The organism is Bradyrhizobium sp. CCGUVB14 (assembly GCF_024199935.1).
GTDB lineage: Bacteria > Pseudomonadota > Alphaproteobacteria > Rhizobiales > Xanthobacteraceae > Bradyrhizobium.
Map to the genome: position 1 here is coordinate 1,756,010 of NZ_JANADS010000001.1, position 115,343 is coordinate 1,871,352.

At 59.1% G+C, this 115,343-nt stretch carries 79 protein-coding genes and 27 pseudogenes (2 of these 106 running past the window's edge); 72 read left to right on the forward strand and 34 right to left on the reverse strand.

Annotated elements, in window-relative coordinates; genetic code table 11:
* Both NLM32_RS45990 and NLM32_RS08180 read left to right on the forward strand, forming a co-directional pair.
* A pseudogene (locus tag NLM32_RS45990) lies at window positions 1-76 on the forward strand (tyrosine-type recombinase/integrase); it begins 780 nt to the left of the window's first position.
* 21 nt (window positions 77-97) lie between these two features.
* Window positions 98-958, forward strand: a pseudogene (locus tag NLM32_RS08180) (IS91 family transposase); the annotation flags it as partial.
* 70 nt (window positions 959-1,028) lie between these two features.
* On the opposite strand, the gene NLM32_RS08185 reads toward NLM32_RS08180, so the two are convergent.
* Window positions 1,029-2,257 (reverse strand): IS3 family transposase gene (locus tag NLM32_RS08185; RefSeq protein WP_375143537.1). Its coding sequence is split into 2 segments (ribosomal slippage): window positions 1,029-1,975 and window positions 1,975-2,257, totalling 1,230 coding nucleotides; the frame shifts between segments, so codons are not numbered across the junction.
* 132 nt (window positions 2,258-2,389) lie between these two features.
* Here NLM32_RS08185 and NLM32_RS46265 point away from each other — a divergent pair.
* The 6 genes from NLM32_RS46265 to NLM32_RS08215 all read left to right on the forward strand — a co-directional run bounded on the left by NLM32_RS46265 (window position 2,390) and on the right by NLM32_RS08215 (window position 10,566).
* Entirely contained in the window at window positions 2,390-2,710 is a 321-nt protein-coding gene (locus NLM32_RS46265; protein ID WP_375143538.1) for a transposase, read from the forward strand.
* 937 nt (window positions 2,711-3,647) lie between these two features.
* Window positions 3,648-3,959 carry a transposase gene (locus NLM32_RS46270; RefSeq protein WP_375143539.1) on the forward strand — a complete coding sequence of 104 codons (312 nt, stop codon included), beginning with the start codon at window positions 3,648-3,650 and terminating at the stop codon, window positions 3,957-3,959.
* A 476-nt stretch (window positions 3,960-4,435) separates the two neighbouring features.
* On the forward strand, window positions 4,436-6,079 hold the full coding sequence (locus tag NLM32_RS08200) for a class I adenylate-forming enzyme family protein (RefSeq protein ID WP_254128645.1): 1,644 nt from the start codon (window positions 4,436-4,438) through the stop codon (window positions 6,077-6,079).
* Between the two features lie 533 nt (window positions 6,080-6,612).
* Window positions 6,613-7,302 carry a hypothetical protein gene (locus NLM32_RS08205; protein WP_254128646.1) on the forward strand — a complete coding sequence of 230 codons (690 nt, stop codon included), beginning with the start codon at window positions 6,613-6,615 and terminating at the stop codon, window positions 7,300-7,302.
* A 506-nt stretch (window positions 7,303-7,808) separates the two neighbouring features.
* Window positions 7,809-9,008 carry a CapA family protein gene (locus NLM32_RS08210; protein ID WP_254128647.1) on the forward strand — a complete coding sequence of 400 codons (1,200 nt, stop codon included), beginning with the start codon at window positions 7,809-7,811 and terminating at the stop codon, window positions 9,006-9,008.
* Between the two features lie 127 nt (window positions 9,009-9,135).
* Window positions 9,136-10,566, forward strand: coding sequence for an IS701 family transposase (locus tag NLM32_RS08215; RefSeq protein ID WP_254128465.1), 1,431 nt, complete (start codon window positions 9,136-9,138; stop codon window positions 10,564-10,566).
* An 11-nt stretch (window positions 10,567-10,577) separates the two neighbouring features.
* Here NLM32_RS08215 and NLM32_RS08220 read toward each other — a convergent pair.
* The 3 genes and pseudogenes from NLM32_RS08220 to tnpB (NLM32_RS08230) all read right to left on the reverse strand — a co-directional run.
* A pseudogene (locus NLM32_RS08220) lies at window positions 10,578-10,937 on the reverse strand (transposase); the annotation flags it as partial.
* A gap of 82 nt (window positions 10,938-11,019) precedes the next feature.
* A protein-coding gene (locus NLM32_RS08225) for an IS66 family transposase (protein WP_254128648.1) occupies window positions 11,020-12,718 on the reverse strand; the annotation gives its coding sequence in 2 pieces (ribosomal slippage) (window positions 11,020-11,995 and window positions 11,994-12,718; 1,701 coding nt in all).
* A gap of 44 nt (window positions 12,719-12,762) precedes the next feature.
* A complete protein-coding gene (tnpB, locus tag NLM32_RS08230) occupies window positions 12,763-13,089 on the reverse strand; it encodes an IS66 family insertion sequence element accessory protein TnpB (RefSeq protein WP_309144835.1) in 327 nt (108 codons plus the stop codon).
* Between the two features lie 574 nt (window positions 13,090-13,663).
* On the opposite strand from tnpB (NLM32_RS08230), the gene NLM32_RS08235 reads away from it, so the two are divergent.
* Window positions 13,664-14,026 carry a helix-turn-helix domain-containing protein gene (locus tag NLM32_RS08235; RefSeq protein ID WP_254128649.1) on the forward strand — a complete coding sequence of 121 codons (363 nt, stop codon included), beginning with the start codon at window positions 13,664-13,666 and terminating at the stop codon, window positions 14,024-14,026.
* On the opposite strand, the gene NLM32_RS08240 is transcribed toward NLM32_RS08235, so the two are convergent.
* Window positions 14,001-14,150, reverse strand: coding sequence for a hypothetical protein (locus NLM32_RS08240; protein ID WP_254128650.1), 150 nt, complete (start codon window positions 14,148-14,150; stop codon window positions 14,001-14,003). The two genes, NLM32_RS08235 and NLM32_RS08240, sit on opposite strands and share 26 nt — an antisense overlap.
* A gap of 510 nt (window positions 14,151-14,660) precedes the next feature.
* On the opposite strand from NLM32_RS08240, the gene ltrA (NLM32_RS08245) reads away from it, so the two are divergent.
* A complete protein-coding gene (gene ltrA / locus NLM32_RS08245; protein WP_254128651.1) occupies window positions 14,661-15,920 on the forward strand; it encodes a group II intron reverse transcriptase/maturase in 1,260 nt (419 codons plus the stop codon).
* Between the two features lie 82 nt (window positions 15,921-16,002).
* A pseudogene (locus NLM32_RS08250) lies at window positions 16,003-16,485 on the forward strand (IS630 family transposase); the annotation flags it as partial.
* Between the two features lie 61 nt (window positions 16,486-16,546).
* Here NLM32_RS08250 and NLM32_RS08255 read toward each other — a convergent pair.
* Entirely contained in the window at window positions 16,547-16,948 is a 402-nt protein-coding gene (locus NLM32_RS08255) for a transposase (RefSeq protein ID WP_254128652.1), read from the reverse strand.
* Between the two features lie 400 nt (window positions 16,949-17,348).
* Here NLM32_RS08255 and ectB point away from each other — a divergent pair, with 400 nt between their 5' ends.
* The 4 genes from ectB (at window position 17,349) to NLM32_RS08275 (ending at window position 21,449) form a co-directional block, all read left to right on the forward strand.
* A complete protein-coding gene (gene ectB, locus NLM32_RS08260; RefSeq protein ID WP_254128653.1) occupies window positions 17,349-18,632 on the forward strand; it encodes a diaminobutyrate--2-oxoglutarate transaminase in 1,284 nt (427 codons plus the stop codon).
* Between the two features lie 364 nt (window positions 18,633-18,996).
* A complete protein-coding gene (locus tag NLM32_RS46275) occupies window positions 18,997-19,413 on the forward strand; it encodes a transposase (RefSeq protein WP_371933156.1) in 417 nt (138 codons plus the stop codon).
* Complete coding sequence (gene tnpB / locus NLM32_RS08270; RefSeq protein ID WP_254128550.1) at window positions 19,410-19,763, forward strand: IS66 family insertion sequence element accessory protein TnpB; 354 nt, start codon at window positions 19,410-19,412, stop codon at window positions 19,761-19,763. Before NLM32_RS46275 ends, tnpB (NLM32_RS08270) begins: the two co-directional genes overlap by 4 nt.
* Before the next feature lie 72 nt (window positions 19,764-19,835).
* Entirely contained in the window at window positions 19,836-21,449 is a 1,614-nt protein-coding gene (locus NLM32_RS08275) for an IS66 family transposase (RefSeq protein ID WP_254128551.1), read from the forward strand.
* Window positions 21,450-21,551: 102 nt separating this feature from the next.
* Here NLM32_RS08275 and NLM32_RS08280 read toward each other — a convergent pair.
* Window positions 21,552-21,707: pseudogene (locus tag NLM32_RS08280) on the reverse strand (transposase); the annotation flags it as partial.
* Between the two features lie 214 nt (window positions 21,708-21,921).
* Here NLM32_RS08280 and NLM32_RS08285 point away from each other — a divergent pair.
* The 4 genes and pseudogenes from NLM32_RS08285 to NLM32_RS08300 all read left to right on the forward strand — a co-directional run.
* Window positions 21,922-22,323, forward strand: coding sequence for a transposase (locus NLM32_RS08285; RefSeq protein ID WP_254128654.1), 402 nt, complete (start codon window positions 21,922-21,924; stop codon window positions 22,321-22,323).
* Window positions 22,320-22,667: an IS66 family insertion sequence element accessory protein TnpB gene (gene tnpB / locus NLM32_RS08290; protein WP_254128655.1), complete on the forward strand. Its 348-nt coding sequence runs from the start codon at window positions 22,320-22,322 to the stop codon at window positions 22,665-22,667. Before NLM32_RS08285 ends, tnpB (NLM32_RS08290) begins: the two co-directional genes overlap by 4 nt.
* 46 nt (window positions 22,668-22,713) lie before the next feature.
* Window positions 22,714-24,366: an IS66 family transposase gene (locus NLM32_RS08295; RefSeq protein ID WP_254128656.1), complete on the forward strand. Its 1,653-nt coding sequence runs from the start codon at window positions 22,714-22,716 to the stop codon at window positions 24,364-24,366.
* 124 nt (window positions 24,367-24,490) lie between these two features.
* Window positions 24,491-24,751: pseudogene (locus tag NLM32_RS08300) on the forward strand (transposase); the annotation flags it as partial.
* A gap of 2 nt (window positions 24,752-24,753) precedes the next feature.
* Here NLM32_RS08300 and NLM32_RS46280 read toward each other — a convergent pair.
* Window positions 24,754-26,142 (reverse strand): annotated as a pseudogene (locus NLM32_RS46280) (IS110 family transposase).
* Window positions 26,143-26,391: 249 nt separating this feature from the next.
* Here NLM32_RS46280 and NLM32_RS08310 point away from each other — a divergent pair.
* The 3 genes and pseudogenes from NLM32_RS08310 to NLM32_RS08320 all read left to right on the forward strand — a co-directional run.
* Window positions 26,392-26,784: pseudogene (locus NLM32_RS08310) on the forward strand (IS3 family transposase); the annotation flags it as partial.
* Window positions 26,785-27,463: 679 nt separating this feature from the next.
* Complete coding sequence (locus tag NLM32_RS08315) at window positions 27,464-28,900, forward strand: IS701 family transposase (protein WP_254128466.1); 1,437 nt, start codon at window positions 27,464-27,466, stop codon at window positions 28,898-28,900.
* A gap of 688 nt (window positions 28,901-29,588) precedes the next feature.
* Window positions 29,589-30,236 (forward strand): annotated as a pseudogene (locus tag NLM32_RS08320) (reverse transcriptase domain-containing protein); the annotation flags it as partial.
* Between the two features lie 85 nt (window positions 30,237-30,321).
* Here NLM32_RS08320 and NLM32_RS08325 read toward each other — a convergent pair.
* Window positions 30,322-31,250: pseudogene (locus tag NLM32_RS08325) on the reverse strand (IS701 family transposase); the annotation flags it as partial.
* Between the two features lie 104 nt (window positions 31,251-31,354).
* Between NLM32_RS08325 and NLM32_RS08330 the strand changes: the two are divergent.
* The 5 genes and pseudogenes from NLM32_RS08330 to NLM32_RS08350 form a co-directional block, all read left to right on the forward strand.
* A pseudogene (locus tag NLM32_RS08330) lies at window positions 31,355-31,753 on the forward strand (transposase); the annotation flags it as partial.
* 82 nt (window positions 31,754-31,835) lie between these two features.
* Window positions 31,836-32,234, forward strand: a complete 399-nt coding sequence (locus NLM32_RS08335) for a transposase (protein ID WP_254128299.1) — start codon at window positions 31,836-31,838, stop codon at window positions 32,232-32,234.
* Window positions 32,215-32,568: an IS66 family insertion sequence element accessory protein TnpB gene (gene tnpB, locus NLM32_RS08340; protein WP_027584880.1), complete on the forward strand. Its 354-nt coding sequence runs from the start codon at window positions 32,215-32,217 to the stop codon at window positions 32,566-32,568. The genes NLM32_RS08335 and tnpB (NLM32_RS08340) overlap by 20 nt, the downstream gene beginning before the upstream one ends.
* 125 nt (window positions 32,569-32,693) lie before the next feature.
* Window positions 32,694-34,268 carry an IS66 family transposase gene (locus tag NLM32_RS08345; protein WP_254128657.1) on the forward strand — a complete coding sequence of 525 codons (1,575 nt, stop codon included), beginning with the start codon at window positions 32,694-32,696 and terminating at the stop codon, window positions 34,266-34,268.
* Window positions 34,252-35,094, forward strand: a pseudogene (locus tag NLM32_RS08350) (IS110 family transposase); the annotation flags it as partial. The gene NLM32_RS08345 and the pseudogene NLM32_RS08350, both read left to right, overlap by 17 nt.
* 329 nt (window positions 35,095-35,423) lie before the next feature.
* On the opposite strand, the pseudogene NLM32_RS08355 reads toward NLM32_RS08350, so the two are convergent.
* Window positions 35,424-35,822: pseudogene (locus NLM32_RS08355) on the reverse strand (transposase); the annotation flags it as partial.
* 136 nt (window positions 35,823-35,958) lie between these two features.
* On the opposite strand from NLM32_RS08355, the gene NLM32_RS46285 reads away from it, so the two are divergent.
* Window positions 35,959-36,102 (forward strand): group II intron maturase-specific domain-containing protein, encoded by a 144-nt coding sequence (locus NLM32_RS46285; RefSeq protein ID WP_254128658.1) that lies wholly within the window; start codon window positions 35,959-35,961, stop codon window positions 36,100-36,102.
* A 93-nt stretch (window positions 36,103-36,195) separates the two neighbouring features.
* Here NLM32_RS46285 and NLM32_RS08365 read toward each other — a convergent pair whose 3' ends face one another.
* From NLM32_RS08365 to tnpB (NLM32_RS08375), 3 genes are all read right to left on the reverse strand, one after another.
* Window positions 36,196-37,368: an IS66 family transposase gene (locus tag NLM32_RS08365; RefSeq protein WP_254128659.1), complete on the reverse strand. Its 1,173-nt coding sequence runs from the start codon at window positions 37,366-37,368 to the stop codon at window positions 36,196-36,198.
* A complete protein-coding gene (locus tag NLM32_RS08370) occupies window positions 37,365-37,766 on the reverse strand; it encodes a transposase (RefSeq protein WP_254128660.1) in 402 nt (133 codons plus the stop codon). Before NLM32_RS08370 ends, NLM32_RS08365 begins: the two co-directional genes overlap by 4 nt.
* A gap of 68 nt (window positions 37,767-37,834) precedes the next feature.
* A complete protein-coding gene (tnpB, locus tag NLM32_RS08375; protein WP_254128661.1) occupies window positions 37,835-38,188 on the reverse strand; it encodes an IS66 family insertion sequence element accessory protein TnpB in 354 nt (117 codons plus the stop codon).
* Window positions 38,189-38,802: 614 nt separating this feature from the next.
* On the opposite strand from tnpB (NLM32_RS08375), the pseudogene NLM32_RS08380 reads away from it, so the two are divergent.
* The 4 genes and pseudogenes from NLM32_RS08380 to tnpA all read left to right on the forward strand — a co-directional run.
* A pseudogene (locus NLM32_RS08380) lies at window positions 38,803-38,907 on the forward strand (hypothetical protein); the annotation flags it as partial.
* 53 nt (window positions 38,908-38,960) lie between these two features.
* Window positions 38,961-39,851 (forward strand): transposase DNA-binding-containing protein, encoded by an 891-nt coding sequence (locus NLM32_RS08385; RefSeq protein WP_254128662.1) that lies wholly within the window; start codon window positions 38,961-38,963, stop codon window positions 39,849-39,851.
* Entirely contained in the window at window positions 39,823-40,236 is a 414-nt protein-coding gene (locus NLM32_RS08390) for a hypothetical protein (protein ID WP_254128663.1), read from the forward strand. Before NLM32_RS08385 ends, NLM32_RS08390 begins: the two co-directional genes overlap by 29 nt.
* Window positions 40,237-40,476: 240 nt before the next feature.
* Window positions 40,477-40,941: an IS200/IS605 family transposase gene (gene tnpA / locus NLM32_RS08395; protein ID WP_254135253.1), complete on the forward strand. Its 465-nt coding sequence runs from the start codon at window positions 40,477-40,479 to the stop codon at window positions 40,939-40,941.
* Between the two features lie 90 nt (window positions 40,942-41,031).
* On the opposite strand, the gene NLM32_RS08400 is transcribed toward tnpA, so the two are convergent.
* Entirely contained in the window at window positions 41,032-41,268 is a 237-nt protein-coding gene (locus NLM32_RS08400) for a hypothetical protein (RefSeq protein WP_254128664.1), read from the reverse strand.
* Window positions 41,269-42,281: 1,013 nt separating this feature from the next.
* Here NLM32_RS08400 and NLM32_RS08410 point away from each other — a divergent pair.
* Window positions 42,282-42,680 (forward strand): annotated as a pseudogene (locus tag NLM32_RS08410) (transposase); the annotation flags it as partial.
* Between the two features lie 329 nt (window positions 42,681-43,009).
* Here the strand turns inward: NLM32_RS08410 and NLM32_RS08415 are convergent.
* Window positions 43,010-43,645 (reverse strand): annotated as a pseudogene (locus NLM32_RS08415) (transposase); the annotation flags it as partial.
* On the opposite strand from NLM32_RS08415, the gene NLM32_RS08420 reads away from it, so the two are divergent.
* Window positions 43,613-44,491 carry a transposase gene (locus NLM32_RS08420; RefSeq protein WP_254128665.1) on the forward strand — a complete coding sequence of 293 codons (879 nt, stop codon included), beginning with the start codon at window positions 43,613-43,615 and terminating at the stop codon, window positions 44,489-44,491. The pseudogene NLM32_RS08415 and the gene NLM32_RS08420 sit on opposite strands and share 33 nt — an antisense overlap.
* 56 nt (window positions 44,492-44,547) lie before the next feature.
* Here the strand turns inward: NLM32_RS08420 and NLM32_RS08425 are convergent, their stop codons facing one another.
* Together NLM32_RS08425 and NLM32_RS08430 are read right to left on the reverse strand one after the other, a co-directional pair.
* A complete protein-coding gene (locus tag NLM32_RS08425; protein ID WP_254128466.1) occupies window positions 44,548-45,984 on the reverse strand; it encodes an IS701 family transposase in 1,437 nt (478 codons plus the stop codon).
* 359 nt (window positions 45,985-46,343) lie between these two features.
* Window positions 46,344-47,144 (reverse strand): hypothetical protein, encoded by an 801-nt coding sequence (locus NLM32_RS08430; protein ID WP_254128666.1) that lies wholly within the window; start codon window positions 47,142-47,144, stop codon window positions 46,344-46,346.
* A gap of 262 nt (window positions 47,145-47,406) precedes the next feature.
* Between NLM32_RS08430 and NLM32_RS08435 the strand changes: the two genes are divergently transcribed.
* Window positions 47,407-48,633 (forward strand): ISL3 family transposase, encoded by a 1,227-nt coding sequence (locus NLM32_RS08435; protein ID WP_254127840.1) that lies wholly within the window; start codon window positions 47,407-47,409, stop codon window positions 48,631-48,633.
* 12 nt (window positions 48,634-48,645) lie between these two features.
* Here the strand turns inward: NLM32_RS08435 and NLM32_RS08440 are convergent, their stop codons facing one another.
* Both NLM32_RS08440 and NLM32_RS08445 read right to left on the reverse strand, forming a co-directional pair.
* The gene (locus tag NLM32_RS08440) at window positions 48,646-49,272 is read right to left on the reverse strand and encodes a transposase (protein ID WP_254128667.1); all 627 of its coding nucleotides are present in this window, start codon (window positions 49,270-49,272) and stop codon (window positions 48,646-48,648) included.
* A gap of 3 nt (window positions 49,273-49,275) precedes the next feature.
* Window positions 49,276-49,626 carry a DUF6788 family protein gene (locus NLM32_RS08445; protein WP_254128668.1) on the reverse strand — a complete coding sequence of 117 codons (351 nt, stop codon included), beginning with the start codon at window positions 49,624-49,626 and terminating at the stop codon, window positions 49,276-49,278.
* 569 nt (window positions 49,627-50,195) lie between these two features.
* Here NLM32_RS08445 and NLM32_RS08450 point away from each other — a divergent pair.
* Window positions 50,196-52,133 (forward strand): aconitase family protein, encoded by a 1,938-nt coding sequence (locus NLM32_RS08450; protein ID WP_254128669.1) that lies wholly within the window; start codon window positions 50,196-50,198, stop codon window positions 52,131-52,133.
* Window positions 52,134-52,411: 278 nt separating this feature from the next.
* On the opposite strand, the gene NLM32_RS08455 is transcribed toward NLM32_RS08450, so the two are convergent.
* Both NLM32_RS08455 and NLM32_RS08460 read right to left on the reverse strand, forming a co-directional pair.
* Window positions 52,412-53,338 (reverse strand): LysR family transcriptional regulator, encoded by a 927-nt coding sequence (locus NLM32_RS08455; RefSeq protein WP_254128670.1) that lies wholly within the window; start codon window positions 53,336-53,338, stop codon window positions 52,412-52,414.
* Window positions 53,339-53,553: 215 nt separating this feature from the next.
* Window positions 53,554-54,729 (reverse strand): annotated as a pseudogene (locus NLM32_RS08460) (2-isopropylmalate synthase); the annotation flags it as partial.
* Window positions 54,730-55,882: 1,153 nt separating this feature from the next.
* Here NLM32_RS08460 and NLM32_RS08465 point away from each other — a divergent pair.
* Together NLM32_RS08465 and NLM32_RS08470 are read left to right on the forward strand one after the other, a co-directional pair.
* Window positions 55,883-57,490, forward strand: a complete 1,608-nt coding sequence (locus tag NLM32_RS08465; RefSeq protein WP_254128671.1) for a carboxyl transferase domain-containing protein — start codon at window positions 55,883-55,885, stop codon at window positions 57,488-57,490.
* Window positions 57,491-57,507: 17 nt separating this feature from the next.
* Window positions 57,508-59,508 (forward strand): biotin carboxylase N-terminal domain-containing protein, encoded by a 2,001-nt coding sequence (locus NLM32_RS08470; RefSeq protein ID WP_254128672.1) that lies wholly within the window; start codon window positions 57,508-57,510, stop codon window positions 59,506-59,508.
* Window positions 59,509-59,752: 244 nt separating this feature from the next.
* On the opposite strand, the pseudogene NLM32_RS08475 reads toward NLM32_RS08470, so the two are convergent.
* The 4 genes and pseudogenes from NLM32_RS08475 to NLM32_RS08490 all read right to left on the reverse strand — a co-directional run.
* A pseudogene (locus tag NLM32_RS08475) lies at window positions 59,753-60,016 on the reverse strand (IS5/IS1182 family transposase); the annotation flags it as partial.
* A 134-nt stretch (window positions 60,017-60,150) separates the two neighbouring features.
* On the reverse strand, window positions 60,151-60,252 hold the full coding sequence (locus NLM32_RS08480; protein ID WP_309144878.1) for a hypothetical protein: 102 nt from the start codon (window positions 60,250-60,252) through the stop codon (window positions 60,151-60,153).
* A 122-nt stretch (window positions 60,253-60,374) separates the two neighbouring features.
* The gene (locus NLM32_RS08485; protein ID WP_254128673.1) at window positions 60,375-61,727 is read right to left on the reverse strand and encodes a CapA family protein; all 1,353 of its coding nucleotides are present in this window, start codon (window positions 61,725-61,727) and stop codon (window positions 60,375-60,377) included.
* Between the two features lie 413 nt (window positions 61,728-62,140).
* Entirely contained in the window at window positions 62,141-63,373 is a 1,233-nt protein-coding gene (locus NLM32_RS08490) for an FAD-dependent oxidoreductase (RefSeq protein WP_254135255.1), read from the reverse strand.
* 606 nt (window positions 63,374-63,979) lie between these two features.
* On the opposite strand from NLM32_RS08490, the pseudogene NLM32_RS08495 reads away from it, so the two are divergent.
* Window positions 63,980-64,952: pseudogene (locus NLM32_RS08495) on the forward strand (IS3 family transposase); the annotation flags it as partial.
* An 868-nt stretch (window positions 64,953-65,820) separates the two neighbouring features.
* Entirely contained in the window at window positions 65,821-66,330 is a 510-nt protein-coding gene (locus NLM32_RS46290; protein ID WP_375143664.1) for a hypothetical protein, read from the forward strand.
* Window positions 66,331-66,476: 146 nt separating this feature from the next.
* Here the strand turns inward: NLM32_RS46290 and NLM32_RS08510 are convergent, their stop codons facing one another.
* Window positions 66,477-67,610, reverse strand: a complete 1,134-nt coding sequence (locus NLM32_RS08510; protein WP_309144879.1) for a saccharopine dehydrogenase family protein — start codon at window positions 67,608-67,610, stop codon at window positions 66,477-66,479.
* 111 nt (window positions 67,611-67,721) lie between these two features.
* On the opposite strand from NLM32_RS08510, the gene NLM32_RS08515 reads away from it, so the two are divergent.
* The 11 genes and pseudogenes from NLM32_RS08515 to NLM32_RS08565 form a co-directional block, all read left to right on the forward strand.
* Window positions 67,722-68,153, forward strand: coding sequence for an Lrp/AsnC family transcriptional regulator (locus NLM32_RS08515; protein ID WP_254128675.1), 432 nt, complete (start codon window positions 67,722-67,724; stop codon window positions 68,151-68,153).
* A gap of 126 nt (window positions 68,154-68,279) precedes the next feature.
* Window positions 68,280-68,681, forward strand: a complete 402-nt coding sequence (locus NLM32_RS08520; protein ID WP_254128654.1) for a transposase — start codon at window positions 68,280-68,282, stop codon at window positions 68,679-68,681.
* Window positions 68,678-69,025 carry an IS66 family insertion sequence element accessory protein TnpB gene (gene tnpB / locus NLM32_RS08525; RefSeq protein WP_254128655.1) on the forward strand — a complete coding sequence of 116 codons (348 nt, stop codon included), beginning with the start codon at window positions 68,678-68,680 and terminating at the stop codon, window positions 69,023-69,025. The genes NLM32_RS08520 and tnpB (NLM32_RS08525) overlap by 4 nt, the downstream gene beginning before the upstream one ends.
* Before the next feature lie 46 nt (window positions 69,026-69,071).
* Window positions 69,072-70,724, forward strand: a complete 1,653-nt coding sequence (locus NLM32_RS08530) for an IS66 family transposase (protein WP_254128656.1) — start codon at window positions 69,072-69,074, stop codon at window positions 70,722-70,724.
* Between the two features lie 879 nt (window positions 70,725-71,603).
* A complete protein-coding gene (locus NLM32_RS08535; protein WP_254128676.1) occupies window positions 71,604-72,947 on the forward strand; it encodes an LLM class flavin-dependent oxidoreductase in 1,344 nt (447 codons plus the stop codon).
* Window positions 72,948-73,145: 198 nt separating this feature from the next.
* Window positions 73,146-73,588: pseudogene (locus tag NLM32_RS08540) on the forward strand (IS5 family transposase); the annotation flags it as partial.
* Between the two features lie 95 nt (window positions 73,589-73,683).
* Window positions 73,684-74,198, forward strand: a pseudogene (locus NLM32_RS08545) (transposase); the annotation flags it as partial.
* Window positions 74,199-74,276: 78 nt separating this feature from the next.
* Complete coding sequence (locus NLM32_RS08550; RefSeq protein WP_254128299.1) at window positions 74,277-74,675, forward strand: transposase; 399 nt, start codon at window positions 74,277-74,279, stop codon at window positions 74,673-74,675.
* Window positions 74,656-75,009 (forward strand): IS66 family insertion sequence element accessory protein TnpB, encoded by a 354-nt coding sequence (gene tnpB, locus NLM32_RS08555; RefSeq protein WP_027584880.1) that lies wholly within the window; start codon window positions 74,656-74,658, stop codon window positions 75,007-75,009. The genes NLM32_RS08550 and tnpB (NLM32_RS08555) overlap by 20 nt, the downstream gene beginning before the upstream one ends.
* Before the next feature lie 125 nt (window positions 75,010-75,134).
* Window positions 75,135-76,709 (forward strand): IS66 family transposase, encoded by a 1,575-nt coding sequence (locus NLM32_RS08560; RefSeq protein WP_254128657.1) that lies wholly within the window; start codon window positions 75,135-75,137, stop codon window positions 76,707-76,709.
* Between the two features lie 98 nt (window positions 76,710-76,807).
* A pseudogene (locus tag NLM32_RS08565) lies at window positions 76,808-76,933 on the forward strand (IS3 family transposase); the annotation flags it as partial.
* Window positions 76,934-77,191: 258 nt separating this feature from the next.
* Here NLM32_RS08565 and NLM32_RS08570 read toward each other — a convergent pair.
* Window positions 77,192-77,392: pseudogene (locus tag NLM32_RS08570) on the reverse strand (transposase); the annotation flags it as partial.
* A 492-nt stretch (window positions 77,393-77,884) separates the two neighbouring features.
* On the opposite strand from NLM32_RS08570, the gene NLM32_RS08575 reads away from it, so the two are divergent.
* The 3 genes from NLM32_RS08575 (at window position 77,885) to NLM32_RS08585 (ending at window position 81,743) form a co-directional block, all read left to right on the forward strand.
* Window positions 77,885-78,565, forward strand: a complete 681-nt coding sequence (locus NLM32_RS08575) for a hypothetical protein (RefSeq protein WP_254128677.1) — start codon at window positions 77,885-77,887, stop codon at window positions 78,563-78,565.
* A 127-nt stretch (window positions 78,566-78,692) separates the two neighbouring features.
* Window positions 78,693-79,691 (forward strand): NADPH:quinone oxidoreductase family protein, encoded by a 999-nt coding sequence (locus tag NLM32_RS08580; RefSeq protein WP_254128678.1) that lies wholly within the window; start codon window positions 78,693-78,695, stop codon window positions 79,689-79,691.
* Window positions 79,692-80,807: 1,116 nt separating this feature from the next.
* Window positions 80,808-81,743, forward strand: a complete 936-nt coding sequence (locus NLM32_RS08585) for an isocitrate lyase/phosphoenolpyruvate mutase family protein (RefSeq protein WP_256568226.1) — start codon at window positions 80,808-80,810, stop codon at window positions 81,741-81,743.
* A gap of 372 nt (window positions 81,744-82,115) precedes the next feature.
* On the opposite strand, the gene NLM32_RS08590 is transcribed toward NLM32_RS08585, so the two are convergent.
* The 4 genes and pseudogenes from NLM32_RS08590 to NLM32_RS08605 form a co-directional block, all read right to left on the reverse strand.
* The gene (locus NLM32_RS08590) at window positions 82,116-83,321 is read right to left on the reverse strand and encodes an IS91 family transposase (RefSeq protein WP_254128679.1); all 1,206 of its coding nucleotides are present in this window, start codon (window positions 83,319-83,321) and stop codon (window positions 82,116-82,118) included.
* An 11-nt stretch (window positions 83,322-83,332) separates the two neighbouring features.
* Window positions 83,333-84,217: a tyrosine-type recombinase/integrase gene (locus NLM32_RS08595; RefSeq protein ID WP_254135257.1), complete on the reverse strand. Its 885-nt coding sequence runs from the start codon at window positions 84,215-84,217 to the stop codon at window positions 83,333-83,335.
* A gap of 107 nt (window positions 84,218-84,324) precedes the next feature.
* Window positions 84,325-84,477 (reverse strand): annotated as a pseudogene (locus NLM32_RS08600) (integrase core domain-containing protein); the annotation flags it as partial.
* A gap of 63 nt (window positions 84,478-84,540) precedes the next feature.
* Complete coding sequence (locus NLM32_RS08605; protein ID WP_254135258.1) at window positions 84,541-85,266, reverse strand: reverse transcriptase domain-containing protein; 726 nt, start codon at window positions 85,264-85,266, stop codon at window positions 84,541-84,543.
* 791 nt (window positions 85,267-86,057) lie between these two features.
* On the opposite strand from NLM32_RS08605, the pseudogene NLM32_RS08610 reads away from it, so the two are divergent.
* From NLM32_RS08610 to NLM32_RS08625, 4 genes and pseudogenes are all read left to right on the forward strand, one after another.
* A pseudogene (locus tag NLM32_RS08610) lies at window positions 86,058-86,964 on the forward strand (IS66 family transposase); the annotation flags it as partial.
* 247 nt (window positions 86,965-87,211) lie between these two features.
* A protein-coding gene (locus tag NLM32_RS08615; RefSeq protein WP_375143537.1) for an IS3 family transposase occupies window positions 87,212-88,440 on the forward strand; the annotation gives its coding sequence in 2 pieces (ribosomal slippage) (window positions 87,212-87,494 and window positions 87,494-88,440; 1,230 coding nt in all).
* Window positions 88,441-89,136: 696 nt separating this feature from the next.
* Window positions 89,137-90,315 carry a Xaa-Pro peptidase family protein gene (locus tag NLM32_RS08620; RefSeq protein ID WP_254128680.1) on the forward strand — a complete coding sequence of 393 codons (1,179 nt, stop codon included), beginning with the start codon at window positions 89,137-89,139 and terminating at the stop codon, window positions 90,313-90,315.
* Window positions 90,316-90,735: 420 nt separating this feature from the next.
* Window positions 90,736-92,004 (forward strand): FAD-binding oxidoreductase, encoded by a 1,269-nt coding sequence (locus NLM32_RS08625; protein WP_254128681.1) that lies wholly within the window; start codon window positions 90,736-90,738, stop codon window positions 92,002-92,004.
* A gap of 89 nt (window positions 92,005-92,093) precedes the next feature.
* Here NLM32_RS08625 and NLM32_RS08630 read toward each other — a convergent pair whose 3' ends face one another.
* Entirely contained in the window at window positions 92,094-92,990 is an 897-nt protein-coding gene (locus NLM32_RS08630; RefSeq protein ID WP_254135259.1) for a LysR family transcriptional regulator, read from the reverse strand.
* Window positions 92,991-93,250: 260 nt separating this feature from the next.
* Here NLM32_RS08630 and NLM32_RS08635 point away from each other — a divergent pair.
* The 5 genes and pseudogenes from NLM32_RS08635 to NLM32_RS08650 all read left to right on the forward strand — a co-directional run bounded on the left by NLM32_RS08635 (window position 93,251) and on the right by NLM32_RS08650 (window position 99,743).
* Window positions 93,251-94,694, forward strand: a pseudogene (locus tag NLM32_RS08635) (VOC family protein).
* Window positions 94,695-94,708: 14 nt separating this feature from the next.
* Window positions 94,709-96,265, forward strand: a complete 1,557-nt coding sequence (locus tag NLM32_RS08640; RefSeq protein ID WP_254128682.1) for an aldehyde dehydrogenase family protein — start codon at window positions 94,709-94,711, stop codon at window positions 96,263-96,265.
* A gap of 8 nt (window positions 96,266-96,273) precedes the next feature.
* Complete coding sequence (locus NLM32_RS08645; RefSeq protein WP_375143540.1) at window positions 96,274-97,506, forward strand: pyridoxal phosphate-dependent aminotransferase; 1,233 nt, start codon at window positions 96,274-96,276, stop codon at window positions 97,504-97,506.
* Window positions 97,507-97,827 (forward strand): annotated as a pseudogene (locus NLM32_RS46295) (IS701 family transposase); the annotation flags it as partial.
* A gap of 194 nt (window positions 97,828-98,021) precedes the next feature.
* The gene (locus NLM32_RS08650) at window positions 98,022-99,743 is read left to right on the forward strand and encodes an IS1634 family transposase (protein WP_254128683.1); all 1,722 of its coding nucleotides are present in this window, start codon (window positions 98,022-98,024) and stop codon (window positions 99,741-99,743) included.
* A gap of 324 nt (window positions 99,744-100,067) precedes the next feature.
* Here the strand turns inward: NLM32_RS08650 and NLM32_RS08655 are convergent, their stop codons facing one another.
* Window positions 100,068-101,186 (reverse strand): IS110 family transposase, encoded by a 1,119-nt coding sequence (locus NLM32_RS08655; protein WP_254128684.1) that lies wholly within the window; start codon window positions 101,184-101,186, stop codon window positions 100,068-100,070.
* A gap of 226 nt (window positions 101,187-101,412) precedes the next feature.
* Here NLM32_RS08655 and NLM32_RS08660 point away from each other — a divergent pair, with 226 nt between their 5' ends.
* Both NLM32_RS08660 and NLM32_RS08665 read left to right on the forward strand, forming a co-directional pair.
* Window positions 101,413-101,595: a hypothetical protein gene (locus NLM32_RS08660; RefSeq protein ID WP_254128685.1), complete on the forward strand. Its 183-nt coding sequence runs from the start codon at window positions 101,413-101,415 to the stop codon at window positions 101,593-101,595.
* Window positions 101,596-102,020: 425 nt separating this feature from the next.
* Window positions 102,021-103,436 carry a M20 family metallopeptidase gene (locus tag NLM32_RS08665; protein ID WP_254128686.1) on the forward strand — a complete coding sequence of 472 codons (1,416 nt, stop codon included), beginning with the start codon at window positions 102,021-102,023 and terminating at the stop codon, window positions 103,434-103,436.
* A gap of 928 nt (window positions 103,437-104,364) precedes the next feature.
* Here the strand turns inward: NLM32_RS08665 and NLM32_RS08670 are convergent.
* Complete coding sequence (locus tag NLM32_RS08670) at window positions 104,365-104,658, reverse strand: LexA family transcriptional regulator (protein ID WP_254128687.1); 294 nt, start codon at window positions 104,656-104,658, stop codon at window positions 104,365-104,367.
* 37 nt (window positions 104,659-104,695) lie between these two features.
* Here NLM32_RS08670 and NLM32_RS08675 point away from each other — a divergent pair, with 37 nt between their 5' ends.
* From NLM32_RS08675 to NLM32_RS08705, 7 genes are all read left to right on the forward strand, one after another.
* Window positions 104,696-105,859 (forward strand): IS630 family transposase, encoded by a 1,164-nt coding sequence (locus tag NLM32_RS08675; RefSeq protein ID WP_254128688.1) that lies wholly within the window; start codon window positions 104,696-104,698, stop codon window positions 105,857-105,859.
* Between the two features lie 512 nt (window positions 105,860-106,371).
* Window positions 106,372-107,634, forward strand: coding sequence for a group II intron reverse transcriptase/maturase (gene ltrA, locus NLM32_RS08680; RefSeq protein ID WP_254128469.1), 1,263 nt, complete (start codon window positions 106,372-106,374; stop codon window positions 107,632-107,634).
* A gap of 275 nt (window positions 107,635-107,909) precedes the next feature.
* Window positions 107,910-109,355, forward strand: a complete 1,446-nt coding sequence (locus tag NLM32_RS08685) for an FAD-binding oxidoreductase (RefSeq protein ID WP_254128689.1) — start codon at window positions 107,910-107,912, stop codon at window positions 109,353-109,355.
* A 47-nt stretch (window positions 109,356-109,402) separates the two neighbouring features.
* Window positions 109,403-110,611, forward strand: coding sequence for a CoA transferase (locus NLM32_RS08690; RefSeq protein ID WP_254128690.1), 1,209 nt, complete (start codon window positions 109,403-109,405; stop codon window positions 110,609-110,611).
* Window positions 110,612-110,626: 15 nt separating this feature from the next.
* On the forward strand, window positions 110,627-112,288 hold the full coding sequence (locus NLM32_RS08695) for an acyl-CoA dehydrogenase family protein (protein WP_254128691.1): 1,662 nt from the start codon (window positions 110,627-110,629) through the stop codon (window positions 112,286-112,288).
* Between the two features lie 54 nt (window positions 112,289-112,342).
* The gene (locus NLM32_RS08700; RefSeq protein ID WP_254128692.1) at window positions 112,343-115,117 is read left to right on the forward strand and encodes a 2-oxoglutarate dehydrogenase E1 component; all 2,775 of its coding nucleotides are present in this window, start codon (window positions 112,343-112,345) and stop codon (window positions 115,115-115,117) included.
* Window positions 115,118-115,198: 81 nt separating this feature from the next.
* Window positions 115,199-115,343 carry the 5' end (the start) of an IclR family transcriptional regulator gene (locus NLM32_RS08705; RefSeq protein WP_254128693.1) on the forward strand. The gene runs 650 nt beyond the window's last position, so the window shows 145 of its 795 coding nt (coding positions 1-145); the start codon lies at window positions 115,199-115,201; the stop codon falls past the right edge of the window.

The window sequence follows — 115,343 nt, forward strand, 5'->3', positions numbered from 1 at the left end:
GGTTGCCACCCATACGATCCGGGCGACGCAGAGCCCGCTCGTCCGCCTGTCGCTGGAAGTGACGCCATCCGGATGACAGCGCGTCGGGATGCGGGTTATGGCTCGCCCCGACGTCCGCCCACCCAGACCCGCCATCGAGATCGCCAATGTCCTGCGCTGGCATGGCGACACCTATCGCCGTGTACATGCCGGTCATCTCGGTCGCGTCGAGCGGCGCGTGATGAGCGCGATCGTGGCGTGCCGGACCGAGGCGCTCGGCGGCCACATGGAGGCTTGCGACGACTGCGGCATGACGCGGATCGCCTATAATTCCTGTCGCAACCGGCACTGTCCGAAGTGTCAGGGGCCAGCCCGGGCCGCGTGGCTCGCCGCGCGTCAAGCCGACCTGCTGCCGGTCCCCTATTTCCACGTCGTTTTCACACTGCCGGCTCCGATCGCCGCGATCGCCTTTCAGAACAAGGCCATCGTTTATGCGATCCTGTTCAAAGCCGCCGCCGAGGCGATGTCGACGCTCGCCGCCAATCCACGCCGGCTCGGTGCCGAGATCGGCGTCGTCGCCGTCCTCCACACCTGGGGGCAGGCGCTGACGCACCATCCCCACGTCCACTGCGTCGTGCCGGGCGGCGGCCTCTCGCCCGATGGCGCGCGCTGGATCGCCAGCCGACCAAACTTCTTCCTGGCCATCAAACCGCTCGCCCGGCTGTTCAGACGCCTGTTCCTCGAACGTCTGACCGCCGCCTTCGACGCTGGCACCCTGAACTTCTTCAGCGATCTCGCATCCCTGGCCGAGCCTGCCGCCTTCGCAGCTCACCTCGTCGCCATGCGGCGCATCAGCTGGGTCGTCTACGCCAAACGGCCGTTCGGCGGCCCCGCGCAGGTGCTGGCCTATCTCGGCCGCTATACCCATCGCGTTGCAATCGCCAACAGCCGGCTCGTCGCCCTTGACGAGGTGAAGTGGACCCTATGCTGAGGACCACTGGGTCTGGCTTTTTAAGTGGAGCTGCTGCCGTTCGTTCTTCCCAGTGACTTTACGCTACTCTTGCCTGCTGCTGTTGTGGCTGTGGGGATGTGGGCAACGCGCAGCGTTGTCCAAGCTTCTCGCTTGCGAGAAGCGTCATATCCACAGCCTGTGCGCCGGTGACACCGGCCCGCCAGACCGCCATCGGCGCGCGGTTTTCCAGCGCCTGATGAGGGCGCTGGAAATTGTAAAATTCGATCCATCGGGCGATTCCGGCCTTGGCCTCGTGGCCATCCGAATAACCCTTGAGATAGATGTCCTCGTATTTGAGCGAGCGCCACAGCCGCTCGATGAACACGTTGTCCATCCAGCGCCCACGACCGTCCATCGAGATCCTGACGCCGGTGGCGGCCAGCGTGCCGGTGAAGGCGGCGCTGGTGAACTGGCTACCCTGGTCGGTATTGAAGATCTCAGGCCGGCCGAAGCGCGCCAAGGCCTCTTCGAGCGCAGACACGCAGAACGATGTGTCCATCGTGTTCGACAGCCGCCAGGCCAGCACCGCACGGCTCGCCCAATCGATGATCGCCACCAGATACAGAAAGCCCTGGCCGATCGGCAGATAGGTGATATCGGCCGCCCACACTTGATTCGGTCGGTCGATCACCATATGGCGCAGGAGATACGGGAAGATCTTGTGTCCCGGCGCCGGCTTTGTGGTTCTGGGCTTTGGTCCCAGCGCCGCGATGCCCATCTTGCGCATCAACCGCTGCACGCGCTTGCGATTGATGCGACAGCCTTCGCTATTGAGCATCGCCGTCATCCGCCGCGAGCCCAAGAACGGCCAGGCCGTGAACAGCTCGTCGATCCGCCGCATCAGCTCAAGGTCGTTGTCATTGGCCGGCCGCGGCGGCCGATACACGCTCGATCGCGCAACGCTCAGCAGTTGGCATTGCCGGCGGATCGATAGACCCGCATGATCGCGCTGAAGCAATCCTCGGCGATCCGGCGCGCTCATCTTCCGGACCTCCTGGCTAAGAAATCCCGCTCGACCGTCAATTGTCCGATCTTGGCGTGGAGCTTCTCGACCTCCAGTTCGTGGGCCGCCTCGCCATCCCGACCAGCGCCCGCGTCGAACGCCCGAACCGCTTGATCCTGAAGCTGTTTCTTCCAGGCATAAATCTGGTTCACATGCACCTGGTAGCGCTGCGCCAGATCCGTCACCGTTGATTGTTCTCGCAGCGCCTCCAAGGCGATCTTTGCCTTCAGCGCCGCATCGATTGTCCGTCTCGTCTTCTTCATGGTCCGCTCCGTTTATCAAAACGGAACGGCATCCGCACCACCTAAGCCGCCGGTCCAAAATCCGGGGTCCACTTCAAGGATCACGTCGCCTTCACCTGGAAGGACTACCGCCAGAACGGCGCGACAAAGATCATGAAGCTCAAGCCCGACGAGTTCATCCGCCGCTTCCTTCTTCACACGCTGCCCGATGGCTTCCATCGCATCCGCCACTTCGGCTTCATGGCCAACGGCCATCGCGCTGCCAAACTCGCCCTTTGCCGCAAACTTCTCGAGCGTGAGCGGACAGCATCAAACGATGGCGAGCCGTCGCCTGTGGATTCGGAAGCCCTGACGTGGGCCGAGGTTCCTGCCTGTCCCGATTGTGGTGGCGTCATGCGCATCATTGAGCGCTTTCGACACAGCTTCAATCGTTCCGGCGCTCCAACCCAATCGTTCCGGTGCGACACATCGTGAGCCAATTCATGCCCTGCACGACGATCATCATTCGTCATTATGATCCCATCGTCTCGATCATCGCAGACGCTGCCGAATCCGTGCGGCCAAACAGCGCGATGAAGATTATTCGATGCTGCGGGCCCTCGACCACGACCGCCTGTAAAATGCTCTCTGTCTCAAGTTGCCGCCATTGCGCAACCAAAACGTCGCCGCGTCAGCTCCGCAGTCTGCCGATAGCAACCCGCGATCTCAAACTATCCCCATAGCCGCACCACCGTGCATGATCTCCCGCGCCTTCGTTCAATCCGGCTTCAATGAGGTCGCGTGATAAGCGCTTGCCGCGCCCTCGCGTGAGCGCGACCTCACAGAACCCTCCAGATTCCCAAATCAGCGTTTTGGTGATTCAAGCTGATAGCTGGGACGGGAGGCCCGCGGGCATGGCGAATCGGCTGTCGATGGATCTACGCGAACGTGTGCTTGCCTGTATTGGAAGCTGGCGGAGATCGGAAGAGTCATCGGATTGATGCCCATCTGACGACGATCATGTCTCGCTTGAGGCGTCGCCCAATATCAACATCGAGGAATTGCGTCATAGCTTGAGCCAACAAGGCTTGCGCTTTGGTTGCGACACGATCCGTTGCTTGTTCGAGCGCCACAAGATCACGCTAAAAGGAGGACCGCTCATACTACAGAGCAGGATCGTCCTGAAGCGGAGCGCGGCCTTGCGCGAGAGCCAGGTCAGCTCGACCGGGGATAGGCTCGTATTCATCAGCGAAACGTGGGCGCCGACCAACATGGCGCGAACGCATGGCCGCTGCCAACGCCTGGAGTCAGACTTCCTCACGGTCACTGGGAAACCAACAACCTTCGTAGCGCTCCTCTAACCACACGCGGCATCATCGCACCTTGGTGCTCGATATCTCATCGACGCGATGCTTTTGACACCTCTCGAAAGGTGATTCTCCCCGAGCCTCCAGACCACGCCGTCGTCATCATGGACAACCTCTCCAGCCACAAAGGGCCACACATACGTGAGATGATCGACGCGGCCGGTGCCGACGATCCTCTACCTTCACCTTACAACCCCGACTTCAGCCCGATCGAGAATGCCTTCGCCAAGCTCAAGGCAAAGTTGCGAAAGGCCTTGGAATGCGCCGTCCGCATCTGGGATGCTGTCGAACGCATCATCGATACCTATACGGCCGCCGAATCCACGAACTACTTCGCCGCGACAGGCGACTTGCAGCCTGATCGCCTAACCTTCTAGCTTCCATCAGTCGGAATGTGAACAGCGCTTCGAACAAAATGTCCTTTGGCCAGATCTCAAGTTCCGTGTGAGCCGCGATAAAAACGCAGGGGTCCTCCAACTCTCGAAGGGTATGACTCGGGGAGGAAAGCGTCGGGATTTCTTGTCGATCGACGGTTCTTGCGCACAGTGTTCGTCGACAAGGGACTCAAGGAAAGTTGGCGAAAAGTGCGATCGTTGACTGCCGGAGAACGTGGCGGCCCACCAAGATAGGTAGTGGCTCGGCTCTCTTTGACGAAATACACACGGAGCGTAAGCGATGAAGCAGTTATTCACGATGACCGAAAGCAGCAAGGGATCTGCGCAATTAATCAGAAGCGTATCATGCTTGAGTGCACAACGATCGCGCCTGCTCGAAAAGGACTGTTTGGGGCTCACCAAGACACCGCGATCCCAGACTGTCTGTTTTTTGAGCCCGTGAACCGAGAGGGCTTCCAATGGAAAACCAGCTGAAAGAGCGCGTCGTCGATGCGTTGCGCAGAATCGAAACGCTAGAAGCCGCTTATGAGACGGTCACAGTTGGACAGCTGATTTCGATGCGGGCAAGAACGCATGGCTCAGCGACAGCAATCGACGTTTTTGAGCGAGATGAGCGAGCTACCTATTCTGAGATGGACCAATGGTCCAGCCGATATGCTCGTGCGTTGCGTTCATTCGGAGTTCGCAAGCACGATCGCATCGGCGTGATGCTGACCAATCGCATCGAGTTCCCCATCTTATGGTTCGCGATCGCCAAGCTCGGTGCGGTGATGGTCCCGATCGACACGCGCTATACGCCGAGGGAAGTCGAATACGTTCTTAGCGATATACGAGCCTCGTTCGCCGTCGTTGACGAGTCCATCATGTCAATGTTTTGGGCGATGAAGCCTTGGCCGCAAGACCTCCCCAAGGAACAAGTTATTCTCGTTGGACAGGCTTCCGACGCGAGTGCCATCACTCTCGAGAGACTGATAAAAGGTGTAAGGGATTGCGAGATTGGGGAAGATATTGAAGCTGACGACCTGTTGGATATTCAATATACGTCCGGGACAACCGGCTTTCCAAAGGGCTGCATGGTGACGCACGACTACTGGGGCGTGAGCTCGTACCAGGCGGCCTGCTTAGACGTACAGCCTTACCAGCGATACCTAGCCCCGCAGTCCTTCTCCTATGTCGATCCCAAACATCACCTCTTGAAGTCGTACAGGCAAGGTGGGACGTTCTACTTGGGTCCGTCATTCAGCCCGAATACCGTGACGCGCTTCATCAGTTGGGTCAAGCAGCACCGGATCGAGTGGACAAACGTTTCAGAGCTGGTGGCGCGCAACGCCGAGGCCGCTGATGAGGACGGAGCGACGTGCCTGAAGGAGTGCCTGACGTGGGGCTGCAGTCCGAATACTGTGCGCAAATTTCGAAATCGTTTTCGAGTTCCAACCCAGGATGCTTATGGGATGACAGAAATCTGGCTTGGTACACAATTACCGAGTGGTCTTAATGAAATGGCCCCATCCGGTTCGGTGGGCATTCGCGCCCCATTTCGGAACCTGAGATTGATGAATGACAATGAGGTTCCCACCCCGGTTGGCGAAGTCGGTGAACTGTGGGTGAGTGGTCGGGCAATTTTCAAAGGCTATTGGAATAAGCCCGAGGCGAATGCAGCTTCGTTCCGTGGCGAATGGTTCAAGACTGGAGACTTGCTACGGCGCGACGATTTAGGTTTTTATTGGCTGATAGGGCGCACGAAGGACATGATCAGACGCTTGGGCGACAACGTCGCTGCGCGAGAGGTAGAGGCCGTCATCCGCGAGATTCCCCAAATTTCTGATGTGGCCGCCGTGCCTGTTCGCGATCCCGACCGCGGAGAGGAGGTCAAAATCTGTGTGGAGTTAAGAAAAGGTCTTACGGCGGACGATTTGCTAGTAGAGCGCATTCTTGAACATGCTCGCGCCTGTCTTGCCGTGTTTAAGGTGCCGCGGTACATCGCCTTTGTTCCGATGCTTCCCAGAACAACCTCAAGCAACAAGGTGCTCAAACGTGAACTGATGGACGTGAACGATCCGCTTGTCGGGGTTTACGACTCCGAAGAGAAACGCTGGCGCTAAAGCCAATTGTTCATCCAAACGTTGTCGCAGGCGTGCAGTTGCCAGTAAATTACGATGCGAGGCGCTGACCCGCAGGCTGCGTTCATGATCATCAATGTCTCAGCTTCCACGCGCGCGCCTACCTCAGTAGAACATGAACGTGCAGAGAATCCTTTGCGAAGTAAATACTCGTACTCCGATACACTCAACGTAACTGGGAGCCGCCGTTAGAGATCAAACTAATGCGGCAGATCGGTCTTAGAAGCATCAGAAAGGACATTAGGAGCTGCCGTTACCGCCTCGAAAACGCCGATCTGCGCAAGGACCGCAGGCTAGGCGCTTGTACTTGCAGAGAAACGCCTGAGTAGGGAATCATCAGCCATTCCAACTATAGACACGATCGATGCTTGCGCCATGAGTAGTGTGATAGCGCGCCAATCATCTCGATACGCAGGATAGGATTGCGCTCGCAATCAGCACCGTCTAGCCTGGCCCCGAGAAGAGAAAAAGCGAACAGTAGGCTACGACAGATCACCATCAAAGTAAGGTGCGCAATGACTAGCATAGTCAATCATTTGGAAGTGTCTCGCTTCCTTCGGCTGTATGATGAGCTGGCGACCCAAACAGGCATTGCGCTTTCGATCGGCTTCGATTTTCATGAATATTGTTCGATCACAGGGACTACTCCGACCAAGCCGCCTACATCTCGACCTTTTCGGCCGCCAGTCAATTCAGGCGATGGATTCTGGATGATGGGCGTTGACAAGGACAATATCGTCGCCGTCTTACAAGCTGTTCGACTGTTTGACATTTCGCGCGGTAACTTTGCAGACGTTCTTGAGGAGGTATTTTATGCCGATGTGAACTCTCACACGCATCCGTCCGACAATTGGACCTGCGTAGCGCCGACCGCGAAAAGGATGAAAGGGAAAGTAGCTTACCATGGGGATGGGTGGGTGCGCAGCGACTACAGAGGACTTGGCATGTCCAAGATTATGGCAGGAGTAGCGTTTGGACTGTCTTTTGCAATGTGGAATCCTGACTTCGTATGTGGACTCGTGCTGCCTCAACTTCTCGATAAGGGCGTCGTTGCGCAATACGGTTACGGGCATCATGAAGCCGGCGGTCTAAGGCTGATGGAGAACAATGTTCTGAAGGAGTATTTGCTGATCTGGCTAAATGGTGAGGAGTTGAGAGGCCTCGTTTGTCGTCGAGGCAAAAGCCAGCTGAGATCAGTACTGTAACATCCGCAGTCGTGCTTCTTACAAGAAGTGCATCAGGGCGAAAAATCCGAAGCGAAGAAGGTGACAAGCACGCGGCCGACTTTAAGGGTGCGTTATAGGCTTCTCGACGAGCAGGCCATCGGGGTCTTGAAAGCAAAGGAGGTCGTTTGCTCGCCGATGATACTGATGGGAGCCGGGATCATCTCTGCCCACAGGGCTAGCAAATTTTGCGCCGGGATGACCAAAGATGCGGCAGACTTCCAAAGTAAGGAGGAAGCCTGCGTACCACATCATAGTCCGTGTGTGTCCGGCGGAGATAACGTCATCTTCTCGACTTTGCTCGGCCTAAAAGCTATTTTTTGGAAGGAACATTAGTTGTGCGAACCCAGCCTCCGTTAGCTTCTAGCGAAACTCGTCGATATGAACCAGATGCTTTTGAAATGGAAGCGAGAGCAGCCTTGGAGCGAGCCAAGCTGTCGGGTGAGTGGGAATATCCACGGGCCGACGCAGCCACGGATTCGGCAGAGATGACAGCAGCTGACTGGGGATACTGGCTCTACAAATTGGCGCGGCCGACAACACGAGCCGAAAAGAATGTACCCGAAAGCCTATTTGCGCGCGAGAAAACTGTCGTGAAGCTACCGCATGGGTTTGAGAGCCAAGCCGTGGTCACGCTAGGAGCGGCGGGTGATCTAATGCCGTTAGATGACCTTGAAGCGTCGAAAGATATTCTTTTTGATCGGGTGGCAGACGTTCTTTTCAATGTTGACATCTCGCTTGCAAATTTGGAAGCGCCTCTAACAGAGCAGAAAATAACAAAATGTCTCATTCCCGGCCAAGGCCCGAAGAACCCCATTATCATGCGTAACTCGATAGCTCATTTTTCTGTTCTGGCGTCGCACCGGGGGAAATACTTCACAGCGCTCAACTTCGCCAACAATCACGCGTTTGATCTGGGCATAGAAGGCGTTGAGACCACCCGAAGGATCCTTAATAAAAACGGGGTTGTCACAGTTGGTGCTCCTGCAACCCCTGATGAATATGGGCGCGCTGCGATTCTTAGCAAAGGAAAAATAAAGATAGGATTTGTATCGGCTACTTTTGGGCTCAATGGTCGTCAGCCACCCAAGAGTGAGGCCTATCGGGTCCATGCCGCCAAACTCATGTCCAAAGAAGTTGCAACGGATCTGGGACTACTCAAAATACAAATCGAAGATTGTAAAAAGCATGGTTGTGACTTCATCGTCGCTTCGATGCATTGGGGATATGAATTCGAGTTCTTCCCACGAGCAAGACAAATTGAGATCGCGCATAGGTTGGTTGAGGGAGGCGTAGATCTAATTTGGGGCCATCATCCCCACGTTATTCAGCCGATTGAGTACTATCGGACGAAAAGGGACTCAAATCGTATTGCAGCTATTGCATATTCGCTGGGAGGACTGACGTTTGGCTGGGATGCTGCTCCACATTTGATGTTGGGCCTGATCTTGAACGTGAAGTTGGTCAAGGGCTCAATCGACGGCGACCATCGCACATATATTGAAAGCATAAAACCCATCCCAGTCTTTCAGGATGATTTTCGCCAAGATGGGAAAAGAAAGTTGCGCATTGAAAGGTTGGCGGATCATCTAAGTCCAGTTGACGACAACGAGCCGGATGATCGTAGAAGACATATTGAGCTAATAAAACAGTATGCTGATCTAGTATTGATGAATTCATTCAGCTGACTGGACTACACATGACCTGCCCCTAATACTACTGAGTCAGAAAAGTGTCTGATTCAAAAGATCGCGGGCGAGATCCTGTGAGAATCAGTTACCTGTTGAGATTCAGGCATCGGCAACGGGGGCTGATATGGATCTCCGGACATCAGGCGGCAGTGAATCGCGATTTTCGGCTTTTGTCGAGAAACTTGTGAGTGTGATCGGACATGCGGACCGGGCCCAGCCGTTGTTTGATTATTGCATCGGCTTAATCATGCCGGGGGAGCGTAAAAGCGTTGAGCCTATGGCAGCGGTAACGGCACCTGATCGGACGGCGGCGCAGCATCAGTCGCTGCTGCACTTCGTCGGCCAATCGCCTTGGTCTGACGAGGGTGTTTTGGCCAAAGTGGGTGAGATGGTACTGCCGGCGATAGAGCGCCATGGACCGATCGAAGCGTGGATCATCGATGACACCGGTTTTCCCAAGAAGGGAGCGCACTCGGTCGGTGTGGCGCGTCAATATTGCGGGCAGCTCGGCAAGCAGGATAACTGCCAAGTCGCGGTATCCCTGTCGCTTGCCAATCACCACGCCAGTCTGCCGGCGATGTATCGTCTCTATCTGCCGCAGGAATGGGCGGCAGATAAGAAACGTCGGCGCAAAGCGGGCGTGCCCAAGGAGATCAGCTTTAAGACCAAGCCAGAGATCGCGCTTGAACAGATCGAAGCAGCCTGCAGAACCGGGCTTCCTCGCGGCGTGGTGCTGATGGATGCCGGATATGGCTGCAACACGGACCTGCGGACCAGCATCAGCGCGTTGGCGTTGACCTATGTGGCTGGTATCTTGCCAAACACCACGGTGTGGACATCCGACACGGCGCCGCTACCGCCGAAAAAATGGTCGGGCAAAGGGCGACCACCAAAGCTGCTGCGCCGCGACCACAAGCATCAACCGATTTCGGTCAAGGAGCTTGCTCTTTGCCTTCCTAAGCGGGTCTGGCGCACGATCAAGTGGCGAGAGGGCGCGGCCGAGCGGCTATCGTCGCGCTTCGCTCGCGCGCGCGTTTGCGTCGCGCATCGAGATTACCAACTCACCGAAAGCCGACCGGAAGAATGGCTTTTGATCGAATGGCCAGAAGGTGAGGACGAGCCGACCAAATACTGGCTTTCAACGTTGCCGGAAACGATCACTTTTGGAAGGCTAGTCGATCTAACCAAGCTGCGCTGGCGCATCGAGCGCGATTATCAGGATCTCAAACAAGAGGTCGGGCTCGGGCATTTCGAAGGGCGAGGTTGGCGTGGCTTCCACCACCACGCTACGCTGTGCATCGCAGCCTACGGATTCCTGGTCTCCGAGAGGGAGACGATTCCCCCCTCGGGATCTCGTTCCACCAGGCCGTTCAAGAGACTTGCGGTTTCCAACGGTTACCGACCCAGAGGCTCCGCTGCTGCGACCCGAACGTCACATCCCGAACTCGATTGCGACGATGCGGCGAAGACTGATCGTTGCCATCGTCCGCACCCTCTCACGCTGTCCCTGTTGCATTCGCCCGATCAAACAGCGCCTTCTTTTGTGACGCAGTAAGACTAAAATTTTCATCCAGCGGCAGTTAGAGTCTCGGAGTTTTGTACGCCAAGTGGCGCGGGTGAAGCAACGGACGATCGGCGGAGCTGGTCGGGGTTGCGCAGCCGATCGTCCGTTGCGGTGAGGTGGGCGGCGTAGGCCGCGGGGGTCAGGTATTTCAGTGACGAGTGGGGACGCTGTTGATTGTAGTCGGCGACCCAATTGGTGATCTTGGTGCGGGCGTCGTCGAGATCGAAGAACAGCGTCTCGTTGAGTAGCTCATCGCGCATCCGGCCGTTGAAGCTCTCGACGAAGCCATTCTGCATGGGCTTTCCCGGTGCGATGAAGTGCCAATCGATGGCTGCGTCCTTGCACCAAGCCAGCATGGCGTTGCAGGGTATGCACACGAGGAGGGCCGCGTGATCGGCTGGTGCGCGCGTAAACGGTCCGCTTTATGATCGTCGCGCGTGAGGTTCAGGCCGCCCGCTGATCGGCAGCGGCCTGTTTTTTAGCTTGGCGCAGGCGCTTCCACTCCCAGGGCAGCAGTTCGTGCAGACGCGAGGCGGGCAGATCAGCGATACGGGCCAGGACGTCGGCGAGCCATGCTTTGGCATCGACGTCGTTCAAACGGCAGGTAGTGATCATCGTCAGCATGACGGCGCAACGTTCAGCGCCGCGCTCGCTGCCCGCAAAGGTCCAGTTGCGCCTGCCCACAGCCACGCCGCGCAGCGCTCTTTCTGCGGCATTGTTCGTCAGGCAGATTCTACCGTCGTCGAGGAAGCGCGCGAAGTCGTCCCAGCGGTTGAGCATGTAGTTCATTGGCTTCAGGACCTCGGAAGAGCGCGAGAGGGTTTCGCGCTCGCGCAGCAGCCAGGCGTGCAGTTCGTCGAACAACGGCTTGCTCTTTTCCTGGCGCACGGCACGCCGCTCCGCGGCGGTCTTGCCGTTGATCCCACGTTCGATCTCGAACAAGGCGTCGAGCCGTTTGACCGCCTCCAGCGCGATCGGGGAGATCGGCTTGCCCTTTCCGCCGTTCCGGACATTCATCTCGATGTCGGCCAGCTCGAAGAACCCCCTGCGGGCATGGGCCATGCAGAAGGCGGGCGTGAGCGGTCGGTCCTTCCGCCGCTCGTCGAACAACGGATTGAGACCGCTGTAACAGTCAGCCTGAAGGATGCCCTGGTACCCGACCAGGTGTTTCTGGGGATGTTCACCCCGTCGGTCGCTCGAGGCGTAATAGACCGCAGCTGGCGGAGCTGTGCCCGCGAAGGGCTTGTCATCCCGAACATAAACCCAGATGCGCCCAGTTGTGCACTTGCCCTTCGCCAGGATGCGGATGGTGGTGTCGTCACCGTGAAGACGCTCGGCCGCGAAGGCATGCTTCTCGATCAGCTCGAAGATCGGAGCCAGGGCGAAGGTCCCGTGGCCGACCTGGTCGGCCAGCGTGGACCGGCATGTCGATGCCCTCGCATTTGAACCGGGAGCTCTGGCGGTTGAGCGGGATGTGCATGCCGAACTTGTCGAACAGGATTGTCGCCAGCAACTGCGGACCGATGAAGCCGCGCGGCGTGGCATGGAACGGCGCCGGTGTCTGGCTGACCTGCCCGCAATCGCGGCAAGTGAACTTCTCGCGGACCGTCTCGATCAACTTGAACCGGCGCGGGATCTCCTCCAGCGTCCTGTTTGCATCCTCGCCCAGCTTCGACAGCCGCGACCCGCCGCAACAGTGGCAGGCCGTCGGAGGATCGATGACGATGCGCTCGCGCTCGATGTCGTCCGGCCAAGGCTTGCGCACCGGCCGCTTGCGCGTGAAGGCGCGTACGCTCTGCGTCTTCGCCGCTGCAGCGGCCGCGGCGAGCTCGTCCTCGGTCGCCGACATAACAACATCTTCAAGCTGCAGTTCCAGCTGGTCGATCAGTCGCGCCCCGCGCTCGGAGCGCTGCCCATAAAGCTCGCGTTTCAGCTTCTCGATGCGCAGCTCAAGATGTGCAATCAGCGCTTCGTTGCCGGACAGCTTTGCCAGCGCGTTGGCTGCTTCGGCCTGCGCACTCGCAGCCTTCGTCTCGGCTTGCTGACGCGCTTCTCGTTCGACTCGAAGAACCTCGCGCTCAACCCGCAACGCCGCCAGGGCGCTCGCAAGGTCAGAGGGAAGATCGTCCGCTTTCGATGTCACGAAGCCATCGAATCAGATCAGCGCAAATATGCAATCGCAAAATGCTATCCGACACGCGTCGGGCGCCATGTTTCTTGCGGATGACGCCAATCTATTCCGGACAGAAGATAACTCAGCTGCGCCGGCGATATTGGAACGGCGCCACCATCAACGGTAGGCCAGATGAACTTCCCACGTTCCAATCTTTTTGTAAAAAGGCATGCGCCCTGGCCATCGTGCCAGATGCACTTCAAAAGCGAACCACTGCGACCGCGGAAGACGAAGAGATTGCCCTCCATCGGGCTCATTCGGAGCACCTCCTGTACCCGCAACGCAAGAGACGGGCATCCACACCGCATGTCGGTATAGCCCGTCGCTAGAGCGGTTTCCACTTTATGTGAATCGGAAGGGTACAGGGGATTGAACGAAGCCGCTGGCGCGGCATTGAATTTGTTGCTGGAGTGGGAGTGCCAAAACCGTCGTCGGCAGGTGGTGCCTCAAATCAATAGACCCGTGCAGTCGGATCAACGGATCGACTATGACAGCGACCAACAACATCTCGGCAGATCCAAGGGGAGATGCTCGGGCCTTCTGCACTTCCGTCGCATTCGTAGAAGGCCGTTACCGCGCTTCTCGCGCCAGGGTTGTCATGAGTGACTTTTCTGCCACGCCTAACCCATTGACAGCACATACGGCCAACAACCTACTTTCCCCAATTAGCAACATCCGTGCCATATCGCGCAAGTTGTGCAAGCGTTTGAGCCCGGCGACCGTCGACGATCATCGGCCTTGAAGCTCGCCTGTTGCTCGGGCGTGGCAGCGGCTCGTTCAATCCGGCTTCTATGAGGTCGCACGCGCCACTGAGCGCGCGGCCCGCGCCTGCCACGCGACCTCACAGAACCCTCCAGATTCCCTCGGTCGCGCAAATCAGATTCGATTGCTCTGGCTTTAACGACGGGGCGAGCGATGGCGAAGGGATATTCGAAAGACCTGAGAGTGCGTGCGGTGGCACTTGTCGAAGACGGCGAGAGCAGACGGGAAGCCGCGCGCGTGCTCGGTCTCAGCGCCTCGACCGCGATCCGCTGGATCGAGCGCTGGACGAGGACGGGCAGTGTGGCGGCATTGCCCGGCACGGGCCAGAGCCGCTCTCCGCTCGAGGCGCATCGCCAGTGGCTGCTCAATCTCATCGCCGCGGAGCCGGACTTGACACTCGAAGAGATTCGCGCGCGGCTCAAGTCCGAGAAGCGGCTGAAAGTCGGGACGACATCGGTCTGGCGCTTCTACGAACGCCACGACATCACGTTCAAAAAAAACTCTGCACGCCGCTGAACAGGATCGCTCCGATGTCGCTGCCGCGCGCGCCGAGCTGAAGGCCGAGCAATCCAAGCTTGAAGCGCCGCGCCTCGTGTTCATCGACGAGAGTGTGCTGCAGACAGCGGAAGGAGTTCAACATGAACTAAGACCGATGGTGAAGCTGCGGGAAAGATGGGGGCTGGCCCCCCGAGATCGGCTTTCAGGAGCGGGTCTCAAACCAGTCCGAGCTGCTGCGGTAAAGAGCCGTGGTGGTGAGCGTCGGATCAAAAGTTCGGATTAAACCGAGCAGGTGAGTGTCCGAAAGACGAACGAAAGTGAACCCTTCGAAGACGCGTCGTTATGAATCCAAGTGTCGTCAAAACCAGGACCGTTTCGTCATCCTGGGACAAGTCCGCCAGATGCCTGATGACCGGGCGGGCGGCGACCGGCGTAGAGGGGGCGTGAGTCGGACACAGGCTTTCGCGTGGAACTGCAGGAACCAGGCTCTTGATGCCAAGGGAGAAGCGCAAGCGGCGTCAACCGTGAGGCGAGAGTACCGATGCAAGAGACTGGGGCGGACCGATCCGTAGGAGCGTTGAGGGCCCTGTAATGGGGTCGGAGCAAAGGGATCGGGTCAGGTAGTCGTACTCTTGGACCAACTGGAAACAGGATGACTTCGAACAGTGCGATAAACAAGCCGTTCTCGATTGAGAAGCGGCGAGTGTACGAAGCGTACAAGGCGGTCAAATCTAATCGCGGAGCGGCTGGAGTGGACGGACAGACCTTGGAGATGTTCGAGACAGATCTTGCAGGGAATCTCTACAAAATCTGGAATCGCATGTCGTCAGGGACGTACTTTCCACCTCCGGTGCGCGCCGTCTCCATTCCAAAGAAGACGGGCGGCGAAAGGATTTTAGGTGTGCCCACTATCAGCGATCGGATCGCGCAGATGGTGGTCAAGCAGATGATTGAGCCGGAACTGGAATCCATCTTCCTGCCGGACTCTTACGGTTACAGGCCGGGAAAATCGGCTCTGGACGCCGTCGGCGTCACGCGTCAGCGGTGCTGGAAATATGATTGGGTCCTGGAGTTCGACATCAAAGGACTGTTTGACAATCTCCCGCATGATCTTCTGCTGAAGGCGGTCCGGAGACACGTGAAATGCAAATGGGCGCTGCTCTACATCGAAAGATGGCTGACGGCGTCAATGGAAAAGGACGGGAAGCTCGTTGAGCGGATCCGCGGAACCCCGCAAGGGGGCGTGATCAGCCCAATGCTGGCCAATCTGTTCCTGCATTATGCGTTTGATCTCTGGATGGCGCGGACACATCCCGATCTCCCTTGGTGTCGGTATGCCGACGACGGACTGGTGCACTGCCGGACCGAGCAAGAAGCGGAAGCCATTAAGGCGGAGCTTCAAGCAAGGTTGGAGGTGTGCGGACTTCAGATGCACCCGACAAAGACGCAGATCGTCTACTGCAAGGACAACAGACGTCGGCGAACGTATCCGAGGGTCAAGTTTGACTTCCTCGGATATCAGTTCAGGCCGCGGCAGGTGGCAACGTCACAGCGGAAGGAGTTCTTCTGTGGATACACCCCGGCGGTCAGTCCGACAGCTTTGAAGGCCATGCGAGCTTCGATCCGAAGCTTGCACATTCCTCGGCAAACGCCGGGGACGCTGGCTGAGATCGCCCAACAGATCAATCCGCTCCTCCGGGGGTGGATAGGTTATTATGGCCGGTTCAGCCGTTCGGCGCTGTTCTCTCTGGTCGACTACGTCAATCAGAAGCTGAAGGCGTGGATCATGCGAAAGTACAAGCGCTTCCGGCTCCACAAAACCCGTGCGTCGCTGTTCTTGCGAAAGTTGGCTCGGGATAATGCGGAGCTGTTCGTACACTGGCAGTTGTTCGGAACGACCACGTTCACCTGATGGGAGCGGTGTGAATCGAGAGGTTCACGCACCGTTCTGCGAGAGGCCGGGGGTGAAAATCCCCCGGCCTACTCACCCGGCGGTCACGACGAAGATGGTACGGCATTACGGCCGCTCACCGCGTGGCGAGCGTCTCGTTGCGAGCGTGCCGCACGGCCACTGGAAGACGCTGACACTCGTTGCCGCGCTGCGCATCGATGGCTTGACGGCGCCGTATGTCTTCGACGGGGCGATGGACGGGCCGTCATTCCTCGCTTATGTCGAGCAGATCCTCGCGCCGACGCTGCGCAAAAGAGACATCGTCTTCATGGACAATCTGCGTACCCACAAGATCGACGGCGTTCGCCAGGCGATCGAAGCGGTCGGCGCCAAGGTGCGCTATTTGCCGGCCTACTCGCCCGATCTCAACCCGATCGAAATGGCATTCTCGAAGCTGAAGACCGCGCTGCGCAAGGGCGCGGCACGCACCGTCAAGGCGCTCATGAAACTGATCGGCAAGCTCATGAAGACATTTGCGCCCGACCAGTGTGACAACTACTTTCGACATGCAGGATACGGGGCCTGATCCACATCAAGCGGAAAATGCTCTAGCCACACACGCACGTTCTGGCCAGAGGGAAGCGATATCACCGCAGCGTCTCCAGACCACGCATGATCCGAATCAGCGCGTCAACATCGACCCCCCTGTCCACAATCACCCGACAACCGTTAGAAGCCAGAATCTCCATACGACTGCCGGCCGCGCTCGTCATCGGCGTCGCGGGCGCCGCCGGGACCTCCGGCACGATCACCGCTGGCACAAATCCTTCAACCGAAGTCGAACCAAAACGCCCGCCCCGGGCTGCGTTACGCCACTCAGCCAACTGCGAGCGCGTGATCCCGTATTTGCGGGCCGTGGCCGACCCTAAACGGGGCAATGAATAGCTCTCGCCGACGATTTTCAGCTTGACCTCGTCGCTGAACCGACGTCGACCGCCCCTATCAACGATCTCAAGCCGACTGACAGAATTGATTGTATGGATGTCCATACAGGCGATTTCTGACGTGTTCGCAAAAATTCACAACGCGCAATTCAGCGGTCACGGCCGTACGCGTACGGACTCTTTGAAGCGCGCGCAGTTGATGTAATGTTTCCCCTCTCTCAGGGGGCAGTAGGAAGCTAGCAGGGGAACCGGCTGCCGCGCCTGTAGGCATTACGGCGAGTCATACTGGCGCAGGCCATGCGCGATGATCGTTCACCGCACATACGATGCTCCTAGTTATTGAGCCGCCGACAAAAGGCCTCGTAGAGAGAAGCACCTACCAACGCTAGGAGGCCCATCTTAGCGCATTTTCAGGTAAGAAGGTGCTTAACTGTGAGAAAAAGCGTCTGCAAATAAGTGCGGCCATGCTTACTCATCGGGCCAGCTCATCGCAGGGGAAACTTCTATGGCTGACAGTGAGCAATTGAATATACAAGCTCTTGAATCGAACGTCCGAGTATACTCCCGTTCGTTCCCCGCAACCTTTAGTCGAGCGCGAGGATCCATCATGTTAACCGAAGACGGTCGACAGATGATTGACTTTCTTTCCGGTGCTGGAGCGTTGAACTATGGCCACAACAATCACGGACTCAGAGCTGCTATCACTAGCTATCTAGAATCGGATGCCCCAGTTCATGCGCTCGACATGGCGACGCCTGCCAAGCTCGACTTTATGAAGGCGTTCAATTCTATCATCCTTGAGGGGCGGGGTCTCCGCTACAGATTCCAATTCACCGGCCCAACAGGTGCTAATGCTAATGAGGCAGCTTTAAAGCTATCGCGCAAAGTCACAAGGCGTCATAATATAATTTCATTCGCGCGCGGCTATCATGGCATGAGTTTAGGGGCAATTGCTGCAAGCGGCAATCGCTCCTATCGCGCAGCTAGCGGAGTTTCCTTGTCGGGCGTCACCTTCATGCCCTATGATGGCTATCTCGGAGCGGACGTTGATACGGCTGAATATGTACGAGTGATGCTAATGGATGAAAGCGGGGGAATTGATCCTCCAGCTGCAATTCTCGTCGAGACTGTTCAGGGAGAAGGCGGCATAAACGTTGCTCGTCGGGAATGGTTGCAATCGATCCAGAGCCTGGCAAAGGACGTCGGCGCTGTGTTTATAGTTGACGACGTTCAGATGGGCTGTGGTCGGACGGGCGACTTCTTTAGCTTCGAGTTCGCAGCGTTGTCCCCGGATATCATCGTCCTATCGAAGTCCCTAAGTGGGTATGGCTTACCATTGTCGATGTTGTTGATCAAAGACGAGCTCGACGTATGGCTCCCGGGAGAGCATACGGGTACGTTCAGGGGAAACAATCTGGCGCTTGTATCCGCAACCGCAGCGATAAATCTCTATTGGCGGAGCCGAGCGTTTTCGGAGGAAATCCAGCGCAAAGGAAAACACATACAGCGACGACTGGAGGCGATTGCTCGCGGTTATGGAAACAGGTTTTCTGTTCGCGGGCGGGGCATGGCATTAGGGTTTGATTGTCAGGTTCCTGAACTCGCAGCTATGACCACAAAAAAGGCATTTGAGAAAGGAGTCATGGTCGAACGATGCGGTCCGCTCGATCAGGTCGTAAAATTCCTACCTGCACTCACTATCGACCTGGAAACTGTAGATAAGGGCCTAGACTTGTTTAATGAAGCTCTGAGCGAAGCGCAGCAGCAGACTAGGTTTTCGGCAATCTGACCACGCCGGCATTCGTCGAAACCAACGCCGGCACGGGCATGTTGTCGCTTCGAATTTCAGCAATCAGCGGAGCGGATTTGCGTGCTGGGACGAGCGCGCGAAAATTCTGATGACAGCATGCGCTTAAGGTCGTGGTATGGAAACGACGAGCTGTTCGGTACGAGCATCGAAAGCTCGTTCTATCGCCGCACAATGCGCCGTTGCAGCCGATGAGGCGACGAGAAGAGAGGTCAAGCGGTGAGCGGATCTTGCAAGCCATTGCCATCGTGTGTGGGCGTACTGTAAGCGGCGTGTCTTCCGCACCTTGTTTGGCGTGAGCTGATCGGCAACATGCGAGCCGTCATATACAGTTAGGTTCGCATATATGGTTGACGATATGGTCGACGCTTCGGAGCCACGGGGCCGGGTGGATATCCAGGTCGGAGCGGGGCGTCGGCGGCGGTGGAGCGACGCGGTCAAGGGAAGGATCGTGGCGGAGTCGTATGTGCCGGGCGCTGTTGCGTCCGAGGTGGCGCGCCGGCACGGCCTCGCGCCGCAACACCTCTTCGTTTGGCGCAAGGCGGCGCGTGCCGGTCTGCTGAGCTTGCCGGCGGAAGATGCGCCATTCTTCGTTCCGGTGGTATCGGAGCTGCACCCCGCCGCTGGGGCGGCCGCGGAAGCGGCAACGCGGAACGCGACAACGATCAGCATCGAGATTGGTGATGCGGTGGTTCGCGCAGCGGCCGGGGTCGATCCGGCCTGGCTGCGCGATGTGCTGCGGGCCGTGAGGGCGACAACATGATCGCGGCTTCGGCGGGCGTGAAGATCATGGTCGCGACGCGGCCGGTCGACTTCCGTAAAGGTGCCGATGGTCTCGCCGCGCTGGTGCGCGAGCAACTCCACCATGATCCATTCGCGGGAACGATCTTCGTCTTCCGTTCAAAGCGAGCGGACCGTTTGAAGATTTTTGCCTGGGACGGGTCCGGGCTCGTGCTGCTGTGGAAGCGGCTGGAGCATAGCGCGTTCCGCTGGCCGCCGATCAGCGATGGCGTGATGCGTTTGTCTGCCTCACAGCTCGCCGCGCTGATGGACGGTCTGGATTGGTCGCGCCTGCATGCCCGCGACATTGCTCAGCCGAGCGCAACCTCATAAACCCTGTGACCAATCGAATCAGGTCGGCCACAATATTCCACAACGGCCCGCGAATCAGCTTGAGTACCGGGCGTGAGCGAGATCACGGATCAACTTCCGACCGACATCGAGGCGCTGCAGGCGCTGGTTGCGGCGGCACGCGCGGAGCGCGACGCGGCGATCGCGAAGTGCGACGCGGCGATCGTTGAACGCGACCAGGCGCTGTCGCAAATGGATCGCCTTCAGCATCTCTTGCGCCAGCTGCAACGCGCGCAGTTCGGTCGCCGCTCGGAGAAGCTCGATCCTGAGCAGTTGCAGCTGGCGATCGAGGACATCGAGCAGGCCATTGCCAGCGACGAGGCGGCCCAGGACCGGAAGGACACGGCAGGCGCACGCCAGCGTGCTGAACGACGCCGCGCCAGCCGTGGTGCGCTTCCGGCCCATCTGCCGCATATCGACGTCACGATTGCCCCGGAAGTGACCTGCTGTCCGTGTTGCCGCGCGCCTCTGCATGTGATCGGTGAGGAGACCTCTCGGCGGCTCGACGTCGTCCCGGCGCAGTTCCGCGTGATCGTCACCCATCGTCCCAAATATGCCTGCCGGGCCTGCACGGATGGCGTGGTTCAGGCGCCGGCACCAGAGCGGCTGATCAAGGGCGGCTTGCCGACCGAGGCGATGGTCGCCCATGTGCTGGTCGCCAAATATGCCTGGCACCTGCCGCTCTATCGGCAGGCTCAGATGCTGCTGGCGCAGGGGATCGACATCAAGCGCTCGGTTCTGGCGTTCTGGGTCGGCTATGCGGCCGCGGAGCTTCGTCCACTCTGGCTCAGGCTGCGCGAGACCATTCTGACCGCGAGCAAGATCGCGGTCGACGAGACCACAGCGCCGGTGCTCGATCCCGGCCGCGGCCGCACCAAGAAGGGCTTCTTCTGGGCGATCGCACGCGACGATCGGCCGTGGGGCGGAGCCGATCCGCCGGCAGTGGCCTACACTTACGCACCCGGTCGCGGTGCCGTCCACGCGCTCAAGCTGCTCGACGGTTATCGCGGCATCGTGCAATGCGACGGCTATACCGTCTACAAGACCATTGCCAACACCGCGCCGGACGCGGCGATCACGCTCGCCTTCTGCTGGGCTCATCTGCGGCGGCGCTTCTTCGACCTTGTCCAGGACGGCCCTGCCCCGATCGCCAGTGAAGTGCTCGAGCGTATCGCTGCTCTCTATGCCATCGAGAAGTCGATCAGGGGCCGCAGCGCCGATGAGCGCCGGGCCATCCGCCAGGAGCGCAGCAAGCCGCAGGTAGCGGCGCTCAAGGCCTGGTTCGACCAGCAACTCACCCGCGTCTCGGGCAAAGCGACAATCGCCGAGCACATCCGTTACGCCTTGAACCACTGGGTTGGCCTGACGCGGTTCCTCGACGACGGCCACATCGAGCTCGACAATAATATCGTCGAACGAAGCATCCGTCCTCTTATCCTTAACCGCAAGAATGCGCTGTTCGCGGGGCATGATGAGGGCGCGGAGAACTGGGCCTGCATCGCTTCGCTGATCGAGACCTGCAAGCTCTGCGGCGTGGAGCCGCAGGCCTATCTGACCGACGTCCTCACCAGACTCGTCAACCTCTGGCCGGCATCGCGCCTGGACGAACTCATGCCCTGGGCGTGGGCCGCCGAGCGAGCTAACGGCGCCAACAGCCTCGCCGCTTGATGAACTCGCTTCCTGGATCGCGACCGCTCCAGCAGGCCTCGTCGCCACTGGCTCCGTGCGTTCCGGCAGCTTCAACAACCCGTCGCGCACCGCCTTGCGCCAGGCCGACAAATGCTGCGGCGACAGATCGTGGCGCCGCGCGACGTCCGAGACGATCGCGCCAGGCACAAAGGATTCCGAGACAATCCGTCTCTTGACCTCGTCGCTCCAGCGCCGCCGGACTCGTAGCTGCGATGCGTCGACAACACGCTCGATCATCTATGCAAACCGTCCTCTTCAAGACGGAACTCATTTTGCCGATCTGCTCAACAGCAACAAGGTGCGGGAGACACGCCGCTTACGGCGTACTGAGCTCGTCGCAAATTTGAACAGCGCGATAAGTGGGGTTTCTTCCGTATTCCTCCGTTGAGGGCCGCCTTGTTTGACGGATGCGAACGCTGCAGGTCCTAGGGGTAATCCTAGGAGAAGCGCTATGACGATTTCGCGGGCAGAGGTGATCACATCGGTCGAGCGGCGGCGGCGGTGGTCGCAGGATGAGAAGGAACGGCTAGTTGCAGCATCGCTCGAGCCCGGAGCCACTGTTTCCGAGGTGGCTCGCATGGCCGGCCTTCATGTGAGCCAGCTGTTCAAGTGGCGCAAAGAGCTTTGCAAGCACAATGATGCGAGTATAGCACCGTTAGTGCCGGTCGAGATTGGGCCGTCTGTGCCGCCCCGGGATGTGGCCGAAGCGCCTTTGACGACGGCACCGGCGCGTCGACGAAGGAGCCAGGGGATCATCGAGATTGATCTTGGTAGCGGACACCGCATCCGGGTCGATGGCGAGGTTGATGGAGACGCGCTGCGTCGAGTTCTCGATGCTCTGGTGCGCCGATGATCCCGGTTCCGACAGGTGCGCGAGTGTGGCTCGCAACAGGCTACACGGATATGCGCAGAGGCTTTCCGTCGTTGGCGCTCCAAGTGCAGGAGGTGCTGCGCAAAGACCCGCTCGGCGGTCATCTGTTCGTCTTCCGCGGTCGCCGCAGCGATCTTGTGAAGATGATCTGGCACGATGGCCAGGGCGCATGCCTGTTTACCAAAAGACTCGAGAGAGGAAGGTTCATTTGGCCATCTGTTGCCGGTGAATCGGTAACGATCTCGCCGGCGCAGTTGAGCTATCTGTTGTCCGGGATCGATTGGCGCAATCCACAAGAAACCCAGCGTCCGACGCGGGTCGGATAGCTGTTTTACGGTTTGAATCTGCTGCTTGATCTGATTCAATGGCTTCATGATATCGAAGCCGGACGAACTTCCATCGGACCTTGTCAGTGCCCTGGCGGCGCTGCAGGCCGAGCGTGAGGCGCGGCTGCAAGCCGAGGCGGTGGCTGCTAGTGCGCGGGCGGAGCTATCAGACAACGAGGCGCTGATCGCGCATCTCGAGCTGCGAATCGAGAAGCTCAAACGCGAACTGTACGGGCAGCGTTCCGAGCGCACGGCACGGCTGCTTGAGCAGCTGGAGTTGGAACTCGAAGAACTCGTCACCACGGCGAGCGAGGATGAGCTTGCCGCGCAGGCCGCAGCGGCGAAGACGCAGAACGTCCGCCCCTTCATGCGCAAGCGGCCGGTGCGCAAGCCATGGCCGGACGACATCGAACGCGAGCGCGTCGTTATTGAGGCTCCAACGACCTGTACCTGCTGCGGTGGATCGCGGCTGGCGAAGATCGGTGAGGATGTGACCAAGACGCTGGAGGAGATCCCGCGCCGGTTCAAGCTGATCGAGACGGTACGCGAGAAGTTCACCTGCCGCGATTGCGAGAAGATCAGCCAGCCGCCCGCGCCGTTCCATGCCACGCCCCGCGGCTTCATCGGCCCACAATTGCTGGCGACGATCCTGTTCGACAAGTTCGGCATGCATATCCCGCTCAACCGCCAGAGTGCGCGCTTCAAGTGCGAGGGGATTGACCTACCGTTGTCGACGCTGGCCGACCAGGTCGGCCACGGGACCTTTGCCGTCATGCCGCTCTTCCACTTGATCGAACGCCATGTGCTCGCTGCCGATCGCCTTCATGGCGACGACACCACCATCCGCATCCTGGCGAAGGGCAAGTGCACGACCGGCCGGATCTGGACTTATGTGCGGGATGACCAGCCCTTCGCCGGCCCTGCGCCGCCGGCGGCGGTCTATTACGCCTCGAGCGACCGACGAGGCGAGCATCCGCAAAAACACCTGGCCCGGTTCAGCGGAATCCTCCAGGCGGACTGCTACAACGGCTTCGAGCCGCTGTTCGACCCGCGGAAGAAGGCGCAGCCGATTACGCCGGCGTATTGCTTTGCCCATGCGCGGCGGGGCTTCTTCGAGCTGGCTGATATCGAGAAAAATGCTCGGGAAGGGAAGAAGGGCAAACCGGTCTCTCCGATCGCGCTGGAGGCGGTCAAACGCCTCGATGCGTTGTTCGAGGTCGAGCGCGCCATCAACGGCTGCGGCGCCGACGAGCGGCGCGCCGTGCGCCAGGACAAGAGCAAGCCGCTTCTCGAGGACATGCACGCTTTGTTGCTGCGTGAGCGCGAAACCCTCTCGCGCTCCTCTGAGGTCCTGAAGCCAATCAACTACATGCTCCGGCGCTGGGACGACTTCGCCCGCTTCCTCGACGATGGCAGGATCTGCTTGACCAACAATTGTGCCGAGCGCGCATTGAGAGGCATCGCCCTGGGAAGGCGCAACTGGACCTTCGCCGGCAGCCAGCGCGGCGCCGACCGGGCCGCCATCATGCTGACGATGATCACGACCTGTCGCCTCAACGACGTCGACCCCAAGGCCTGGCTCGCCGACGTCCTTGCCCGTATCGCGGATCTTCCCTCATCGTGTCTGCACGAACTGCTGCCTTGGGAATGGAAGCTCCTGCGCCAAGCCGACACGCCCGCCGATCATCAGGCTGCCTGACCTTCACGCAACACCATCATAGAGCTCGCCGTGCCCGCGCGCATGCGTCAATCAGGCGGTCTTCGTCGTATGAGTACTTTCTTCCTGACGGCGGGCAAGATGGACCTGCGAATCAGGAGAGACGATGAGCAGGCGAGCGCGGCGGAACCACACTGCGGCTTTCAAGGCGAAGGTGGCGCTTGCCGCCGTCAAAGGTGACCGCACGTTGGCGCAACTAGCGGAGCAATTCGACGTTCACCCCAATCAGATCATATCGTGGAAGGCGCAGCTCGAAGGCGGCGCTGCCGATGTCTTCGGTCAGGGTAACGTGAGTCGGATCGCCGAGCCCACCATCGACGTGAAGTCACGGCACGCCAAGATCGGCGAGCTTGCGTTGGAGAACGATTCCTAAGAAACGGCATCGCCGACGTTCGGCTCCAAGGGCTGGAGAACGAAGCCGAATGCCTTGGCACGCCGATGCAAATTGTTGACCATTCGCGTCCGGTAGCGCGTCTCGTAGGAAGAGGCCCCGGGATCGACATAGTCCATTCCGTATCGCACAGCATTGTAGAACAGAACTGCGATCTTGCGGGCCGTGGCGGTCACTGCCTTGGCCCTTGGCCTTACCGATGCGCGATGAAAGTCGCCTGTGAAAGGCGCCGAGCGCAGTATCGGTGCGTCCGACGGTGACGGCAGCAAGGCGCAGAAGCGCCGCCGCCCGGCCGCCGGATCGGCGCGTTCGGGACGAGAGCCTTTTGCCGCCGGAGACCTTGTTGCTCGGCGCCAGTCCTAGCCGGGAGGTAAAATGCTTTGCACTTGGCCGCGAGGCGAGGTCGTCCCCGCATTCAGCGATCAGCTTCAGCGAGAGGTAAGGACCGAGGCCGTCGATCGTGGTGATGTCTTTTCCCAGCAACGCGAACAGCGCCTCGCGGACGTCGAAAGCTAGAGCGTTCGCCTGATCGGTCCGATTCCGACGTAGCGAGGCCAGCGGTGCTGGTCCATGGCCACGACCGCGATGGTAGCTCAGTTCCTTCAACACGGCTTCGATCCAGGCGTCGCAGGCAGATGCCTTCTCGTGGTAGGTGTCGTAAAGGGCAGTGCCTGCTCGAGCGCAAACAGATGCTCGGCGCGGTAGCTCCCGGTGAGCGCCTTCGCAATCGTCTCGGCACTGGAGTGGCAACTGTAGTGGCGCAAGCACGCCAGCGCCTCGGGATCGCGCTCGCCGGCAAGAATCGCGCGTATGATGCGCAAGCCGGTCGCGCCGGTGATGTCGGCGACGACGTGGTGGAGCTGAAGATTCATCTCCGTCAAGGCCTTCTGCATATGCTGGATGTGTGAGGCCGCGTACTCCAGCAGACGCTCGCGCTGACGCACGTAGGCTCGCAGTTCGGCAATCTGCCCTTTGGGCTGAAAGCTGGCCCGCAGCAACCCGAATGAATGGAGTCGCTGCAACCATTGCGCATCGCTGACATCGGTCTTACGCCTCGGCACGTGCTTGGCATCGCGCGCGTTGACAAGGAACACGGTAAATCCCCGGGCATCGAGAAGCTCGAAAATCGGAATCCAGTAGACGCTGGTCGATTCCATGGCGACGGTCTCGACGCCGCATTCCGTAAACCAGTCGACCAGCCGATGCAGATCGGCTGTGAAGGTACCGAAACTGTGGACTGGCTCCGGAGCGCGATCTGCCCTAACGGCCGCCATATGCATGGTGGCGCCAACGTCGATGGCAGCCGCGTTCGGGTGCACCATCGGCATGTTACCGCCGTCCTTCGACTTCGATCTTTTGGGGTTCATCTGTAGCTCCTCCTGACTCCGGCGGAAGGGCTGGGCTGCGCAATTCATCAAGTTCCTAAACGGGATCGCCGAGATGGCGTCACCACTCTCAAGTGCGCAACAGCCCATGGACCATGTTTTTTGACGGGGTCACGTGCCACCAAAATCGTATCGGCCGCTCCCTTCCGGCCGCAGTCTAGCGATTACCCGTTTATATCCCACAGGGGGCGCGCAGCGCCCGCTCAGTTTTTTAGAAGGAGCGCTCACTAAGGCGGGATTGCTGAGCGCAAAGCGATGATCAACCGTGAACACGACCTGCCGATCACCAAACAGGCGGAAGTTTTGAAGATCAGTCGTGGCAGTGTCTATTATCTACCACGTCCGGTGTCGCCCGCCGACCTCGCGATCATGCAACGGCTCGACCGGCTGCACCTGGAGTTTCCTTTCGCCGGTTCGCGAATGTTGCGAGGCCTGCTGGCTGCCGAGGGGTGCAAGATCGGCCGCCGGCATGTCAAAACGCTGATGCGGCGGATGGGGATAGAGGCGCTGTACCGCCGTCCGCGCACCATCCAACCCGACCTCGGGCACAAGATCTATCCATATCTGCTACGCGGCATGGAGATCTCGCGTCCGAACCAAATCTGGGCGATGGACATCACCTTTGGTGCGCCTCGCTCCGAGAAATCGGGGAGGCATATGTTTGGAACGCATTGAGAAAGGAGGAATTTGACGCGCCTGCTTCCTGCTGTGGGGAAGCATGAGCCCAAGCGGCGGTGACCTGCTGTCAACTAGCAGGGTGACGTAGGCCGTAGGTAAAGGGGATTGAGGCGAAACCGTTACGCCGAGATGGTTCCCGAGGCTGAATATCGGAAGGTTCAGGAACATGAACCGGTTCATCCGCGTCTGTGGGCTAAATGTCGCCTCCGCCTACACGGTTTAACAGGTGGAACGCTGAATGGTGTCGAAGGATATGTAGCCGGAGACATTTGAACGCGAGCGTAGATGTAAGGCGTCTGTGCGTGGGCCGAGGGGAGAACACAGCCAAACCTGAGGCAATGGCATCGACTTGCAGCAAGCAAGGCAAAAGACTGCGACCGTCAACCTCACCGATGCGCTGGTAGTCCAACATATGAACGAGGGAAGGCATGAGCAGAATGGCAAGGGAGTTGACCCCGATTTCCGTCATGTGTAAGCGCGCATTTTACTGCACAGGCTGCGCGCGCGGCTGGCCGCGGCGTCGCGTGACGCCGGGCCCTAGTCTGACTGAGTCACAAAACCGCAGGCTTTGGCCGGCCAGAATCAGCGATGGTTGAGGCATCGACCATCAACCGACGAGGCCGACATGAACGGGCGTGGCACCAAGACCAGCGAAATGCGATTTGCGGCGTATTTGGAAGGGCTTGCCAGCGTCATCGGTCATGCGGATCGGAAGGCGCCACTGCGCGACTATTGCGTCGGCCTGATGGCCTGTGGCGGTCGCAAGAGCGTGGAGCCGATGGCGGCGGTGACGGCTCCGGAACGGACGGCCGCCCAGCATCAATCGCTGCTGCATTTCGTCGGCAGCGGCGCCTGGTCGGATGAGAAGGTGCTGGGCAAGGTACGCGAGATGGTCCTGCCGGCGATTGAACGCCAGGGCCCGATCGAAGCTTGGATCATCGATGACACCGGATTTCCCAAGCAGGGGCGACACTCGGTTGGAGTTGCACGGCAATATTGCGGGCAGCTCGGCAAGCAGGATAATTGCCAGGTGGCGGTGTCACTGTCGATTGCCAACCACCACGCCAGCCTGCCTGTCGCCTATCGCCTTTATCTTCCGAAGGAATGGACTGAGGATTGCGATCGGCGGCGCAAGGTGGGCATTCCTGCCGAAGTCGGCTTCCGGACCAAGCCTGAGATCGCGCTGGAGCAGTTGCGGTGGGCCTGTGCGAGCGAACTTCCGCGCGGTGTCGTGCTGATGGACGCGGGCTATGGCAACAACAGCGATCTGCGCACGGAGATCACGGCGCTGGGATTGACCTATGTGGCGGGTCTTCTGTCGAGCACAACGGTATGGGCGCCCGGCACCGGTCCCTTGCCGCCGAAGCCATGGTCGGGCCGCGGTCGTCCCCCGAAACTGATGCGCCGCAACCGTCAGCATCAACCGGCCGCCGTCAAGGCGCTCGCGATCGGCCTGCCGGCCAAAGCTTGGCGCACCATCACATGGCGGCAAGGAACGAACGAAAAGCTGAGCTCGCGCTTTGCCCGCGTCCGGGTCCGTGCCGCGCACCGTGATTATTGCCAAACCACCCAGCGGTTGGAGGAATGGTTGCTGATCGAATGGCCGAAAGGCGAGGACCAGCCTACCAAATACTGGCTCTCGACATTGCCGGAGGATGTGGCATTCCGGACTCTCGTAGAGACGGCTAAATTGCGCTGGCGCATCGAACGCGACTATCAGGATCTCAAGCAGGAAGTCGGGCTTGGCCACTTCGAGGGACGCGGCTGGCGCGGCTTTCATCATCACGCAACGATGTGCATTGCAGCCTTCGGATTCCTGATCTCCGAGCGGGAGACGATTCCCCCCTCAGGCGCTCGGTGCGCCCGGCCGATCCCGCTCGCTCGCGTTCCCGCAGATTACAGACCCCGCGGATCTGCCACTGCGAACCCAACGCCACATTCCAGATTCGATCACGACGATGCGACGGCGGCTCGAACAAGGGCTGGTCCGAACGTTGTTGAGATGTCCTTGTTGTGCGATCAAGTTCGCCCACTCCACCGACCACCGTTTGTGACGCAGTAGGACTAGCGGGATCATCGGAACGGCTTGATTGATCCTGAGCGTTCGACCGTCAGCCGCTGTCGTTGTCAGCGGGCAGTTTTTTTGAGCGGTGCAGTTGAACGGGTCGAAGGATATGTAGCCGGAGACACCCGAACGCGAGCGTAGACGTAAGGCGTCTTGCGTGGGCCGAGGGGAGAACACAGCCAAACCTGAGGCAATGGCATCGACTTGCAGCAAGCAAGGGAAAAGACTGCGACCGGCAACCTCACCGATGCGCTGGTAGTCCAACATATGAACGAGGGAAGGCATGAGCGGAATGGTAAGGGAGTTGACCCCGATGTCCGTCATGCTGGCAGAGCTCTCGTAGTAGTCCGAGGCCGGGAAAGCCGGTCACATGGCGAAGGGGAGCAGTTTGAGTTGCTTGGAGTGCACGTGATCTGACCTAATGAGGTGAAGACCTTTGATAATCAGTGAAATGCAGCACAAGCTCGCGAAGTGGGCCGCGGCCGATCAGACCCGCCGGTTTGATCGATTGCTCCGGCTCATCACCGACAGGAATTGGCTTGCTGAGGCGGCCCGGATCGTCCTGGCGTCGAAAGGCGCTAATACACCGGGTCTTGACGGAATGGACAAGCGACTATTTACTGCCGTTCTGGAGCGTCATCTGGATCGGTTGCGCGTGGCCCTGTTGGACGGCACTTACCGCCCAATGCCGGTCAAGCGAATCCATATCCCGAAGGCCAACGGCAAGTTGAGACCATTGGGTATACCGATCCTGCTGGACCGCATCGTCCAGCGGGCGATGCTGATGGCCATGGAGCCGATCTGGGAGAGCGACTTCCACTCTGGTTCCTACGGCTTCCGCCCCGAGCGCAGTGTTCATCATGCGGTTCGTACAGTGAGGATGCAGTTGCAGGATGGCTCTGACTCGAAGGGCCGCTGGATCATCGAAGGAGATCTGGCGAGCTACTTCACGTCGATTCCACACGGTTCGCTGATGCGATGCCTGACACGACGGATCGCCGACGGACGACTCCTCTCGACTATCAAAGGCTGGTTGACAGTCCCGGTAGTTGAACGGAGCGGAAGACGGACGATACAGACGGCAGATGCGCGCAAGTTTAAGAAAGGGACCCCGCAAGGCTCTCCTCTGAGTCCATTGCTGGCGAACATTTACTTCCGACGCTTTCTGCTGGCCTGGCGCGACCACGGACACCAAGAACAACTCGACGCCTACGTCGTCAACTATGCCGACGATCTCGTGATCTGCTGCCGCCCCGGCCAAGCCGAGGCGGCGATGAAGCGAATGACGGTACTGATGAACAGGCTCGGGCTGGAGGTGAACGAGACCAAGACCCGCATCGCTCGATTGCCGTTGGAACGATTCACGTTCCTAGCACTACTTTGGCAGTTTAGTTTTGCCAGGGTCGACCAGGAGTTTCTCACAGTGCGGGCATCGCCTGGGTGGAGGCCGTGCGAAGAGGTCGAGGATGGCTTGCCTGACGGCCGGCATGCTCGGCTGTGGCGGCGGTCCCGCTATTCTTTTTTTTCGTCCCGCTGCTTTGAGGCGGCGGGATTGGAGGAAGGCGTAGGCGATCATGGTCATCAAGGCGTGTCGGTGTAACCCCGTCCAGGATCTCCCTTCGAAGTGGTCGAGGCCAAGCTCCTCCTTGAGCTGCTGATGGGCCTGCTCACAGACCCATCTGGCTTTGATCGTGGCGACGAGCATCTTGAGGCTCGCATCGGCCGGTAGGTTCGACACATAGTATTTTTGCTCGCCAGTCGACCGGCGTTCGCCGACGAGCCAGACCTCGTCGCCCGGCATGCACTGCACCCGATTATCGAGCATGCGGTGCTTATGGCCATCCGCAACGCGGACACGGCGGGCCGCGAAGAGACATGTCAGTCGACCTTTGGTGCCCCGCCGCCAACTGACCCTTCGCCATTTTCCTTTGGCCAACATCGCTTCAGCAGCGACAGGGGGCTGATCTGGAATGTGGTATTTGCGACGCTTTCCGACCTTCGCGACAGGGAAGATCAAGGCAACGTCGGCGGGATAAACGTTCTGGCGTCGCGACAGACCCACCGCCCACAACAGACCGCGCTCGCTCAAAGCCTGACGGAAAGTCCCACTGGAGCCGTACCCTGAATCGGCAAGCACACAGCCAAAACGTGCACCGGAGGCGATGACGCGGTCGATCTCCGCGATCGCGATTTGCGGCTTTGTCAGTGCAGTCTGTCTATCCTTCGGCACACCGGCCCGCGCCATGCGCTCACGATCATCTGTCCAACTCTCGGGTAGGAATAGCCGCAGGCCCACCATCACTGGTACCTCGTGCGACGCCAACGTTACCGAGACCAGCGACTGGCAGACCGTATGTTCGTTGTCCGAGAGGTGGCTCGTCCGCAATATGCGATGAGCGAGGGTTGCGCCGGGTGGGCCGGCGCCGAGCCTCTCACATAGGAGGACGAGCCGTGCGGCAGGATAGCAAAATCTACGTGGGACTGGATACGTCGAAGCTGAAGATCTCGGTAGCCGTAGCCGAGGCGGGGCGCGATGGCGACGTGCGCTTCATCGGCGAGATCGACAGCGCGCCTGATGCGGTGGAGCGATTGATAGCGAAGCTCGCCAAAAGGCACCGGGACCTCGCCTTTTGCTACGAAGCCGGCCCGACCGGCTACGGTCTCCATCGTCAGATCACGCGGCTTGGCCACGACTGCATCGTGGTTGCACCATCACTGATCCCGAAGCGGCCTGGAGAACGGGTCAAGACCAATCGCCGTGATGCGCTGACCCTGGCCAAGCTGCATCGTGCAGGAGAGCTGACCGCGGTCTGGGTACCGGATCCGGAGCACGAGGCGGTGCGAGAACTGTAAGCGCTCCTTTCTACGCACCTATGCAGTTGAGCGCGGGGATGGGATGAGGTGTCCACCATGAGCGAGGTGGACACCATCGATGATAACTCCAGAAGAACCTTTGAGACTTGAGACGGTCGGCGTGTTGTGCAATGGCCGGCGTCGCTATGATCCGGCCAGCAAACAGCGACTGGTCGAGGCCTGTCTGCAGCCTGGCGTGTCGCTGGCGGGGCTGGCGTTGCAACACGGCGTGAACGCGAACCTGCTGCGCAAGTGGGTGGCCAAGCGACAACTTCAGAACGGGGATGACCAGCCGGAGGCGCGGGCGCCGATTGCGCCAGCTTTTATTCCGGTTTGCGCGACGGAGCGATCCTGTGCAGGGCGGCTGACGGCATCGATGCCCAACGGCGTGACGCTTTCGCTGGAAGGCGGCGACGCGCAGTTGCTGTCGGCGGTGATTGAAGCGCTGGGGCGTTGCGATGTTCCGACTGGCGTCTGATCTTCGGGTCTACCTTCACCGCGAACCGATTGACTTCCGGGCGGGCATCAACAGCCTGGCGATCGTGGTGGAGCAGTCGATGGGGCTGGATCCGTTCCAACGCGCGGTGTTCGCGTTCTGCAATCGTCGCCGCGACCGGATCAAGCTGCTGATTTATGATCGGTCAGGATTTTGGATGCTGCTGAAGCGGCTGGAGGCCGACAGATTCCACTGGCCCCGAAGTCAGGAGGCGGTGCTGACGCTGACGATGGAGGAGCTGCACTGGCTGCTTGACGGCATCAACATCGCGGCGATGCGTCGTCATCCGGTGCGGCAATATCAGAGCGTGGGCTGAGCGTGTTCGATGCGGGCGGCGTCATCGGGCTTCGGCATGGCCGTTCTCAGATGACGCCGCCGAAGACATGACGAAGACATGGGAGCCCGGTTGACGCGGCGGCATGACTTCGATTCAAGACTACGATGAGTCGCAAGCCCACGACGCACGAACTGGAAGCCTTGATCGCGGCGCTGAAGGCCGAGAACGAGAAGCTCGCGCAGCGCGTGAGGCACCTTGAGGAGCAGTTGCGGCTGGAGCGGCTGCATCGCTACGCGCCACGCAGCGAGAAGCTCAAGGATCGCATCTTCAACGAAGCCGAACAGGCTTCCGCCGAAGAAGGCGCGGAACAGGACGATCTCGAACCGGCGGTCGTGCCGGATACGGGGCGGCCGGAGGGTGAGACGCCCGCGCCGAAGAAGCGCGGCCGCAAGCCTCTGCCGGCGGATCTGCCGCGCCAGCGTATCGAACATGATCTGCCCGAGGACCGGAAGGCCTGCCCGTGCTGCCGGAATCGGATGCACCGGATGGGCGAGAACGTCACCGAACAACTGCATATCGAGGTGAAGGCGACAGTGCTGCAGCACGTGCGGTTCAAGTACGCGTGCCGTCACTGCGAGCGCACTGCGCTGAACACCCCGATCGTGATCGCACCGATGCCGGCGCAGCCATTGCCGGGCAGCGTCGCCACGGCTTCGACGCTGGCGCTCGTGCTGGCCAACAAATACGTCGACGGCACGCCGCTGTATCGTCTGGCGGACGCGCTGGCACGCGCCAACGTCAGCGTCGGCCGCGGCGCCCTGGCCAATTGGGTGATCCGGTCGAGCGAATTGCACCTGCAACGCGTGTATGATGCGCTGAAGCAAACGCTCCGGTCGCAGCCTCTGATCCATGGCGACGAGACGTGGGTCAAGGTCCTCAAGGAGGACGGGCGGGATGCGCAGACCAAATCGTACATGTGGGTCTACCGCAGTGGCCAGGACAGCGCCCAGCCAGTCGTGTTGTTCGATTACCAGCCCGGTCGCGGCCAGGAGCATCCACAGGCCTTCCTGGCCAGTTGGGGCGGCCTGTTGATGAGCGACGGCTATGACGCCTGGCGCACGCTCTCCGGTGTCACTCATCTTGGCTGCATGGCGCACGCGCGCAGGAAATTTACCGACGCGCTCAAGGCGATGAAGAAGCCCGGCGGCCTCTCGTTGCAGGCACTCAGGTTCTTCGAGGCATTGTATGAGGTCGAGAGGCTGGCGCGCCAGACGCCGCCCGACGGCAAAACGCGCGCCGAATACGCCTTGCGGCTGCGCCAGCAGCACAGCGTCCCGGTCCTGGCTGCGTTCAAAAATTGGCTCGACGATCAGGCGCCGAACGTGCTGCCCGAAAGCCTGACCGGCAAGGCCATCGCCTATGCCCGCAACCAATGGGATTATCTGGCCCGCTACGCCAATGATGGCCTTGCGCCGATCGACAACAATGTTCTCGAACGCGACATCAGACCCTTTGTGACCGGAAGAAAAAACTGGTTGTTCAGCGACACCGTCGCCGGCGCAAAGGCCAGCGCGGTGATCTACAGCCTGGTGCTGACATGCCGGGCCTGTGACGTTGAGCCCTACGCCTGGCTATGTCACGTGCTCGCTGAACTGCCGCAGCGTCCGCCCGACGCCGACATCGAAGACCTGTTGCCATTCAACTTTGCCAAGCACGCAGAGACCGTCAACCCTGGCTGATCGCCTTAAAGCCAACAGGGACACTCCACCAATCAAAATCCCCGCCCTGCGCAGACGAGGAGATGATGCTGCACCGTGCGTCAAAAAGCGCGCTTACCGAGAACTGGTACGTGCCCGGGAAGCCGCGATGGAGGATCTGCGGCGGGCCCGTCAACGCTTGCAGTCCTTCCTGCTCCGTCACGGCCGGGTCTTCACCGGCCGTCAAGCGTGGACCAAGGCGCATACACGATGGCTGTGCGAGCAACGCTTCGAGCATCCGGCGCAGTATCTCGTGCTGGCCGAGTATCGCCAAGCGATCGAGGCCGCCGAGATCCGTCTCAAGCGTCTGGACGACCAGGTTGCCGAGGCGGTGAGTTCATGGTCCATGGCTCCAGTGATCGCCGCCTACCAAGCGCTACGCGGCGTCGCCTTCCTGACCGCGGTCACCTTCGTCACCGAAATCGGCGACGTGCGCCGCTTCGACAGCCCGCGCCAACTGATGGCGTATCTTGGCCTGGTGCCCTGCGAAAACTCCACGGGAGAACGCATCCGGCGGGGCAGCATCACCAAAGCTGGTAATGGCCGGGCGCGCCGCGTGCTCATTGAGGGCGCCTGGACCTACCGCTTCCCCGCCCGGATGAGCCGCCTACTGCAGGAGCGGCAGGCCGGCCTGACGAAAGCGGTGTGCGACATCGCCTGGAAAGCCCAAGTCAGACTCTGCGCTCGCTATCGCAAGCTGATGGCACGCGGCAAACGCCAGGCAGTCGTCACCGTGGCCATCGCCCGGGAAATGGCCGCCTTCCTTTGGGCAATCGGCCAAGAGGTGGAGCCGCACGGCGTAACCTGATCGCTTGCTGAATTAGCTACGCTTCCTTCCACCTCAACACAGGAGAACTCTCAGGAACGACATCATTGTTGCGCATCGCTGGAGGCAGGGCCCCGGTTGGGGAACTCTCGCACCAATTGTGTGGCCGACATTGTCGATGCCCGCTGGCAGATCGAGACAGCCCCGGACGAACAAACGGAAATGCGGTATCCAACCCGCGTATCAGAGTCTACAAACCGTCGTCTCAGCGGCTCTGCCTCCTGCGCTGCGTAACAATCATCCAATTGACAACTCCGGCACAAACGGAGGTCGCACCCTCATGCCGATAACCCTGGACAACGAACATCAGAGTTGGCCGTCTTTCCGAGCGACGAAGCATATTGGGGTGCCACGCCAACCGAGTGAGATCCCTTCTTGGGCAACGCCGTGTCATCGATGACAAGAAACCCCGCCTCATCACCAACCAGGCCATCTGCCTTCTTCAGCAAGGCGGCCTCAAGCGAGGCACTGTCCCAAACTCCGGCGGTGACGAAATGATGCAGCTGGTCGTAGCTGACTTCGCCGGCGCGCGTCGCCATCGGCTGAATGCTCTTGCGGTCTCCTGGACCAATCAGCCCGGCGATATAGGCCGGACACATCCGCGCTCTGGTCTTGTGTCGTAGCGCCGCGAGAAACGGCGCAAGCCAGCGATCGAGATCAGCCTGCCAGTTTACGTCCATTGATCGGCCCTCCATGAGCCGACCTCCCATGAGTCACAGAAAAACTGATTTGGGAATCCCGCGCCGCTAAAAATCTGCCAAGGTAGTGTTAGGCTACACGATCGGGCGGTTCTACGGAAAGGATGGACAAGCCTTCATCGGCACGCGTCCGTCCAAGAAGGCGGTCATGAGATTGCTCCGACGAATCCACGAACGCACGACGCCGCAGTGGTACCCAGACACACCGGAGAACACTGTCGTCGTCATCAGTCGCTTTCTTCGTGGCTGGTGCGGCTACTTCGACCAAAGGTCCTGTCATGAAGACCTATGACTTCATCAGGCAATACGTCGATCGGCGTCTGCGGCACTGGTTGATACAACGAGCAGGAAAACGTGGCAGGGGCTTCAAAGAGTATCCGCAGGATTACCTGCACGATACCCTCAAACTCTTCCGCATCCCGGCTCGCCGTAACGACCGATCGAGCGCGAAGGCCTGATGAGACAAGTGAAAGCCGGGTGCGGTAAATCCGCATGCCCGGTTTGACGAGCGGCGACTGGAAACGGAACTATGGCGCGAACTGCGACACCGGCAACTGGCGAAAGCAGCCGGACCAGTAAAGCCTCGCGACCTACGGTCACCGCGCCAGTCGTCGACTCTACCGAGCTCGAGGCGTCCGTGTTCGAGGAAGCGGGTCAGCCCCCGCCAGTGATTCAGCGCATAGCGGATGTCATCAGCGAGTGTCGAGCCGCTGGAGATCATCGAGAGCTGCTTCTCGAACCACATTTTCAAAGCGGCGACGAGAGCCAACGAATGCTCCTTCCGCGCGGCGAGCCGGATGTCCCGCGATGCACCGCGCACCATGGCTTCGATGGCGTAAAGCTGTGCGATGTGCCGAACGGCGGCCTCGGCGATCGGCGATTTGCTGTTGCGGGCCAATTTGACGAAGCGCCGGCGCAAGTGGCTCCAGCAATGCACGAGCGTCCAAGGCCCTTGCAGTCGAGCGACTTCGGTCAGCCGATCATAACCGTCATAGGCATCGCATTGCAGGAAGCGTCCGCGAAAGCCGTCCAAGAACTGCTCAGCGAAGGCACCGCTGCGACTGGGGGCATATCGGAACAGCACGATCGGCGGACTTGGGCCGCTGTGGCCGCGGTCATCGGACACGATCGCCCAGAAGTAGCCTTTCTTCGTTTGGCCGCGCCCGGGATCGAGCACCGGCGCCATGGTTTCATCCATGAACAGCCGATCCGCCGCTGCCAGATGGCGCCGCATGTGGTCCGCGATGGGTTGAAGATGGAAGCAGGCGCGACCGGACCAGTTGCCCAGTGTCGCCCGATCAAGCCGGATGCCCCGGCGCGCATAGATCTCGGACTGGCGGTAAAACGGCGTATGGTCGCCAAACTTGGAGACGATCACGTGCGCAATGGCCGCTTCGGTCGGCAGTCCGCCAGGCACGACATGCTCCGGCGCGTGCGCCTGCACGACAGGGCCGGAGCAGCGGCGGCAGATGTATTTCGGGCGGCGTTTGACCAGCACGCGCCATTGTGCCGGGATCACGTCAAGGCGCTTGCTGACGTCCTCGCCGATCTTCGTCATGGCGCCGCAACCGCACGGACAGAGCGTGCTCGCAGGCTCGATGATCCGCTCCACCGCGGCAGACGGGCAGGCAAGCAGCCTCGATTGCGATGACGGTCCTGATCTGATCCAGCACGCGATCGGCCCCTGATGACCGCCGCAGCCTTCTCCTGTGCCGCGTCCAAGACACCTTGCGCGATCTCCACGTCGTCGAGCGGCAAATGGTATTGATCTGGCCGCAGCTTCTCGGACTTCGCGCCGAACTTCTCTCGGCGTAGTTCGCCGAGAATGACCTCCAACCGGCGCCGCGCTTCTTCCGACGTGGCTAGCGCCGCTTGATGTTCGCTCAATGCCGCCTGCGTTTGCGCTAAAAGCGCCTTCAGGCGTTCATTCTCGTCGCGAAGCGTCGCGGTGCTCATGCGCCATGTCGAGCACATCTGCGCCGCCGGCGCCATGCCAAACGCGGCACAGAGTCATTCTGCCGCACTTATCCAGCGACCTGTGGACGCCGCGCTTCCTCCGGCCGCACCAATCGCCAATCCAGGCCCTCAAACAGCGCGGCAAACATCGCCGGCGATATCCGCATCACGCCGTTCGCAAGCTTTGGCCATACGAACTTGCAGCCCTTAAGGCGCTTGTGCATCAGCACTAAGCCCGTTCGATCCCACACCAAAATCTTGATCCGGTCCGCTCGTTTCGACCGGAACACAAAGGCTGCACCGCTGAACGGATCGAGATCAAACATCTGCTGCACCTTCGCAGCAAGCCCATCGTGCCCACAGCGGAAGTCGACGGGCCGCGTCGCGATGTAAATCTTCAGCTCGGCGCCGGGAACAATCATCGTGACGCTCGCACCGCACGGATCAACCGAGACAGCTGCTCCCCATCTATCGCCGCGTCCGTCCGCACGACGATGTCGCCAATCGCAATCTCGAGCTTGACCGACGGAACATGACGCTTCTCAAACGGCCCCTCCACAACCAGCGGCGCGAACGGCGGTTCCGGAGCCTCGCTCGACGGCAATTCACCGCGCTGTCGGAAGCGTCGTCGCCAATCGTAAATTTGCCAGCGCGTCGCCCATGCTTGCGCGCCACCTCCGCCACTTGAGCGCCGGGCAGCAGACTTTCGGCGACGATCCGAGCCCGCTCGGCCTCTGAACGCACGCGACGCCCGGACGGTCCCTCAAGCACCTCAAGCCGGCTGACTGCTCCAGCCCCTAGTGATGAGCTGTCCAAATGGACGTCATTTTTGCCGTCCAATCCCACCCCAAACCTCCGTTCAATCCGGAGGCTTCTTCGACATCTAATCTAACGTCGAACCGAGGGTGCCCGCTTACTTTCAATTACCCACATTTGACATCGGATTTGAACGACGCGCCGCGGACGAAATTCTTGAATCGGTAGAATCTGTTGTAATTCGTTGTTGAGCACCTGATTCGGAGGCATGGGGTGCTGGATGGGCTTGGTGTTGAAGGAACGCGCGGAGGCGCGTCCTCAGGGATTGACGACCGGTATCGAGACGTGGGTTGATCGGGAAGCTGCGGGATGCGAGTTTAAGGATGAGCGGCTTGGCCGCCGGTTCTGCAAATTGCTTGCACACAAATCGGAAGTGACATGGGTCAAAGCATCCCGCTGGCTTGTCAGGACTGGGCCAACACGAAGGCCGCCTATCGCTTCTTCTCCAACGAACGGGTCAACGAGGCGGATATTCTTTGCGGTCATTTCGAGGCGACGCGCGGGCGCGTAACGGCGACGGAGGGACCGATCCTCGTCTTCCATGACACGACGGAATTCAGCTTCAAGCGCGAGAAGCCGGATCTGATTGGCTTTACGGGCAAGACGGCAGGGCGCACGCAGTGCGGCATCCTGATGCATTCGAGCCTCGCCATGACGACCGAGGGGCTTCCGCTCGGACTGGCGGCAATCAAGTTCTGGACACGCAAGAAGTTCAAGGGGACGACGGCGCTGAAGCGAAAGATCAATCCGACACGTGTTCCGATCGAGCAGAAGGAGAGCATCCGCTGGCTGGAGAATTTGCGACAGTCGACCGACCTTCTCGATGCCCCTGGACGATGCGTTCATATTGGTGATCGCGAGAGCGACATCTATAAGCTGTTTTGCCTGGCCGAGGAGGTTAGAACGCATTTCCTGCTGCGAATCTGTGTTGATCGGCTTGCCGGGGACGGCAATCATACAATTGCCGACGAAATGGACGAGGTTACGGTCAAAGGCCTACATCGGATCAAAGTCAAGGACGACAAAGGTGATCTGGACGAAGCGTTTCTCGAAATTCGCTTCCGCAAGCCTCGAATTCTGCCGCCGATCGGCAAGCAGACGAAATATCCCGCACTCGCTCTGACCGTGATCCATGTTCAAGAGCGCCGAAGCGGCGAAAGAAGATCGAGTGGAAGCTCCTCACCGATCTCCCGGTCCAATCGCGCAAGGACGCGGCATCGAGAAGATCGAATGGTACGCGTTGAGGTGGAAGATCGAAGTCTTCCATAAGATTCTCAAATCGGGCTGCAAGGCGGAGGGCTCGAAATTGCGAACCGCTGAGCGTCTGGTCAATCTGATCGCGGTTTTCTGCATTGTGAGTTGGCGCATCTTCTGGATGACGATGCTCAATCGTTCCTCGCCGAATACCCTACCGCAGATGGCGCTGACAGATTCCGAACTCAGGCTTCTTGATCATTTGGTGAAAGACAAGGGTGGCGATCGCCCTCGACGAAGTACGCTCTCGCACTATGTCGTCAAGATCGCGCGGCTCGGAGGATACTTGGCCCGAGCCAACGATCCGCCTCCAGAAAATACCGTCATCTGGCGCGGACTATCGCGGCTGACCGACATCAAGCTGGGAGCCGCGATCGAGGCAAAGATTATGGGTAATTGAAAGGCCCGCTTAGCGCTTACGGTTGAACCGGCGCGGTTCTTGCTGCTACTGAAGGTCCCGCAGCCAATCTGTTGCTCTGGTAAGGGCCTGGTCGTCCACTCTCGTTGGACTGTGAGCAAAGCTAACCAAACCTGCTAAGCCCCCGCCTATGGCGGGGCGAAAACAGGAAGTTTTACAGCTGCGGGAATGAAGTCATGAAGTCTCCTTGGGGAACCGCCAAGAACCCTCAAGGAGACCATGATGGAAGCAGAGTTCAATCATCTTAATCACGCGACGTGGGAGTGCAAATACCACGTCGCGTTCACGCCGAAGTACCGCAAGAAGCTGCTGTTCGGCAAGATAAAGCGGCATTTGGGTCAGGTGTTTCACGATCTGGCGCGACGCAAGGAGTGCCGGATCGAGGAAGGCCATTTAATGCCGGATCACGTCCATATTTTGATCTCGATACCGCCCAAATATTCGGTGGCGCAGATCATCGGATACATGAAAGGGAAGAGTTCGATATGGATCGCGCAGAATGTCGAGCGTAAGATGCGGAATTTCCTGGGCCACAAATTCTGGGCGCGCGGATACTTTGTCACGACCGTTGGTCGGGACGAGGAGGTGATCCGGGCTTACATCAAGAATCAAGAAATTGCCGATCGGCAACTGGAGCAATTTGAGCTGAAGATTTCAGCCGCTCCAAAATCCAATCAATCGTCCTAACATCCCTTAAAACCGCCTTTGGCGGTTCCCAATCAAACCTCCAGCTTTGCTGAAGGTTATTGGCTAACCCCTCACAATCGCGCCGATCTATCAGAGCCTGCGCCGGACTGTCGGAAAAACGAGTTCGATCTCGCAAGACATCTCGAAGATAGTTTCTGGATGTTTGCCATTCTCGCAGAGTGCGTACTTGAGCGCTTGAGCGCGACTCGCAAATAGGCCGCCAAAAGTGCCATTTTGTTCGCGGACGACCCAGTCTCCTGAACGATTCTGGCCAACAAAGACCGTCGACCCGGTAGAACCTTCGGAAGGATATTCGATAAGCTTCATGACCATAGTCCATGAGCCTGCTGCTTAATCAACTGAGAAGCCCGCACCATTTCATGAAAGCCGCCTCGCTGCACAAGATGAGTAGGACGATCACTGCGAGTTTTCGTGACGCGAGAGAATCACTGTCACGCATCTATCGTCAATCTCGATCGCAAGATCTACAGCAAACACCCACCGACTGCTGCTACCAATTCTAGGGAAGACAGATCGCCTTCGCCGTCGCTGGGAACGCGGAAGCGTACCCTGCCGCATCAAGGCGTCTTTGATGCTTCCCCAACAGATTCGAGAAGAATGAATGATCTGAGGCCCGCGAACTGGATCATTTTGGCTAGAACGTTTCGCATCGATTTCCGCCCGGCTGGGAGAAAAAGAACGATGAAAGCCTCGAAGTTTTCGGACAGCCAGTAGACCCTTTATTATCAAGCAAGGCGCTAACGACGCGACGGTTGCTGAGATGTGCCGAAAGGCTGGAATATGCTAGGCGACTTATTTCAACTCGAAAGAGAAGCATGACCGGATGCTGCCGTCGGAGATGAGGCAGAAGCAGCTCGACGGTACGCATCCGGCGTAAGCCGCAGGCTACTGGGATCGTTGTCGTTGCCAGCGCGTGAGAATAAAGCGCCAGGTATTTTCGCCGCAAGAAACAAAGGCGCTCGCGGGGGCTAACGAGGTTATGGACGTAGTCCGATTGGCATTTCAAGCCGTGCTCCGACCTCCCCAATGGCTGTTTTGCGCTCTCTGAGCGTGCATACCGTCAGCCTGCCGACAATCTCAGCTTGGCCCGCCGCTTGCTTTGTCCGCGTCGTCACCATCGATCGCATCTAGCGGGTAGTTGGAATTTGAGAGGTGGCGAGCAGAAAAATATTCCGAGAAGACTTGCGGTCAGGAGACGACTCCGTAGGTCGAACAAAGAGCTTCCTTCTTGAAAGCTCCATGTGGGGTTCAGGCAGACTAGCACTACCTTGGCAGATTTTGAGCGGCGCGGGATTCCCAAATCAGTTTTTCTGTGACTCATGGGAGGTCGGCTCATGGAGGGCCGATCCATGGACGTAAACTGGCAGGCTGATCTCGATCGCTGGCTTGGGCCGTTTCTTGCGGCACTACGGCACAAGACGAGGGCACGGATGTGTCCAGCCTATATCGCCGGGCTGATTGGTCCAGGAGACCGCAAGAGCATTCAGCCGATGGCGACGCGCGCCGGCGAAGTCAGCTACGATCAGCTGCATCATTTCGTCACCGCCGGAGTTTGGGACAGTGCCTCGCTTGAAGCCGCCTTGCTGAAGAAGGCAGATGGCCTGGTTGGTGATGAGGCCGGGTTTCTTGTCATCGATGACACGGCGTTGCCCAAGAAGGGATCTCACTCGGTTGGCGTGGCACCCCAATATGCCTCGTCGCTCGGAAAGACTGCTAACTCTGATGTTCGTTGTCCAGGGTTATCGGCATGAGGGCGCGACCTCCGTTTGTGCCGGAGTTGTCAATTGGATGATTGTTACGCAGCGCAGGAGGCAGAGCCGCTGAGACGACGGTTTGTAGACTCTGATACGCGGGTTGGATACCGCATTTCCGTTTGTTCGTCCGGGGCTGTCTCGATCTGCCAGCGGGCATCGACAATGTCGGCCACACAATTCGTGCGAGAGTTCCCCAACCGGGGCCCTGCCTCCAGCGATGCGCAACAATGATGTCGCTCCTGAGAGTTCTCCTGTGTTGAGGTGGAAGGAAGCGTAGCTAATTCAGCAAGCGATCAGGTTGCGCCGTGCGGCTCCACCTCTTGGCCGATTGCCCAAAGGAAGGCGGCCATTTCCCGGGCGATGGCCACGGTGACGACTGCCTGGCGTTTGCCGCGTGCCATCAGCTTGCGATAGCGAGCGCAGAGTCTGACTTGGGCTTTCCAGGCGATGTCGCACACCGCTTTCGTCAGGCCGGCCTGCCGCTCCTGCAGTAGGCGGCTCATCCGGGCGGGGAAGCGGTAGGTCCAGGCGCCCTCAATGAGCACGCGGCGCGCCCGGCCATTACCAGCTTTGGTGATGCTGCCGCGCCGGATGCGTTCTCCCGTGGAGTTTTCGCAGGGCACCAGGCCAAGATACGCCATCAGTTGGCGCGGGCTGTCGAAGCGGCGCACGTCGCCGATTTCGGTGACGAAGGTGACCGCGGTCAGGAAGGCGACGCCGCGTAGCGCTTGGTAGGCGGCGATCACTGGAGCCATGGACCATGAACTCACCGCCTCGGCAACCTGGTCGTCCAGACGCTTGAGACGGATCTCGGCGGCCTCGATCGCTTGGCGATACTCGGCCAGCACGAGATACTGCGCCGGATGCTCGAAGCGTTGCTCGCACAGCCATCGTGTATGCGCCTTGGTCCACGCTTGACGGCCGGTGAAGCCGAACTGCAGGCCGAGGTCGATCGCTGGCTGGCCGCCGCCGAGGCCGCGGATGCCGAAGACGACAAGCTGCACGGCACCAAACGTGGCGACGAACTGCCCGACTGGGTCGCCGACAAGCAGAAGCGGATCGCCAGGATCGCTGCGGCCGAGGCTGAGCTGGAGGCGGAGGCCAAGGCCGCGGCCGACGAGGAGCGTCGCATCGAGGCCGAGAAGCAGAAAAGCCGCGAGGCTGAGGGTCGCAAGAAGACCGGCAAGCCCGCCGCGCCGCCATCCGACGAGCCTGCCGCAAAGGCACAGCGCAACTTCACCGATCCTGAAAGCCGCATTCTCAAAACCAAGGACGGCTTCATCCAGGGTTATAACGCGCAGGCGGCCGTCGATGGCAAAGCGCAGATCATCGTTGCACACGGGCTGACGCCGAGCACGAGCGACCATGGCCAACTGGTGCCGCTGGTCGATGGCATCGAAGCCAATCTCGGCCACAAGCCACAACAAGCTTCCGCCGACAGCGGCTATCTGAGCGAGGCCAATCTTGCGAGCCTCGAGCAGCGCGGGATCGACGGCTACATCGCCACCGGACGCGCCAAGCGCCCCACCGCCGACAACGGCAAGGTCGGCGGACCGCTGACACAGGCGATGAGAAAAAAGATTGCCGATGGCGGCTTCGACACCCCCTACCGGCTAAGAAAGCAGATCGTGGAGGCGGTGTTCGGACAGATCAAGCAGGCACGCGGCTTCCGCCAGTTCCTGTTGCGGGGCCTGGCCAACGTGCGTGCCGAATGGGCGATGATCTGCACCGCCCACAACCTCGTGAAGCTCGCTAACCTCGCAAGGGCCGCATGAGCGGGTTTCGTGTCGAAATGCGCCAACCAGAAAGCTATCTGGACGGGCTCCTAGTCCTACTGCGTCACAAACGGTGGTCGGTGGAGTGGGCGAACTTGATCGCACAACAAGGACATCTCAACAACGTTCGGACCAGCCCTTGTTCGAGCCGCCGTCGCATCGTCGTGATCGAATCTGGAATGTGGCGTTGGGTTCGCAGTGGCAGATCCGCGGGGTCTGTAATCTGCGGGAACGCGAGCGAGCGGGATCGGCCGGGCGCACCGAGCGCCTGAGGGGGGAATCGTCTCCCGCTCGGAGATCAGGAATCCGAAGGCTGCAATGCACATCGTTGCGTGATGATGAAAGCCGCGCCAGCCGCGTCCCTCGAAGTGGCCAAGCCCGACTTCCTGCTTGAGATCCTGATAGTCGCGTTCGATGCGCCAGCGCAATTTAGCCGTCTCTACGAGAGTCCGGAATGCCACATCCTCCGGCAATGTCGAGAGCCAGTATTTGGTAGGCTGGTCCTCGCCTTTCGGCCATTCGATCAGCAACCATTCCTCCAACCGCTGGGTGGTTTGGCAATAATCACGGTGCGCGGCACGGACCCGGACGCGGGCAAAGCGCGAGCTCAGCTTTTCGTTCGTTCCTTGCCGCCATGTGATGGTGCGCCAAGCTTTGGCCGGCAGGCCGATCGCGAGCGCCTTGACGGCGGCCGGTTGATGCTGACGGTTGCGGCGCATCAGTTTCGGGGGACGACCGCGGCCCGACCATGGCTTCGGCGGCAAGGGACCGGTGCCGGGCGCCCATACCGTTGTGCTCGACAGAAGACCCGCCACATAGGTCAATCCCAGCGCCGTGATCTCCGTGCGCAGATCGCTGTTGTTGCCATAGCCCGCGTCCATCAGCACGACACCGCGCGGAAGTTCGCTCGCACAGGCCCACCGCAACTGCTCCAGCGCGATCTCAGGCTTGGTCCGGAAGCCGACTTCGGCAGGAATGCCCACCTTGCGCCGCCGATCGCAATCCTCAGTCCATTCCTTCGGAAGATAAAGGCGATAGGCGACAGGCAGGCTGGCGTGGTGGTTGGCAATCGACAGTGACACCGCCACCTGGCAATTATCCTGCTTGCCGAGCTGCCCGCAATATTGCCGTGCAACTCCAACCGAGTGTCGCCCCTGCTTGGGAAATCCGGTGTCATCGATGATCCAAGCTTCGATCGGGCCCTGGCGTTCAATCGCCGGCAGGACCATCTCGCGTACCTTGCCCAGCACCTTCTCATCCGACCAGGCGCCGCTGCCGACGAAATGCAGCAGCGATTGATGCTGGGCGGCCGTCCGTTCCGGGGCCGTCACCGCCGCCATCGGCTCCACGCTCTTGCGACCGCCACAGGCCATCAGACCGACGCAATAGTCGCGCAGTGGCGCCTTCCGATCCGCATGACCGATGACGCTGGCAAGCCCTTCCAAATACGCCGCAAATCGCATTTCGCTGGTCTTGGTGCCACGCCCGTTCATGTCGGCCTCGTCGGTTGATGGTCGATGCCTCAACCATCGCTGATTCTGGCCGGCCAAAGCCTGCGGTTTTGTGACTCAGTCAGACTAGAAAGGCTGCCTTGAATCAAAACTCGATTCCTCTGTCAAAACCTTCAACACGGCCTAGTCTAGTTTCTGTCGCGAAACACCTTCATTTGGACTTAGGCGCGCCATTTCCCCAATAAAACCCGGGTGAACTGACGTTGGATGCGGGCATTTACCGGGCATTTAGACGCTGATTTTCGTCGCGATTTCACCAAGCGCCACAGGGACGACGGCGGTTGCAAGATAGTACGGCGGGATATCGTGCCGCGACAAACGATGTGACTTGAAGGATATCGTTAGGCGGCTTTTCGTCTGCGCGATGATCGTTCCGCCACCAGGGCTGCGATCTTCATGAGGTTGTTGGCGAGCACGGCGGCTGCAACCCATAGCTCAAAGCGCTCGCGACCTTCGGCGAGACAGCGCTTCATGCCGCGACCGCGGAACAACACCGAGATGCGCCCCTCGATGCCCGCACGAAAGCGCTGGCCGTCCTTGAACTCCCGGCTCTTCTCATAGGCTTCGCGCTCGGGCGACTTGGTGCCGCCCCGCTGTGGGATGCACACCACCTTGACGCCTTGCTGCTTGCACGACATCACGTTCTTATCGCTGAAGAAGCCGCGATCCGATCCATATAATTTGGGGACGTCGCCGAAGGTCTGCCTGTGGCGTACCAGCGAGATAACCACATGCTGTTCGTCGATGGGATTTCCGTCCAACACTTCATACTGCGTGATCAAGCCGCGTGCGCTTTCGGCGAGGAAGACCTTGTGGCCGAACTCGATCGGCGACTGCACCTTACCGCGCTTGATGAGGTCCGTGTGGGGCTCAAAAATCGAATAGAGCTTCTCGACCGTTGGGACCTGCTCGCCGTTGAGCACACGGCGGCGCGACTGATCCGTCACACGAGCTCCCAGAGCACAAAAGTGCTCAAGCTCCTTGCGCGTCTCCGCGATCGCCAGATCGGTGATCATATCTTTGCCGCGTGCTTTGCCGGTCCGCCGGAGCGCCATTCGTGCACTTTCGATGACCTCCTCGGCGATGCCGATGAGCTCACGGTATGTCCCGGTCTGATGATCCTGGCGCTGCCTTGAGGTCATCCTTTGAATCTCTGCCTCTTTTGAAAACCGAGTGGGTGCAGTGACGGCTTTGGCCGCTTGACGACGAGCGCCGCGTTCATCCCTATGTTCGACGGGATGAGAGACCATCCCTCCGTCCCGACCTGCCTTGCCCGGTGCAAGGGGGCGTTCGGCGGTCAAGGATGGCCGCAGGCCACCGCACCGCGGCGCGAAGCGTCCTTGAGGGCCGACCGCCCCCTTGCGATGCTGGGTGCAGGTGGGGCTCTGGGAGGCGTGTGGGACGGTGCAAAATCAGCTCTTCGAATCGGCGCTTGGGATTACCAAGCCGTGGTACGTTCGGGGCGTCGACTTCGACGCTGCCAAGAAGGTTCTGACGATCACTGTCGATTTCGTCGCCGGGACGCGATTTGCGGTCGCCGGTGTCGCGGGCGTCCACCCGGTTCATGACACCCAGATCAAGCGGCTGCGACATCTCAACTTCTTCCAGCACGAATGCTTCCTGGAGGTTCGGACGCCGCGGGTGAAGCTGCCCGATGGGAAGGTCGTCCTGGCCGAGCCCGCTTGGTTCGGCAAGCTCGCCGGCTTCACCCTGCTGTTCGAAGCGCTGGTGCTGGCCATGGCCCAGCAGATGACCTTTGCGGCCGTCGCCAAGCTGGTCGACGAATCCTGGCATCGGGTCCACGCGATCTGCTCGCGCTATGTCAATCTCGCCTTGGCCGAGGCGGACCTTTCGGCAGTGACCGCCGTGGCGATCGACGAGACGTCCTGCCGGCGCGGCCACAATTATCTGACCATCACCGCCGACACCGATGAGCGGAAGGTAGTGTTCGTCACCGAGGGCAAGGACGCCAAGACGGTGGCCGATTTCGCCGCCGATCTGGCCGCCCACAAAGGTACCGCCGAGCAGGTCCGTTTGGTCAGCATCGACATGTCGCCGGCCTTCATCAAGGGCGTCGCAGATCATCTGCCCAACGCCCGCATCACCTTCGACAAGTTCCATGTCGTCGCCCACGCTTCCACTGCCGTCGACAAGATGCGGCGCCTCGAACAGCGCACAGATCCAAGCCTCAAAGGGCTGCGCTGGACGTTGCTCAAGGACCGCGGCCGGCTGTCGGACGAAAGTCGCGCCGATCTCGACACCTTGATTGCTCAGGCCGCGACCAAACGCACGGCGCGTGCCTGGCTCTATCGCGAGCATCTGCGCGACATCCTCGATCGCAAGCAGATCAACGTCGTCTCCGCCATGCTCAAACAGTGGTGCACCAACGTCCTGCGCTCCAGGGTCGAGCCGATGAAGGAGGTCGCCAGAATGATCCGCAAGCACTTCGACGGCATCGTCGCCTGGACGCAAACCCGCCAGACCAACGGCTACATCGAAGCCCTCAACGGCCTATTCCAGGCGGCTAAACGCAAGGCCCGCGGCTACACCCGTTTCACAACGATGCGCACCGTCCTCTTCCTCATCGCCGGAAAACTCGACTTCACTCCGATCAACCCCCATGCCGCGTAGCCCACTCAAAGTTCAAAAGAGCCGAATCTCTTGCATCCGGCGCCGCGCCGACCGCGTCCGATTCCGGAACCCCTTGATACGCCGGCGCCCCAGCGCTGCGGCAAGGCGACCGATCAGGCGCGTGACAACACGAACGACATCCCACAACAGCGTATTGTCGGTCGGATGATGAATGTCAGTCTGCACCACCGTGGTGTCGACGCGCAGCTTTTGGCCGTCCTCCAGTCCGAGCTCGACGGCCGCCTGCACCACCAGATCATTGATCGCCTTGAGCCTCTCGGGCGTGAGCCGATTGAAGCCGCGGTGGAACGCATCGTGTCGCGGCACCGGCAGACAATAGAAGTCCGTGAACTGGCGTAGTGTGCATCCGTCGGCAATCCGCTCACGTAATTCGCGATAGTTCCAGTTCTTGACGCGCATCAGAACCAGCGAGCGCAGCACCTGTTGCGGCGTCAGGCCGCTGCGACCCGTCTCGGCCTTCTTCAAGCCCCGCGTCAGATCGCAGCGGACTTGGTCGATCAGGTCCTTCTGGTCGTCAAGAAAATCGGAAATGGCCTGCAGCAACGGCTCCAGCCGCAGGCCCTGACGCACCAGCTCCCAATCAGCAAAACTGACCTGCCGCTCCGCTGTCCGAGACACCGCTCAATCCTCGTCGCTCTCCGCAGCTCCGGCGTGGGCTCGCTTCAGCGCCTTCACGTATCGCGGCGCCGCTTGGTGCAGCAGATCCTGCAGCGCGCGCCCGTTGTCCAGGCTGCACTGGACCTCCGGCACAAGCTCTTCCGGCACGTAGACGGCAACACGGCGCCCATTTGCCCGACCGTACAGGACATAGCTTTGATGCTGTTCGCCAGACCGGCACGCCGCGCAATTCTCGCGGATGCACCGGCTCCGCCGCAGGCTCAGCGAACCGAGAAGCGCAGGCCAAAGATTTGCCGATTCACTCCGCAGCCAGTGCGCGACATCAGAAGGCGATTCCGAATCAACATGCTTCATATGAAGTATGTGATACCGTGCACATGTGCGTCGCAAGAAAAAACGTACTCGAAAATCGCGCGATACCCCGTATTTTAAAGGGCGAAATGTGTTTCGCGACAGAAACTAGTCTAGCTAGGCCGCTCGTTCAGCATTTGGTGCGGGAGGAAATCGTAGGCAGATCAGTTCCTGGAGATTCCTTGGTCTACGCCTAGTCCTGATTGATGTATCCCTTACCATTTATGCGCATCTTTGCCTCCTCGGCGGCCCGCGCAACGACACATTCTGAATGCGCCGACGAATTATAGGGTCGGTACTTTGTGGTCAAGGATCGGGACTGTGATAATGGCGAGCTTCTGCTTAACGGCTGCGGACTTGCAGACCATTGCCTAAACGCGAGGCGATAGCTAGCAGCACACGCCGTCCCATTTCATGCTTCTACGTGAAGTTCCCAAACCTTTCTGTAGAACGCCTGGCATCGTGAGATGGGCAAGCCGCATTTACGGTGCGGTCTCGTAATCGTCTCTCGAGAATAGGGGCTTCGTCATTTTCGAGGCGCCGATTTTCGTGCCTACTGATAAGCTTCGTCAATGAGCCGCTCGCATAAACCCGCAGACAACCTCGTCCGTATCAACGGCCGCGTACTCTTCCTAGCAGAGGATCCCGCGCTTGTTCTCGCGCAGCTAGAGGGAACATCGTTGAGTATAACCAGTGCCGGCAAATTGCGGGACAATATCTCAACCGATGAGATTACGCCCGTTACTGTGATGTTTTCCTATGACGAGAAGCTCGGACAATATCCCTACGTCGGCTTCGAAACGCGAGGCGAGCGGCCGATCGGCGTTGACGCCATACGCTGTGGAGGCTTTGCTGTAACGGTCGCTGGCAAGCGTTACGGAAAAGGCTCGTCGCGGGAATCGAGCCCCCTAGCTGAGCTTCACGCAGGCATACGTTTGATCATCGCCGAGAGCTTCGAGCAAATCTACCAGAAAAACTGCGACAACCTCGGCATTCTCACAAGCACAAACTACTCGCTCATCGGCAACATAGAGGCGGGCAACCCGATTCCGATTGAGGAGTTTCTTCGAGGCCGCGATGAACTGACCTGCCGCATAATCCGGGCGGGTGGATTATTGCCCTACGCACGGTCGCACGCCTGGCCCCCACCTGATGTTCAACAGGGGAACACGGTTGCACCGAGAACACTTGTCGAAAAGATCCTTGAGCGGCACCTCCACCCGCAAACATGTCATCGTGAACCTGGCACCGGAGTTTTCGTGAGTGCCGACTGGCGATTTAGCCACGACTACTTTACCGGAATGGCCGCACACTTCATGCACAGAGCCTTTGGTGAGCCGGCGGCTCTGTTTCAGCCCGATCGCGTTGTCGCGTTTCACGATCATTTGGTTTTCGCGCATCAAAGTACGCCCCACCAGCTAGGCGATTTGCTTGACGGTGTGGCCGAGCTCGAAGAGGGCCATCATCGGTTTACGAGGCTATACGCCGTTCGATCCCATGAAGCTTTGCAGGATGGCATGGGGTCAGAGGGGATTTCTCACGCGATTATGGCGGAGCGCTATGCGCTCCCCGGAGAGATCGTCGTCGGGACAGATTCCCATACCCCGCATTCCGGTGCCTTGGGATGTCTCGCTTTTGGCGTCGGAGCAACCGAGATGGCCAATAGCTGGGTTACCGGCTATGTGAGGTGCAAAGTTCCCGAAACCCTGCGCATTGAGATCGATGGCTTGCTTCCTTATGCCGTAACCGCAAAGGATATTGCGCTTCATCTGCTGCAGCGACCTGATATGCGCGCCGGAATGGGTATCGGTTGCGTCTTCGAGTACGGTGGTTCCACGGTTCGATCGATGGCAGTGGACGAGCGCGCGACACTCACGAACATGGTCGCTGAGCTTGGAGGCTTCACGGGCATAGTCGCGCCGGACGAACAGACGGTAGCTTTCCTGCGAGACCGCCGCGAAATCGAATTCCGTATCGAGCCATGGATGACCAGCGACGCTAATGCACGCTATCGCACAAGGATTAGGGTTGAAGCAGAGGCGCTGTCTCCGATGATCGCTGGCCCGGGCGATCCTGGTAACGGAATTTCGATTACACAATTGACAGCGCCAGTCAAAATCCACATTGCGTATGGTGGATCTTGCACAGGGGGAAAGCGAAGCGACTTCGATGCCTATCACGAAGTACTTCGATGGGGTCTCGAGCACGGCGTACGCGTTGCGGCCGACACTACACTGTTCTTGCAGTTCGGTACGGTCGACGTCTATCAATACTGCGCGGATCGCGGTTTCCTCGAGACCTTTCGGCAAGCTGGCGCCGTCCTACTCATGCCTGGATGCGGTGCATGCGCCAATTGCGGGCCAGGCCAATCAGTAAAAGCGGGCCAGGTGACCATTAGTGCCATTAACCGCAACTATCCGGGTCGATCAGGACCGGGGCAAGTCTGGCTGGCGAGCCCATACACAGTTGCAGCGAGCGCCCTTCAAGGAAGGATCGTTCAATTCCAATAACGAGAGCGCCAGCCACTAATCAAACCATCGAACGGTTGCTGCTCGATCTTCAACAGCAGATCCAACGACACCCGACGCGCCGGATCAAAGCGCTCGTATGTTTGATCTCGTCGATTTCCAGTCGGTGGCTAGAGCTTGTCGGCCTCAATAGCCAACAGTCTTTCTGCGGCAAACCGAGAAACCAGCGCATGCGTCGATGGATGCCTCCGAAGAAGCCGCGCCCCTGACCTTTCATCAACTTTCGCTTATGCCAGGATAGCCATGCCGGGACAGCAGTGCTACTTATCTGCCGATCGAAGATGGTGGACCAGTTGCCTGCTAGCGAGCGGCAACCCAGCGAAGTCTCTTGACACAAGATTCAGACTGCGTATAGCCCAAGGCTCTCGAAGCTCGACACATACAAGGTCGCCCACACTCCGCTCAAGTTTGAACGCTCGACGAGGCATGATCCCGACGCCTAAGCCGTTTTCAATCATTCGGCACATTGCTTGTGGGCTAGTTACCCGAATGCGACTCTGAACGTGCCGGTTTGCAGCGGCTGCGGCATCGCGCATGGCAAGCACAATCGAGCTGTTCTTATGCAAGCTGACGTGGTCGAAGTCCAAGGTCGCGCCGAAAGAAACCGTACATTGCTGCGCAAGCGCGTGTTTTCGCGGCACCACCAAGACGAGTTCATCCGTTCGATAGGGGACTGTTTCCAAGCGCGGGGATGCTGGAATTATACTCGAGCTGCAAATGCCGAGGTCCGTGTCGCCCTCGGCGACGGCTCTAACAATGTGAACGCTGAGATGTTCCTCTACGTCGATCTTCACTTTTGGCTGCAAATTGAGGAAGGTGCCGAGATCGTTCGGAAGATACTGATTAATTGCCGATAGGTTGGCCTGCATTCTGACATGCCCTCGAACACCGTCGCCGTACTCACCAAGATCGATCTGCATATTTCGGATTTTTAGCAGAATTGTCCGTACGTGACGGAGGAGTGCCTCACCAGCGGGCGTAACGTTTACGCCTCTTGTGTGACGATAGAGCAACTGCGCGCCGATGAATGCCTCCAGGTCAGTAAGCCTCTTACTGATCGCGGAGACCGCCAGCGACTCCCGGTCTGCCGCCCGACCAATAGACCCCAACTCGCAAACTGTTGCGAACAACTGAAGCGAACGGACATCGATGCGCCGCGCGAATGATCGGCTTGACAAGCGTACCATGCAAGCAATCGAAAGCTTGATATCGGCCTAACTTAGGAGGCTGCGCGTCGCTAATGGAGCAAGGGCAACTGTGAAGCTATGAGCCTCCAACGCTCTTAAGATTTGGAGATCGACACCAGTTGAGTTGGGCGATAGCGGTGAAACCTCGCAACATTCGTCAAGGCAAATCCGCAGGCGCTCCATTATCCTGCCGCATTTTCCCGGAGTCACCGGTTCGCCAGCTCCGCAGCAGCTAGGGCTTTAATATCATCATCAGAGATGTTTTTCTTCCGATCTGCTAAAGCCTTAAACTGCACAAACGCGCGTTCCAGTGCGTGCTCCGAGAGCCCGTAGCCAAGCTCTTGCATTTTTTGTGCGAATGCTCGGCGACCCGAGTGTTTTCCCATAACAAACGAGGTGCGCTCCACACCAACGCTCTCCGGCGTCATTATTTCGTAAGTCCGGGCATTCTTTAACATGCCATCTTGATGAATCCCAGCTTCGTGTGCGAACGCATTCCGACCAACAATCGCTTTATTGTACTGCACCGGAAATGAGGTCGCCTCGCTCACTAGTTTGGAGGCGCGAGCAAGCATTTGGGCGTCAATATTAGTCCAGTAAGGCAGTATATCGTTACGAACCTTAATAGCCATGACGACTTCTTCTAAAGACGCGTTGCCTGCGCGTTCGCCTATTCCGTTGACAGTGCACTCGACCTGTCGGGCACCGGCGCAAATTCCAGCAAGTGAGTTGGAAACTGCCATACCAAGATCGTTGTGACAATGGACTGAAAACGTCGCCTTATCAGAGTTGGGTACGCGGTCCAGAGCCATTCTAATCATAGCGGCGTATTCTTGAGGCATGGAATACCCAACGGTATCCGCCAGATTGATCGTACTCGCCCCCGCCTTGATGGCAGCCTCGATGCACCGGCATAGGAAGTCATGCTCGCTACGCGTGGCATCTTCGCAGGACCACTCGACGTCGTCGGTATGAGTTCTCGCTCTTTTTACTTGAGCGCTTACCAACTCGTAAACCTGCTCCTCGCCCATCTGAAGCTTCCATTTCATATGAATCGGCGAAGTAGAAATGAATGTACTAATGCGACCGTGCTTTGCAGGCCTAACCGCCTCAGCGCAACGATCTATATCTTCTAGTCTAGCCCGTGCAAGTCCACACACGACTGCGCATCTTGCTTGCTTAGCAACCGCATGTACCGCTTCAAAATCTCCTTCCGAGGCTGCCGGATACCCAGCCTCGATGACGTCAATTCTCATCTTATCAAGCGTCTCAGCTATCTGGAGCTTTTCGTGCAGGCTCATCGTCGCTCCTGGCGCCTGCTCACCATCACGCAGGGTCGTATCAAGCACAATGATCCTTTCCTTAACAGCCAACGGCGTCATAGAAGTCATGGTCTTGCCCTTCCTTGTCGGTCTTCTTTTTTGTCGTATCAGTCTAGAGGAATGCTCAGCTCACTCGTCCACGCAAAGTTGCACCGGCTGCGGAGGTGCCGTGGGCCGCACCCGACCGCCATTGTGCGCTCGGCCGCATCTCCCTCAGTTCTGCTTCCACAACCAAGGTAAGCCACCTTCTTTTGCTATTGAGGGACGTTACGACGCCGTCATTGTGGCGAATACTACCAATGTTGCTAGTCTGCGCCGGTCGGCCGAGCACCTGGATGGCGTCCAGGCACTGCGTATTTAGTTATGGCGAGGGATAGGTAGGAGAAGCGGGAGGGACCCACCTCGCCGCAAAAAGCACTGTGCATATGGTCCAACGATTGAACCAAAAAAAATCATCGTGTTTCTCACTTTGAGCTGCCGGCATTCTCTCCGGATAAGATGGCCCCTTTGCTGCTGTATCGTCGCATTCAGTTCATGTTCCAGGGTGGGCCATGACTACAGACTCGGTCAGCAATCGCGAGAGATGAGCGTTCGTATTTCGATGCAACAAATCAGGAGGCCACTCCCTGCTCAGCACGCGGGAAAGGCCCAGGCCGACGGCGACAAGGAGGGCCCCTGATTTCCATTGCATGCCGACCCTTCGCGCCTTGGTCACGCTTGATCATCAACCAAATGATTTGCATCTGAGATCGAAAATCAATTTCTTGAATTGGTAGTTGAATGCTACGAGAATATAGGCATTTCATAGGCGGCTTCGTAGCCGCTGGCTATATCGGGGCGGCTCCACAAATATCGGAGAACTTCAAGTGATCAGTTCGCTCAACGATGGTCGATCGAGTTCACTCAGCGACAGCGCCGATTGGCGCTCACTAAAGTGCTTGATCGCGTTATGGGTCGATCTACGCTCTTAAGCGATAAAGATCTTCGAGAGTCTCTCGATTAGGGCCCGAATCGCGATTCCTCCTTACGGCGGACATTTCGGATCCATAATAGCCACTGAACTGGACACCATGATGATTCTAGATCGAGGTCGTAGTCTGCCGATAAGTGCCTGCGACATGATCTCGGGTCGCCGCATTTCTCAGGAGCCCACGACATCAAGCTCTCACATTCGGCAAGATCATCGAAAGCGAAATCTCGTCCAGGTGAAAGGATCTTCTGAATGCCAATTATGAAATCAAACGTTGCCACTTCGAGCAAGGAATACAGCCGCAATCGCGACGCCTACACTGATCGCATCTCCGATCTTCGCCGACGTCGCGCCGCGGCCGCAATCGGCGGACCCGAACGGACGCGCAGGCTTCACAAGGAGCGAGATCAGCTCTTGCCGCGCGAGCGCATCGTGGCCTTGATCGATCCCGGATCACCTTTCCTCGAATTCTGCCAGCTTGCCGGTGAAGGTATGTACGACGGCGTGCCGGGCGGCGGCAGCATCATCAGCGGGGTCGGAATGATCTCGGGACGCCCCTGTATGATCATCGTCAACGAGCCCACTATAAAGGGAGGAACCTATTACGGCATCACATGCAAGAAGCACGTCCGCGCTCAACGCTTCGCCTGGGAGCAACGCCTTCCCTGCGTAACTCTGGTCCAGTCGGGAGGTGCCAACCTGCCCGACCAGCCCAACATTTTCCCCGATGAGGGCCAGTTCGGCTCGATCTTCTACAACCAGATCAGAATGTCCGCCGAAGGCATTCCGCAGATCGCGGTTGTGCACGGCCCCTCCACTGCGGGGGGCGCCTACATCGCTGCACTCTGCGACGAGACGGTTATCATCCGAAACCAGGGCGCCATGTTTCTGGGAGGTCCGCAGCTCGTCTACGCGGCGACGCGCGAGGAGGTCGGAAGCGAAGCGCTCGGCGGCGGCGAGATGCACAGTAGCATTAGCGGCGTAACCGATCACCTTGCCGAGAATGATGCGCACGCAATCGCCATCACGCGCGAAATCGTGGCCAATCTGGGCGAGCTGCCCTTGCAAAGGTGGACAGTGGCCCCCGTACGCGAACCGCTGTTCGACCCGGCGGAAATCTACGGCCTGATCAGCTCAGACCCTTTCGTTCCCACCAAAAACCGCGACATCCTCGCCCGACTGGTCGACGGCAGCGAGTTCCACGAAATCAAGCCGCTCTATGGCGAAACTCTAGTGACCGGCTTCGCGCGGATCATGGGCTTCGAGATCGGTGTCCTCTGTAACAATGGCGTACTGTTCTCTGAGAGCGCATTGAAGGCGACGCACTTCATCGACCTCTGCTGTAAGCGGGCCATTCCGATGCTGTTCATGGCCGACGTCACCGGCTTTATGGTCGGCCGCGAGGCCGAGGAGGGCGGCATCACCAAAAATGGAGCAAAGATGATCACTGCAATGGCCAGCGCCAACGTGCCGAAGTACACGCTGGTAATTGGCAACGCTTACGGCGCTGGATACTTCGCAATGTGCGGCCGCGCGTTCCGGCCGAATGCCATGATGATGTGGCCGCATGCCCGTTCCGCACTTATGGGTGCCGATCAGGCTGCCACGACGCTCGTGATGGTCAGGGATAAGGTTCACAGGCGTGAGGGAACAACCTGGACGAGCGCTGAACGTGAGGCCTATATGGCCCCTACTCGGCGCGCATTTGAAGACTTCGCCAATGCATACAACTTCGCGCGCAATACATGGTGCGACATGGTGATCGACCCGCTTGAAACCCGCCAGGTGATGGCGCTGCTGCTCGATCTGGCGGGCCGCATTCCGCATCGGCACACCAACTTCGGCGTGTTGCGAATGTAGGCGCAGGAGGTTCGAGCGTGTTCAAAAAGATACTGATCGCCAATCGGGGTGAAATCGCCTGCCGCATCGCGCGAAGCTGCCGCCGTCTGGGCGTCGCGGTGGCCGGTGTCCATTCCGCTGCGGATGCCAACGCCTTGCATGTCAAAACCATTGGCGAATCAATCGAGATAGGGGCCGCCCCGGCTTCAGAAAGTTACCTACGAATCAATACTGTGATCGCCGCCGCCAGGACCACCGGTGCCGAAGCCATTCATCCGGGTTTTGGCTTCCTGGCCGAGAACACTGCGTTCGCTCAGGCGGTCGAAGGGGCCGGCCTCGTGTTCATCGGACCTACGCCGGACAATATCAAACGCCTAGGCGACAAGGCGTCTGCGAAACGCGAGGCCATTGCGGCCGGCCTTCCCACTGTGCCCGGCTGCCAGGCTCCCAGCGAAGATCTCACCGAAATCGAAGACGCAGTCCGCCAGCTCGGACTGCCGGTAATGCTGAAGGCTGCAGCCGGTGGCGGCGGCAAGGGCATGCGGGTCATCTCATCTATTGATAGTCTTCGCGAGGAAATCGGGTCAGCGATGCGAGAAGCCGAGAATGCCTTCGGCAACGCCTACCTGATTGTCGAAAAGCTGATTCAGGGCGGCCGGCACATCGAGGTGCAGATCGTCGGAGATGGCAACGGAAACGTGATCCATCTGTTCGAGCGCGAATGTTCTCTCCAGCGCCGCCATCAGAAGCTGATCGAGGAGGCGCCGGCTCCGAACCTTGCATCTAGGCTTCGCGACCGCATGCTTGAGGATGCCGTTCAGCTCGGCCGCGGGCTCAAGTACCGGAGTGTCGGCACCGTCGAGTTCCTCGTCATCGGCGCAGAGTACTATTTCCTCGAAGTCAACCCACGGATTCAGGTTGAGCATACCGTGACTGAAATGGTTACCGGTAAGGACATCGTCGAGCTCATGCTTCACATCGCAGCCGGTGACGACTTGTCTATTGCGCAAAGAACGGTGACATGCCGCGGGCATGCGATAGAGGCTCGCATCTGCGCGGAAGACCCGAACCACGGCTTCATGCCATGCACCGGAGAGCTTGCGCACGTCAGCTTTCCCGCTGGTGATATACGCGTCGAAAGCGGTGTCGAAAGCGGTTCAATCGTTACGCCTTACTACGATTCCATGCTAGCTAAACTCATTGCGCATGCCGACACTCGCGATGAGGCACTAGATCGGCTTGGGCGTGCGCTTAATGAGACGTCGATCTTCGGTGTCACAACCAACAGAGAATTCCTCGAACGGTTAATCGCGCTACCTGAGACGAGGAACGCCACGTTCCATACGCGTCTCCTTGATGACCAGATCTATGGATCGAATGGTGTCCACGATAGCCACACTGATACGCTCGCGATGGCAGGCTATTTCTGGATGATGCTTCAACGGGAGACGGAGTCCAAAGGACCATGGTTGTCCAGGGAGCTTACTGGCTGGCACATGGCGTCGGACGACGACGGAATGGCGCCGATCCCCATCCTGTATCTCGAGAGCGCAGGAAAGCGCGCGGCGATACGCTTCGCACCGATGCAAGCCGACAACTGGATGTTGATTGGCGTAAATGAGGCCAAGGTTGCAGTGAAACTGTCGGCGCTCGGTGACCACAAATTCGTAGCCGCGATAAATTCACGCCGAGATATCGTGCGAATATTTCCGAGAGAGAGCGCAATCTACGTTCATGATGCTCGTCGGGCTCACGCCTTATACATAGTTCCCCATCTAAGATGCCACCAAAGGGCTCTGGAGGCTAGCGGCGAACTACGTGCTCCGATGACGGGCGTGGTGCTTAAGGTTAACGTCGACGTCGGCGCGCGCGTGAAAGCAGGCGACGCGGCGATCATCATGGAATCCATGAAGATGGAGCTCCGCATTGTAAGCGAGGTGGATGGCACCGCGACTGCGGTCCACGTCAAGCCCGGCGATGCCGTCCATCGGAACGCGATCGTTGTCGTCATCGAGCGCGACACGGTTCTGGCGGTTTAGGCCACCGTCTTGCCTCATGTACTGATGCTCCCGGGTGCGATCGGTTGCCTCATTTATTTTGCTCCTGGCTTGAGTTGAGGAGGAGGCCGGGTGCGGAAATGGCCGGGGTTTCGTAGCGCCCGGCCTCCTCCGCTGGTACCTCGCACGTCATTGGGGTGTTGTGACCTCGTACCCTGGCGGCACTTTCTCGCTAGGAGCGAACAGCAGCGCATTCGCTTGCTCGCTGCGCCAGGAAGAAGCTTGTTCGGATAAGCCCCTTGATGGCCGCATGAAGCAGCTTGGCATCGGTCGGGAAGCTGATGGCCTTAGGTTGCACCGTGGTGTCGACCGTGACGCGCCTGAGGTCCTGGCCGCGTAGCGCGTCGGCCTCGTGTGCCACCCGCAGGCTCTCGGCCAGCAAGAGCTCCAGCTTGTCGCCGAGCCGCTTGCGCCAGTGGCTCAGGTCCAAGCGCTCGTGCGGGAAGGCGTGCTCGAAGAAATCTTCGCCGGTGAAGAACTGTAGAGTGGGCCGAGGGAGTTTCACCCTCAGCCCCTCACAGAACCGGACGTGATATTCTCGCATCATTCGGCTCTTGTTAACCGTTGCGTGACCAAGGCGCGCCCAGTGGACGAAGAGCGAGGGGTTGCGCTTCGCGATGCCGTTCAGGCGCCGCAAGCTCCGTCCCGGTGCCTTTTGAGCGGCTTGTACTTCCGTCGGAGCCAGGCTCCGAGACGTTGGTCGAAGTACGTGAACAGCTTCCACAGCTCCGTTGGATAGAAGCGCCCGCAATACTGCCACCACCCTTGAAGGACCGGATCGGGCTATATCGACCAACGGAAGCGGCGCATGCTGTGGCAAGCGCCAGCCCCTTAAGCACCTGGCCTCGTTAAGTGATCGATTTCATCAGAACGAGATCGGCATATTCTTTGATTTGATCAATATGCTTCATACGATCACGTGATCCATGTTCGCCGCGTCCATTTTGATGATCCTCAAGCTTTTCAATACGCAATAGCCTTGCGTCACCTCGCCAAAAGCTATTCTGGAACACCGGGATAGGATTTATGTTTTCGATGTAGGTGCGGCTCGCACTGCCGATAAACCCCTTCGCCAACTTCAAATTCACGATCAGACCTAAAAGCAGATGTGGAGCGGCATCCCATTCATCGAACGTCAGACCTCCTAACGAATACGCAATGACCGCGATGCGGTTTGGATCTCTCTTTGTGCGGTAATACTCAAGAGGTTGAATAACGTGAGGATGATGACCCCAAATTAAATCTACTCCTTCTTCAACCAGTTTGTGAGCGGCCTCGATTTGTCTGCTTCGCGGGAAAAACTCGAATTCGAATCCCCAGTGAATTGAAGCCACAATGAAATCACAATATTGCTTCTTGCAATCATCGATTTGCCTATTGAGTAATTCCAAGTCTGTCGGAACGTCTTTGGACATAAGCTTGGCTGTATGGATACGATAAGCCTCATTCGAGGGTGGATGGCGGCCATTGAGCCCAAACGTCGCTGATATGAAGCCGATTTTGACTCCTTCTCTGGTGAGGATTATCGGCCGTCCATATTCTTTCGGGTTTCTGGGAGTACCGATGATTGTGATTCCGTTCTGGGCAAGAAGCTTTTGGGTGGTCTCGAGGCCTTCTATCCCTAGGTCAAACGTGTGATTATTGGCGAAGTTAAGGGCCGTAAAATATTTCCCTCGGTGTCCCACCAGAGTGGAAAACTGAGCTACCGAGTTCTGCAAAATAAATGGGTTCTGCGGACCTTGCCCCGAAATTACAGAACCCTTTATGCTGCTTTGCGTCACAGGCGCTTCCAAATTCGCCAAAGAGATGTCGACATCGAAGAGGATGTCCGCAACACTTTCGAAAAGCATATCTTTGGACAATTCTATACCATTTAGCGGCATCAAATCTCCCGCCGCCCCAATGGTCACCGTTGCTTCCGTTTCAAACTCATTCGGTAATCTCACAACAGATTTGTCCTGCGAGAATAGGACTTCCTGCACATTTCTCTCTGCCCTTACGGTGGGCCTTGCGAGTTTGTAGAGCCAGTATGCCCAGTCAGCAGCTATCATCTCTGCAGAATCGGTGGCAGCATCTGAGCGCGGATAATCCCAGTCACCGGATGACTCGGCTTTTTCCAGGGCTGCTTTTGCTTCTGATTCAAACGCAAGGGCTTCAGCCTGACTGATCTCGCACGGGGTTGAGAGAAGGTCATTTGGCATAACTTACGATCCTTTTTGAAACCAGCAGTGATTGTGAGGACCGGCGACTGCCTCGTCGGCTCTCTAGCAGACACTGAACGTCAGCGTCGCCGCGGCAGCCCTGTGCCAAAGACATCTATCGGACAGTTGCTAGGATTTTGTCCCCCAATTTTATCCAGTCCTGAGTTCGCCCGCGGGTGTTGGATTTGCCGTTTGGTCGGTGGGCGACAGGAGGTGGCTCGGAGCCCTCGCCATAGCGCAGCACCAGATCTCGGCGGTGATGAAAGGCGAACTCGGGTCTTCAATCCAAGCTGCGAGTGTGGTCGCGCGTCGTTGTAATTGGCCCGCTGACGTCCCAGCGTGCCGCGGGTTTGGTATCCCGCGAGCTTGCGCGTATCGCCGAGGACCGCGGCGACTGGTTGCGCGGGTGTCATCTAGAAGCGATCCGGCCGATAGGGCACCGCATCAACCGCAGGCGCCTCGCCGCTCATGATTTCGGCGAGCAGCCGGCCGGTCGCGGGTCCCAGCGTAAAACCCTGGTGGCCATGGCCGAAATTCATCCAGAGACCGCGATGGCGAGGTGCGACCCCGAGCACCGGCAACATGTCGGGTGTGCAGGGTCTTGTGCCGAACCAGGGCTCTGGTTCGACACGCGTGCCAAGATCGAGCAGCTCGCGCGCCGCAGCCTCTGCATGGCGGAGCTGGATCGGCGTTGCAGGTGCATCAGGGCTCGTCAGTTCGGCGCCGGTGGTGATGCGGATTCCCTTTGCCATTGGCGCCATCGCGCAGCCTCTCGCCGTATCAATCAGCGGCAGATCGAGCGAGGTACTCCCTTGATAGTGCATGTGGTAGCCGCGCTTGCGCACCAGCGGAATGCGATAGCCGAACGGTTGTAAGAGATCGGGAGACCATGGCCCGAGCGCAACTACGACCGACGCTGCGTCGATGCGGCCTTCGTCCGTGTCGACCGACCAGCCGGCGGAGGTCCGTTTGAGCGTCCGCGCGTCGCCGCTCAAGATGCGGCCGCCCGAGCGCTCGAACAGTCTTGCATAGGCCGACACCAGACCGCCGGGATCCGACACGGTCCAGGGCTCGAGCCAGTGGATCGCGCCGGGGAGATCGTCCCGCGACAGCGGCTCGGTCTTCGCGAGCTCGCTGCCGGTCAAAACACGAAACTGCGTGCCAAAATCGCGCCGGTTCTCTTCCGCCGCTGCAATCGCAACCTCAAACGCCTTCGGGTGGCGATATAGAAGGCGGTAGCCGGCGCGGCGGACGAGATTGTCGGCATGGGCCTCGCGAATCAGGATATCGTGCTCTGGCGCGGCATAGGCGATCAGGCGAGCCCACGCGACGCTCAGTTCGCGATGACGTTTGGGTGCGGAATTCCACCAGTAGCGCAGTATGGGCTCGACATGCTGTGGCAACGACGCCAGGCGATAGCGCACGTCATTGCTGCGGCCGGTCGCGATCTTCGCCAGCGAGGCAGGGTCGCGTGGCATCGGGTACGGACGAACGGCCTCGCTCTGAATGATCCCGGTATTGCCATAGCTCGTCTCCTGACCCGGCTCCTTGCGATCGACTAGCGTGACTGACCAGCCGCGGCGCTTAAGGTGCAGCGCCGTGCTGACACCTACCATGCCGCCACCCAGGATGATCGCGTTCCGTATCACCAATGTTCTCCTGTCAAGCGCTCGGCGCCAGCTTACCCTCAGTTGTGCGAATGCTTGCGGCGATCACGACAGACATCGCGGTCATCGCAACTGAAAATGTAAAGGCGGCGTCAGGTGCCCGTCACGATTTGACATCTGCGATCCGACTAGCAAGCTAGACTTCTGATTGCGTTCGCATCGAGCGTTTTATCGTCCGACTGAGCAGCTTTTGCGCGCCTTATCCAACGATTGCGCAGGAGAAATATCGTCAGCTCAAACATAGCCGTCAGACAACGCTCAAAAGTATCCATTTGACCCCGACGAACACACCACTGCCGCATGCCAAATCGCGTCTGCACCGGACCTTTTCTAATCTCTGAACGAGGGCGTTTGCTGTGAAAATGATCGCGGCGGCCGGAGGAGCGAATGGAAACATCCCGTTGCAGAGGTCAGCGAGTGGTCAAGGATTCTTCGATGACGACAATGCGCTGATTCTCTCGGGAGCGAAGGCTCCCTTATCACATGTCAGTGTGGAAAGAGCTGGCTCCGCAAATTCGGACAGTAGCTTGAGTGGATTTTCTGCCTGACAGCGGCGAGGATTCTCGCCGCGAATCAGGAGCGAAGATGACGAAGAGGAGTCGCCGGACGCATTCTCCGGCATTCAAGGCGAAGGTGGCTTTGGCGGCCGTGAAGGGGGAGAAGACGTTGGCCGAACTGGCGCAACTGTTTGATGTCCATCCGAACCAGATCACGACCTGGAAGAACCAGCTCCTGGAAGGCGCCGCCGGCGTGTTTGGGCAGGACAAGGGACCGGCCGAGGCGCCGGTCGATTTGAAGGCGTTGCATGCCAAAATCGGCGAGTTGGCGTTGGAGAACGATTTTTTGTCCGGCGCGCTCACCAAGGCGGGCCTGCTGAGCGCAAAGCGATGATCGACCGCGACCATGATCTGCCTGTCGTGCGCCAGGCAAAGGTCCTGAACCTTGCCCGCAGCACGGTCTACTATGAGCCTCGGCCGGTTTCGGCCGAGGACCTTGCCTTGATGCGCCGGCTCGATGAGTTGCACCTCGATTATCCCTTCGCAGGGGCGCGCATGCTGCGATCGCTGTTGCGGCGTGAGGGCGTGCAGATTGGCCGCCGCCACGTCGCGACGCTGATGAAGCGCATGGGGATCGAGGCGATCTATCGCCGTCCGAACACCAGCAAGCCGGCACCGGGCCACAAGATCTACCCGTACCTGTTGCGCGGATTGAAGATCGAACGGGCCGACCAGGCGTGGTCGATGGACATCACCTACATTCCGATGCGGCGTGGCTTCGTCTACCTCGCGGCGGTCGTTGATGTGTTCAGCCGACGGGTCCTGGCCCATCGCGTATCGATCACGATGGAGGCAGCTGCGTCGAAGCGCTCCAGGAGGCGTTGACGAAGCACGGCAGGCCCGAGATCTTCAACACGGATCAGGGCAGCCAGTTCACGAGCGTCGACTTCACCAGCGTGCTGATGGACGCCAAGATCGCTATCAGCATGGATGGCAAGGGCGCCTGGCGTGACAACGTGTTCGTCGAGCGGCTCTGGCGCACGATCAAATACGAGGAAGTCGTGTGCTGTGAACGTCACTGTTCGAAATATGAACGGTGGCGATGCTTTATCGGAGATGGGGGTAGGCCCCTCGAAGTCGGCTTGCAGGAGCAGGCTTCAAACCGCCACGAGCTGCATTGGTCAAGAGCCATTGTGGTGAACGTCGATGGAAAAGGCGGAGCAAGACTCCGTCAGGTGAGGTTCAAGGAGACGAACGGAAGTAAACCGCTGATGACGTGTCGAAACGTATCAAACGACGTCGAAACCGGGACCCAGACTTCTGTCCCGCGAATAAAGATTGAGGGGAGCCTGTCTACTGCTCAATCGGCGTCCGGCATGGAGGCGGCGTGACCTTGATCCAGGCTTTGGTAAGGAAGTGCGACCAGTGAAGGCTGGTGTGTTCAGCAGGAGGTAAGCCTGCCGGGGCAAAAGTCAGGCGCCCCGTAGTTTGGATAGCAGGGCGGCGGGAAACCAAAGTCCTGAAGCTTATCGACAAGGTCTCCCTTGGGGAGGCTACGAGTCGCCGGGCCGTAACGAAAGTAAACGCAATGTGGCCTCGAAAAAGAGTGAATCCGAAGGCCGAGCCCGCTTCCATAGGGCGAAGGCAGCATGGGGTGCCGAAATCTGACCGATGCGGCACCTTGACTTCGGCGGGGTGGAAGCGACAGCACGGCGACAAGGACACACCGAGCAACTGGCGAAGCCCTCCTCGCCCCGGTGCGAAATCACCGGAGCAAGGTAGATCGTATAACCGGCTAAACCGGGAAATCGGTCGAAGGCGAGAGGGTGACGGATGGGTCCGTATGAGCGATGAAGTGGGGTAACGCCCGCGGAGCAAAGGGGCCCAACTGTCTGGAATGTCTCTTTCAATCGGGAAGGCAAGGACGAGATGACAAAGGCGTCCATCGATTTGCAGGACCTGAGGCGGAGACTATACGTCAAGGCGAAGGCTGAGACGTCCTGGCGTTTCTGGGGTTTGTACGTGCATGTTTGCAAGATGGAAACGCTACGCGAGGCGTATGCGTTGGCCGAAGAAAACGATGGCGCGCCCGGCGTTGACGGGATCACCTTCGAGGCCATCGAGGCGCACGGTGTAGAGGTTTTCCTCGAGCAGATCAGGGACGAACTCGTGAGGCGCACCTATAAGCCGTTACCGGCTCGGCGGCAGGAAATACCGAAGGACGGGGGCAAGGTCCGCGTCCTTTCGATTCCTGCGATCCGGGATCGGGTGGTGCAAGGCGCGCTCAAGCTCATCTTGGAGCCGATCTTCGAGGCCGACTTTCAACCGGGCTCGTTTGGATACCGTCCTAAGAAGACAGCCCATGAAGCGGTCATCCGACGTCAGCCTGCCGCCGTCAAACGCGGCTGTGATCTTCTTGCGGGAAACGGCTGGAAATGAGAACGGCAGACTCGTATTGTCGGTCATGGCGAGTGTGGCGGCCCGGATGCGCGGAGGGTGGGTGTCAGCAACCGAATCCTACGCTACCTCAGCGGCTTACGCCACGCTCGCCAGCCTCTCAACAATCCGCTGATGAATAAGACGGGTTAGACCGGCTGCTTCGGACGAAGGCCCTCTGGGTCGTAAACCCGACCAAAACGATTGCTGAGGAATTGAGTGAGTGCGACTTCCTCCTGACGGACGAACCCCTTCTGTGGAAGCTTACCAGAAGCAAGAAGGTCAAGAACCGCTGTGATACCGGCTGTGGTCGTGATCTGGATAGCGCTCATTGTCTTGCCCGCGACGATGCCGGGATAGACCTTATTGGCATAGGTTTCCTGCATATAGCGACCAGCCTTCCAGCCACAGACCGTGACAAAAATCACGACAACATCCTGCACGGTGGCAGGCAGTGCATTTTCTAACAGGTCCTTTAGCACGTCACGGCGATTCTTGAGATTCAGGTCGTTCAGAAGTGCCTTGATGATCGCCTGATGGCCGAGATAGCGGATCGTGCGATAATTCATCGTACGAACGCGGCCCTCAAGTGTCTTTGCGAGAGTGCCAAGTCCGCCAGAGGTGTTGAACGCCTCATAGGTGATACCATCCAACGAAAATTCTTCACGTTCTTCCATTGCTGGGACCGTGACGAACTTCCCCTCTGCAATCGCTTCGCATGGCTCGATGTATTCGTTGATCAGTCCATCGGTGCTCCAGGTAAGATTGTAGTTTAGTGCGTTCGACGGAAACTGTGGCAGCGCCCCGACGCGCAAGCGCAAACTGTCGAGCGTGTCAAAGCGCTTTGCAAGATCATTGGCAACGATCGAGATAAAGCCGGGAGCCAAGCCACACTGGGGGATGAAGGCGACATTTGCGCCCTTGGCGAGCTCTTCAACCTTCTTCGACGTCGCCACGTCTTCCGTCAGATCGAGATAATGTACCGAGGCCTCCAGCGCCGCCTCGGCGACCTTACCCGTAAAACTGAACGGTGCAGCCGACAAAACGGCAAATTTGCCGCGGAGCAAGCCGACCAACGCCGCCTTGTCGTTGATGTCAACAGCCTTCCCGGAAATCGCAGGATGCTTGTCGAGCTTCGCAAGCTGTGCCTGATCACGATCCGTGATGACCACGTTGTAATCGCCGGCATCAGCAAGCATCAAAGCGACGGCGCTGCCGATCTTACCTGCGCCTATGACCAGTACATCCTTCATTTGTGTCGCCCCTAATCTCGAGAATTGGATTTCTCGCAATCTGACGGAGAGCACCGCCGCTTAATAGTGGCGTATTGCGCTTTTTATCTCACCATTTTAGTCATATTGCCGTACTTCGTTGTCAGAAAATTAGGACGAGAGATGAATATCACGGACAAGGATCGAGTACTGCTGGATCTGCTCGGCGAAAATGCGCGTGCGTCGATCGCGAGGCTTGCCAAGGAGATGGGTTTGTCCAGGACGACGGTTCAGACTAGACTTGAGCGCCTGGAGCGGGAAGGCGTTATCGCCGGATATGGTCTGAGACTGTCGGAGGCCTATTCGTCCAGCCTGGCAAGAGCCCATGTCATGATCACACTTGCGCCGAAGGTTTTAGCGGAGGTGTGCGCTTCATTCCAAAGCATCCATGCCGTCAAATCGCTGCACTCGGTCAGCGGATCATTCGACCTGATCGCGGTTGTCGAAGCGCCGTCGATCTCGGAGCTTGACCAACTTGTCGACGAAATTGGCATGATCGAGGGCGTTGAACGCACACTCTCATTGATCATTTTGTCAACACGAATTAGTCGATGAACAACGTGCGCGTATCTCCATTGAGGCCGCTTAATCTGCGCATAAGCCGTATTCCTCCGTTGAGGGCCGCCTTGTTTGACGGATGCGAACGCTGCAGGTCCTAGGGGTAATCCTAGGAGAAGCGCTATGACGATTTCGCGGGCAGAGGTGATCACATCGGTCGAGCGGCGGCGGCGGTGGTCGCAGGATGAGAAGGAACGGCTAGTTGCAGCATCGCTCGAGCCCGGAGCCACTGTTTCCGAGGTGGCTCGCATGGCCGGCCTTCATGTGAGCCAGCTGTTCAAGTGGCGCAAAGAGCTTTGCAAGCACAATGATGCGAGTATAGCACCGTTAGTGCCGGTCGAGATTGGGCCGTCTGTGCCGCCCCGGGATGTGGCCGAAGCGCCTTTGACGACGGCACCGGCGCGTCGACGAAGGAGCCAGGGGATCATCGAGATTGATCTTGGTAGCGGACACCGCATCCGGGTCGATGGCGAGGTTGATGGAGACGCGCTGCGTCGAGTTCTCGATGCTCTGGTGCGCCGATGATCCCGGTTCCGACAGGTGCGCGAGTGTGGCTCGCAACAGGCTACACGGATATGCGCAGAGGCTTTCCGTCGTTGGCGCTCCAAGTGCAGGAGGTGCTGCGCAAAGACCCGCTCGGCGGTCATCTGTTCGTCTTCCGCGGTCGCCGCAGCGATCTTGTGAAGATGATCTGGCACGATGGCCAGGGCGCATGCCTGTTTACCAAAAGACTCGAGAGAGGAAGGTTCATTTGGCCATCTGTTGCCGGTGAATCGGTAACGATCTCGCCGGCGCAGTTGAGCTATCTGTTGTCCGGGATCGATTGGCGCAATCCACAAGAAACCCAGCGTCCGACGCGGGTCGGATAGCTGTTTTACGGTTTGAATCTGCTGCTTGATCTGATTCAATGGCTTCATGATATCGAAGCCGGACGAACTTCCATCGGACCTTGTCAGTGCCCTGGCGGCGCTGCAGGCCGAGCGTGAGGCGCGGCTGCAAGCCGAGGCGGTGGCTGCTAGTGCGCGGGCGGAGCTATCAGACAACGAGGCGCTGATCGCGCATCTCGAGCTGCGAATCGAGAAGCTCAAACGCGAACTGTACGGGCAGCGTTCCGAGCGCACGGCACGGCTGCTTGAGCAGCTGGAGTTGGAACTCGAAGAACTCGTCACCACGGCGAGCGAGGATGAGCTTGCCGCGCAGGCCGCAGCGGCGAAGACGCAGAACGTCCGCCCCTTCATGCGCAAGCGGCCGGTGCGCAAGCCATGGCCGGACGACATCGAACGCGAGCGCGTCGTTATTGAGGCTCCAACGACCTGTACCTGCTGCGGTGGATCGCGGCTGGCGAAGATCGGTGAGGATGTGACCAAGACGCTGGAGGAGATCCCGCGCCGGTTCAAGCTGATCGAGACGGTACGCGAGAAGTTCACCTGCCGCGATTGCGAGAAGATCAGCCAGCCGCCCGCGCCGTTCCATGCCACGCCCCGCGGCTTCATCGGCCCACAATTGCTGGCGACGATCCTGTTCGACAAGTTCGGCATGCATATCCCGCTCAACCGCCAGAGTGCGCGCTTCAAGTGCGAGGGGATTGACCTACCGTTGTCGACGCTGGCCGACCAGGTCGGCCACGGGACCTTTGCCGTCATGCCGCTCTTCCACTTGATCGAACGCCATGTGCTCGCTGCCGATCGCCTTCATGGCGACGACACCACCATCCGCATCCTGGCGAAGGGCAAGTGCACGACCGGCCGGATCTGGACTTATGTGCGGGATGACCAGCCCTTCGCCGGCCCTGCGCCGCCGGCGGCGGTCTATTACGCCTCGAGCGACCGACGAGGCGAGCATCCGCAAAAACACCTGGCCCGGTTCAGCGGAATCCTCCAGGCGGACTGCTACAACGGCTTCGAGCCGCTGTTCGACCCGCGGAAGAAGGCGCAGCCGATTACGCCGGCGTATTGCTTTGCCCATGCGCGGCGGGGCTTCTTCGAGCTGGCTGATATCGAGAAAAATGCTCGGGAAGGGAAGAAGGGCAAACCGGTCTCTCCGATCGCGCTGGAGGCGGTCAAACGCCTCGATGCGTTGTTCGAGGTCGAGCGCGCCATCAACGGCTGCGGCGCCGACGAGCGGCGCGCCGTGCGCCAGGACAAGAGCAAGCCGCTTCTCGAGGACATGCACGCTTTGTTGCTGCGTGAGCGCGAAACCCTCTCGCGCTCCTCTGAGGTCCTGAAGCCAATCAACTACATGCTCCGGCGCTGGGACGACTTCGCCCGCTTCCTCGACGATGGCAGGATCTGCTTGACCAACAATTGTGCCGAGCGCGCATTGAGAGGCATCGCCCTGGGAAGGCGCAACTGGACCTTCGCCGGCAGCCAGCGCGGCGCCGACCGGGCCGCCATCATGCTGACGATGATCACGACCTGTCGCCTCAACGACGTCGACCCCAAGGCCTGGCTCGCCGACGTCCTTGCCCGTATCGCGGATCTTCCCTCATCGTGTCTGCACGAACTGCTGCCTTGGGAATGGAAGCTCCTGCGCCAAGCCGACACGCCCGCCGATCATCAGGCTGCCTGACCTTCACGCAACACCATCATAGAGCTCGCCGTGCCCGCGCGCATGCGTCAATCAGGCGGTCTTCGTCGTATGAGTACCATAAGCCACGCGGAAACTTTCCAATTAAACGATTTGGCGCAATATTTGCCCTGCCCGGCTCAGCATAGCTTTGTCGCGAGGGCCAACTCTCCTATGCTGGACGGAGCGCAAGGGCACGCGCGCAGCTAGCGCTGGATATCGTCGAAGAGCGCTTGAAGATAATCGGAGTGCAGTTGGATGAGCTTCGATTGAATATGGTCGGCGTCAACGCGGTATGTCGGGGGCGCCCTTGTGCGGCGACACCCAAGCCGAACCGCCGGAGGTGCGCATTCGGGTAGTGGGCCGGACACGGTCTATGGCAGATGCCATTCTCATTGGAAATGAAGTGGGGGACGCGGCTCAGTGGACCGGCGGCCGGCGGCGGAGCCACTAAATCGGCGAGAGAAGCGCGGCGGCTTCATTTGGTCGAGACCGTTGACTTGCCCCGAAAGGCAACAGATCTGCCCCCGGTCAACTATCGACGCCGGTAGTTGAGCTGCGCGTGCGTGCTGTGTCACCTATCGGGATAGATTGACAAACGGACCGGACTGACATCGGTAGAAATTCAGTATGCAACATAGCGCCTCTTGGGTAGTCGCCTAGTCGCGTGCCGATCTGGAGCCGATTCATCCGTCTACTCGAAGTGAACCGTAAACTGCGGGCAAAGATACGTCCAGCGGACGTCTTCGAACAATTCAGCCACGGGGTCATCTTACAACGAAAACTGTGGGCACTAAGCTCGACCGGTTGTTTAATATCAACGAACGCTGATCACCCGCTGTACGGAATGCGAGATCTGCAGTCGAAACAAGGAGGTGTGGCATGTGGCGCAAAGACGAAATGAAGCTCGGATTGTTTCTGCGGAGGGTGGGATTTCATGAAGGGGCGTGGCGCGATCCTAATGTGCCCGCTAATGGCGGAATCGACATTGACCATTATGCTCACCTCGCCAAACTTGCCGAAGGTGCCGCATTTCACTTCGTCTTCCTCGATGATAGTCCCAGTGTAATAGAGCGAGATCACGCGCACATTGCACGTGTAAGCCGGAACGACGGGTTTGAGCCGATCACGCTGTTGTCGGCGCTTTCGTCGCTAACGCAATATATCGGACTTGTCGGGACTGCAACGACCACGTACCACCAGCCCTATCATCTTGCGCGCATGTTCGCGTCGCTTGACCACTTATCGCAAGGACGGGCGGCTTGGAACATGGTCACCTCTGGATCTTCATTAGAGGCTCCAAATTTCGGCGAAAGCGAGCTTCCAGACCATGATATGCGCTATGCTCGAGCTAGAGAATTTGTAGAGGTTATGAAAGGGCTTTGGGATTCGTGGGGAGACGGCGCCTTCCTTCGCGACAAGAAAACAGGAATATTCGCTGACACCACAAAGCTGCATTTGCTTAACTACCGAGGGAACTATCTATCAGTGAGAGGTCCGCTGAACATAGAAAGGCCGCTGCAAGGTTATCCTGTGTTGGTTCAGGCTGGAGCATCTGATGCCGGAATACGCTTTGCCGCAGAATTCGCTGAGGTTGTCTTCACGGCCGAGCCATCCTTCGAGGCCGGCAAGCGGTTTTACGCGTCCCTCAAAGAGAGAGCACGTGCAGCCAGGCGACAGGACGATCAGTTGCTAGTCATGCCAGGTATTGTCCCGATCATTGGGAGGACCAAGCAAGAGGCGTCTGACAAGCTTCAAAGATTGCAATCAAATACCCATATCGACGTGCAAATTGGATTGGCCGATCGAATGCTTGGGTTCGTCACCGACCTTAAATCTGTCGATCTCGATTCTATGGTTCCGACGACTTTACCACGAACAAATATCACGCAGAGTTATCACAAGTTGCTTCTCGGTCAAGCAGCACGCGACAAACTCACGTGGAGACAGCTGATCCGCTTGGTTTCAGACTGCAAGGGTCATCTCATGATTGTTGGAACGCCGGATGAAGTCGTCAGTGTCATGGTGGATGCTTTTGATGGACAGGCGGCCGACGGATTCAACGTGATGCCGGCGACTCTTCCCGGCGGGCTAGTGGATTTTATCGATCTCGTTGTGCCCGAATTGCGTAAGCGAGGCAAATTCAGGTCGAAATACTCTGGACAAACATTGCGCGAGAACCTTGGTCTCAAGCGGCCCCTCAATCAGTTCAATCACGTAGCTTGAGTGCGTCCGCAAAATGTCGCCGGCCGCCATGCTCTTTGGTGTGGCCCTTTGGATTTACACGGCTTTCGCTGGCGGCCAGATCGAATGGACGGTTACCGGGCGGTCCCCTACTACGGAGGTTATTGTCGTCGGTCTAGGCTCAGGACCTATTAATTTTGATTGATGCGTGATTCAAGGTCTCCTGATTCGGAGACTTTGATGGGTGATTTGTTTCTGCTCAGCGCGCGCCAGATGGCGCGCATATCGCCGCGTTTTCCGTTGGCGCATGGCGTGCCGAGGGTCGACGACCGCCGCGTTGTCAGCGGCGTCGTCTATGTCATTCGCAACGGTCTGCAGTGGAAGGACGCGCCGAAGGGCTACGGTCCCCACAAGACGCTCTACAATCGCTTCATCCGCTGGAGCCGGCTCGGCGTGTTCAATCAGATCTTTGCCACCCTGGCGGCGGAAGGACCAAAGCCAGAGCGCATCATGATCGATTCCACGCATCTGAAGGCGCACCGAACGGCCGCGAGCCTCCTAAAAAAGGGGTTCTTTCCTGCTGCATCGGCCGCACGAAAGGCGGGTTGAATTCCAAACTCCACGTCGTCTGCAACGACATTGGCAAGCCGCTCGTCATGCTGCTCTCGGAAGGCCAGATGAGCGCCCTTGAGAGCTGGCTCCGCAAATTCGGACAGTAGCTTGAGTGGATTTTCTGCCTGACAGCGGCGAGGATTCTCGCCGCGAATCAGGAGCGAAGATGACGAAGAGGAGTCGCCGGACGCATTCTCCGGCATTCAAGGCGAAGGTGGCTTTGGCGGCCGTGAAGGGGGAGAAGACGTTGGCCGAACTGGCGCAACTGTTTGATGTCCATCCGAACCAGATCACGACCTGGAAGAACCAGCTCCTGGAAGGCGCCGCCGGCGTGTTTGGGCAGGACAAGGGACCGGCCGAGGCGCCGGTCGATTTGAAGGCGTTGCATGCCAAAATCGGCGAGTTGGCGTTGGAGAACGATTTTTTGTCCGGCGCGCTCACCAAGGCGGGCCTGCTGAGCGCAAAGCGATGATCGACCGCGACCATGATCTGCCTGTCGTGCGCCAGGCAAAGGTCCTGAACCTTGCCCGCAGCACGGTCTACTATGAGCCTCGGCCGGTTTCGGCCGAGGACCTTGCCTTGATGCGCCGGCTCGATGAGTTGCACCTCGATTATCCCTTCGCAGGGGCGCGCATGCTGCGATCGCTGTTGCGGCGTGAGGGCGTGCAGATTGGCCGTAAGCGCTCCTTTCTACGCACCTATGCAGTTGAGCGCGGGGATGGGATGAGGTGTCCACCATGAGCGAGGTGGACACCATCGATGATAACTCCAGAAGAACCTTTGAGACTTGAGACGGTCGGCGTGTTGTGCAATGGCCGGCGTCGCTATGATCCGGCCAGCAAACAGCGACTGGTCGAGGCCTGTCTGCAGCCTGGCGTGTCGCTGGCGGGGCTGGCGTTGCAACACGGCGTGAACGCGAACCTGCTGCGCAAGTGGGTGGCCAAGCGACAACTTCAGAACGGGGATGACCAGCCGGAGGCGCGGGCGCCGATTGCGCCAGCTTTTATTCCGGTTTGCGCGACGGAGCGATCCTGTGCAGGGCGGCTGACGGCATCGATGCCCAACGGCGTGACGCTTTCGCTGGAAGGCGGCGACGCGCAGTTGCTGTCGGCGGTGATTGAAGCGCTGGGGCGTTGCGATGTTCCGACTGGCGTCTGATCTTCGGGTCTACCTTCACCGCGAACCGATTGACTTCCGGGCGGGCATCAACAGCCTGGCGATCGTGGTGGAGCAGTCGATGGGGCTGGATCCGTTCCAACGCGCGGTGTTCGCGTTCTGCAATCGTCGCCGCGACCGGATCAAGCTGCTGATTTATGATCGGTCAGGATTTTGGATGCTGCTGAAGCGGCTGGAGGCCGACAGATTCCACTGGCCCCGAAGTCAGGAGGCGGTGCTGACGCTGACGATGGAGGAGCTGCACTGGCTGCTTGACGGCATCAACATCGCGGCGATGCGTCGTCATCCGGTGCGGCAATATCAGAGCGTGGGCTGAGCGTGTTCGATGCGGGCGGCGTCATCGGGCTTCGGCATGGCCGTTCTCAGATGACGCCGCCGAAGACATGACGAAGACATGGGAGCCCGGTTGACGCGGCGGCATGACTTCGATTCAAGACTACGATGAGTCGCAAGCCCACGACGCACGAACTGGAAGCCTTGATCGCGGCGCTGAAGGCCGAGAACGAGAAGCTCGCGCAGCGCGTGAGGCACCTTGAGGAGCAGTTGCGGCTGGAGCGGCTGCATCGCTACGCGCCACGCAGCGAGAAGCTCAAGGATCGCATCTTCAACGAAGCCGAACAGGCTTCCGCCGAAGAAGGCGCGGAACAGGACGATCTCGAACCGGCGGTCGTGCCGGATACGGGGCGGCCGGAGGGTGAGACGCCCGCGCCGAAGAAGCGCGGCCGCAAGCCTCTGCCGGCGGATCTGCCGCGCCAGCGTATCGAACATGATCTGCCCGAGGACCGGAAGGCCTGCCCGTGCTGCCGGAATCGGATGCACCGGATGGGCGAGAACGTCACCGAACAACTGCATATCGAGGTGAAGGCGACAGTGCTGCAGCACGTGCGGTTCAAGTACGCGTGCCGTCACTGCGAGCGCACTGCGCTGAACACCCCGATCGTGATCGCACCGATGCCGGCGCAGCCATTGCCGGGCAGCGTCGCCACGGCTTCGACGCTGGCGCTCGTGCTGGCCAACAAATACGTCGACGGCACGCCGCTGTATCGTCTGGCGGACGCGCTGGCACGCGCCAACGTCAGCGTCGGCCGCGGCGCCCTGGCCAATTGGGTGATCCGGTCGAGCGAATTGCACCTGCAACGCGTGTATGATGCGCTGAAGCAAACGCTCCGGTCGCAGCCTCTGATCCATGGCGACGAGACGTGGGTCAAGGTCCTCAAGGAGGACGGGCGGGATGCGCAGACCAAATCGTACATGTGGGTCTACCGCAGTGGCCAGGACAGCGCCCAGCCAGTCGTGTTGTTCGATTACCAGCCCGGTCGCGGCCAGGAGCATCCACAGGCCTTCCTGGCCAGTTGGGGCGGCCTGTTGATGAGCGACGGCTATGACGCCTGGCGCACGCTCTCCGGTGTCACTCATCTTGGCTGCATGGCGCACGCGCGCAGGAAATTTACCGACGCGCTCAAGGCGATGAAGAAGCCCGGCGGCCTCTCGTTGCAGGCACTCAGGTTCTTCGAGGCATTGTATGAGGTCGAGAGGCTGGCGCGCCAGACGCCGCCCGACGGCAAAACGCGCGCCGAATACGCCTTGCGGCTGCGCCAGCAGCACAGCGTCCCGGTCCTGGCTGCGTTCAAAAATTGGCTCGACGATCAGGCGCCGAACGTGCTGCCCGAAAGCCTGACCGGCAAGGCCATCGCCTATGCCCGCAACCAATGGGATTATCTGGCCCGCTACGCCAATGATGGCCTTGCGCCGATCGACAACAATGTTCTCGAACGCGACATCAGACCCTTTGTGACCGGAAGAAAAAACTGGTTGTTCAGCGACACCGTCGCCGGCGCAAAGGCCAGCGCGGTGATCTACAGCCTGGTGCTGACATGCCGGGCCTGTGACGTTGAGCCCTACGCCTGGCTATGTCACGTGCTCGCTGAACTGCCGCAGCGTCCGCCCGACGCCGACATCGAAGACCTGTTGCCATTCAACTTTGCCAAGCACGCAGAGACCGTCAACCCTGGCTGATCGCCTTAAAGCCAACAGGGACACTCCACCAATCAAAATCCCCGCCCTGCGCAGACGAGGAGATGATGCTGCACCGTGCGTCAAAAAGCGCGCTTACGATTGGCCGCCGCCACGTCGCGACGCTGATGAAGCGCATGGGGATCGAGGCGATCTATCGCCGTCCGAACACCAGCAAGCCGGCACCGGGCCACAAGATCTACCCGTACCTGTTGCGCGGATTGAAGCCGGATCCCTCGAAGCGCGGCCAGCACCGTCGCAAGCGTCGCCAGCTCCACGCCCGGCTCGACCCGGATGCGCGCCCCGTTCATCTCGATCTCGACCACTCCACAGACCTTGGCCGGCGGCGCGGCAATCTCCAAGGGCTTCATCTGTACCGGCGAAATACACTCGGACTCGCCAGCTCTCCCGCCATCGCTCTCGATACCAATTTGGATCGGCACGAAGTTCTGGGCTTTGCCGGCTACCGCCGACGCAATCTGGCGTCGCCACACCGTGAGCAGCCCGCGGGAAACGCCATTGCGCCGCGCCACCTCGGAGATGTTCGCACCCTCCTCAAAGCTCTCTGCCACGATCCGGGCCTTCTCCGCGCCAGTCCACCGTCGCCGCCGGCGTTCCCCAGTGATCACCTCGACGCGACGATAGGAGTCACCTTCCTGCCTGACATCAAGCATGGCATTTGCCATCGCTCCACCTCCACCGATCAGCTCATGCCAAGCTGTATTGCAGGCGAGCTGAAGGCTGGCGAGGTGGGTGCCTCATGCCGGTTACTTTAAATCAAAGACCACCAGCATTAGTAGGTTCGCTGATTCCGGCTTTCCTGTACCTGAAGATATGGCTGCTTTGGAGATACTCTCCGTGCAACACCAAAACGTTAGGTCAATACGACCCAGCTCGACCCATCTTACAGAAGAGAGTGCGTTCATCGCCCATCAAGAAACAGTCGAGTGCGTAGCTCTATCTTGCTAACTTAAGATGGCCCGAAAGCGATTGAAATCACCGTCGGTGCTGGAGCGTCTACGTGAAGGCATAAAAAGAAGCTGTTGCTTAGCGCCCAGGACAGTTGGGGTAAACAGCCATGGGATGACCCTTCTGCAGGACTTGGTCTGATAGCTTGTCAGCAATTTGCCGTATAGAAAACCGATCGGCGAAAGACAATGGTGTGGCGAATGAGATGCGTGGTCGATCAATTGCAAGTTTCGCGCTTCCTTCATGCATATGATGCCGCAGCGGCTGAAAGAGGCATCAAGCTGTCAATAGGATTCGACTTTTGGGAGTACGTCCGGATCACTGGCTCCGCTTCAACAAAGGGACCGACATATCCAAATTTCCGACCAGATCGGTCGCCAATCAAGCCAGGCGACGGATACTGGATCAAAGGCGTCGACAAGAATGATGAGGTTGCTCTGTTGGAGGCCGCTCGACTCTATGATTTGTCACGCAGCAATCTTGCAGAACATCTTCAGTCGCTGAAAGCCTTTTATGCTGAACCAACCGTGCATGCGCATGCTTCGGACCGCTGTGTTTGTACGGCACATGCCGCGAAGAAGATAACAGGGAACGTTGCTTATCATGGCGACCTTTGGGTCCGCAAAGACTTCAGAGGACGTGGCATACCGCAGATCGCATCTGGGATCGCTCGCGGCGTGTCTTTTGCAATGTGGGCTCCTGATTTCTTATGTGCCCTGGCACCGCGCTGGCGGATTGATAAGGGTGTTGTTGCGCAAAACGGATATGCGCATTGTGAACCCGGAGGATCCATATTGCGACTGTTAGAATACCACATCGTGGATGAGGATTGGCTCGTTTGGGTAACAGGCGAAGAGGTGAGGAGCCAGATTGATCTACAAGCAAAGTAAGTCTGAATCAGAACGGTTACCAGTCAAATCTTGTATGCTGGAATAAGGTTAAGGTGTCGCACGTATTTGGCGGCATAAGTTGAGGGCTTATCTAAACTGGCACTTTGTACGATAGCACGGAGTAGAAATGAAAGCGATCATTAGCAAATCGGCAGGCGGTCCCGAAACTCTTGTTCTAGAAGAGGTCGACGATCCGGCTGCTGGCGTCGGCCAGATTGTCGTTCGCATCAAAGCCAGCGGAGTAAACTTTCCGGATGCACTGATCATAGAAGACAAATATCAGTTCAAGCCAAAGCGACCATTTTCTCCCGGGGGCGAATTCTCAGGCATAGTCGAAGCGATAGGTGACGGCGTTTCATCGCTTCAACCAGGCGATCGCGTCATGGGTTTTTCGAGGTGGGGCGCAATGGCGCAGAAAATTGCCATAAACGCGAGCCGATGTACGCTAATACCAGACAAAATGCCGTTTGACGAAGCCTCCGTGTTCTTTTTGACCTACGGCACTTCGTACTACGCGTTGAAAGAGCGGGGCGACCTTAGAGAGGGTGAAACTCTCCTGGTGCTTGGAGCCGCTGGTGGAGTTGGGCTTGCGACAATTGAGATTGGAAGGGTGATGGGGGCTCGTGTCGTGGCAGCCGCTTCTTCACCTGCGAAAGCGAGAAAAGCTCGGGAGCACGGAGCAGACCGAGTGGTGATGTATCCACCTGCGCTGTCTGATGCATCGTCTCAGAAAGATCTTGCACACCTCTTTAAAACGGCTTGCGCTCCGGACGGAGCTCACGTTGTGTGTGACGTTGTAGGTGGAAGCTATTCAGAGGCGGCTCTGCGCGCGATAGCTTGGGATGGTCGCTTCCTCGTTGTGGGATTTACGGGAGGTATCCCACAGATTCCGTTAAATCTTCCCTTACTTAAGAGCTGCAAGATCGTTGGCGTGTTCTTCGGGCCGTGGCTTGATCGCGGTGTCGACCGTTTTAGTCACATCGCGGTTGAGTTACTCGAGTGGTATCTGGCCGGCAAGCTGCGACCTTCCATCTCGGAGCGCTTTCCCTTCGAAGAAGCGGGCAATGCCATCGCCCAGCTCGCCACTCGAAAGGCAGTCGGAAAGATTGTCGTAAATATAGATTGAGTTCAGCTGTTGAGCTAGCTGGACATTGAGCGACAGAACTCGGGGAATCGTTCTCTCCAAATCCTATCGCTTCCTGCCCGGAAATCCGCGCTGCACGCGGTCGTCGAACCATCCAGGTCTAAATGACGCAAGAGGCCTATCGCATGGGTGCCAATCTCGCGCTTCCGAAACCCGGGCGCGGTCTTGCGAAGAAAAAAGGCCTCCCATGTTTACCATTGAGCTTCAGGCATGCGATATGCATGCTGCTCTCGCCCGCCTGCTTGATGAGACACGCGTTCATGATCTTCGGATCGCTCGAATGATAGCGGACGGCTGTCGAATTACGGCTGCCCTAGAAACCAGCGACCGGGGCCCGGTCGAAAAGGTCGCTCGTCGCCTTGAAACTAGGGTCTGCATCCTTTCGGTTGATGTTCGCAGCAACGAAATTGCGTAAAGCCTCACGTCGCGAGCAGAAACTTGAATTAAGTGCCGCACGTCACGAACCATTCATAAGCGACGCTTCGCATGCTCGAACTGCGCGATCGCCCATGAGTGGCCTCTGATTCCTTTCACGTCTGCACTCCCACCGCTGGAATGCTTGCATGTCACACGATCGGACGGGAGTCATGAAGCACTGTCGCTGCTGCTCAGCACGCTCGAGCCAGTATCTGAAGCGACTATGCTCCTGGCGATTGTTCGCGTGGGTTTAAAGCGCAGGGCCGGCCAGCTCCGCCAACTTATGGCCCGACGTTCGTTCATCGCGCAGGAGTTTCCGGAGGTGCGTAAAGCCTCCTGCTTTGAACTGGGAAACTAATCCTCATTGTTCGGAAGTCAGCAGCGGAAGCGCCGTATACGTGGTTAGCGGGTCTTTATCTGCGATTAGCCCGCGGATGCCCTATGGCTGCCGCGCTTAGTAAAGGGGATACATATCACCCGCCCTTTATCAACTATTATTTCGGGGAATTGATCTCGATGATCGAAGCGCGTGATCTATCCATTAATGGAATAAGGACAGCCGAACGGCGCTCGAATGGTTAGGCAGGCAAGGAATGGTGGTGCGAGCAAGCGCTACACAAGGGATCTGCAATACAGGATTAATCGCCTCCGTTTCTCGTCGACGTTGTTGGACACCTCGCTATGATATCCGATACGCTACGCGCACAAATCTGCTCGAGTGCTGAGCTTTCGTTTCTCATGGAGGTGCATGATGGATTCTCCGCAACGATCGCTGAGCGCACAGGCTTCGAAGGCTTGTGGGTGTCGGCGACCTCAATTGCCTGTTCCCTCGGATATTGCTATGCTGACGAAGCGCCATGGAATCAAGTTAAGAGCATAATCGAAAGAATCGTTGGCTCGACTGAACTGCCGGTTCTCGCCGATGGAGACATTGTCCTTCGTAGTGTCAACAGTGGAGTAATAATCGCCCATGAGTTGCGTTGCTGTGGCGCTGCAGGGCTCGCACTGGAGGATAGCTCTGGCCCGAGGGCGATGCACGTTTTACGCGAGCAACATCGTGAAGCAAATCTCCAGAAATTCTGTAGCCGTGTGCGTGCGGTAAAGGACGCTGTCAAAGACGATTTGGTCCTTGTCGTGTGCCTCGAGGCACCAAAAGACGAGTGTGGAATGGAGGAAACGCTTCTGCGAGCTCACGATTACGCAAGGGCGGGCGCCGATGCAATCCTTCTGCACTCATGTAAGGATGCCGTAGACGGGATCGTCTCGTACTTGCAAGCCTGTCGGAGTCCGTTGCCCATTGTAGTAATTCCAGCCAAAGACGATCGAATGCTGCTCTCTGCTCCTCTAAGTGTTCCATTGTCTGCGATTATCTGGGCAAATCACTCGATGCATGGGGCGATAGACGCAACAAGAAATGTCCGCTGTCGCCTTGGGATTGGCGAGAGCACAGCGAGCATTGAGCGCGGTGTCGCGATCGTCGACGATCTGATCGAGGTTCTGATGTATGACGAATTGGCACGCGGACGAGGGCGTTGGTGTCGTGAAGATAACGTCTCATCCACGCAAGAAGTCCATCGCGATCTTCGCGGAGGCCCGTCATGTCCAGGACGATCGTGACCTGCCTATGCCGAGCGCGGCATAGTAGAGAGCGTTTTTAGATTGGCGGCGCGTTACCGAAGCTTCAAAGTGCGCCGCTGTGAGTGCGCCGGTAATCTAAAAACGTGTTGGACGAAGCCGCCTAGCGCGCCGGTGCCGCTATGGAAATTGGATGCTGCTTCCCAATGGAGAGCCCCGTCGCTAGGGCTCCGGGGACATGCTGGATGCGGTCTTTATAGCGAAACATTCTAATCGAGATATGGTCTCCCCATCGGAAAGACCGGCGACGCCTGCGTCTGGAGAGCTCGATGTCGGAGGCGTGACAATAGGACGCCTGCTCTCTGCCTCGGCAGACGGAAAGCACGATGATCAATGAGTTGAAATGCACGACCATCATGAAGTGTCCATGAGAGGTGGGTCTTGTGACGCAACGGGCGCGAGCACCTCGATGCACACCATCTGCCCTTGACGGCAGAAGGGACACTCCCGCAGGGAAACTCCGGTCAGTTCTTCGACCTTGTCGCGATAATCGCGCCCTTCCTTCGGCTTTGCCGACATATCGGACTGCCGCATTCCGAGCAGTTCGCGGCAGCGGGCGAGCTTTTGCTTGCGGTAGCGGTTGCCCATGAAACCGTAGTAGCGGATGCGCTGAAATCCCTCGGGCAAGACATGGACGAGGAAACGCCGGATGAACTCCCCGGCGTCGAGCGTCATCACCTTTTGCCGGCTCTCGTTGCGATAGTCCTTCCACCGGAAGCGTACGTGGCCATCTTCGATATCGACGATCCGGTTGTTGGCGATTGCCACCCGGTGTGTGTAGCGTCCGACATATTCCAGAACCTGCTCAGCGCCCGCGAAGGGTGGCTTGGCATAGATCACCCAGTTGACCCGGCGGGCGGGATCCAGATAGCTCCGGAATGCGACGGGATCGCGCAGCCGTTCCAATGACGAAAAGAATCGCAACTCGCCGGCATCAAATGCCCTTTGCAGACCTTCGAGGAACAGCCGCCGGAAGAGTCGGGAGAGCACGGCGACTGGTAGGAAGAAGCCGGGACGGCACGCGATCCAGCGGCTTCCGTCCGGCGACAGCCCACCGCCGGGCACGACGCAGTGGAGATGGGGATGATGACTGAGATTCTGCCCCCAGGTGTGAAGCACAGCGAAAAACCCGATCTCCGCGCCGAGATGTCGCCGATCGGCAGCGATGGTGCGCAACGTCTCGGCGGCTGCGTGGAACAGAATCTTGTAGACCGTGCTGGCATTCTGGAAGGCAATCGCGGCGATCTCATCGGGAATGGTGAAGACGACATGGAAATACTGCGTATCGAGAAGCTCTTCCCGCCGAGCTTCGATCCATTCTGCTCGGGCGAGCCACTGGCACTTGGGGCAACTGCGGGAACGGCAGCTGTTGTAAGCGATCCGTCGTTCGCCACAGCGGTCGCACTGTTCGACATGGCCGCCGAGCGCCGACGTTCGGCAGCGCTCGATGGCAGTCATTGCGGAGCGTCGTTCGGTCGATAGCGAGGCCCAGTGCTGCTCTCGCCAGGCAGCACCGTAGCGACGGAAGATATCCGCCACCTCCGGACCTGAGCGGCTCATGGGGCTGGCCGTCAGAAATGTTCGGGCGCTGGCGGCGAGGAGGCCTTGGGGATCGGACGTGGCAGCAGTTCAAGCGGGCTCGTCGCCGCGCAGACCTTGTTGGTAGCGATCCGCAGATATTGAGCGGTCGTTGACAAGCTGCGATGGCCGAGCAGGAGCTGGATGGTGCGGAGATCGGTTCCAGCTTCGAGCAGGTGCACCGCAAATGCATGCCGAAGCGAATGAGGTGTCACCGGCTTGGAGAGTTTCGACATCCGATGTGCCTGGCGGCAGGTGGCATCTACGGCGCTTGTCGATATCGGTTCTCCAGCAACGGCGCCAGGAAACATCCATGCCCCGGTGGGTCGCACGGCGCGCCAATAGTCCGTCAGCACCTCCAGCAACCTGGCCGACAGCATGACGTAGCGGTCTTTCTGTCCCTTGCCCTGCTCGACGCGCAGCACCATGCGCTGGCGATCGATAGCCTCAGGCTTCAGGCGGGTCGCCTCGGAAATGCGCAGACCGGCGGCATAGCATGTCGTCAGGATCGCCTGGTGTTTGAAGCTCTCGATGCAGCCAAGGAAGTGCAGCACCTCCTCGGGGCTGAGAATGACGGCCAGTGTCTTTGGCGCCTTTGGGCACGGAATGATCCGGTCGAAATCCCAATCGAAGCCGAGCGTGACGCGGTAGAGAAATCGAAGCGCTGCGACGGTCACTTGCACCGAGCGTGGGGCCAGCTTCTTCTCGTTCGTCAAATAGACCTGGTAGGCGTGGATATCCTCCGGGCCGAGCAAAGCCGGCGATTTAGCGAAATGCCGGGCAAACTGCGAAACCTGCAGCAAATACGAATCCTGCGTGTGTCGCGACAGGTTGCGGACAGAGCTGGCCCCGGTTGTTTGGACAGCGCCCCGCGGAATTTAAGTGGATTCCTGCCGGTTTACACTGACTGCGGGGCTTTGCGATTTTGTCGTTGCGTCGGGAGGGCGTAGCCCGACCAGAGCGACGACAAAATCGCGGGCGACGATCATGCGGCCATCACCATCGCTTGCACGCCGAAGTAAGCCTCGTCGGGCGTGCGTTCGTCAAGGCTCGAGTGCGGGCGTCCCTGATTGTAGAACGCCAGATATTTGGAAATCGACGCTTGCGCCTCGGACACGCTGTCGTAGGCGCGCAGATAGTCGAGTAGCGCGGGGGAATCCCACCCCCACGCCCTCCGAGAACCGGACGTGAGTCTCTCGACTCATCCGGCTCCTATCGCCCCAACCGGAGATTCCGTGGACCAATGGGCGAACAGGTTCGGTTGGCGGGATTTGACCCCGCGCAACCAGCCCCACGCTCGCTTTGCGTGTCCCCGAAGTCTTTTGTATTTCCGCTGTGCCCAGCGCACGATAAATGGATCTACTGTGCGCAGTGCCCTGCGAAGCGCCGAACGATGAAAACGCCCGTAATAGTTGACCCAGCCAACAAGAATAGGCCGTGCCCATTGGGCGATTTTCTCCAAGTCGAGATCGTTGCGATGATGCAGCTTCCAGCGACGCACGTCTTCGCGCATCGCCTTGGCCGCTTTGTCGCTGACCGCAGGAGAGAAACTGACGAACAGCTTTCCAGCGCGATTCATCGATTGTCGGGGTCGAAACGTAAAGCCCAGAAAATCGAAGCGTTGCTCCGGATAACCGTTCGGTCGGTTCGAGTCTTTGCAGTACACAATCTTCGTCTTTTGCGGATGCAATTCCAACTTACACGCCGCAAGCCGCGCTTCCAGCGCTTGCCGCAATGAAAGCGCTTGCGCCTCACTGCGACAGTGACAGATGGCATCATCCGCGTAGCGCTCGAACGGAATGTCTGGATTATTTTCCTTCATCCAACGATCGAACGCATAGTGCAGGAAAAGGTTTGCCAAGATTGGGCTGACGACTGCCCCTTGCGGGGTCCCCTTCTCTCGGCTGACCAGCGCGCCATCCGGCATGCTCACGGGTGCCTTCAGCCATCTTTCGATGTAGAGCAGCACCCATGCGCAGTCGGTATTGCTCGAGCAGAGACTCCACGCCTCGCGCTTCGATGGCTTCGAACGTCACCCCGTCTATTCCCGGTGCGCCGTCGTTTTCTTTCGCCATCTCATACGCTGCGCGCAGGGTCTCCATCTTGCACACGTGGACGTATAGACCCCAGAAACGCCAGGACGGTTCAGCCTTCGCCTTGACGTATAGTCTCCGCCTCAGGTCCCGCAAATCGATGGACGCCTTTATCATCTCGTCCTTGCCTTCCTTACGTTAGAGACACCACAAATGGCAGGGACCCTTTGCTTCACGGGCGTTACTCCGCTTCATCGCTACTACGGTCCCGGCCGCCACCTTCTCATCTTCGGCCGATTTCCCGGGATCTCCGGTTATTCGACCTACCTTCTTCCGGTGATTTCTCCCCGGGATGAGGAAGGCTTCTCCAGTTGCTCAGCATGTCCTTGTCACCGTGCTGTCGCTTTCACCCCGCCGAAATGACCCGTCGCGTCAGTTAGCATTCGACGGATCATGCTGCCTTCGCCCCTAAACTGCGGGCTCGACTTTCGGTTTTCAGCATTTTCGAGGCCACAACGCGTTCTCTTTTGATACGGCCCGGTGACTCGTGGTCTCCCCAAGGGAGTTTTGTCGATAGGCTTCAAAGGTTCTATTTCTATCTCCTCTGCTATCCACACTACGGGGAGCTAACTTTTTCCCCGGCAGGGCTGACTCCTGCTGAACATGCCAGCCTTCGCTGGACGCACAGTTCGGCATGCACATCCCGCTCAACCGCCAGAGCTCCCGGTTCAAATGCGAGGGCATCGACATGCCGGTCCACGCTGGCCGACCAGGTCGGCCACGGGACCTTCGCCCTGGCTCCGATCTTCGAGCTGATCGAGAAGCATGCCTTCGCGGCCGAGCGTCTTCACGGTGACGACACCACCATCCGCATCCTGGCGAAGGGCAAGTGCACAACTGGGCGCATCTGGGTTTATGTTCGGGATGACAAGCCCTTCGCGGGCACAGCTCCGCCAGCTGCGGTCTATTACGCCTCGAGCGACCGACGGGGTGAACATCCCCAGAAACACCTGGTCGGGTACCAGGGCATCCTTCAGGCTGACTGTTACAGCGGTCTCAATCCGTTGTTCGACGAGCGGCGGAAGGACCGACCGCTCACGCCCGCCTTCTGCATGGCCCATGCCCGCAGGGGGTTCTTCGAGCTGGCCGACATCGAGATGAATGTCCGGAACGGCGGAAAGGGCAAGCCGATCTCCCCGATCGCGCTGGAGGCGGTCAAACGGCTCGACGCCTTGTTCGAGATCGAACGTGGGATCAACGGCAAGACCGCCGCGGAGCGGCGTGCCGTGCGCCAGGAAAAGAGCAAGCCGTTGTTCGACGAACTGCACGCCTGGCTGCTGCGCGAGCGCGAAACCCTCTCGCGCTCTTCCGAGGTCCTGAAGCCAATGAACTACATGCTCAACCGCTGGGACGACTTCGCGCGCTTCCTCGACGACGGTAGAATCTGCCTGACGAACAATGCCGCAGAAAGAGCGCTGCGCGGCGTGGCTGTGGGCAGGCGCAACTGGACCTTTGCGGGCAGCGAGCGCGGCGCTGAACGTTGCGCCGTCATGCTGACGATGATCACTACCTACCGTTTGAACGACGTCGATACCGACACAATCTTACAACTGATCGCAATGAACGATTAGAGAGTGCCGGTTGGCGAATCATTCGATCTGGCTGAATGGCGATCATACGTCGGCCGCTTGCCGGCTCGCTGCAGGCCGCTCGTTGGCAGACAAGCTGCGTGGGGAATACGGACTTGGCAGCTGAAGGGTTTGTGAAGTGGACCCCGGATTTTGGACCGGCGGCTTAGGTGGTGCGGATGCCGTTCCGTTTTGATAAACGGAGCGGACCATGAAGAAGACGAGACGGACAATCGATGCGGCGCTGAAGGCAAAGATCGCCTTGGAGGCGCTGCGAGAACAATCAACGGTGACGGATCTGGCGCAGCGCTACCAGGTGCATGTGAACCAGATTTATGCCTGGAAGAAACAGCTTCAGGATCAAGCGGTTCGGGCGTTCGACGCGGGCGCTGGTCGGGATGGCGAGGCGGCCCACGAACTGGAGGTCGAGAAGCTCCACGCCAAGATCGGACAATTGACGGTCGAGCGGGATTTCTTAGCCAGGAGGTCCGGAAGATGAGCGCGCCGGATCGCCGAGGATTGCTTCAGCGCGATCATGCGGGTCTATCGATCCGCCGGCAATGCCAACTGCTGAGCGTTGCGCGATCGAGCGTGTATCGGCCGCCGCGGCCGGCCAATGACAACGACCTTGAGCTGATGCGGCGGATCGACGAGCTGTTCACGGCCTGGCCGTTCTTGGGCTCGCGGCGGATGACGGCGATGCTCAATAGCGAAGGCTGTCGCATCAATCGCAAGCGCGTGCAGCGGTTGATGCGCAAGATGGGCATCGCGGCGCTGGGACCAAAGCCCAGAACCACAAAGCCGGCGCCGGGACACAAGATCTTCCCGTATCTCCTGCGCCATATGGTGATCGACCGACCGAATCAAGTGTGGGCGGCCGATATCACCTATCTGCCGATCGGCCAGGGCTTTCTGTATCTGGTGGCGATCATCGATTGGGCGAGCCGTGCGGTGCTGGCCTGGCGGCTGTCGAACACGATGGACACATCGTTCTGCGTGTCTGCGCTCGAAGAGGCCTTGGCGCGCTTCGGCCGGCCTGAGATCTTCAATACCGACCAGGGTAGCCAGTTCACCAGCGCCGCCTTCACCGGCACGCTGGCCGCCACCGGCGTCAGGATCTCGATGGACGGTCGTGGGCGCTGGATGGACAACGTGTTCATCGAGCGGCTGTGGCGCTCGCTCAAATACGAGGACATCTATCTCAAGGGTTATTCGGATGGCCACGAGGCCAAGGCCGGAATCGCCCGATGGATCGAATTTTACAATTTCCAGCGCCCTCATCAGGCGCTGGAAAACCGCGCGCCGATGGCGGTCTGGCGGGCCGGTGTCACCGGCGCACAGGCTGTGGATATGACGCTTCTCGCAAGCGAGAAGCTTGGACAACGCTGCGCGTTGCCCACATCCCCACAGCCACAACAGCAGCAGGCAAGAGTAGCGTAAAGTCACTGGGAAGAACGAACGGCAGCAGCTCCACTTAAAAAACCAGACCCAGTGGTCCTCAGCATAGGGTCCACTTCACCTTCTGCCGCGCACAGCAGTGCAGACAAGCATCTTATAAGAGGCCTTTTAAAAATGAAACTTCGGGAACTCGCTCATGCCCGAGCTGGCGACAACGGGAATATATGAACATCTCTATCATCGTCTTTGAACTAGGCGACTACGGCTTTCGGTCGAAAATGTCACCTCGGAGAGAGTAAGAGATCATCTTTCCGATGTCGTTTTCGGCGAAGTGAGCGCTATGAGTTGCCAGCGCTCGGCGCATCGAATTTGTTTTTGCACGATGCGTTGGGCGTAGGAGTCACCCGCTCGCCGCCACTGGACCCGCACGCAAATCTTTTTCATCGTTGCTGCTACAACTCGATCTTCTCGACCGAACGCGGGGTTATTCAAGGACTGACGCGGACCGCAACGGTCCTCTCGCCTCGTGTTTTTGCTAGGCAGCCTCTCGCCATTGCAAAGAAGCTCGGGCGGTTGCGATGGAACTATACGCCAATGCGGTGAAACATGCAGAAATCCTGCAGATGCGGCTTGATTTAGAGGAAATGGATCTAACGGCGTTAGATAAAGATCACGATTGCGCAACCTACGTTCTTCCTGATCGACGAGCGGCGATCCGCTCAACAAGGGGCATCGAAATTGAAACGAGAACTGCATTTCGAAAAGAGCGAGTTTGTTGCACGCCTGGTCGCAGTGAAGGGTGAAATGAGCAAGCGAGGTGTCGACATCTTGCTGATCTCAGAACCACCGAACATGAACTATCTGACGGGCTACGACGCATATTCGTACTATGTCCCGCAATTCGTGATCGTCTCCCTCAAGAAAGAGCAGCCCATTTGGATTGGCCGCTTCATGGACCGCGTGTCGGCGGTTATGACGACCTATCTCGATGAAGACAATATCCGCGCTTATGAGGACAAGTACGTCCATTCTGCCACTTTCTCGGCGTTCGATGTGATTGCCGATGTGGTCAGGGAAATCGGCGGAGAGAATGCACGTATCGGCGTGGAAAATGGCGGATACTACTACTCCGCGCGTGCACACGCTGATCTTTCCCGTGCGCTTCCCGCTGCGCAGTTCGTCGATGCGGATCTGCTCGTCAACTGGATCCGGATTGTGAAGAGCCCGGCGGAAATCGCGCTTATGCGTCAAGCGGGCAAGATCGCTGACGCCATGATGGCCCGAGCCATCGACATCGTCGCGCCAGGCATTCGGGAGTGTGATATCGCTGCCGCCGTTTATTACCAGATGGCGGCTGGCACGCCCGAGTTCGGCGGGTCCTACATGTGCGCGCCCCCGATGCTTTGTGTAGCTGAGCGTTCCATTGCACCCCATGCCGCATGGACCGACAAGCCGCTACCGGCTTCGACGACTCTTAACCTTGAACTCTTCGGAAACCGGTTGCGTTATCAGGTCAATCTCAGTCGATCGATATCGGTAGGAAAGCCGATTCCTGCTTTCCAGAACTTGTCGGAGCTCGCGGTGGAGGCGATGAACGCAGCCCTCGACAGTGTCGAGCCTGGTCGTAAATGTTCGGACGTGTCCGAGGTGTTTCGCCAATCGCTGGCTCGGCATGGGCTCGAGAAAGAGGCGAGGCTCGGCTACTCGATCGGCCTGGGCTATCCGCCCGGTGCGGTGGAACGGACGGCCAGCCTTCGAAAGGGAGACGACACAATTCTTCGTCCGGGCATGTGCTTTCATATGATGCCCGGGCTCTGGCTGGACGATGTCGGCATTACGATCACACAGTCGTTCACCGTGACGGACGCTGGTCACGAGGCGTTATCAGCAACGCCGCGCAAGTTGTTCGTAAAGTAAGCTGGAAGTGAGTATCCGCGTTTAGCCCGGCTGCAGCACAAACTGCGGCCGGCGCCGTGGGCCAATCTAGTATCTAAGACTCAGAAGTTATGGCCGTGGTCGCCCTTAGCTAGATCACACCGCCCGCTTCAGGCAGTAGAGCGCGCTCGCCTTGAATTGCAGACGATAACGCAATTGCGGTCGGCGCCCACGGATCGAAAGGTTCGCTATCTTTAAACCTTGCTACCGCATCGGTGACAATTGGGAGGATAAGATGATTTACCAATGAGACACGAAGCGCATGAACTGGCTACTCGGGCGGTCGCGTGGACTGCGCCGATCTCAGCTACTGGCAGACCACGATGATCCGCAACTGGGGCTTCGTCTCCGAATGTTTTGATTAGTGGACTGCGCCGATTGCACTCGATGGCATGAAAATTTATGCGGAACTTCTACGACGCAACCGTTTCCCGTAGGCTCTACCCCGAACTGAACGGCAGGCTCGACACGCAGGTCTGCATTATAGGCGCCGGTCTTGCCGGTCTGTGCACCGCGCTCGGGCTCATCAAACGCGGCGTGCGCGACATGGTCGTGCTTGAAGGCGAGCGAGCGGGTTTCGGTGCGTCCGGTCGAAACGGCGGCTTTGTGTTCGGGGGCTACAGCTTGGATAACGCCGAGCTGTTGCGCGCGCTCGGTCGCGCCGAGGCGCGGCTCCTATACCGACTCACGATCGATGCTGTCGACCTAATCCGCGCGCGAATTGCGCGCTATGGAATCGACTGCGATATCGTCGACCGGGGTGTGATGCTTGCGAACTGGTTTAACGATCGTTCTCGCCTCGACAAACTGCGCTCGCTGATGCAGCGCGAGTTCGGTGTCGACTGGGAGCCGGTCGCGGCGGATGTCCTGAGTGCACGCTTGAAGACCTCGCGCTATTATGGCGGGCTCTTCGAGGCCAACGCCTTTCATTTTCATCCTCTGAAATACGTTCTCGGCGTCGCTCGGGTGATCGAGCAAGGCGGCGCACGCATTTTCGAGCAATCCGCGGCGCTTGCGATCGAACGCAACGGCGCAGGCTTCGTCGTGCGTGCGCCGAATGGCGTAGTGTGCGCAAAGGATGTCGTGTTCGCGGGAGGCGCCTATGCGCGCGGCGTAGCGTCCCGGATAGAGCGCGCGGTGCTGCCGATCGCGACTTACGCGATCGCAACCGAACCGCTTGGCGCTCACCTGACCGACGCTATCGACGCACCATATAGCGTATACGACACACGATTCGCATTCGATTACTATCGCCCATTGCAGGACACACGAATTCTCTGGGGTGGCCGGATTTCGGTGCGCCGCCGCGAGCCGGACGTGATCGCGCGCTTGCTGAGGCGTGATCTTGCCCGTGTTTATCCCCAACTTGCAGATGTCAAGGTCGAGTATGCATGGGGCGGCCTGATGAGCTATGCGCGCCATAAGATGCCGCAGATCGGCCGCGACGCCGACGGCGTTTGGCATGCCATCGCATTCGGCGGACATGGAATTGCGCCGACTACGGTCGCGGGCGAAACGCTCGCCGCTGCTTTGGTTGAGGGCAGTCCGGTGCCAAAGGGCTTTACTGCGTTCGGCCTGTCTCGCACGTTCGGTCTTGTAGGGCTTGCTGCTGCGCAGCTCACATACACCGCATACCACAGGCGCGATAAGCTCGCGGAGTACCGCCACTGAGTACGTGTAGAGCAAAACTCAGAAGCCAACTCGCTCGCTTGCAGAGAACGACCGCCCGCGTCTGTCTTCCTCGCCCGGCAACTAAGGCTTCATCTGTCGGCAGCCGTTTCCGCGACAAGCCAAGTGCGAAAGGCGACAAGTGGCGGGTGGTTCTCTCGTTCCTGCGGCCAAGCCAAATAATAGGACTCTGAACTCGTCATGGGCAAATCCAGTGCCGCCACAAGCTTACCGGTGGCGAGTTCGTCCTCAATCAGGAATTGGGGCAGCAATGCCACGCCCATGCCGGCGATCGCCGCCTGCGAGGCTGTCGCGAATTGGTCGAACAACATCCTTGGCAGGATTTGGGCGGGCTCGCCGTTCATCGCGAACCATTGTTCCCATGCCTTCGGCCGCGTGGTTAAGTGGAGAAGCGGAACCTTTCTAAGATCGGCCGGCTTGCGGAATCGGCAATCAGCGCGCAACTCCGGGCTGCAGGCTGGAATCACTGTCTCCGATCGCAGCAGGGTCAGATCGCCGCCGGGCCACTCGGCAGAGCCAAAGTGGATCGCTGCGTCGATAGGTTCTAGGCGGAAATCGAACGGCGACAACTTGGTTACGAGATTGATCGTAATGCCTGGGTTGCTATTGAGAAAGCCGGGCAGTCGCAGCGCCAGCCAGCGCGTTCCAAAAGTCGGCAGGATCGCCAAGTTGAGAGTGCCGCCCAAGGGATTTGTCCGCACAGTGAGAGAGGCTGCGCTGATCTTGCGAAGGGCCTCACGGATCTCACGCGCATATGCCTCACCACCGCCGGTCAGGCGGATGGTCTGCCGTTGTCGGCGAAACAATTCCACGCCGAGCTGTTCTTCCAGCATTTTGATCTGTCGGCTGACTGCGCTCTGTGTCAAGGCGAGTTCTTTAGCAGCCGCCGTGACGCTGCTGGTGCGCGCTGCAGCCTCGAATGCGGTAAGCAGAGCTAGCGACGGTACGAACCGTCGCGCAGCCAGTATGTCATTCCGGTCCCGCATAATCTTCACATGACCATGGCCGATCGACAGATGAACTGACGTCACCAGCCGCATCGCAGCTGGCTTGTCAGCAGCTAAATTGACGTTTCGATTTCGTCAAGCTGCTTCAATAGCAGTTCATTCCGAATGAGAATGAATTCTTGCATAGATATCGATATTGGACCGCTGCCGATCGTGGTTTGGTCCGGGCGCAGTCAAAGGTGGACGCCAATGCGTACCGTCAATGCGGCAAGAAGATCCGGATGACCAGACAAGCTCAGCTGAATTCTGAAGTAGTCCTTGCGAAGAAAGTGCACCCGAACGAGGTCCGATCGTTGTTCTCTCATGCGATGTCGCAGATGTACCGCACGGAGGTACCTCAGTACGGCACCCTCATCGAACTCGTCGCAGACGTGAACGCCAGAAAATTGGCGAACGATCCGGACCTGGCGCAGACGTCCCTCGCAATGACGAGCTCGACCGCCTTGGTGTCGAGCGCCACGGCGCCATTCGTCTCAGCACGCCGCGAGAGCTGTTCAATATCCGTCGCATCTTCGCCGTGCTCGGCATGCATGCCGTCGGATACTATGATCTCTCGGTCGCCGGCGTGCCAGTGCACTCCACCGCCTTCCGCCCGATCACGGACGAGGCTCTGCGGCGCAACCCGTTCCGCATCTTCACGTCGCTTCTTCGCCTGGACCTCATCGCGAACGAGGAGCTCCGCAAAGAGGCAGCGCGTATCGTGTCTGAACGGCAGATCGTCACCGCTCGCGCCATCGAGCTCGTCGAAATCTTCGAGGCCAAGGGGGGCTCGACTAGGGCGAGGCCGAGGAGTTCGTGTGCGAAGTTCTGGAGACCTTCCGCTGGCACAGCAATGCGATGGTTACGCTTGCGACCTATACCAAGCTGCACGATGCCCACCGCCTCGTTGCGGATGTGGTCAGTTTCCGCGGACCGCACATCAATCACCTGACGCCACGCACGCTCGACATTGACGTTGTGCAGGCCGAGATGCCGAAGCGCGGCATCATTCCGAAGGCTGTCATCGAAGGCCCGCCGCGCCGCAAGTGCCCGATCCTGCTTCGCCAAACAAGCTTCAAGGCACTCGATGAACAGATCGAATTCAAGGCGGGCGACGGCGGATTGGTACAGGGCACCCACACCGCTCGCTTTGGCGAGATCGAGCAGCGCGGTATTGCACTCACGCCGAAAGGGCGCGCGCTATACGACGAATTGCTGGCTTCTGTTCGCCGGGATGTTCAGGTTGGCGCCACAGGCTCCCGTGCTGAGGATTACGCCAGCGAACTGGCACGACGGTTCCTCACCTTTCCCGACAGCTGGGTGGAGCTACGGGAGCAGCGGCTCGCCTATTTCCGCTATTCGCCGACGCCGCAAGGCCTTGAATGGGCTCGGCGGGAGAAGATCGTGCCTTCGATCGACCTGCTTGCGCGCGGCCATCTGCGTTTTGATCCTATTGTCTATGAAGATTTCCTTCCGGTCAGCGCCGCTGGCATTTTTCAATCGAACCTGGACACGGACGAGCAGCGGAACTACGCCAAGCGCTCCAACCGCCTAGCCTTCGAAGACGCATTGGGCGCAAAGGTCGCGGACGAGTTCGAGCTCTACGCCCAGGCGGAACGCGCTTCACTGGACCAGGCCTTGGCGCAGCTCGGCGCAGCCGGCCCGAAAGACGCCCGATCCAAATAACGGAGACAAAGAACATGATTTCTGTCGCCCAAAAAGCAGCCGCCTCCTCGCTCCCGGATCAGGTCGCGTCGATTGTCGGTCGTCTGGGGGTTGACCCGGCTGTCCTCGGCGCCGGCGAGCTCGTCGTGCGGTCCCCCATCTCCGGCGAGACGATCGCCTGGCTGAAGACCTCGGACACGGCGGCCGCCCATGAAGCCGTCGGAACGGCTCACGCTGCGTTCCTCGAATGGCGGCTCGTCCCTGCGCCCAAGCGGGGGGAATTGGTTCGCCTGCTCGGCGAGGAGCTGCGTGCGGCCAAGGAGGACCTCGGCCGTCTCGTCTCAATCGAAGTCGGCAAGGTCACATCGGAGGGGCTCGGCGAAGTGGAGGAGATGATCGACATCTGTGACTTTGCGGTCGGGCTGTCGCGTCAGCTGTACGGCCTGACGATCGCCACCGAGCGCAGCGAGCATCGAATCATGGAGACTTGGCATCCTCTCGGGGTCACGGGCATCATCTCCGCTTTCAACTTCCCGGTTGCCGTCTGGTCCTGGAACGCAGCGCTCGCGGTGGTCTGCGGCAATTCGATCGTCTGGAAGCCATCGGAAAAGACTCCACTCACCGCGCTTGCCACGCAAGCGCTGTTCGATCGTGCAGTCAAGCGCTTCCAGAGGGAAGGCGGCAGCATCTGCGCGGAGTTGTCGAGCGTTCTTATTGGCGGTCGCGAACTGGGACAAGTGCTGGTCGATGATCCACGTGTACCGCTGATCTCTGCCACGGGATCAACGGCCATGGGTAGCGCCGTCGGCCCTAAGGTGGCGGCGCGGTTCGGTCGGTCGATCCTGGAGCTCGGCGGAAACAATGCGGCGATCGTCACCGCGAGCGCGGACCTCGAGCTGACGCTGCGTGGGGTCGCGTTTGCTGCAATGGGAACGGCCGGCCAGCGCTGCACAACGTTGCGTCGCTTGTTCGTCCACGACAGCGTCTATGAGCGTTTCGTGCCGCGGCTGAAACAGGCCTATCAATCCGTATCCATCGGCAATCCTCTCGAAAGCGGAAACCTGATCGGTCCGTTGATCGACAAGGCGGCCTTTGACGCACACGAAGCGGCTCTTTCAGAGGCAAAGGCCGGTGGTGGCACGGTGTTCGGCGGCGAGCGAGTCGCGGCCGGCTTCGGTGAGGAAGCTTATTACGTCCGTCCGGCGCTAGTCGAAATACCCGAGCAGGCCGGTCCCGTGGAGAAGGAAACCTTTGCTCCGATCCTCTATGTCATGCGCTACAATGATTTTGACGAGGTGCTGCGCCTGCACAACGCCGTTCCGCAGGGATTGTCGTCATCGATCTTCACAAATGATTTACGAGAGGCGGAGACCTTCCTCTCCGCACGCGGGTCCGACTGCGGCATCGCAAACGTGAATATCGGTCCCTCGGGCGCCGAGATCGGCGGGGCCTTCGGCGGCGAAAAGGAAACAGGCGGAGGCCGTGAAGCAGGCTCCGACGCGTGGAAGGGATATATGCGCCGGGCCACCAACACCGTCAATTACGGCCGCACCTTACCGCTCGCACAGGGCGTCAAGTTCGACCTTGCATAAGGGCCCACATGATGGACGCCTCAACAATTACTAGTTCGCCGTTCCGGTCCGCCGAGCGCCTCGCGGCGATAGGCGTTTCTGAAATCCTCAAGATCACCGCGCTCGCGAACGACCTGAAGCGGCAGGGGCAGAACGTTATCGTGCTTGGCGCCGGCGAGCCCGACTTCGACACGCCACAGCACGTCAAGGATGCAGCGGCGCGCGCGTTGGCCGCCGGCGTGACAAAATACACGACACTCGATGGCACACCGGAGCTAAAAGCGGCGATCGCTACCAAGTTTCGACGCGACAACGGCCTGGAATACACGACTGCCGAGATCACTGTATCGGCTGGTGCGAAACAAGTCCTCTACAATGCAATGATGGCGAGCCTCGGTTCCGGCGACGAAGTCATCATTCCGACGCCATTTTGGGTCAGCTATTCTGATATCGTGGCGATCGCCGGCGGCAAGCCGGTTCTCGTGCCATGCTCAGAAGCCAATGGTTTTCGCCTGACGGCCGAGGATTTGGAAAGGGCGATCACTCCCCGCACGCGCTGGGTATTTCTCAATTCCCCGTCCAATCCCTCAGGGACAGCCTATACTGAAGCGCAGTACCGGCCGCTCCTAGACGTACTGCTCCGGCACCCCCATGTCTGGCTCGCGGTCGATGACATTTACGAGCACATCATCTACGATGACTTCTGTTTCGTCACGCCGGCAGCCATCGAGCCGGGCCTCAAAGCTCGAACGCTGACGATCAACGGGGTGTCGAAGGCGTACGCCATGACCGGCTGGCGCATCGGTTACGCGGCCGGGCCGAGGCCTCTCATTGAGGCGATGGCGGTCGTCCAGAGCCAGTCCACATCCTGCCCATGTTCGATCAGCCAGGCGGCGGCCGTTCAGGCTCTGAACGGTCCCCAGGACATCGTGCAAGAGCGGCGAGCATTGTTCGAGGCGCGGCGGGATCTCGTCGTCGCGGCCCTGAACGCCATCAACGGCATAAGCTGCCGTGTGCCGGACGGTGCCTTCTATACCTTTGCGAGCTGTGGAGGGCTGCTCGGCCGAACGACACCAGATGGGAAATTGATAGGGAGCGACAAGGATTTCGCAGAATATCTGTTGAGGGCTGTCGGAGTAGCAGTCGTCCCCGGATCCGCCTTTGGCCTCGCGCCATATTTTCGCATATCCTACGCGACCTCGGTGTCCGATCTCGAAGACGCGTGCCGACGAATAGCTTCGGCTTGCTCCGTGCTGTCTTAGGTCGGGCTCGGGCATTTCGAAGGGCGAGGTTGGCGTGGCTTCCACCACCACGCTACGCTGTGCATCGCAGCCTACGGATTCCTGGTCTCCGAGAGGGAGACGATTCCCCCCTCGGGATCTCGTTCCACCAGGCCGTTCAAGAGACTTGCGGTTTCCAACGGTTACCGACCCAGAGGCTCCGCTGCTGCGACCCGAACGTCACATCCCGAACTCGATTGCGACGATGCGGCGAAGACTGATCGTTGCCATCGTCCGCACCCTCTCACGCTGTCCCTGTTGCATTCGCCCGATCAAACAGCGCCTTCTTTTGTAACGCAGTAAGATTAGTCGAACCGGATGGATCCCGTTAACCCGAGTTCGCGGATTCGCGTTGTAAAATCGCGATTCTGAGATTTTTTCGTGAGCTAAGCGATTGATCTGCAAGGAGTTGGATCGTCGTTTTCGGCCGAAAACGGTTGTAGTGAAGACCTACCCGATTCCCAAGGGCGTGGCGTTGGGCGTAGATTCGCCGCGCCATGTTCCTGCGACGCACCGAGCGAAAGAAGAACGGCAAGGCGCACCACTATTGGAACGTGGTGGAGAACAAGCGGCTCGATGACGGCCGTGTGGTGCAGCGGCATGTGCTGTATCTCGGCGAGATCAATTCCTCTCAGGCAGCGGCATGGCGCAAGGCGATCGAAGTGTTCGACGAGGACGCCGGCCGCGCACGGACACTGGCGTTGTTCCCGGAGGATCGCTGTGAAGCGGTGACCGGTGATGCTTCCGTCATTCAGCTTCGCCTGTCGGAGATACAGCTTCGTCGTCCGCGACAATGGGGTGCCTGCTGGTTAGCGGGACAGTTGTGGCAGGAGCTTCAGCTTGATCGGTTCTGGGCCGATCGGTTGCCACCGAGCCGCAAGAAGACGCGCTGGGATCAGATCCTGCAGGTGCTCGCGACCTACCGGCTGATTGCGCCGGGCAGCGAGTGGCGGCTGCACCGGCAATGGTTCGGCAACAGCGCGATGGCCGATCTTCTGGGAGCGGACTTCGGGCTTGCGGAGGAGCACAAGCTCTACGCCTGCCACGACCTGCTGCTCGCACACAAGGACGCGCTGTTCTCGCATCTGGTCGGACGCTGGCGCGATCTGTTCAGCGCCGACTTCGACGTGCTGCTGTACGATCTGACCAGCACCTACTTCGAGGTCAATGCCGCGGACCTGCCGGAAGATACAAAGCGCCGCCATGGCTACAGCCGTGACAAGCGGCCGGACTGCCCGCAGATCGTGATCGCGCTGGTGGTGACGCCGGACGGCTTGCCGCTGGCTTATGACGTGTTGCCCGGCAACACCGCCGACAGCAAGACGCTGCGAACGTTCCTTTCCAAGATCGAGCAGCAATACGGCAAGGCGCGCCGGGTCTGGGTGATGGATCGCGGCGTGCCGACCGAGGCCGTATTGGCCGAGATGCGGGGCAGCGATCCGCCGGTGCAGTATCTGGTGGGCACGCCCAAGGGCCGCCTGAACCGGCTGGAGAAGCACCTCGTGGACAGGCCATGGCAGGAGGCGCGCGAGGGCGTCAGGGTCAAGCTGCTGGCCGAGGATGGCGAACTCTATGTCTTCGCGCAGAGCCATGATCGCGTGACCAAGGAACGCGCGATGCGCCGGCGGCAATTGAAGTGGCTGTGGAAGCGGCTGCGCCAGATCGCCGCCATGGAGCTGACGCGCGAAGAACTCTTGATGAAGCTCGGCGGCGCGCGCTCACATGCGCCGGCGGCCTGGCGTCTGGTAGACGTTGAAGTCGACAGGCATCGACCGAGCTTCAGCTTCGCGCTCGATCGCGCGAAGCTGCGCAAAACCCGGCGACGCGAAGGCCGCTATCTGCTGCGCACCAACCTTACCGACAATGATCCGGCCCGCCTCTGGCGATACTACGTCCAGCTCGTCTCTGTCGAAGAGGCCTTCCGCAATCTCAAGGGCGACCTCGCAATCCGCCCCGTCTTCCACCAAGACGAGAGGCGCATCGAGGCGCACATCTTCATCGCCTTCCTGGCTTATTGCATGCAGATCACGCTGACGCGCCGCCTCCACGCGTTGGCGCCGGGACTGACCGCGCGCAGCGCGCTGGAGAAATTTGCCGCCGTCCAGATGATCGATGTCCATCTGCCGACCACCGACGACCGCGAGATCAAGCTCACTCGCTACACCCATCCCGAGCCCGAACTGCAGCTTCTGATCGACCGGCTGAAGCTCAAACTCTGATGTTCGTTGTCCAGGGTTATCGGCATGAGGGCGCGACCTCCGTTTGTGCCGGAGTTGTCAATTGGATGATTGTTACGCAGCGCAGGAGGCAGAGCCGCTGAGACGACGGTTTGTAGACTCTGATACGCGGGTTGGATACCGCATTTCCGTTTGTTCGTCCGGGGCTGTCTCGATCTGCCAGCGGGCATCGACAATGTCGGCCACACAATTCGTGCGAGAGTTCCCCAACCGGGGCCCTGCCTCCAGCGATGCGCAACAATGATGTCGCTCCTGAGAGTTCTCCTGTGTTGAGGTGGAAGGAAGCGTAGCTAATTCAGCAAGCGATCAGGTTGCGCCGTGCGGCTCCACCTCTTGGCCGATTGCCCAAAGGAAGGCGGCCATTTCCCGGGCGATGGCCACGGTGACGACTGCCTGGCGTTTGCCGCGTGCCATCAGCTTGCGATAGCGAGCGCAGAGTCTGACTTGGGCTTTCCAGGCGATGTCGCACACCGCTTTCGTCAGGCCGGCCTGCCGCTCCTGCAGTAGGCGGCTCATCCGGGCGGGGAAGCGGTAGGTCCAGGCGCCCTCAATGAGCACGCGGCGCGCCCGGCCATTACCAGCTTTGGTGATGCTGCCGCGCCGGATGCGTTCTCCCGTGGAGTTTTCGCAGGGCACCAGGCCAAGATACGCCATCAGTTGGCGCGGGCTGTCGAAGCGGCGCACGTCGCCGATTTCGGTGACGAAGGTGACCGCGGTCAGGAAGGCGACGCCGCGTAGCGCTTGGTAGGCGGCGATCACTGGAGCCATGGACCATGAACTCACCGCCTCGGCAACCTGGTCGTCCAGACGCTTGAGACGGATCTCGGCGGCCTCGATCGCTTGGCGATACTCGGCCAGCACGAGATACTGCGCCGGATGCTCGAAGCGTTGCTCGCACAGCCATCGTGTATGCGCCTTGGTCCACGCTTGACGGCCGGTGAAGACCCGGCCGTGACGGAGCAGGAAGGACTGCAAGCGTTGACGGGCCCGCCGCAGATCTTCCATCGCGGCTTCCCGGGCACGTACCAGTTCTCGCACCGCCTCGTGCTCCGGATCCGGTACCCAGACCGCGGTCAGCTCTCCTGCACGATGCAGCTTGGCCAGGGTCAGCGCATCACGGCGATTGGTCTTGACCCGTTCTCCAGGCCGCTTCGGGATCAGTGATGGTGCAACCACGATGCAGTCGTGGCCAAGCCGCGTGATCTGACGATGGAGACCGTAGCCGGTCGGGCCGGCTTCGTAGCAAAAGGCGAGGTCCCGGTGCCTTTTGGCGAGCTTCGCTATCAATCGCTCCACCGCATCAGGCGCGCTGTCGATCTCGCCGATGAAGCGCACGTCGCCATCGCGCCCCGCCTCGGCTACGGCTACCGAGATCTTCAGCTTCGACGTATCCAGTCCCACGTAGATTTTGCTATCCTGCCGCACGGCTCGTCCTCCTATGTGAGAGGCTCGGCGCCGGCCCACCCGGCGCAACCCTCGCTCATCGCATATTGCGGACGAGCCACCTCTCGGACAACGAACATACGGTCTGCCACCGCAGCCGCCGTCAACCAGCCGCCGTAGTGAAGACCTTTTGAGCTAAGCCATTGATCCGGCTCAGGCGAGCCCTTCAAAAACCCGCCAATCCGCGAAGACGGGTTAAGGGCCAACCATGTGCGATCTTGGCTGGAATATGCAGCGCCTTTGTTCGTTGTGGCACGCCGGCAGTTTAACGGTCGTCGATCATGCTGATATGTCGGATGATCAACGCCGCGATGCTTTCTCTCCGATCTGTCGTGACGACGAATTGATTGCGCTGTTCGCGACAATGAGCCTCGGGTCGATTGCCTGGTAAAACCTGGAGTAAGCTCGATGCTGCTTGAGGGTATCGTTAGAAGAAACAGTCCGGTAAAAAGTGATGCAATGTCGGACGGCGTCCAACCATTGCAGGCTCACGGACTTTACGGTTTCCAAAATGACGCCGGACCAAACGAGATCCCTTTTGATGTCGGAAAAGGAGTAATCTGATGTCATCGTGGCTAGCAGGCTACGAATTTGACCATCACTCCCGGTGACGGTCCCTCATCTGCGGAGCACTTCATTCTAACAGGGAATGAAGTCTTGCATATAAATTGATCGTCAGCGCCGACAGATCGTGGTCTCGGTAGACGATCGGTCGAGGGTTGACAATCGATTCCGGCGCGAAGCAGGTACGAATACCCGTGCCTGGGCAAGGCTCGCGGGCGGCTCGATGCCGGGATGACGGAGAGAGAGGTTTTGATGCTTTCGAATGAGGATCGCGTTTGGACAATTGTCGAGTCGAAGAGCGCTGCTTACTTCGATCTCAGCGATAAGATTTGGGATGCTCCAGAGCTGAACTATCAGGAGTTTACTGCAGCATCTCTTCACGCGGATCTGCTTAAGCGCGAAGGATTCTCGATCAAATCAGGTGTTGCCGGCATGCCCACCGCTGTAATGGGCGAAGCAGGCAAGGATGGCCCGGTCATCGCGTTCCTCGGCGAATACGATGCTTTGCCCGGGCTCAGTCAAGAAGCTGGCGTTGCGCGGCATCAGCCACTTATAGTTGGGGGCCCGGGGCACGGTTGCGGCCATAACATGCTTGGGGCCGCAGCCCTTCTGGCGGCTGCTTCGATCAAGGAATGGCTCCGGACGGCGGGTTTACCTGGCCGCGTACGCTACTATGGCTGTCCGGCCGAAGAGGGAGGCTCCTCCAAAGGCTTTATGGTCAAGGAGGGCGCCTTCGACGATGTCGACGTTGCAATATGTTGGCATCCGTCGGCCTTTACCGGAGTTTTTAGAGCAATATCCCTGGCTTGCGTCGATGTGGACTTCACGTTCCATGGCCGCGCGTCTCACGCCGCGGTATCTCCGGAGCTCGGTCGCAGTGCATTGGATGCGGTCGAGTTGATGAACATTGGCGTGAACTACATGAGGGAGCATATGCCCTCGACAGCGCGTATTCATTACGCCATGATCGATGGAGGCGGTGTAGCGCCGAATGTCGTTCCAGCGAAAGCCATCGTGCGTCATCTGGTACGCGCAGCAACACTCGGAGAAATGTGGCAACTCCTGGAGCGCGTCAAGAAGATTGCACAAGGTGCTGCTCTGATGAGCGAGACAATCGTTGAAATTGAGCAGCTTACAGGTGACGCCAACCTCGTGGAAAATACTGTGCTGGAAGAGGCTATGCAGCGAAGTCTTATGAGACTGGGCGCCCCTGAATTCGATGATGCGGACAGGCGCTTCGCTGCGGAGATTCAAAAGACTCTTTCACGAGAAGACATTGCTGCCGACTATGCTCGATTTGGGCTGCCCATTAGGCTGGAGCCTTTGTTTGACGGGATCTATCCGCTCGACCATGCAGTGAAGCCGTACGGCTCGACAGACGTCGGAACAGTTAGTTGGGTTATCCCCACTGTGCAGTGCAATGTCGCATGTTTTGCCCCCGGGACACCATTCCATTCGTGGCAGCTCGTTGCGCAAGGCAAGGCTCCGGCCGCGCACAAAGGCATTGCAGTCGCGGCCAAGGCAATGGCAGGCCTAGCAAAGGATCTCTTCACGGAAAACGGTCTCTTATCGGCTGCCAAAGAGGAATTTCGAACATTCAGGGATGCAAACGAATTCCGGAATCCCATTGGCATGGAGATGACGCCGCCGCTGGAGATATCGGCCTGAGATATATTTGAGCTCGAATCAATTTTGAGTTGGTGACATTCCATGGGAGGCCAGACAGAGCGTAGGGCGCGTATGGCTCTCCGCAATGATTATCGGCGCAACGCTGGAAATCGCGACGATCTGCGGCAAGCGGAGAGCGGTGGTGCGCAAGACACCTCGTGGGCAGATCTCTGCGGTACCGGCCTTCATCGAGCTTCGTGTTCGGATTCCTCGCCGGCCTGCTGCCGCGCGTCAGTAATCAGTGAGGCTGCGACGACGAGGGCAACTTAATAGCGGCTACTCTGAATTCGTGGGCTGAATACTGGCGGACGCACCGAATGAGCCGTCCGCTGTCCGTGCAACGCTCACAATGATGAAGGTGAGCCGCTCATCCGCCGCCGGCAGCAATTGTCTGCTCATCCGCACAATTTCCGCGATGCAGCGGCCTAAAATGATGAAATTAGGGCTTGAGGAAGGTTCTTGTGCTTGTGCGGCACTGCCATGCCGATCCTGACAAATGGTTCGCCAAGCCAGAACAGAACCAAGGAACGTCTGATAGACAGCCGCGGCCGTCCTGCAAACCCCGGCCGAAGCGCTTGAGGTTGAGGCCGCACGTGCTCTCCCTCTCACAATTCTACGACACGCCAGCTGATCCGGCGGCGAGCAGGCCTGGCGATCTCCTGCGCAAGGAGATCGCCGAGCATCTGCTACGTACCCATACGACGAAGACATCATCCGTTCGGGCGATCAAGGAAGGCATGAGGACCCTGCATGCCTCGCTGCAGTGCACAAGCCGCTCCGAGAAGACCTCACCAGAGCCGTCCGTAAGGTTGACGCTCTCAATCGAGGCCTCTCGATCTTGCCTTCCAGCAGTTTGCCGTGGCTTTTCGAGAATAGCTGGCGAAGAAGCCATTCGCACACGGACCCTACTAGTACCTCGTCACACTGATTATGACTGGTTGATTCCGAGCCAGTTCAGGATGGGCAGGTCTTTCGGAGCCACGAGGATTTGGATGCTTCGAGCGACGCCGGGTTGGCGCCGGATGAGACCATTTCGTTCGAGGGTCACGATCATCTGGTGGACCGAAGGCGGGCTGACTTGAAAGTGGCGCTGCATGTCGGTCTCGGCGGGCGGGCGTCGGAACATGTGCGCGTAGGTGTAGATGAAGGCCAGGTACTGGCCCTGCTTTTCGGTGAAGCCTTGAGGGCTGAGGCTGCGAGCGGCGCCTGATTTTCGATTCATTTGTCGATTCGTCCGGTCCTCCGACAAGGAGGTCGCGATGAATGTACGTTATCGGGTCGAATTGAGCCAAGCCGAACGCTGTGAACTCACCGCGATGTTGAGCAAGGGCAAGCGGGCTGCCCGCAAGCTCAAGCGCGCCCAGATATTGCTGGCGGCCGATGCCGGCCGCAGCGATGAAGAGATTGCCCGCACCGTAGCGGTGGGTGGTTCCACCGTGTACCGGACCAAGCGGCGCTTCGTGGAAGGCAATCTGGAGCAGGCGTTGAGCGAGGAGCCGCGGCCTGGCGCAGAGCGCAAGCTCACCGGCAAGGAGGAAGCCCTGCTGGTGGCAACGGCTTGCGCAACCCCTCCCGAGGGTCGCGCCCGCTGGACGCTGGAGCTTTTGGCCGACGCCATGGTCAGGCTCACCGACCACGAGAGCCTGTCGGGCGAGACGGTGCGCCGGCGGCTGGCCGAAAACGGCCTCAAGCCGTGGCGCAAGGATATGTGGTGCATTCCAAAGGTCGATGGCGAATATGTCGCCCGCATGGAAGACGTGCTCGACCTCTATGCCGAGGCGCCTGATCCCGACCGGCCGGTGGTCTTCGACGAGAGCCCGGTCCAGCTCATCGGCGAGGTTCGCGAGCCGATCCCCGCCGAGCCGGGCCAACTCGAACGTTACGATTGCGAGTATCGCCGCAACGGCACCGTCAATCTCTTCGTCTGCATCGACGTGCATCGGCCATGGCGCAAAGTCAAAGTCACAGAGCGACGGGCGGCAGAAGATTACGCCCAGTGCATGCGCGAACTCGTCGATGTTCATTATCCCGACGCCGGGTGCATCCGCGTCGTGCAGGACAATCTGTCGACCCACTCCGTAGGCTCCCTCTATGAGGCATTCGCGCCTGACGAAGCCCGGCGAATTCTGCGCCGCCTGGAGTTCCACTACACCCCAAAGCACGCCAGTTGGCTCAACATGGTCGAGATCGAGATCGGCGTGCTCCGCGGTCAGTGCCTCGGCCGCAGGATCGACGACCCAAACTGGCTCCGCCGCGAAATCGCCGCATGGGAGAAACAACGAAATGCCGCTGGCGCCCGCATCAAATGGATGTTCACGACCGAAAAAGCCCGCGCCAAAATGGGCCGCGCCTATCCCGCAACGTCCAAAGAGTCACAATCACGTGTGCTGCAGAAGTTGACGAAAGAGGAGAGGTTGAAATGACTTAGCCTAATCGAAGACGAGCTGTGCGATTGATGAGGGTAGGCCCCTCGGGATCGGCTTTCAGGAGCGGGTCTCAAACCACTTCAAGCTGCTGCGGCTAAAATCCGTGGTGGTGAGCGTTGAAGTCAAAGCGCGGGGAAGACCTCGCGCAGGTATGTGTCCGGGAGACGAATGAAAATGAACTCTTCGATCACGCGTCGTTATACTTTCAAGTACCGTCAAAACCAGGGGTGGTGATTCTCCTGCGATAAACCTGTCGGAGGCCTGATGACTGGACAGGTGGCGGTCGGCGTAAAGGGGGCGTGAACCGGATACAGGCGATTGCACGGAACTGCAGGAACCAGTTCTCCGATGCCAAGGGAGAAGCACAAGCGGCCAAAACCGCGAGGCGAGAGTACCGATGCGGATAACTGGGGCGGACCGACCCGTACGAGCGTCGAAAGTCCTGTAATGGGACTGGAGCAAAGGGGGCGGGTCAGGCGGTGGCATTCACCGAAACAACTGGAAACAGGATGAACTCGACGAGTGCAACAAACAAACCGTTCAACATCGAGAAACGTCTCGTGTACGAGGCGTACAAAGCGGTCAAATCCAACAAGGGCGCGGCCGGAGTGGACAAGCAGACGATCGAGGAATTCGAGAAGGATCTGTCAGGAAATCTGTATAAGATCTGGAATCGAATGAGCTCGGGAAGCTACTTTCCCCCACCGGTGCTCGCCGTCTCCATTCCGAAGAAGACTGGAGGCGAACGGATTTTAGGTGTGCCCACTGTGAGCGACAGAATCGCGCAGATGGTGGTCAAGCAGGTCATTGAGCCGATTCTAGAACCAATCTTTCTTCCAGACTCCTACGGGTACAGGCCGAACAAATCGGCGCTGGATGCTGTAGGGGTCACGCGACAGCGGTGCTGGAAGTATGACTGGGTGTTAGAGTTTGACATCAAGGGTCTATTCGACAACATCGACCACGATTTGATGCTCCGGGCTGTCCGGAAAGACATAACGTGTAATTGGGTTGTGTTGTACATCGAAAGATGGCTCAAGGCGCCCATGATGAAGGAAGACGGAGCCATCATCGAGCGAAGCCGCGGTACCCCGCAAGGGGGAGTGGTCAGCCCGACTCTGGCGAATCTTTTTCTCCATTACGCGTTTGATCTCTGGATGACGAGGATGCACCCCGACCTCCCGTGGTGCCGTTATGCAGATGATGGACTGGTGCACTGCCGCACCGAGCTAGAAGCAGAAACCCTCAAGGTCGAGCTTCAAGTCCGGTTGGCAGAGTGCCATCTGGAGATGCATCCAACGAAAACCAAGATCGTCTACTGCAGAGATGGGAATCGCAAAGGCAACCACCCGAATGTCAGCTTTGACTTCCTCGGATTTTGCTTTCGCTCCCGTCAGGTAATGAATTCCCGAACCAACTCGCTGTTTGGAGGATTTAATCCAGCAGTCAGTCCATCGGCAATGAAGACCATGCGGGGGACGATTCGGGACTTGAACTTGCGCCGGCGGACACACCTGTCCTTGCAGGACCTAGCCTCAGACATCAATCCTCTCCTCAGGGGATGGATTGCATACTATGGGCGCTATACTCGGTCGGCACTGTATCCCTTCCTTCGATATGTCAATCAGACGCTCGTGGCGTGGGCGGTGCGGAAGTTCAAGCGCTTCAGCCGCAACAAAACTGGTGCGAGTCAGTTCTTCCTAAGGCTCGTCAAGGAAAGTGCGGGACTCTTTGTGCACTGGCGACTCGGTATGACTGGGACGTTTGCCTGATGGGAGCCGGATGACGGGAGACTGTCATGTCCGGTTCTGCGAGAGCCCCGCGGTGAAATTCCGCGGGGCTACTCTCCTGTGACGAGCTACTAGCATCTTTCGATCAGAAAGACTATTATTGAATGATCAATTCATCTAGTGAATATGTCTGGCGGACTGGATCGGCGACAACCAAGTAGAGCCGCCATGTCAATGTATCGGGGAGCAACGAAGAAGTGACTTCACGCCACACAAGCGCCAAATCTCGCGGAAGGCCACGGGGCAATGGCAATTCGTTGCTCGCGGACAATAACCGTTTCAAGCGGGAGGTCCTCGGCCCCATCGAACAAGTCGTCGGCACGCGGGGATTGATCACCGATCGCAGCGAGATGCAGACCTATATGCTCGCATGGCGAGACAGTTGGGAAGGGCGCGTCCCCGCCGTCGTTCGACCGGCGACAACGGAAGAACTGGCCGCGGTCGTGCGCATCTGCGCGGCAACGCAGACGCCGATAGTACCTCAGGGTGGCAATACCGGCCTCACGGGCGGCGGCCAGCCGCACGACGACGATTCCGAGATCGTCATATCGACCGCACGAATGAATCGCATCCGCGATATCAATGTGGACAACAACACCATTACAGTCGATGCGGGTTGCGTGCTAGCGACAATCCAGCAGGCGGCAAAGGAGATCGATCGACTGTTCCCGGTCAGCTTAGGCGCGGAGGGAAGCTGTCAGATCGGCGGCAATATTTCCACCAACGCAGGCGGCGTACAGGTGATCAGATACGGAAACACGCGCAATCAAGTGTTGGGGCTGGAGGTCGTATTGGCGGACGGGCGGATCTGGAACGGATTGAGGGGACTGCGAAAGGACAATGCCGGTTACGACCTCAAACAATTGTTCATCGGGGCCGAAGGCACTCTAGGGATTATCACTGCGGCCACCTTGCGGCTCTCGCCTCTTCCAAAAAAAACTGCAACCGCCTTGCTCGCCACGGCGTCACCGCAAAGTGCCGTTGCCTGGCTTGGTCGCGCCAGAGCAATGCTCGGCGAGCGGCTCACCAGCATTGAACTAATTGAGCGTGTTTGTATCGACATTGCCTGCAAATTCAATGATCGCATTCAGGATCCGCTGGACACACGATACCCCTGGTATTTGCTGGTTGAACTAGCGGACCAGGACCCTGAAGACGATCTCGAAAACCGGCTCCTGAACGCCTTCGGGCGTGGCCTTGAGGCTAACGAACTTCTCGACGGAGTCGTTGCCTCCTCGGCGGAAAAGGCCGCAGCATTGTGGCGGATCCGAGAAGAAATCCCAGAGGGCCATCGTCGGGAGGGCGTTTCGTTTAAGCACGACGTTTCCGTCCCGATCTCAGCCATCGCCGATTTCATCGCGCAAGCCAACGAGGCGTTGGGAAAGCGCTTTCCTGGGATACGGTCGTTCGCTTTCGGACATCTCGGTGACGGCAATATTCACTTCAATCCATTGCAAGCTCAGGGTGGCCAGGCCGATGAATGGAAAGCTCGGCTAAGCGACGTCAACCGGATTGTGCACGATATCGTCGTGCGGCTTGACGGGTCAATCACGGCCGAGCACGGCATCGGCCAGCTTCGCATCGACGAGATCGATCATTACAAATCGGAAGTCGAACTGGAAATGATGGCAACGCTGAAGAAGGCGCTCGATCCGATGAATCTCCTGAATCCGGGCAAGGTCATCCCGCGGCGTTTCATGTGACAATTACGCCGAAAGGCAGCATCGCGAACCACGCACGGATCGATTAGATGGAACATGTTTTATCGGGCTTACGGGTAGTCGAAGTTTCGGCCTTCATTGCAGCTCCCCTCGGCGGGATGACGTTGGCGCAACTTGGTGCGGACGTGATCCGGATTGACCCTATCGGTGGCAATATCGACTACCGACGCTGGCCGCGCGCCCCCAATGGTGACAGCCTATATTGGGCCTGCCTGAATAGGTCCAAACGCTCCGTCGCCCTGGCGCTCGATACGCCCGCAGGTAGAGAGATCGCGCAGGCATTGATTACCGCCCCCGGCAAGGATGCCGGTATTCTGCTGACCAACCTACCTACCAGCGGATGGATGGATTACATGACCCTTTCGGCAAAGCGCGCCGACCTCATCATGTTGCGCCTGACCGGCAATTACGATGGCAGTGGCGCAGTAGACTATACCGTCAACTGCGCGAGCGGCTTTCCCATTGCAACTGGCCTCGACGAAGTTCCGGTCAATCACGTTCTGCCGGCATGGGATATCGCCGCCGGTCTCTATCTCAGCACTGGCCTGCTCGCTGCCGAGCGCGCGCGAGTGCGTAGCGGAAGCGGCCAGGAGGTTACGCTCAGTTTGTCGGACGTGATGTTGGCGTCCGTCGGAAACCTCGGCTATCTTGCCGATGTGCAGGTCAACAACAATGTCCGCCCTCCGATGGGCAACGATCTCTACGGCGCGTTGGGCCGCGACTTCAAAACCGCCGACGGTCGACGCGTCATGATTGTTGCCATCTCGAACCGTCAATGGCACGCAATCGGCAAAGCTACTGGTTTGACTAACGTGCTGGCCTCGGTTGGGCCAAGAATGAATGTCGACCTGAATTCGGAAACGGGGCGGTTTCATGCTCGCCGGGAGATCTTCAATATTCTCGAGGCCTGGTGTGCCGCCCGGAGCCTCACCGAAATTGCGGCCGTGTTTGATGGTAGCGGCGTTCTGTGGGGACCGTATCAGGATTTCGGGCAGTTAGTGCGCGACGACCCGCGGTGTTCGCTTGCCAATCCCATGATGGGTGCCGTCGTCCAATCTACGGTGGACGGCGTCCTCACGCCAGGATCGCCGCTCGGCTTCGGCAAGGCGTCGAGGCGGCAGCCGACTGCGGCACCCGCGCTTGGACAGCATACTGACGCGGTGCTGTCCGAAATTCTGGGGCTCTCCGATAGCGCCATTGGCAAACTTCACGACGCTGGCACTATTGCCGGTGCCTAGTCCAGGGATGATCAGATGCTCGACAAAGACCTGAGAACGCAACTTCTAAACGATGCGGGCGCGGCACTGGCAGCGACCGATCGGCTTCATCAGCGTACGCGGTTGGCGCTTGAAAAGGTGGTCCGGCGCGACGGTAAGCTGCAGTCTGCGCTTCTGGAACAGCATCAATTCGCCGTGCACGGCTTTGCTTGGCAGGCGACCTACGTGGAAGCCCTGCGCCAAGCACTCAACTGGGCGACGAGACTCGATCAGACCGGGCAGTTCGGCAATGTCGAGCAGGCGATCTTGCGGCTCGGCTTTGCCGAATATCTCGCTCAACTGGTGGGCGGCATTGTCATGAGTCAGACGGAAATCGTCCGCCCGCACGACATGGGCGTGAGCAGCGAGGACGTCTACACGATTTCTGCCGAGCCCGCGGTCGCTGCGCTGTCCGCCCCCGCGATGATCGCGACCGACCGCAAAACGCTGGCGTGCGCGGCCGCCGAAGGTCGCTACGGCGCTTTGGCTTTGGAGGACAGCGTGCTCGAAGCCACGCGCACCGAATTTCTTCGATTTGCCGCCGCTGAAATCACCCCGAATGCGCAGGCGTGGCATAGTCAGGATCAACTGATTCCAATCGAGCTGGTGGAAAAGCTGGCCGAACTAGGTGTCTTCGGACTGACTGTTCCGGAGGAATATGGTGGTCTTGGCCTCGGCAAGGTGGCGATGTGTCTGGTATCGGAGGCGCTCAGCGGTGCCTATCTGGGCGTCGGCTCACTCGGCACGCGATCGGAGATTGCCGCTGAAGTCATTCGCCTCGGCGGCACGCGGGAGCAGAAGCAACGCTGGCTTCCAGGCATCGCGTCCGGCGCGATCCTGCCGACGGCCGTCTTTACCGAGCCCAACAACGGCTCTGATCTCGGAAGCCTGCGTACGCGCGCCGTGCGCGAAGGCGAGACTTACCGGATTTACGGCGCGAAGACCTGGATCACGCACGCGTCGCGCTCGGACCTGATGACGCTCTTGGTGCGAACCGATCCGGAGGCTAAGGGTTATCAGGGATTGTCGATGCTGATCGCCGAAAAACGGCGAGGTACGGAATCCGATCCTTTCCCCGCCACGGGAATGAGCGGCACCGAGATCCCCGTGCTCGGCTATCGCGGTATGAAGGAATACGAAATTGGTTTTGACGGCTTCGTTGTTCCTGTGGAGAATCTTTTGGGCGGCATCGAAGGCCAAGGATTTAAGCAACTGATGGAAACCTTCGAGAGCGCCCGTATCCAGACGGCGGCACGTGCGTTGGGCGTCGCCCAGAATGCGCTGGAACTCGGGTTGGCCTATGCGCGCGACCGCAGTCAGTTCGGCAAAGCCATCATCGATTTCCCGCGCGTCCACGCCAAGCTCGCATGGATGGCGGTAGAGACGATGCTAGCGCGGCAACTCAGCTACTACGCCGCGCGGCGAAAGGATGCTGGACGCCGCTGTGATATCGAGGCTGGCATGGCCAAGCTACTGGCGTCGCGCGTGGCTTTCGCCAACGCCGACTGCGCGCTGCAGGTTCATGGCGGCAATGGCTATGCGCTGGAGTATCCGATCAGTCGCGTGCTCTGCGACTCCAGGATTCTTTCGATCTTTGAGGGGGCCGCCGAAATTCAGGCGCAGGTCATTGCACGCGGCCTGCTCGGCCACACGAACTGACCAAGCTTTTCGGACCTTTTTGGATCAGATTGAGGGCTCTTGCGGACGCTCGTTATGAATCTACCTATCAGCACCTCCAGCGCATTTTTCCTTGACCTTTACGCCCGCTATCAGCGCGACCCCTATTCGGTTCCGGCAGACTGGCGGGTTTACCTCGAGGGCTTGAACGACAATGAGCGATCCATCAGCGATCTGTCGCAGCGTCTCATCGAAGCCTACCGCGTGCATGGCCACCTTGAGGCCAAGCTCGACCCGCTCGGGCTCAATCTACCCATCGGGGTTGATCGGTTGGACCGGTTGCGAAAGGAAATCGAAGGACAGGCCGAGCGCCGGCTCACACTGACCGTCGGTGTCCCCCGGACAATGACCATGGGTGTGCTCGCGTCGGAGCTCGCCAGGATCTATTCCGGCTCGTCCGCGCTGGAAGCGTCTCACGTCGAAGACGAAATGATGCGAGACTGGCTCTATGACATCTATGAAAAGACTTTTGCCGAAAGTGCTTCGGCCGATCTCGTATCGCGCGCGTTGGAATCGATTGCGTTGGCGGACACGTTTGAAGACTTCATTCGAATGAAGTTTCCGTCCAAGAAACGTTTCGGCGTGGAGGGTGCGGAATCGAGTATCGTCTTCCTGCGAGAGCTCTTGCGAATCGCTTGCTTGGCTGGCGTCGGCGAGACAACAATTGGTGGAATGCACAGGGGACGCCTAGCTACTCTCGCGACCGTGCTCGATAAGCCCGTCGGCCTGCTGCTTGCTGAGATCAAAGGCCGCGATCTCACCAATGGCGGCGCCGACTTTACGGGCGACGTACCATATCACCTTGGATATGCTGGCGAACTAATCAGGGGCGACCGGCGGATGAAAGTTACGATCTCACCCCACCCTTCCCATCTGATGACGGTTGCGCCAGTTGTGACTGGACTGGCCCGAGCCAAGCGCGCAGGCTGCGTGGGAGACGTTCTGTGCCTTCTGCTTCATACCGATGCCGCCTTTGCGGGGCAGGGATTAACGAGTGAGGTGCTTCAGCTCGGTGGCCTAGTTGGTTATCAGGTCGGCGGCACCATCCATCTGGTGGTCAACAATCAGATTGGTTTTACGACGACGGTGTCGGAAGGCCGGTCATCGCGCTATTGCACCGATATTGGGAAGTCAACCGGCGTCCCCGTCATTCACGTCAACGGCGACGACCCGCTTGCCGTAATGCGGGCGGCAGAAGTTGCATTGGCATGGCGCCGCCATACCTCACGCGACATCCTGATCGATCTCGTCTGCTATCGCCGAAACGGTCACAATGAGCTTGATGAACCCAGTTTTACGCAGCCCCGAGTCTCGGCCATCATCAAGGGCAGGCCTTCGCTCCGTGAAAGCTTTGCAGCCGAAATCGCCAGCGAATATCCGGATGCGCGAAGCCAAGCCGATGCTGCTGCCGCCGAGTTCAGGGCGGCAATGCAACGAGGCTATGAGGCCATCGAATCGTTGCGGCCAAACGACGACTCGAATCGTCCTATCGCCTGGGCCAACATCCGGCGGGCCGACTCCGCGGATTTACTTCTGCCGGTCGCAACCGGCGTCGCGATCGAACAGTTGCGGGAAATCGGCGCGGCGACCTGCACCCTGCCCGCCGACATCGTTGCCCATCCCAAAGTTGCGCAATTCTACCAGAAGAGGCTTGAAACCATCCTGTCCGGGCATGGAATCAATTTCGCCACCGCCGAGGCGCTGGCTTTCGCAACCTTACTGGCAGAGGGCGTTCCGGTCCGGCTGTCCGGGCAAGATACGGTTCGCGGGACGTTCACCCAACGCCATCTAGCCGTTCATGACATGCAAACCGATCGCCGGTTCTTGCCGCTCGGTGTGGCCGCTGCCCGCGGAATCAGTTTTGAGCCCGTCAACAGCCCACTATCCGAATATGCGATTCTTGGCTTCGAGTATGGTCACAGTCTGGCCGATCCGCATCAATTGACAGTCTGGGAAGCACAGTTCGGTGATTTCCTCAACGGCGCCCAGATCGTTGTCGATCAGTTCATCGTTTCCGCTGAAGCAAAATGGGAAATGATGTCTGGCCTTGTAGTGCAGTTGCCGCATGGGCTGGAAGGACAGGGACCGGACCATTCTTCAGCGAAGATCGAACGGCTGCTGCAATTGGCGGCCGGTAGTAACATCATCATTGCCAATCCCTCGACGCCGGCAAACCTATTTCATCTGCTACGCCGGCAAGTTGTCGCTCCTTGGCGCAAGCCGCTGTTTATGATTGCACCGAAATCCCTGCTGCGCCAGAAGAATTGCGCATCGGATCTCGCGGAAATGGGCGCCGGCACGGGCTTCCGTCCCATCATCGCGGAGGAAGACAAGGCGGATTGCAGCCGCGTCATCCTCTGCTCGGGCAAGATCTACTACGATCTGATGGCCATGCGTGCGGCCTTGGGCCGGGAAAAGGATGTCGCGCTGGTCAGCATTGAGCAACTGCATCCTTTCCCCGTGGCGGAATTGTCGGCAGTTCTCGGTCGGCATCAAAAAGCCGAATGTATCTGGTGCCAGGAAGAGCCTGAGAACCAGGGAGCGCAATCCCACATACTTGAATTGCTGCGACAGGACAAGCGGACACATGGTCGGATCGTCAAAGCGATATCGCGGCCACGCCTGCCGGTGGCTGCAGGAGGGTCGATCGAACGGCACGAAATTGAACAGCAACAGCTAGTCAGGCGCGCTCTCGATCAATCGGTGGGGCCTGATCGTCATGAAGGTAGCGGCGCAACCCGCCTGGCCGGCGAGGCTCACCGGACGGTGTGCCAGGAGTCCACCGGCCTTGACGGGCAGCTCGGCGAGTGATTGATGCGAGAAGATGGAAGCCAATACGACTCATGCTCGCCCCCGGAGTAGCCGGGGCGATTCGAGGTCCTAGATTCACCTATGCCGTCCTTCCAGCCTGTTCGCGCGATTACCCGAGGTCTGACAGTACTCCGACTTGTGAGCGAGGAAGGCCCGATCAGCGCGACCGATCTGGCACGCGCGGCCAAATTGCCTCAACCCACCGTTGTGCGGATTCTTGAAACCC

What these genes read in the sequence shown, in the direction of transcription:
- NLM32_RS46265 (WP_375143538.1), top strand. Translation starts at nt 2,390, where the DNA reads ATGAAGCTCAAGCCCGACGAGTTCATCCGCCGCTTCCTTCTTCACACG.
- NLM32_RS08200 (WP_254128645.1), top strand. Translation starts at nt 4,436, where the DNA reads ATGGAAAACCAGCTGAAAGAGCGCGTCGTCGATGCGTTGCGCAGAATC.
- NLM32_RS08205 (WP_254128646.1), top strand. Translation starts at nt 6,613, where the DNA reads ATGACTAGCATAGTCAATCATTTGGAAGTGTCTCGCTTCCTTCGGCTG.
- NLM32_RS08210 (WP_254128647.1), top strand. Translation starts at nt 7,809, where the DNA reads ATGACAGCAGCTGACTGGGGATACTGGCTCTACAAATTGGCGCGGCCG.
- NLM32_RS08215 (WP_254128465.1), top strand. Translation starts at nt 9,136, where the DNA reads ATGGATCTCCGGACATCAGGCGGCAGTGAATCGCGATTTTCGGCTTTT.
- NLM32_RS08235 (WP_254128649.1), top strand. Translation starts at nt 13,664, where the DNA reads ATGGCGAAGGGATATTCGAAAGACCTGAGAGTGCGTGCGGTGGCACTT.
- NLM32_RS08240 (WP_254128650.1), bottom strand. Translation starts at nt 14,150, where the DNA reads ATGTTGAACTCCTTCCGCTGTCTGCAGCACACTCTCGTCGATGAACAC.
- ltrA (WP_254128651.1), top strand. Translation starts at nt 14,661, where the DNA reads ATGACTTCGAACAGTGCGATAAACAAGCCGTTCTCGATTGAGAAGCGG.
- NLM32_RS08255 (WP_254128652.1), bottom strand. Translation starts at nt 16,948, where the DNA reads ATGGACATCCATACAATCAATTCTGTCAGTCGGCTTGAGATCGTTGAT.
- ectB (WP_254128653.1), top strand. Translation starts at nt 17,349, where the DNA reads ATGGCTGACAGTGAGCAATTGAATATACAAGCTCTTGAATCGAACGTC.
- NLM32_RS46275 (WP_371933156.1), top strand. Translation starts at nt 18,997, where the DNA reads ATGGTTGACGATATGGTCGACGCTTCGGAGCCACGGGGCCGGGTGGAT.
- tnpB (WP_254128550.1), top strand. Translation starts at nt 19,410, where the DNA reads ATGATCGCGGCTTCGGCGGGCGTGAAGATCATGGTCGCGACGCGGCCG.
- NLM32_RS08285 (WP_254128654.1), top strand. Translation starts at nt 21,922, where the DNA reads ATGACGATTTCGCGGGCAGAGGTGATCACATCGGTCGAGCGGCGGCGG.
- tnpB (WP_254128655.1), top strand. Translation starts at nt 22,320, where the DNA reads ATGATCCCGGTTCCGACAGGTGCGCGAGTGTGGCTCGCAACAGGCTAC.
- NLM32_RS08295 (WP_254128656.1), top strand. Translation starts at nt 22,714, where the DNA reads ATGATATCGAAGCCGGACGAACTTCCATCGGACCTTGTCAGTGCCCTG.
- NLM32_RS08315 (WP_254128466.1), top strand. Translation starts at nt 27,464, where the DNA reads ATGAACGGGCGTGGCACCAAGACCAGCGAAATGCGATTTGCGGCGTAT.
- NLM32_RS08335 (WP_254128299.1), top strand. Translation starts at nt 31,836, where the DNA reads ATGATAACTCCAGAAGAACCTTTGAGACTTGAGACGGTCGGCGTGTTG.
- tnpB (WP_027584880.1), top strand. Translation starts at nt 32,215, where the DNA reads ATGTTCCGACTGGCGTCTGATCTTCGGGTCTACCTTCACCGCGAACCG.
- NLM32_RS08345 (WP_254128657.1), top strand. Translation starts at nt 32,694, where the DNA reads ATGAGTCGCAAGCCCACGACGCACGAACTGGAAGCCTTGATCGCGGCG.
- NLM32_RS46285 (WP_254128658.1), top strand. Translation starts at nt 35,959, where the DNA reads ATGAGATTGCTCCGACGAATCCACGAACGCACGACGCCGCAGTGGTAC.
- NLM32_RS08365 (WP_254128659.1), bottom strand. Translation starts at nt 37,368, where the DNA reads ATGACGAAGATCGGCGAGGACGTCAGCAAGCGCCTTGACGTGATCCCG.
- NLM32_RS08370 (WP_254128660.1), bottom strand. Translation starts at nt 37,766, where the DNA reads ATGAGCACCGCGACGCTTCGCGACGAGAATGAACGCCTGAAGGCGCTT.
- tnpB (WP_254128661.1), bottom strand. Translation starts at nt 38,188, where the DNA reads ATGATTGTTCCCGGCGCCGAGCTGAAGATTTACATCGCGACGCGGCCC.
- NLM32_RS08385 (WP_254128662.1), top strand. Translation starts at nt 38,961, where the DNA reads ATGGGTCAAAGCATCCCGCTGGCTTGTCAGGACTGGGCCAACACGAAG.
- tnpA (WP_254135253.1), top strand. Translation starts at nt 40,477, where the DNA reads ATGGAAGCAGAGTTCAATCATCTTAATCACGCGACGTGGGAGTGCAAA.
- NLM32_RS08400 (WP_254128664.1), bottom strand. Translation starts at nt 41,268, where the DNA reads ATGAAGCTTATCGAATATCCTTCCGAAGGTTCTACCGGGTCGACGGTC.
- NLM32_RS08420 (WP_254128665.1), top strand. Translation starts at nt 43,613, where the DNA reads ATGCGCCTTGGTCCACGCTTGACGGCCGGTGAAGCCGAACTGCAGGCC.
- NLM32_RS08425 (WP_254128466.1), bottom strand. Translation starts at nt 45,984, where the DNA reads ATGAACGGGCGTGGCACCAAGACCAGCGAAATGCGATTTGCGGCGTAT.
- NLM32_RS08430 (WP_254128666.1), bottom strand. Translation starts at nt 47,144, where the DNA reads ATGACCTCAAGGCAGCGCCAGGATCATCAGACCGGGACATACCGTGAG.
- NLM32_RS08445 (WP_254128668.1), bottom strand. Translation starts at nt 49,626, where the DNA reads ATGAAGCATGTTGATTCGGAATCGCCTTCTGATGTCGCGCACTGGCTG.
- NLM32_RS08450 (WP_254128669.1), top strand. Translation starts at nt 50,196, where the DNA reads ATGAGCCGCTCGCATAAACCCGCAGACAACCTCGTCCGTATCAACGGC.
- NLM32_RS08455 (WP_254128670.1), bottom strand. Translation starts at nt 53,338, where the DNA reads ATGGTACGCTTGTCAAGCCGATCATTCGCGCGGCGCATCGATGTCCGT.
- NLM32_RS08465 (WP_254128671.1), top strand. Translation starts at nt 55,883, where the DNA reads ATGCCAATTATGAAATCAAACGTTGCCACTTCGAGCAAGGAATACAGC.
- NLM32_RS08485 (WP_254128673.1), bottom strand. Translation starts at nt 61,727, where the DNA reads ATGCCAAATGACCTTCTCTCAACCCCGTGCGAGATCAGTCAGGCTGAA.
- NLM32_RS46290 (WP_375143664.1), top strand. Translation starts at nt 65,821, where the DNA reads ATGACAAAGGCGTCCATCGATTTGCAGGACCTGAGGCGGAGACTATAC.
- NLM32_RS08515 (WP_254128675.1), top strand. Translation starts at nt 67,722, where the DNA reads ATGAATATCACGGACAAGGATCGAGTACTGCTGGATCTGCTCGGCGAA.
- NLM32_RS08520 (WP_254128654.1), top strand. Translation starts at nt 68,280, where the DNA reads ATGACGATTTCGCGGGCAGAGGTGATCACATCGGTCGAGCGGCGGCGG.
- tnpB (WP_254128655.1), top strand. Translation starts at nt 68,678, where the DNA reads ATGATCCCGGTTCCGACAGGTGCGCGAGTGTGGCTCGCAACAGGCTAC.
- NLM32_RS08530 (WP_254128656.1), top strand. Translation starts at nt 69,072, where the DNA reads ATGATATCGAAGCCGGACGAACTTCCATCGGACCTTGTCAGTGCCCTG.
- NLM32_RS08535 (WP_254128676.1), top strand. Translation starts at nt 71,604, where the DNA reads ATGTGGCGCAAAGACGAAATGAAGCTCGGATTGTTTCTGCGGAGGGTG.
- NLM32_RS08550 (WP_254128299.1), top strand. Translation starts at nt 74,277, where the DNA reads ATGATAACTCCAGAAGAACCTTTGAGACTTGAGACGGTCGGCGTGTTG.
- tnpB (WP_027584880.1), top strand. Translation starts at nt 74,656, where the DNA reads ATGTTCCGACTGGCGTCTGATCTTCGGGTCTACCTTCACCGCGAACCG.
- NLM32_RS08560 (WP_254128657.1), top strand. Translation starts at nt 75,135, where the DNA reads ATGAGTCGCAAGCCCACGACGCACGAACTGGAAGCCTTGATCGCGGCG.
- NLM32_RS08580 (WP_254128678.1), top strand. Translation starts at nt 78,693, where the DNA reads ATGAAAGCGATCATTAGCAAATCGGCAGGCGGTCCCGAAACTCTTGTT.
- NLM32_RS08585 (WP_256568226.1), top strand. Translation starts at nt 80,808, where the DNA reads ATGATATCCGATACGCTACGCGCACAAATCTGCTCGAGTGCTGAGCTT.
- NLM32_RS08590 (WP_254128679.1), bottom strand. Translation starts at nt 83,321, where the DNA reads ATGAGCCGCTCAGGTCCGGAGGTGGCGGATATCTTCCGTCGCTACGGT.
- NLM32_RS08605 (WP_254135258.1), bottom strand. Translation starts at nt 85,266, where the DNA reads ATGCCGGATGGCGCGCTGGTCAGCCGAGAGAAGGGGACCCCGCAAGGG.
- NLM32_RS08625 (WP_254128681.1), top strand. Translation starts at nt 90,736, where the DNA reads ATGCGGAACTTCTACGACGCAACCGTTTCCCGTAGGCTCTACCCCGAA.
- NLM32_RS08640 (WP_254128682.1), top strand. Translation starts at nt 94,709, where the DNA reads ATGATTTCTGTCGCCCAAAAAGCAGCCGCCTCCTCGCTCCCGGATCAG.
- NLM32_RS08645 (WP_375143540.1), top strand. Translation starts at nt 96,274, where the DNA reads ATGATGGACGCCTCAACAATTACTAGTTCGCCGTTCCGGTCCGCCGAG.
- NLM32_RS08650 (WP_254128683.1), top strand. Translation starts at nt 98,022, where the DNA reads ATGTTCCTGCGACGCACCGAGCGAAAGAAGAACGGCAAGGCGCACCAC.
- NLM32_RS08660 (WP_254128685.1), top strand. Translation starts at nt 101,413, where the DNA reads ATGTGCGATCTTGGCTGGAATATGCAGCGCCTTTGTTCGTTGTGGCAC.
- NLM32_RS08665 (WP_254128686.1), top strand. Translation starts at nt 102,021, where the DNA reads ATGCTTTCGAATGAGGATCGCGTTTGGACAATTGTCGAGTCGAAGAGC.
- NLM32_RS08670 (WP_254128687.1), bottom strand. Translation starts at nt 104,658, where the DNA reads ATGAATCGAAAATCAGGCGCCGCTCGCAGCCTCAGCCCTCAAGGCTTC.
- NLM32_RS08675 (WP_254128688.1), top strand. Translation starts at nt 104,696, where the DNA reads ATGAATGTACGTTATCGGGTCGAATTGAGCCAAGCCGAACGCTGTGAA.
- ltrA (WP_254128469.1), top strand. Translation starts at nt 106,372, where the DNA reads ATGAACTCGACGAGTGCAACAAACAAACCGTTCAACATCGAGAAACGT.
- NLM32_RS08690 (WP_254128690.1), top strand. Translation starts at nt 109,403, where the DNA reads ATGGAACATGTTTTATCGGGCTTACGGGTAGTCGAAGTTTCGGCCTTC.
- NLM32_RS08695 (WP_254128691.1), top strand. Translation starts at nt 110,627, where the DNA reads ATGCTCGACAAAGACCTGAGAACGCAACTTCTAAACGATGCGGGCGCG.
- NLM32_RS08700 (WP_254128692.1), top strand. Translation starts at nt 112,343, where the DNA reads ATGAATCTACCTATCAGCACCTCCAGCGCATTTTTCCTTGACCTTTAC.